Below are 115,343 nucleotides of genomic sequence, written 5' to 3' on the forward strand. Positions count from 1 at the left end.
ATTGATTCAACTTTACATCAGCAACACTTAATTCAAAAAATGATTGGGTATGAAAGAAAATATAACCTTGCGGCGGAGCATTGAATGACCAACTATGGGTTTGTCCCGGTTTAAGGAAAAACAAACTTCCATCATTTATAGGATACGAACTGAAATCTATTTCATGAGTGCCATTTCCCTTTTCAAACAATACACAAAGAAAAAAGTCGTGCTTATGTGGCCTGTGCACAATTTTTCTGTTTGTTTCTAAATGCTTGGACAAATCATTACTATAAAACTCAACCAAAGCATTTTCTACTTTGAATTGCTCTATATGTAATACCGGTACAATTTGCATAAGACTTAATTATGTCCTAAAAATACAAAAACCTGCGATAATTTAGCATGGATATAACATGGCGAAGTCTTTAAATTTGTGCGGTGACAGAACAATCTCTATCACAAGTGACAACTATAAGGTTTTAAAAGTGCAACGAAACCCTTTTAAACTAATTACAAATAAATTAAGAAAGAGCATATGGAACTTTTAAAAGGCACTAAAGTGTATAGCATATTTACGGGAACCTGTCCTGTTTGTCAAAATGAAAGCATGTATCTGGAAGCCAATCCTTATAAAATATCCAAAACTCTAAAAATGAAGGAGCGTTGCAGCCATTGTCATACCAAATACAAAATAGAACCTTCATTTTTTTATGGAGCTATGTATGTTAGTTATCCTGTGGGTCTCTTTTTTGCCAGCGTAGCCTTGTTTCTTTGCTTCATTATCTTTGATATGAGTCTACTGAACACCTTTTTTGTTATCGTAATAGAAATGATATTGGTTCTACCCATAATACTACGTTTATCCAGAAATATCTGGATTAATTTTTTCATGCATTACGACGTACACTTAAAAACTAAGCAAAGGGCTTAAGAGTTAGGACAGACGCTATTTAAGAAGTAAATTTTCCAGTATCTCCCTAGTGTTCTTAGAATTCCAGTCAGTTGAGCCTGTTTCTTTAACCACTATAGTACCCTCTTTATCAATGATATAATTAGTAGGTATGCTTTTTTCAAAAAGTGCTTCTGGAGCACTCATTTTGGGAATATACACAGGTAAATTGAATTCCTTCTTATGTAGAAATTTTGTTATAACCTCCGGCTCTTCGTTAGTTAACAGTATAAAGTTGACCTTATCTCCATAATCATTATACAACTTTTGAATACTGGGCATTTCCGCAATGCAAGGCGGACACCAAGTTGCCCAATAACTTATAAAGGTTACTTTATTTTTTCCTATACCCAAAGTAATATTCTTTCCATTCAAAGTTCTTACCGAGTAGTTAAAAGGCTGTATAACTTTCCTGTCTTCGTTTTCTAATACAGATGGAGAAAAAAACTGTAATTTAATTTGGTTCAATGCAACTTGGATGGGCTTTCTAGTCTGCGGAATAAGCAATAGCAATAAAAAAACCAGTAGCAGAACATCACCAAAACTTAATTTTCTTTTTTTCATTTGAACTACTTTTGAAGGGAAAAATGAAATCCTGCGGACACTAATTTAAACTATGGCTATTATTATTGATTGGATTCGTTCAACTTTTTGAACTGCCTATAAATCCACTGTTTTTCCTTTAGCGAAAATTCCTTGTTCTCAAACCAATCGTGAGCTGCTATTTTCTCATTTTCTATTTGTGCCTTTCGTATGGCCTCAATGGAAACCAAGTGCCAATGTACCCCTTTTTGACGATTGACCGAATAACCAATGCTCTCGGTTATGTACGATATTTTTGGTCGATTAATCAGCTTTACGCCATTCCTTAAAACGGCTAAAGTTTTAGTGAGCTTAACGACTTCCGAAAAGGAATATCGCACAAAATCGTTAAAACCTTCTTGCTTAGTGTTATATAGTTTGTCGCCTACTTTAAGTTCTTCCATGGTCTAAAAAGCAAGTAAAATTAATGGCTTCAAATGGTTTTCAAAGAATTAGAATGTCAGAAATTATCAACAAATCTTGTTTGTAGCAGATAGAAGGTTGACTACTAATCATCCACAGAAAAAATAAAGGATGTTGACACAATAGCATCAACATCCTAAAAAAAACATTTACTTAAAACTTTTAAACCTAGAATTTATAAGTGACCATTCCGTAAAAACTTCTAGGATCCGTTTGGTTGATGAAACGGGTACGATACGCGTTGTAACCAATTTCATCAAAAATATTATTCAACAACACACGAACACCCCAATTTTGGTTAAATTCATAAGCTACCTGTGCATTTACAAGCGTATATGCTTCAACATCAAAAGGCTCTTGACGAGGAACAATTCCCTCATGCGTAACAGGCCCAGCACTCCAGTTGTTTATAGGACGTTCTCCCGTATAGTATGCTCCGGCTCCTACCGAAAGCCCTTTTAAATTGTTTTTGAAGGAGTAGTTTCCATAAACGTTGAAGGTGTGTTTAGGCGTGTTTAAAGGCGCTGAACCGTAAACATAAGACGTGTGTTCCTTATATTGCGCATCAATATAGGAATATCCCGTAATGACTTCAAAATTATCAAGAATACGACCCGTAAATTCTACTTCAACCCCTTGGCGTTGATCGTTACCTCCTTTTTCGTAAAAACCTGTAGCCACCCAGTTTTCATCGTACACCGGAAGGTTCATATCTTTATTGTTAATTTTAAAATATGTAAGATTAAAACGTAATCTACTATCTAACCAGTTGGTTTTTATTCCTGCTTCCAATTGATCGTAGCGCTCATTACCAAGCTCGCTTCCGTCTGCGCTTAACCTAGTTCCATTTCTTGGGTATGAACTGTTGGTATACGAAGCAAAAACGTTCACGTTTTCCAAAGGAGAAATGATAATACCCCCGAGTGGGTTAAAGGCGTCGCTATCTGTAATTTCTGCCGCTGTGCTGGTTTCCGTGGTACTGTAACGGAATCCTAAAAAGGACTTTAACCAGGAGTTAAAAGTAATTACATCTTGAGCCACAAAGCCAATAGACCTAGACTCCGAGCCTCCTATTGCATCACCTGTCAACTCAATATTATCTGGCGTGCTATTTGAAATAGTGCCAAAAACATCTAGAGTATCTACCACGGCCGCACTGTTACTGAATGTGCTAAATGTTGTTTTTCTATAATCCATTCCTACCTGAAAAGTATGACTGATGCCTCCTGTTTTTACTTCGTCTCCAATAAGGTCAATTTGTAAAACACTGTTCTTATCGTCTCTTGTAGAGGTAGCATAACCTCTTTTTCTTAGGTTATAAACAGGATTTCCATCAGCATCATTAACAACACCGCCAATACTGGCATTCTTAACATCAAGATCTAACTTAGAAGCAAAATATGCTGCATTTACACTTAACTTGTCATTAATCTTCTTTTTGAATCGTGCGGAATATGTAGTATTCTGAGTAAGGTATTTATCCTCTTTATAACCCAAAAACTGTTCATGCGGTAAATCATAGATAGAATTGGTGTCATCTGCACTTAGGTTAACAGTACCTGGATCCGGAGTTCTACTATCATCAAAGTAATCCATTTCAAGGGTTAGGCTCGTACCCTCATCAATTCGCCATTCAAAAGAGGGGTTGATATAGAAACGTTGGGATGAAACACTAGCACGGTAACTATCTGACCTTTCTAAAGCACCGTTAATACGGAATGCCGTGTTTTTTTTATCGTTCAAAGGTCCGTAAACATCAAAAGTAGGCCTTACTTGCCCAAAACTACCGCCACGTAAAGAAGCCGAACCTCCATATTGGTATTTTGGGGTTTTGGTTACGATATTAATAACCCCACCTGGGCTACCCAAATCTGTAGCTACACCTTGAGTAATGGAAGCCGCACCCTTTAAAACTTGAATATTATCTACACCTTGCATATCGGTTAAAATACCTTGCCCTCTAAAATCTGAGTGTACACGCACGCCATTTTTAAGAATGGGAATTCCTCTAAATCCACGAGAAGACATACTTTCACTGCGATTTCCATAAGTAGCAAAAGAATATACACCGGGAACATTCTTGGTAGCGTCGGCAATTGTTAAGTTACCTTGGTTTTCAATTACTTTTTCAGAGATTACGGATATACTCTGTATCTGATCATAGGTCGCCAAAGGTAATCGCGTTAAAGCCTCTATTTTATCCGGATGCTCGTATCGCGAACCGAATACTTCTACTTCATCCAATTCGGAATCCATACGGACAATAAAATTCAAGGTTACGTTACTATTAGTAATAGTTACTTGTTTTTTAAGCGGTTTAAAGCCCACTGCACTTACATAAAGTTCATATGTACCTGATGTTACTCCCGAAATCTTATATACACCATTCTCATCTGCAGCGGCACCATTCTTACTTTTTACCACCGAAACATGGGCATAAGCAACGGGGTCCCCGTCACCGGTAGTTACTTTTCCTTGAATTGTATATTGTTGTTCTTGAGCATAGCCAAAAACTAAGCTGAACATAAATAGTAAGAGTGTTGGTTTCATTAAATTTTATTTAGACTTGTTATAAATAATTTCGATGACACAAATGTAAGTCACGATCAATACTTGACCAAGTTATTTATACTCAATCTAAATAGAAGAAAAATAAGTGCTTGATTTATAAGTTTTAAGAACCTAAATTTTAACAATTAAACCATAAAAAAACCACGATCATTTGACCGTGGTTAATAATATGTATTCAATTTGTTTTAGTTGAAATCAAACTTTTTTAGTCCTTCATGACTCACTTTAATAGCCTCCAAAGGTTCCATTTTAAAGGTTTTATCCTGCTCTACCATATAGTACTTCATACCTGAGAGTTTCTTTTGCGCTAGAATACGGGCAAAATCAATACTACCCGTTCCTACGGGTGCAAACCACCCACCCTCGTTCATATCTTTAACATGCCAAATCTTAAACCGTTTTGGATACCTTTTAAAGTAAGCTACTGGGTCTGCACCCGCTTTTGTAACCCAAAATAAATCCATTTGAAAATTCACCAACTTAGGGTTACAATTTTCTAAAAGATAATCAATTACCACTACTCCATCATCATCTGCCTTAAACTCAAAATCATGGTTATGATAAAGAAGTTTTAATCCCGCTTTTTTACATTTAGCACCTAATTCATCAAGAATGTTCGCTAAGTTTTCAGCACCTCCGGTCATTCCCATTTTCATACCTTCTTCTTCAAAAGTAAAAAGTCCCATTGGAGGGATAGGAATAACAAAATATTTAAAACCTGCCGCTTTTACATCCGCTATCATAGCATCTGCATTCTCAAGAGTTACTGTTGATTGATGACTGCTTATTGGCTTTAAACCCATTTCTTTAAGAGTGCTCTTGAATTCCGCAGGGGTCATTCCATAGAACTTTCCGTCATTATAACCTGCGGCTTCAATGTATTTATAGCCTGCATCCGCTACTGCCTTAAGCGTAGTTTTTGCGTCTGAGGCCATATCATCTCTTAAGGTGTATAAAGCCAAGCCTCCATAAGTTTCTTGAGCATTGATAATCGTAGTCGCCCCCATAAGAAGACAAAAAAGTAATAACTGAATTTTTTTCATTATTGTTTGTATTTTGTGTAGCCGACTAATATACTATATCTCTTCAAAAATTTAATGGCTAGGGATGCTAAAATGTTTTAGGTCCTAATTAATTTAAGAAATTGTATGCAAGTCTAATTATATTAGCTCCTAAAAGGTAAAACCCATAGTTTTAAAGAAGCTACAAATGAAATGTCCTTGCAACCCTAATGTAATGTACAGTGTTTGCTGTCAAAAAGCTCACGCAAATATTAGCAGTGTGGCTACTGCCGAAACCCTTATGCGATCGCGCTATTGTGCCTTTGTACTTGCTAATATAGATTACTTGCAAAAAAGTCACCATAGTCTAACGCGTCCCAGTAAATCCGAAAAGCGTAAGATTGAGGCTTGGGCAAAATCCGTTAACTGGGTGAAATTAGAAATCTTACATACGTCAAAAGGAACTAATAGCGATACAGAAGGTACTGTAGAGTTTAAAGCGTATTATATAGAAAACGGACAAATGGGAGTCATTCACGAAAACTCAAATTTTAAAAAAGAAAATGGGCATTGGACCTATATAGACGGCTTGCATAAACCGTAGTAATTCTAGAGCTTAAAAGTTTACATAGCGCTGCCTACCTTAAATCTATATGTTTTTTCATTAAACAGAGTTATACATCTTCTATACAACACCATATTTGACCAATATAGACTATCAAAAACTAACCACATCTCCTAATTTTAAAAGACCAATAAATTTGTCTCTTTTAAAATGAAAAAGTTCATCTATTGCATTCTATTCTTACAACTGTTCCCTTCGGGCATTTTAGCACAAGATGCCCCCAATATCTTATGGATTATAACGGACGATCATCGGCCAGACGCCATTGAAACGTACAACCAAGCTACAACTAGTAAAAGTGAAAGCCCTTTGGGCTATGTATCTTCGCCCAACATAGATAAATTAGCAGAGGAGGGTACAATGTTTGTAAACGCTTTTTGTAATTCCCCCGCTTGCGGCCCTTCTAGAGGTTCGATAATTAGTGGAAGATATCCATTTAGAAATGGACATTATGCATTTGAACAAACACATCAAAACCCAGATTTTGTAAAGCCCACCTTCCCACAAACACTTCAAAAGGAAGGTTACAATACAGCCGTTTTTGGAAAAACCGGTTCCTACATTTACAAATGGGGACCAGGGCAGGGTTTTAGGGATGCAGGTCACTACAATTATGTGATGCACTTTAAACATAGTTTGCAAAAAAATGGCGTTGGAGACCTTTGGACCGTTAGCCCCTACAAAGTGGTTAATGGCAAAGGAGCGTACCAAGGTGTGCAGGAGCATGTGAAATTTGCAGATGGAAGAACAGAGCGCTACTACCTTTCCAAAAAGGATGGCGAGATTACCAATGAAGATGTTTCCAAACGTAAAGCAGTAGAAAAAGAACTTGGCATTTTACGTTCATACACTAGGTATAACAAAAACCTTATTATTGGCGGGCAGAATCCTATGCCTGCCGGACAAACGGTTGATGCGAAAATTGTGGAAGAGCTCAAAAAATATCTTTCTAATAGCAACTCAAATTATATTACCAGCTATGGGGAACAAGTAAAAGGTGCAAACAATCAGAAACCCCTTATGGTCAATTTAGGATTTCATCTGCCACATACCCCAATTTTGCCACCAAAAAGCTATCGTGATGAATTTCGTCAAAAAACCTACAAGGTGCCTGAATTTGATGAAAATGAGTTGGAAAAATTTACTCCACAGCTAAAGCAGTTACATAGAAATTTAAATATGTCACAAATGACCGATGCCGAAAAGCAACAGGCCATTCAAGATTACTATGCATTTTGTGCTTATGGCGATGCTCTGATCGGTGAAGCGGTTGAAGCCTTTAAAGAATATTGCAAGAAGAATAGTCAGGAATACTTAATCGTCTTTACCGTAGGTGACCATGGTTGGCAGTTGGGCGAACAAGGTATAGAGGCCAAATTTGGGCCTTGGAAACAATCTACCAATGGAGCCATAATTATGGTATCATCAGACAAAAACAAGGTTCCAGCAGGAAAAATCAGTCAGCAGTTAATAGAATATGTTGATATTGCCCCAACCCTACTTTCTACCGCCGGAATAGACATTCATAAAAGCGAATACGATTATCTAGATGGACTAAACCTTCTTGATTTTATTAAAGACCCTAAAGAAAAGCGAGATTATACTGTGGGAGAAATTAATTTAGTTGCCGGACCAAGAGCATATATGAGAAGTGAAAATTTCTCATTTTCTATGCGAACTAGACCAACGAACAGAATAGACCTAAACAAAGACATAAAATGGGCATTAGAGTGCCCTGCCGAAAAAGCCGAACTTGCTTTGTACGACCTTAGAGTAGACCCATTGGAGCGGAATAACATAGCTATGAATGGAGATTACCGGAAATTGGCTGACTGGTTTAGAAACAAATTAGGAAGTATTGTACTAGGAGACGGTCGTGTGGAGTGCGATTGGTCTAAAGCCAATACTTACGACATAAGCAACTTTGCAAAAGGAGCACATGACCGCCGTCTAAACATACCCAAAAAGTTGATTCCGAAATTGTAGATGACCAGTATTCAACAACTTAATCCTTTTGCAATAAACCAACGTTTGCAAAAACCAGTTTTCTACATAATAAAGAAAACCCCGTAAACTCACGTTTACGGGGTTCTTTATGCGGAGAAAGAGGGATTCGAACCCCCGGAGGTGTGACCCTCAACAGTTTTCAAGACTGCCGCATTCGACCACTCTGCCATTTCTCCTGAGTGCCTCATCAGGTATTCCCTGAATGCGGGTGCAAATATAGCAACCTTTTTCTAGTTGGTAAAATGTTTTTTTATTTTTTATTCTGAACAATCAAAAATGGGCATCAATTTTCCTAAATTGCCACCTATGCAACAGCCCCTTGTTAGTATTCTTATCCCATTTAAAGACACGGAATCATTTCTAAGTCAATGTCTTAACTCCATAGTAGAACAGGAATACAGGAATTGGGAGGTGCTAGCGGTAAATGATAAAAGTTCAGACGGCAGTCGTAATTTGGTGAATTCGTACGCAAAAAATGACCAGCGCATACAGCTCTTTGATAATGAGGGAAGTGGCATCATTGAAGCGCTAAGAACAGCATACAAACATAGTAAAGGAGAGTTTATTACTCGCATGGATTCTGATGATATTATGGCAGCGGAAAAGCTAAAAGTCATGGTAGAAGCGCTTTTAAATCATGGGGAAGGACACGTAGCTCTGGGGCAGGTACGCTATTTTTCTCATAGGGGTATTGGCAACGGTTACGAACGTTATGAAAAATGGTTAAACAGCTTAACTGAAACGGGTAACAATTATTCGGAAATATATAAAGAGTGTGTTATCCCCTCCCCTTGCTGGATGGTTCATAAAGATGACTTGGACCTGTGTGGTGCCTTTAGACCCAATCTCTATCCTGAAGATTATGACCTTACTTTTCGGTTCTATGCAAACGGCCTTAAGTGCATACCTTCTTCTAAACTATTGCATCTGTGGCGTGATTATGACACCAGAACATCTAGAACCAGCGAACATTACGCTCAGAATTATTTTCTCCAAATCAAACTTCATTATTTTTTAAAGCTTAATTATGACCCCAAACGACCATTGACGGTATGGGGAGCCGGTGCCAAGGGAAAAGAAATTGCAAGGGCATTACTGGAACAGAATATAAATTTTTATTGGGTTTGCGACAATCCTAGGAAAATAGGGAAACATATTTACGATAAAGAAATGTTTCATTTTAGTAAATTAAATGAGCTTCCTAACACCCAAAGCATTATTAGTGTTGCAAATGCAGATGCACAGACCTATATAAAAAAGTTCTTCACGGGCCTTGACCATAAACCAATGAAAGACTATTTCTTTTTTTGCTAAAAACTGAGTATCAGGCTTAATTTATCGTTTTCAAAAATGAAGTAAAATATCTTTTTGACTACCGTAGCAATAAAGTATGAAATGCCTATCTTTGGCAACACAATTCAGGAAATGCAGTTTAAATATCCAGAACTCTTTTGGGCCCTTTTTCTTCTCCTGATTCCTATTTTTATTCATTTATTTCAATTACGTAGGTTTAAGAAAACACCTTTTACGAACGTTAAGTTCCTAAAAAAGGTCGTCTCGGAATCCAGACAAAGCAATACGTTAAAAAAATGGTTGCTTCTTTTTACAAGAATGCTTTTACTCGCTGCATTTATTTTTGCTTTTGCACAGCCATTTTTTGCCAAAGAAACAGCACTAAAGTCAAAGGAAACGGTTATCTATCTAGATAACTCGTTTAGCCTAGAGCTAAAAGACGATGGTGCTACACTTTTAGAAAACGCCGTTCAAGAACTGATTAAGACCCTGCCCAAAACGGAGCGTTTTACACTTTTTACAAATACCAAAACATTCAGAAATACTACTTTGCCAGAAGTTCAGAATGAATTTTTAGCTCTTGCCGCGAGCAATAATCAGTTGCAACTGAATGAAGTTTACCTAAAAGGAAACACCTTATTTTCTACTGACAATTCTACCGAAAAAAATCTGATTGTGCTATCGGATTTTCAGCAAAACATGGTCAGTTCACAGTTAGATGGCCTGCAAAATGTGAACGTCCATTGGGTATCCTTACATGCTGAAGAAACAACAAACGTTGCCGTTGATTCCGCTTATATAGAATCTGAATCTTCTGAAAACTTGAATCTTTCGGTTAAGCTCTCCGGGTCTGGAAAGATAACCAACATTCCGGTTTCTTTGTTTAATGGCGATAAGCTTGTTGCCAAAACATCTACATCCTTCAACGAGTTCAAAAAAGGAACGGCCAATTTTTCCATTCCTAAAAACGAAGCTTTTGACGGTAAGATTGAAATAACAGATTCCGGATTAACATATGATAACTCGCTTTATTTTACGATTGCTGAAAAGGAAAAAATTAAAGTACTCGCTATAGGTGACACCCAAAACACTTTCCTTAACCGAATTTTTACAGAAGATGAGTTTGTTTACACTGCGAGCGAATTGAAAAGCCTCAATTACAGCAACCTGCCAACTCAAAATTTCATTGTCCTCAATAATTTGGAACAAATTCCCTCATCATTGACTACTAGTTTAAAAGCGTTTACTGATAACGGTGGCCATTTGACAATTATTCCATCTACAATTAGTAATATAGACTCCTATAATGCACTGACTAGCAACTACGGCGCAACCACTTTTTTACAAAATATACGGGATGAGCGAGAAATAACCAACATCTCATTTTCTCACCCTCTGTATCGGAATGTTTTTGAAAAAAATGTAACCAATTTTCAGTATCCAAAGGTTTCATCATATTATAAAATTAAATCCGTTGCCCCTACCGCACTGGCTTTTCAGGATAATGAACCCTTCTTAATAGGTAACAATACGTTTTATTTGTTCACCTCGTCCCTATCAACTGAAAACTCCAACTTTATTAATTCCCCAATAGTAGTCCCAACCTTCTATAATATGGCTTCGGGAAGTCTTAATTTGCCCCCTTTATATTCGGTTTTAGGACAGTCTGTTTCAGTAGATGTCCCAACCTCCTTAGCTCAGGATGATATTCTTAAATTAAAGAAAGGGTCTTATGAGTTTATTCCACAGCAACAATCGCTCAGTAATAAGGTTTCACTTTCATTTAACGAGAGTTTGCAGGAAGATGGTACTTATGAAATACGGCAAGACGAAGAAACTATAAAGAACATCAGCTTTAATTACGATAGAAACGAGAGCAATCTCACTTATTTAAACATTCAGGACCAAAAAACCGCATCTACATCAACTTCTATATCTTCCTTGTTCCAAACCATTGAAAAAGACAGCACGGTAACCGAGCTTTGGAAATGGTTTGTTATTTTAGCGTTGGTGTTGCTGTTTATTGAAGTACTTATTCAAAAATATCTTAAATGAACATTCTCTTAAAATCGGCAAAAATTATTGATAAGCATAACGAATCGCTTCATTTAAAGACTCGTGACATTCTTATTAAAGACGGAATAATAGTCAAAATAGCTGCAAAAATAGAGCCCGAAAGTAAAACCCAAGTGGTAAAACACAAAAACTTGCATGTTTCCGTTGGTTGGTTTGATAGTAGCGTTTCTTTTGGCGAGCCGGGTTACGAGGAAAGGGAAACCATAGAAAATGGATTACGCACTGCAGCCTTGAGTGGCTTTACGGATGTTGTACTTAATCCAAGTACGCACCCCTGTCCGGATAGCAGTTCGGATATTGTATACCTTAAAAATGCAGCAGCTGGGCAACTCACCAATCTTTATCCACTTGGCACTTTAACTATGAAAGCGGATGGCAACGATTTGGCCGAGTTGTACGACATGAAAAATGCTGGAGCGGTGGGATTTTATGATTACAAACTTCCCATGACCAATGCCAACCTCCTAAAAGTGGCCTTGCAATATGTTCAAAATTTTAGTGGATTGGTTTATTCCTTTCCCTTGGATACCAAAATTGCGGGAAAAGGCATTGTAAACGAAGGAGCGGTCTCTACCCAATTGGGATTAAAGGGAATTCCGGCTTTGGCAGAACAACTCCAAGTAGCCAGAGACCTTTTTATTTTAGAATATACCGGAGGTAAATTACATATACCTACAATTTCTACGGCCACTTCTGTTAAACTCATTGCAGATGCGAAGAAAAAAGGATTGGACGTGAGTTGTAGTGTTGCCATTCATAACCTGGTCTACACAGACTCCGTTTTAGAAGAGTTTGATTCTACGTATAAAGTGTTGCCGCCTTTGCGCACAAAACCTGATGCCAAAGCACTTTTAAAAGGTCTAAAAGACGGTACTATAGATTTTGTCACCAGCGACCATACCCCTATGAACATAGAGGAAAAACGAATTGAGTTTGATAATGCTTCTTACGGAACTATTGGTTTAGAAACCGCCTTTGGCAGTCTTAACCAGCTTTTAGATATAGAAGCTGTAGTTAACCTTTTAACCAAAGGACGTGAGCGTTATGGCCTAAAATCACCAGAAATAAAAGAAGGGGAAACCGCTTGTTTAACGCTTTTTACCCCGGAAGGAAGCTCTACCTTTAATGAAGAAGATATTGAGTCTACATCCAAAAACAGTATGTTTTTAGGCTCTGAAATGAAAGGTAACGTATACGGAAGCATCAACAATAGCATACACCTAACCACCAATACGAAATAACACAAAACAACAACATTATGGACCACAACACCATTGAAGAAGGGAAAACCATGGCCATCATAAGCTACGTAACGCTAATTGGAACACTTGCAGCTTATTTTATGAACAGGAATCAGAAAAATGAATTTGCCACTTTTCATATAGGCCAAGCACTTAGAGCATGGATTACAGGAATAATCGTATCATTTATAGCCGCCTTGTTGATTATGTTTACTGGAATTGGTGCGTTGAGCTATTTGCAATATGCAGGCTTGATCTTAGCAATCATTGGCGCCATAAATGCAATGAACGGTAAAGTGGAAAAAATTCCTTTAGTAGGGAATATAGGCTAGATGACCTAAATTATAGCATTCACAAAGAGACTCGAAACAGGGTCTCTTTTTTTTGTGCAAGACTACAGCTTAGATTAACTTTGCCGCCATGAACACAGCAAAGGAAGGAAAAACAGCAGCTATAACGGCCTATTTTACTATAGTAGGTTCGCTTATTGCCATTAGCATGAACTCGGAAAGCAGAAATGAATTTGCTCGTTTCCACATTAGGCAAGCATTAGGATTACATTTATTTTTTATAGGATTTGCCCTATTTTTAAGTCAATGGTTCAATGAGTATGCTTGGTACGGCTTGTACATTTCTTATTTTGTGCTATGGTGGTATGGCTTTATAGGTGTCCTAAAAGAGGTAAAACAATCTGTTCCACTTGTTGGCGCTTTTTTTCAAAAATGGCTTAAATTTATCTAATGACTACAGCTCCCCTTTCCTTAGAACACCTGATCAGACCTTCCACAGTAAAAGAAGGCAAAGCCCCGGTTCTATTTATGTTTCATGGCTACGGAAGCAATGAAGAAGATTTGTTTTCCTTTGCCCCGGAACTACCAGAAGAACTCTGTGTAATTTCAGTTAGGGCACCCTACCCTATGGAGCCTTATGGTAATGCTTGGTACGCCATTAATTTTGACGCGGAACAAGGCAAATGGAGCGATGACGAACAAGCAAAACAGTCTAGGGATAAAATCATAGCCTTTATTGATGAAGCCTGCAACACTTATGGCCTTGATGCCAGTAATGTGACTATTCTTGGTTTTAGCCAAGGTACCATATTGAGCTATGCCGTAGCCCTTTCCTATCCTGAAAAAATAAAAAATGTAATTGCCCTAAGTGGCTATATTAACGAAGCAATTTTAAAAGAAGACTACAAGGAAAAGGAGCACTCCCAATTAAAAATATATGCGTCCCACGGTCAAGTAGACCAAGTGATTCCTCCGGAATGGGCGCAGCGGGCACCAGAATTCCTTAAAAATTTGGGTATTGACCATGTTTACGAAGAATTTCCAGTAGGCCATGGTGTTGCCCCTCAAAACTTCTATTCTTTTAAAAAGTGGCTGGAAGACAAAATTTAATTATTGGCTTCGTGTGTACAGTAGGTGGTCAAGCAGGGTGAAATCTACACCTAAATCATCTTTAAGTTCATACTTAATAAGAAGCTCTCCCCAGTATTTTCCATCGGAGAAATCGGTTAAAATCCATTTATGGTTTAGAACCTTTATTTTATTTATTTTGAAGTCGTTCTCCATACCTTCATAAGGCACAAGGGGATTATTACCTTTAGTTTCATTGGTTTCCAACAATTTATCAGCAATGTATCTAGATGGGTCATTAAGGTCCAAGTGATCATAATAAGCCAATGCATCGTCATTGTTTTCTAAAGAGAAATATTGCATTTCCAGCACCTTTAACTGCGTGTTCTTTACTGAATCTTGCAACTGAACTATTTCTTCTTCCAGCTTAGCAATACGTTCATCCTTTACGTTTGCCATCTTTCCGTTACTTACAAAAAGGTAAAGACATATAAGAGATACAAAGATTAACAGGTAAAAAACTATTCTACTTTTCATAAATGAATGTGGTTTGTACTTTAAACTGTAATGGTTAGATTATCGTATGCCAAATGTACATTTTTAGGCAATTTTTTCTCAACTTCCTCATGAAAACCCAGCATATGGCTAATATGCGTGAGATAAGCCGTTTCCGGTTTTACTTGTTCTATGAAAGCCAAAGCTTCTTCTAAATTAAAATGCGAGTGGTGTGGCTCCTCACGTAATGCATTAACCACCAGTACTTTTGAGTTTTTTACTTTTTCCATTTCTACAGATGTCATGGTCTTTACATCCGTTAGGTAGGTTAAATCTTTAATTCTAAAGCCCAAAACTTTTATACGGTTATGACTTGCCTCAATGGGTGTCACTTTTATTCCTCCAATAGAAAAGGGGTGGTCCTTATCAATAAGGTTTACTGCTACTGCAGGTGCCCCTGGATACCTATTTTCATCGGCAAAAATATAATCAAATCGTCTTTTTAGGGAATCTGCAACACGTTTATGCGCATATATAGGTACATCTCCCTGTCTAAAAAAGTAAGGCCTAATATCATCCAGGCCGGCCGTATGATCAGAATGTTCGTGGGTAAATAAGATACCATCTAATTTAAGCACCTCATTTGTAAGCATCTGTGCTCTAAAATCAGGACCACAATCTATTACATAATTATAGTCCTCCCATGATACTAGAGCGGAAACTCTAAGTCTTTTATCTTTTGGGTCAATACTCTTGCAAACCGGGTGATTACTGCCTATTACTGGGATTCCCTGAGAAGTGCCCGTACCCAAAAAAGTAATTTTTAACGTATTGCTCATCTAGAATCAAATTTATAACTAAAAAATTTAATAGGTAACCCGAACTTGTTAACTTTGTTAAAAGCAAAATCGACCAAATGGCTTCAGTTTTAAAACGAGACACTGTATTTGAGAATATCCCTTCAATCAAAGCCAAGACTTTGAGAATCAACTTAAATCCAGACATTTACGGAACGTTTTCCGAAATAGGTGCCGGCCAGGAAACGGCGCGTCATTTCTTTCGCTCCGGAGGTGCGTCAGGCACCATTGCCAAGGCAATGAGCGCGTATGACAAGGATTTTAGCGATGCCATTTATGGTATTGAAGATGATGGGCGTTATGTAACACAATCGCGATTAAAAAAGATGCTTTCGCATGAGATGACACTCATGGAAGAACGTATTAGCCGTGAAACGCACCCAGAGCGACTTTTCTTTTCGTACGCTAACACAGTGGCTACTATAGATTTCTCCAAAAGATATAAAGGCCATGGTTGGGTTGGAATTCGATTCCAATTAGACCCCAACCAAAAAGAGCTTGATGAAATTATACTTCACATTCGTTTTAAGCAGAACGAAGCGCGTTTACAGCAAGAAACTCTTGGTATACTAGGTGTTAATCTAATTTATGGTGCTTTTTACAAATACCATAAACCACGAAAAATGCTGAAATATCTTTATGACCATATTGATAAGGATACCGTGGAGATTGATATGGTGAACTTTTCTGGGCCTAACTTTAAAGAAGTAGACAACAGGTTGATGAGTCTTCAGCTGATTCGTAACGACATGACCGATGCGGTTATGTTCGGACCTGACGGCAATAACTTTTTACCTGCCGCAGCGCTTTACAAAAAGAACATTTTGGCATTGCGCGGAAGCTTTAGACCGGTTACCAAAGTAAATATGGATATGTTCCATAAGTCTTATGACATATTTGTTCGCGATCCGGCCGTAAACCAAGAAAGTACCATGGTTATTTTTGAAATAACCCTTTCTAACCTTAAAGCATCCGGAGAAATTGACGAACAAGATTTTATGGATCGTGCCGAGCTATTATGTTCTTTAGGGCATACGGTAATGATATCTAAGTTTCAAGAGTATTTTAGACTTGTGGAATACTTCAACAGGTACACCAAAGCCAAAATTGGCCTTACTATGGGCGTCAACAATTTGGTAGATATATTTGATGAGAAGTATTACAGACATTTATCCGGAGGTATTTTGGAAGCTTTTGGAAAACTGTTCTTTAAAGACCTTCAGGTTTACCTTTACCCGATGAAAAATGCGGAAACCGGTCAGATCATGACTAGTAACAATATTAAGGTTCATCCAAGAATGAAAGAGCTTTACAAGTTCTTTAAGTATAATGGCAAAGTAATGGACATTATAGATTATGATCCTGAAATTATGCATATTTTCTCCAGGGATGCCCTTAAAAAACTGATAAACAATGAAGAAGGATGGGAAGAAATGCTTCCTGAAGGTATACCTCAGATAATTAAGGATGAAAACCTGTTTACCAGGAAATTACTTAAATCAGAAAAAGAAGATAAGGTAGAATAAAAAAAAGGGGCTGAGCCCCTTTTTTTATCTTTTAAAGTAGCAACTAGTTCTCCAGTAACTGAGCTGCGTGATCTTTGGTCTTTACTTTATCTATTACTTTAGTAACAGTAGCCGCTGCATCTACTACAAACGTTTTTCTGTGAATACCATCATATTCACGCCCCATGAATTTTTTGGGTCCCCAAACACCAAAAGCATTTATTACCGTATGGTCTTCATCTGCTAATAGCGGAAATGGAAAGTTATATTTGTTCTTAAAATTGGTCTGTCTTTTTTCAGAATCGGCACTTACCCCTAATAGTTCATAACCTTGAGATTGGAGTTCCTCATAATTGTCTCTCAAATTACATGCCTCAGCAGTACAACCAGGCGTACTTGCTTTGGGGTAGAAAAAGACAATTAACTTCTTGCCTTTATAATCGGATAATTTAATTGTATTGCCATCTTGGTCTTTAGCTGAAAAATCGGGTACTTTGTCTCCTACTTGCAATGTATTCATAGCACTTCTTTTTTGTGTGTTTCAATTTTCATTGCTAAAATTAGACAAAAATGACAAAAGCGGAAAAGGTTGATTTTACTATTAAGACCCTAAAAGAAATTTATCCCACTATACCGGTTCCTTTAGACCACAAAGACCCCTATACTTTATTGATTGCGGTTTTATTATCCGCCCAGAGTACAGATGTTAGGGTCAACCAGATTACGCCATTGTTGTTTGAAAGAGCAGACAATCCTTATGACATGGTAAAACTATCGGTAGAAGAAATCCGGGAGATTATAAAACCCGTTGGACTTTCACCTATGAAATCAAAAGGAATTCACGGGCTATCTAAGATGTTGATTGAAAAATACGAGGGTATAGTTCCGCAGGAAATAGAACTTTTAGAGGAGTTTCCTGCCGTTGGGCACAAAACCGCAAGCGTTGTGGTGTCTCAGGCTTTTGGGATTCCGGCATTTCCGGTAGACACCCACATTCATAGATTAATGTACCGCTGGGGCTTTACGAATGGAAAAAATGTAGTGCAAACAGAAAAAGATGCCAAACGTCTGTTCCCAAAGGAAATTTGGAACGACTTGCATCTTCAGATTATTTGGTACGGTAGAGAATATTCTCCAGCCAGGGGATGGAATTTAGAAAATGACATCATTACCAAAACTATTGGAAGAAAATCCGTCATAGACGAATATTACAAAGCAAAAAAGACCCGTTAAAATCGGGTCTTATATATTTAGTTTAAGCTATTTTCAAATTGAAAATTCTTGTACTCAACTATGTGAAATTGCTTTGAAAAACTAAGCAATAAGTTGATTGTTTCTTTTGTGGCTTGAATAGTTGCACCTCTTTCAAGATTCTCAGAGTAAATTTTTTCCATAATAGTAGTATTGTTATACAAAGGATAACGCAACTAGAATGGAAATATTGTTATGTATTATTAGTGATCTATTAATTAGTTAACACTATGTTATTCTTGTCTATGATTTTTCTAAGGTTAATTAACGCGTAACGCATTCTACCTAAGGCAGTATTGATACTTACTCCCGTATTTTCGGAAATCTCTTTGAAGCTCATATCTTTATAGATACGCATTACTAAAACTTCTTTTTGATCATCCGGTAATTCTTCGATCAAGTGCTTTAAGTCAGATGTTATCTGGTCTTTAATTATCTGTTTTTCAGCATTTAATTTATCATCACCTATTACAGAAAAGATGTTAAAATCATCACTACCTTCAAACATTGGCATTCTTTTGTTCTTTCTGAAATGGTCAATAATTAAATTGTGTGCTATACGCATTACCCATGGTAAAAATTTACCTTCTTCACTATAAGACCCTCTTTTTAAAGTTTTGATTACTTTAATAAAGGTATCTTGAAAAATATCTTCAGTAACATCTCTATCTAAAACCTTAGAGTAAATAAAGCTAGAAATTCTTTGGTTATGACGGTTAATTAAAACTTCAAGCGCTTTTTCATCGCCGCTAATGTAATCTCTTACTAGTACTGAATCTTCGATCTGTGAACTCATGGTGTAGGGTTTTTAGTTTTAGACTTGAGACTTTCTAAAGAAAGGCTTTTGTTATTTAGTTCTTTTTGAGTGTTTTGTTATCCTTTGGTGGATGACCTTGTTGTTAATTATGATATAAAACTAGATAATAGAGGCCTCTAGAAAAAAACATTGTTGTAAAACCGCTAGTTTTTGATGTGAAATGCTACTTTTCTATTTTTCCGCAAAATAAAATGGATTGAAGTGCGTTAGCCACACAAAATCAGCTCTCTGTAGAATACCTCAGAACTACCTTGCTAATGCCAACGAATGTTACTAATAGGACATAACGTATACCTTACGCTATAAAAACAGCTATTTACACTAGTTATTTCCTACAAAAAAGCCCTGCCAATTTTCATTGACAGGGCTCTATATACTTTAAAGGAACTAAGCTTAGTTCAAATTAGATTCAAATTGCAGGCCGTTTGCTTCTGTAATTTCTAAAGCTTTTGAATAATCCAATAGAAACTTTACTGTTGAAGGTTTTGCTTTAGCCAATCTACATTTGTCCGATTCTGTAGCGTAAATTTTTTCCATATCTATTTTAGTATTGTTACAATGGTATAACGGCACTAATATAAATATAATGAATAGCTTCGACCTATCGCCTATTAATTCGTTAAAACAATATTGTGCTGTTCTATTATCTTCCTTAGGTTAATAAGGGCATAACGCATTCTCCCTAATGCCGTGTTTATACTAACACCGGTATTTTCCGAAATCTCTTTGAAACTCATATCCTTATAAATACGCATAATCAACACCTCTCTTTGGTCTACAGGCAATTCTGCCACCAGCACCTCTAGGTCACAATCTATTTGATCTTTTATCAATTGGCGTTCTGCATTAAGCTTATCATCGCCAATCAAAGAAAAGATATCAAAACTATCCGCTCCTTCAAACATAGGCATGCGACTACTTTTTCTAAAATGGTCTATAATAAGGTTGTGCGCAATACGCATTACCCAAGGCAAGAACTTACCTTCTTCATTATACGCTCCGCGGCGTAATGTTTTTATAACCTTAATAAAGGTATCTTGAAAAATGTCTTCAGTAATATTACGGTTGTTCACTTTAGAATAAATGAAACTACTTAACCGCTGATTGTGCTTCTCAATCAGAATTTCCAATGCTTTTTCATCACCGGAAACGTATTTTTTAATAAGAAGGGAATCTTCCGTCAATATATCCATAACAATTACTTTAATGGTTAAAACGAGACGCCTTCCCTATGGAAAGGTCTTGTAGATAATGTTTTAAACTTTCTAAAAGTAATTTTTTGCTATAGGCGTATTAACATTTTATTAGGGCTCAAATATAGAAAAAATTAAATGACTTTAGAAAATTTCTATCGTTATGCACACATTTTTTAATGCCATTCATACAATTTTAGTTATTAAATTCTCCATATTGTATCTTTGCATACTTAGATATGAAAATGGCCGAAATAGTAGATGTAAACCCCAAGCACAACATTATAATAAAGGGTGCAAAGCTGCATAACCTAAAGAATATAGATGTTGTTATACCCCGTAATAAATTAGTTGTTATAACAGGTCTTTCCGGATCAGGAAAGTCTAGTTTGGCTTTTGACACACTCTACGCAGAGGGTCAAAGACGCTACGTAGAGAGTTTATCCTCATACGCCAGGCAGTTCTTGGGTAAACTTGACAAACCTAAAGTAGACTATATAAAAGGTATAGCCCCGGCCATTGCCATTGAACAGAAAGTAAATTCTACAAACCCGCGATCTACAGTGGGTACCACTACGGAGATTTATGATTACTTAAAATTGCTATATGCCCGTATAGGACGTACCATATCCCCTATTTCTGGCCGTGAAGTAAAGAAGGATACGGTTACAGACGTTGTGGACCATGTAAAGAAATACGAAGAAGGAACTAAATTACTGTTACTGGCTCCTATAGTTATTGATGAAAATAGGGAACCTTTAAAATCACTTCAACTACTTTCTAAACAAGGATATGCTAGGATAAAATATAATGATGAAGTCTTACGTATAGATAATGTGCCGGAAGATATTGGCAGAAATTTTGAGTTAGTGGTTGATAGAATTATCGTAAAAGACGATGAGGATTTCTACAACCGATTGGCCAATGCCGTTGACACCGCTTTTTTTGAAGGAAAAGGAGAATGTGCTATAGAAGAACTGGCCACAGGAGAAAAAATTCCGTTTAGTAACAAGTTTGAGCTAGATGGTATGTCTTTCTTAGAACCTAACGTGCATTTGTTCAGCTTTAACAACCCTTATGGAGCATGCCCAAAATGTGAAGGTTACGGAGATGTAATTGGTATAGACGAAGACCTTGTTATTCCCAATACCGCCTTATCCGTTTATGAAAACGCCATATTTCCATGGAGAGGTGAAAGTATGGGGTGGTATAGAGATCAACTCGTAAACTCGGCTTATAAGTTTGATTTTCCCATTCACAAACCTTGGTTTGAGCTTTCGGACGAGCAGAAGCAATTGGTTTGGAACGGCAATGACCACTTTATTGGACTCAACAAATTTTTTGAACAGCTAGAGGAAAAAAGTTATAAAATACAGAATAGGGTAATGCTTTCCCGTTACCGCGGTAAAACAAGATGTAATTTTTGTCATGGGAAACGGTTACGGAAGGAAACCGATAATATTAAGGTTAATGGAAAAAACATTTCCGATTTGGTGGAGCTGCCCATTAAAAAATTGATTCCGTTTTTTGAGGAGCTGGTTTTGGATAAAACCGATGAGAAAATTGCTTCTTGCTTATTAAAGGAAATCAATACAAGGTTAGGCTTTTTAAATAAAGTAGGTTTAAGCTATTTGACTATTAACCGAAAGTCCAATAGCCTGTCCGGTGGAGAGAGTCAGCGTATTAATCTAGCAACATCATTGGGCAGTAGCCTTGTGGGAAGTATGTATATCCTAGATGAGCCCAGTATAGGTTTGCACCCTAAGGACACAGAGAACTTAATAGATGTTTTACTATCCTTGCGCGACCTTGGCAATACGGTTATTGTTGTTGAACATGATGAAGATATCATGAAAGCAGCGGACGAAGTTATTGACATTGGTCCAGAAGCAGGTACACATGGCGGAGAAGTAGTTGCGCATGGGACTCTCAATGAAATTTTAAAATCAACCTCCTTAACGGCTCATTATTTGAACGGAACAGAAGAAATTCCCGTTCCCAGTAAAAGAAGAACTTCTACAGATTACATAACTATTATAGGAGCTCGGGAAAATAATCTTAAGAATATTAATGTTACGTTTCCGCTTCATATGCTTACCGTGGTAACTGGTGTTTCCGGTAGCGGAAAAAGCACTTTGGTCAAAAAACTGTTGTATCCCATTATCTTGAAAGAAGTTGGCGGCTATGGGGAAAAAGCGGGACAGTTTACCAAAGTTGAAGGAAAATACAAGACTATCAAGCACGTTGAGTTCGTAGACCAAAATCCAATAGGGCGGTCATCACGCTCAAACCCGGTAACCTATATTAAAGCATATGATGACATTAGGAGTCTTTTCGCTGCGCAAAAACTTAGTAAAATAAGAGCATATCAAGCCAAGCATTTTTCTTTTAATGTTGATGGTGGCCGATGCGAAAAGTGTAAAGGTGAAGGTGAAATTACTGTAGAAATGCAGTTCATGGCAGATGTTCACTTGGAATGCGACACCTGCGGAGGAAAACGTTTTAAAAAGGAAGTGTTAGAGGTCAAATTTGAAGATGCCAGCATAGATGACGTCTTAAACATGACCATTGACGATGCCATTGCCTTCTTTGAAAAGTACAAACAAACCAAAATTGTTACCAAACTGAAGCCTTTACAAGATGTAGGTCTTGGCTATGTAACCTTGGGGCAGTCCTCTTCTACCCTATCAGGTGGAGAAGCACAGCGTATTAAACTTGCTTCATTTTTAGTAAAAGGCACCACAAAAGACAAGGCGCTCTTTATTTTTGATGAACCTACTACAGGTTTGCATTTTCATGATATTAAAAAGCTTTTAAAGTCTTTTGATGCTCTTATCTCAAAAGGACATTCCGTAATTGTTATTGAGCACAACATTGAATTGATTAAATGTGCAGACTATATTATAGACCTAGGCCCCGAAGGTGGTGAAGGAGGGGGAAACTTATTAGCAGAGGGTACTCCTGAAGAGGTTGCAAAAAGTAAAACTTCTTTTACGGCTACCTATTTAAAAGAGAAACTATAGGAGAATCAATATTTCACCTAATAGAATATAAAAGACCATATTTTCTGTAAAAAAGGAAATATGGTCTTTTACTTTTTCACTTTTTCAAACCTATCTAAAAACAAACACTTCTTTTCATATAGACCTCAAAACTTATAATCAACTCATTATAAGATACTTGACTATATCTTATAGTTTTTGGCACGCTGTTTGTTTATTACAACTCGAATGTAAATAATTACATTCAGGAATTTAAAACCTTATATCATGAGAAACTTACTACTCTTTTTTTCGGCCCTAATTTTTACCACTTCTGGTGTTATGGCCACAGGTACAGTTGAAGATAAGGTTGCAGAACGCAATGCTTATAGATACAACGACTCATTTATTTTTGTTGAGAATGGCATTACGTTTTCGGTATACCCAGATGGTGAATTCGATTTTTACATAGACAGTCGTGTAAGCGGCCGTAGAAATGGGGTTACCTTTAATTCGGGATTTGATTATAGTCCGTATGCCCAGTACGATGATTACGGTGCCGTAATACAAGTTGAGAACGTACCTATTTATTATGACTATTATGGTCGTGTTACACAAATTGGAGATGTAGATATTAGCTATAATAACAATCGCGTACGTAGTGTAGGTGGAATGTATGTGTACTATAACCGTAGAGGTTTATATGATTATCACACCGGATACATCAATATTTATAATAGAAATTATGTGTACAGACCTTTTCATGCATTTTTTGCAAGACCTACATTAGGCTTTTGTTTAGTGTTCAATAGACCTTATAGAAGATTTTACAGCCCTATTCGTTACACCTATTACAATCCTTATAGATATAATACTAGACGTGCTTATGCCAAAATTGGAAGAACGCATAGATATAATAAAGTAAGAAATGATAGGTCTAGAATCTATAAAAATGACAGAAGAGTAGCAGTTAGAACAAATAACTCAAGAAACAACAGGTCTGTTTCAAAGAGAAATTACGCTACTACTCGTACGAATAGGTCGGTTGCAAATCGTGATAATTCAGCAAGAAGAACCGTTTCAAGAAGTGGTGCCACACGTTCTAATAATACGAATCGTAAAATTACGAACCGTAGCACAACGGTGAGATCTAGAGCAAACACCCCATCTAGAAATAGTTCGGTAGCGCAGAGGTCTACTGCGGTAAGAAAAGCTAACGGCAATACGGTGAGCAAAAGAACAGTAACCAGATCACCACGTAGCACAACGGTAAAAAGAAGTACGACTACTTATAGAAGTCCGCAGAATAACAGGAGTACAAATAGAACTGTGAGAAAAGCTCCTTCGCAAAGTAGAAGTAACGTTAGTACAAGAAGTTCTTCTAGAAGGTCTGTAACTAAGGCCCCATCTAGAAGTAGTAGAAATAATACCTCTTCAAGGGCTACAACATCAAGAAGTTCAAGAAGATATTAAGATAGTTTTTAGGTTGGTTAGTTGTTGCCCCCGCAGTAGATTTATTTACTGCGGGGGTTTTTCATTTCAGTACCGGAATTAGCCCACCTTTGTTACAGTAACTTTTATGGATTTACTAATTGGCGTTTTACTTTTATCCGCATACTGATCATGAGGAATAAGAACATTGGTCTCTGGATAGTACGCTGCCAAATCCCCGGAAGGGATATTGTAAGGCACCACCAAAAACTTATTGGCCGTACGCACTTCACCGTTATATGAACTGCTAATATTTATAACGTCTTTTTTCTTAAGCCCCTGTTTTTCCATATCCTCCGGATTCATGAACAATACCCGTCTTTCATTATAGATTCCGCGGTACCTATCATCCATACCGTAAATAGTGGTATTGAACTGGTCATGAGACCTAATTGTCATTAACATGAACTCCTCTTCCTTTAAGTTATGTTCCGGCAAAGGGTTAACGGTCAATTGGGCCCTGCCATTAGGAAGCATACTAAAATCAAGGTTACGGACATTGTTAGGTAAATAGTAGCCTATACCCTTAGATCTCTCTTTTGTATTTTCAAAGCCCTTAACTACCTTATCTATGCTTTCCCTAATAAGTTCGTAGTTCTCGCCCATAGCTTTCCAATCTACAGAGTGTCTACCACCAAAATAAGTATGGGCCAATTCAGCAATAAGTTCAGGTTCACTTTTAATGTTATCTGAAGTCGGTTTTAAAAGTCCACGAGATTGTCTCACCCGCCCCATACTATCTTCCATAGTCTGATAGCGTAAGGTGCCATCTTTCATATCTTTTTCAGATCTACCAAAAGTGGGCAATATAAGTGCCGTTTTTCCAGTAACCAGGTGAGAGCGATTCAACTTTGTACTTACCTGTACAGTAAGTTCACAATTTTGCATTGCTTGTGCAGTATACATAGTATCCGAAGCGGCCATCAGAAAATTTCCGCCTAAACAAATAAACACTTTACCTTTTTCATCGTGCATGGCCTTAATAGCTCCCACAACATCTACACCTTCTTTATCCGGAGCAGTAAACCCTAAGTGTGTCTTTATACGCGCGTTTAGTTCTTCATTCACAAAATGCATAATACCCACAGAGCGATCCCCTTGCACATTGCTGTGACCACGCACCGGGCAGGTACCTGCATTAGGTTTTCCCAAAGACCCTTTTAATAACAATAGGTTTAAATATTCGCATATGGTAGCTACCCCATTTTTATGCTGAGTCAACCCCATGGCCCAACATACTACGATGTTGCTACTTGTTGCCAAAAGGGCTACCGTTTCATTAATTTTTTCGTTACTAACACCACTCAAGGCTAATAGTGATTCCTCATCATAATTCTTAAAGTCCGAAATCAAGGATTCATAACCATCTACATATTTAACCATAAAATCATGGTCAAAAACCTTTTGTCCGCTCTCATCCAAAGCGGCAAGTCTCATTAAGATGAGCTTCATTAAAGCGATATCTTGATTGATGCGGACTTGCAAATGAATATCCGTTAGGTCTTCCCCACCACCAATTAAACCATTTAAATGTTGTGGATTTTTAAAATTTATTAGACCGGATTCCTCCAAAGGGTTAATACTAATTATCTTTCCCCCATTCTTCTTGCATTTCTCCAATGCCGATAGCATCCTAGGATGGTTCGTACCTGGGTTTTGACCTGCAACAATAACGACATCCGCACCATATAAATCCTCCAATTTCACTGAACCTTTTCCAATACCTAAAGTTTCCGAAAGGGCTACTCCACTAGATTCGTGGCACATATTGGAACAGTCGGGCATATTATTGGTCCCAATGGCACGCGCAAACATACCGTATAAATAGGCTGCTTCATTACTTGACCTACCTGATGTATAGAAGATAGCGTCGTCCGGTGAATTTAATTTATGTAGCTCTATAGAAATAAGTTCATAAGCCTCTTCCCAAGAGATGGGCTCATAGTGCACGCTACCCGGTCTTAGCACCAATGGTTCGGTAATTCTACCAAATTTATTCAGTTGATACTCCGTTAATTTGGAAAGTTCCTCTACAGAGTATTTTTTAAAAAAATCACGACCAATTTTGTCCGTAGTGGCCTCATCGGCAACGGCCTTTGCCCCATTTTCACAGTATTCTGCAATAGACGACGGATGTTCCGGGTTGGGCCAAGCACAACTTGGACAATCAAAACCATCTTCTTGGTTAAGTTCCAAAAAGGCACGCATAGAGCGTACTATACCCATTTCTTTAAATCCGTGGCGTAAAGCCTCGGTAACCCCTAATTTCCCTGCTGCATACTTAACAGGTTCTGTAATCTTAATATTTGAAAAATCTTCGGAACCTATTATTGTAACGTTCCTTTGATTGTCTTTATGTGACATACTTAACTTCTATTTCTAGTGTTTCAATTTCGGGTTAGGGTAATTATCGGATTCATCTTCTCCCCTGTCTTCTAGACAATTGAAATCCTTTTCTACCAAAAGAGATAGAGTTTTTCCATCTTTAAGAGGTACTAAATTACTAAACCCTACCTTTTTACTGCTTTCCCAACCCTGAATCATTTCCGAAGGTAAAATCAAAGTAATTTTATCATTCTCAAAACTAGCCGTAAGCGAAGTTGCTCTGGTTTGGCTGCTTAAAGCATATGCAAATGTGCTATTTACAAATTGTGTTTCTTCCTGAATATATCCTTCTTTACAAAGTTGCGACACTTCTGTTTTGGTAATACGCACACGTATGGAGTTACCTTTTATCCGTATTTTCATTGAGGTACTTGTTGATACTGACTAGTAGAAATAGCCCGAAATTATAATTAATGTTAAATATACAAGTCAATATTGAAACAGCGCAGAATATTTTTTCTTTCTTCCGTTCTACCTACCGCTCTTTTCTCTTCATATAACAAAATACCATCAGAAGTTGTAATTTTAAAATAGACACCAGGCCCGGGCATGGAAGAAATAGGAGTTTCTATACTTATAAGTGGAGATAGAAACGTTTGCATATAATCTATACTCGTATAGTCAATCCTAAATTTTCCAGTTCTATCCGTTGTGGCACTCCCTAATAAATCATCTTTAACCCAATCCACATCCATAGCTGATACAACTACCCCTTCTACAGGTGTTTTCCTATCTTCAATAGACTTAACACTTCCTATAATGGTCCAAATATCAAAATGATGCCTTACTTGGCTCCACAATTGAAAACCAAAACTGTAATTCCAACTAAATTCTTTAAGTTCACCATTATTCCTCCATACAGGCATTAACCGTTTGACCGTGAAATGGATAGGGTCTATTTTTTTCTTTTTACGTGCTTGTTTATCCTTTACGACGAGGTCTATCTCTATGGCACCTTCATTGTACGAATCGCACACATCAACTACATAATTTCCTTCTAAATCTGTAAAACCACTTCCCAAAATATTTTTAGATTTATTTAAAATGGCATCGGCAGATAATATGTGTAGTTCATTTTTGTAATCGTGAGTAACTTTTGAACCACTATTTACTTTGTAGATTTTTACTTCTACATGTTCCAAAGATTCATAGAGGTCCAAATGCAGACAAGCTCTAAGATTACCTTTAACCATGTAGCTCATTTCATTTAACATTAGAAGGTGACAAAATAAAAATAAAAGTCTATCCAATAGACCGTTACATGCAACTAGGGAGCTTTCTTTTAAAGAAGCTGAGTGTTAAGATATAGTTATTGACCTTTCTTTCCAAATACTTTTGAAAGCACTTGAAAAACATCTTCCGAGATTTTAAACTTATATAGAACCCCAACATAGAGCAAGGTTATCCCCAAACTTTTTATCATAATGCTTATGATAGAGTGAAAAGGTAGGTGGATAAAATAGAAAGTAAGCAAGGTAATGGCCAACAATACCGAAATTTGAACGGTTTCTTTAGTAAAGGGTAGCATGTTGAATTTCATCTTAACATAAATCAATTTTACCGTGTTATAGATGAAGAAAGCTGAAAAACTGGCAATTGCGGCACCGTCTAGACCATAAGCAGGAATAAGCCAAACATTGAGCAATACGGTTACAATAGCCAAAAATATTCCCATATATAAAACCGCCCTGTAATAATCCGAATTATATAAAATGGAATTGTTATTCCCCAACAGGGCATCATAAAGCTTAGCTAGGCCCAGCCATACAAAAATTATATATCCATTACGATAAGCATCTGGCAGTAGTTCATAAAGGTCATTGAGATTCAAAAATATAAGGGCAAACAAGAGTCCGGATATAATATATAGTGTAAGCGAACTTTTTTGATAAAGTCTGCTTAACCCCGCCAAATCATTCTTGTTCATAAGCTCCGCTGTAAGCGGATACATTATTTGATGCATAGAACGTGAAGGCACGGCAATCACTAACGCTATAAAGCTGGCTACGCTATAATAGGCTACGTTTTCAATTTTTATAAATTGATTGATCATTACCTTGTCAATCTCTAAAAGAACAATAGCAACTGAGCCTCCCAAAATAATCAATGCACTATACACCAAAATTTTACGTGTGTTGCTAGGGAAATCAAAAACCAACTTGGGCCTGTACAAGGTATATGCATAGATTTTCATAAAAAGCATCCGCAGTACATATACCACCACTAGGCCATCTATAAAGGAGGTTACTGAAATTACGTCAAAATACAAAAGCACCAAAAGAACGGATTGCCCTACCCGACCGAAAATTTCTTTCATAAAATTACCAAAGACCGATTTCATATGGACTCTGGCCCAAGCATAAAAAACTTCAAAATAGGCCATGGTCATAGCTACAAAGAAAATATGCCAGACATACCCTCTTACAATTGGGTTTTCCTTGGATAAGAAGTTTGAAATACTATCGTTCACTACATAGGTTATACCCCCAATGGGTAGCATTAATGCCAATGGCAAGAAAAGCATAAGAGTAAGAAAACCATCTTTTGATTTAACATCCGTGAAACCACTATAAAACTTTACCAAGGTATTGGGAACACCAAAAGCAAGTAATGGCATTATAACTACTGAAGCCGATAACACAACCTGTAGCAACCCATAATATTCGGGTTCCATAAAACGTAGATAAAGCACTAAAGTATTTAGTGCCCCAAGACCAAAACCTAAATATGTAATGATCGAATTGTTCAGTGATTGTTTAAATACCACTCCCATTACAATAATTTTGAAAGTTCTTGAGTAAGTGCCTTTCGGCTGTACTTCTCAATATGAATAGATTCTGAAGTAATTGTCCCTTTTTTAAAGTCGTTATACCAGTCAAGTATAGTTTTTTTGAGCTCTGCTTCGGCATCATAATCAAATACCTTTCCGGCCACGGTCTGTTCTATAATCTTACCTGCCTCCCAATTCTTTGGCCCCACCGCTAAAATAGGCCTTTTTGCAACCATGTATTCAAAAAGCTTGCCCGGTATAATTCCCTTAGTTTCCTCACTATCTATTTCTATCATAAGTAGTAGCTGAGACCTTTGCTGTCTTCGTTGGGCTTCGGCGTGGGAGCCATACCCTCTCATTTTTATATAAGGACCTAACTCATATCTATACATTGAATCCATTACATCCTGACTTACTACCCCCATAAACTCTAATTGAAGGTCTCCACGGAAAACGGCATTTTCCGCAGCAATTTGAGATAATACCTTCCATAGGTTTTTAGGGTTTCTACCCGTTAATAGGGACCCAATGTGAGAAATTGTAAAATTATGATCTAAATCCGCATCATTCTCATAATCGGAATCATACCCGTTTGTAATTACAGAAATAGGCTGTTTTGTAATCTGTTCAAATTCTAATTTGGTCGTAGCACTGGTCACAAGAATTCTATCCGCTTCGTTCAACACGGCATACTCCAACTCTTTGTGTTTTTTTTCGGAACTTTTGGTCAGTTTTAATTCTTTGTGATACCCAATAGAAGTCCATGGGTCCCTAAAATCGGCCAACCAAGTTACCCCTTTATCCTTTTTTAATTGTCTACCGATCAGATGAACACTATGCGGTGGCCCAGTAGTAATTATCGTCTCAATCCCTTCTTTAGCAATGATATCCGACAAATATTTTACCGAAGGCTTAATCCAATATTTTCTAGCATCGGGAATAAAAAAATTTCCTCTAACCCATAGCATGGCCTTTTCAAAAAACGATTGGTTCTTGGTTTGGATAATACCAGAGCTAATACGTTTTGTTTTTTTTGAGGACAACACCTTTGCCAATCCATAAGGTTCAAAAAGGGGCTGTGAATAGATTGTAATGTCCTTTGGAACTTCAGCAATTAGAGTGGCATCCTCTATTGGGTAATGCGGGTTTTCCGGAATGTAAACTATGGGTTCCACATTAAAATCGCGAAGGTATTTTACAAACTTTAACCACCTCTGCACACCTGGCCCACCAGCAGGAGGCCAATAATAGGTGATAATGAGGACTTTCTTCATAAGCTTAAATTACTAGATGTAAGATTGGGGAACCTGTACAAACTATTTTTTAACTTCTTTCTTTTCTTGACCTTCGTCCTTCTTTGAACTATAGAATGTAAAACCTATTCCGCCTAAAACTATAAGCACCAATACAATGGAACTTGCTAGCGTAATCTGGCTTCCTATCCTTACCACTTCAGGTTCAAACTTGAATTCTATGGTGTGCTCCCCACTTGGAACCTCTATAGCCCTTAGGGTATAATTTACCTTAATATGGTCCTTTAACTTTTCATCTATATAAGCATTCCATCCGTTTTGGTAATACATTTCGGAAAAAACAGCAAGACCATCATTAGAATTTTTAGACTTATAAGTTAAGTGATTAGGAGCATAATCCGTTAAAACTATAGCTGCTGTAGAATCTACCATAAATTCAAAATTGTTCAAATTTTTAACCTTGGTCACGTTTATGACAGCTTCGGTTCGCGTATCCAATTTATCCAAAGCCTGAATTTCTTCATCTGCAGAATTCACTTTTACTACATGGTTTACAAACCAAGCATTGCCATTAGCCTTAGGATTTACAGCGGGGTAACTTTTACCTTCTTCATCTTGCTGAATTACATACTTTACGTTTAACATGTTCAATACACCCATGTTACCTTTATACACGTAAAAACTGAAAAGGTCTTCCAGTCCGGCTGGTTTTGCCGCATGATACCCACCAATAGATTGATGATAGTAAGATGTACGGGCACCATTAATACCTTCATTGGGATCATACACCCTATAGATACTCTTATCCTTACTTATTTCCTTGTCCAAAGCAGTTTCAGGAAACGGCTGTGTCATTTTCCTTTTAGAAACAAAATTCTCGGAGTCAACATAGCGTAAACCAACACCAACCAAATCAAAAATAATCAATGCCCCAATTGCAACTATGGCTATGTTCTCTTTAAGTTTTCCTTTAATATAGAACCAAAGTGCCAAGGCCGCCAAAAGGACAAATATCATAGACCGTAAAAGGTCTGAGTTATATACGGCTTTCCGGTCTGCTTGAATCAAAGAAACCAGTTCATCCCCATAATTTCGTTTTAGAAAATCATCACTAGGGCCTTCAAAATCGAAACCAGCTTTAAAGATGAACAATGCAACACTTAAACCCAATACCGTAAAAAATGATATCTTCAGCGCATTCAGCTTTTCGGAAACATCAACCGTAGATTTAAAAAGTTCGCGCAATGCCAGAATAGCCAATACCGGAGCACACAACTCCAAAATCACCTGTATAGAGGAGACTGCCCTAAACTTATCATATAACGGAAAATAGTCAATCATGAAGTCTGTCAAGAAGTTAAAATTCTTTCCCCAAGACAGAAACAGAGACATAAGCACGCCCCCAAGAAGCCACCATTTGGCTTTTCCTTTCACTAAAATAAGCCCTAAGATAAACAGGAAAAAGATAATGGCACCAATATAAGCAGGACCTGACGTTCCCGGCTGATCGGCCCAATACAAGGGCAAACCACTAGAAAAATTCAATGCTTGGCTACGAGATACACCTTGATCTATTAAGAAATCATAACTTTTGGAGTTTTCTCCCAGGTTCTCGTTATTTGACCCACCAAACAAACGGGGTACAAAAAGGTTCAATGATTCCGTAATACCGTAGCTCCATTGGGTAATATATGACTTCTCCAGCCCTCCCGTATTTTCTTTTGTTGAGCCATCTGGATTAATGGTTAGTTCAGATTTACCACGGGTGCTCCAATCCGCATATTCCTTTGTAGCCATTAAACTAGTTGCATTAGCGGCAATCCCCAATGTAACCGCAACCAGGAGTAGGCCTACAGAACTAAAATAATGTTTTAGCTTTTCCGTTCGGATGGCATCTACCAAGTAAACTACACCTAAAATTAAAACTAAAAGCATGAAATAATAGGTCATCTGATAATGATTGGCCCGTATCTCCAATGCCATTGAAATTGCAGTTAAAATAAATCCCCAGAGATATTTTTTACGGAACACCAATACAATACCTCCTAAAAGCATGGGCAGATACCCCAAGGCATGGGCTTTTGCATTATGCCCAACACCAAGAATTATGATGAGATAGGTTGAAAAACCGAAGGCCAAGGCACCAACTATGGCCAATCTATAATCTACTTTCAGGCAACAAAGCAAGATATAGAAGCCGATAAAATATAAAAACAAATAATCTGCGGGTCTAGGTAAAAACCGGATTAGATTATCTAATTTCTTAACGTAATCGTGAGGATAATACGCGCCTAACTGATAAGTGGGCATGCCTCCAAAGGCACTATTTGTCCAATAGGGCTCTTCCCCCGTTTTCTTTCTAAAATCGTTCTGCTCCTTGGCCATACCCGTAAACTGAACAATATCTGACTGTTCTATTACCTTGCCTTGAAGCACGGGATGAAAATAGGCCAAAGCGGCAATCACAAAAAAAATAGTAACAAAAAAATGTACGAAGAAGGCCTTCAATCCTTTTTGCATAATGGGATTTATCGGTTGTTTCGGCTAAAATAATGAAGTTATCTCTACTTTCGAATTTGTTTTGAACTTAACTTAAAGGATAGTCGTAAGTTTTAAAAACATAAACGCCGATTGCAAAGCTTTTATAAGTTCAAAAAGTATTCGATTTTAAAGTATAAAAAAAAGAACTAGTGTAGTACAAAGAAGTTTACTCTACTTCCTCAAAATCAATATAATCACCCACCTGATTGTTTGAAGTATTCTTTCTTGACGGTTTCTTATCAATTATAACATCTCCTACCCGTTCCTTTTGATTTTGGCCATTTGTTTGTTGTGCAAATTCACCAAACTTTTCATTAAAATGTTCTTGGGTTTTTCGAGCGGCATACCCGAATATTTTGGGGGCAAACATCTTCACTAAGATCTTAAAAAGATAATAGACCAATAAAATTATTAAGATTGTCTTTAAAAATGCCATACTTTTTTCAAAATGATTATATCAAAAATACGATTCTAACGTTGTAATAACTGTGTAGAAGTGCTAAAATATTATTAAAGTAGTTTTTATGAATCCATATTTCGGATTCCAACACAGAGATAAACCACTGAAAACAAAGGCTTACAAGACGTTTTTGTTTTAAAAATGGTTATATGCATACGATAGATTTTAGATTTTTCACACAAAAAAGAACAAGCCTGAATTAATTAATCAAGCGGCCCAAAATGAAAAAGTATCTATTAACTCTCCTTTTTACGCTACCTATGGTAGCCACAGCACAATATACAGATGTAATTAATTCTAACCGCCCAGGTATGTCCGTTAGTGCATACGCAGTTGGTAGAAATGTGTTGCAGTTGGAGGCTGGTATTCTTTACGAACAGCGAGACCATACTCTTTTGGACACAAAAAGTAATATTTGGGGTTCTGATATTTCACTACGGTACGGTCTGTTGTTTGAGCAATTAGAAATAAATTATGAAGGCACGTATGTAAACCAGAACATTACTTATAACAGTTTGAACGTTTCTGAGAATTTAACCGATTTTTCAAGAAATCGGGTTGGTCTTAAGTACTTGATTTATGACCGATATAAAAACCCGGAACGCAATAAACCCAATTTATATAGTTGGAAAGCCAATTATGGTTTTAAATTTAAAAACTTAATTCCCTCTGTTTCCCTCTATGGTGGCGCCACTTTTAATCTAGGCGATAATCCTTTCTACGTTGGTGACCCAACTGTATCTTACCGCGGAATGATTGCAACCCAAAGTAGATTAACTCCTCGATTTGTACTTATAACCAACATTGCATACGATAGAATTACCACGGATTATCCTGAATTAAGTTACCTAGTTTCCATAAGCCATGCTTTTCGCAATCCCAAATGGAGTGCCTTTATAGAGAACCAAGGTATACAGAGTGATCGTTATTCAGATGCCCTTATACGCGGTGGTGTTGCCCACTTACTTACGGATGACCTACAGGTTGATTTTAATTTGGGTGCCAGCTTTAAAAACACACCTTCCAGAATATTTATGACCGTTGGCGGGTCTTACCGGTTTGATTTTCACAAAGACAAGCTCATATCAATTGATGAGCAAAGTGCCGGTGAAAATGGCGGCCCTATTAAAAAGAACGCCATGAAGAAGAAGAAGGAAAAGGAGGATCGTAAAAAAAATAAGAAAAGCGGTGGAGCCGAGGATATAGATTTAGGTCCATCTAAGAAACAACTCAAAAAGCTTAAAAAGGAAGAGCGAAAGAAACGCAAAAACAAAGACCGTGATAACGGAGCTATCGATTTTTAAGCCAAGACAACTCATTCATTATTCATAAAATTAAGTTTCATAATTTTATTCTAACCCTATTTATCCCTAATATTGACCTTACAAAAAGAATTGTATGGTCACCCTTAAAGAAGCGATTTCAAAAGCAGAGCTAAAAGAGTTCGTGAAATTTCCATTTTCGCTTTATAAAGGCTCCTCTTATTGGGTACCACCTTTGATTGCCGATGAGATGGCTACTTTTGACAAGGATCAAAATCCAGCTTTTCAAAATGCGAGTTGCTGGTTCTATCTGGCCTATAAAAACAATACGCTTGTAGGAAGGGTCGTTGCTATAATCAACCACCTGGAAGTGAATGATCAAAACGTAAAAAAAATGCGTTTTGGCTGGTTTGATTTTATTGATGACCCAGAAGTTTCGGAAACCCTTCTAAATAAAGTAGCAGAAATTGGAAAAGCGCATGATCTAGAGTTTATGGAAGGCCCTGTTGGCTTTTCCAACTTAGATAAGGTTGGAGTGCTTACGGATGGTTACGATCAACCGGGAAGCATGGTAACCTGGTATAACCACGCCTATTACATTAATCATTACGAACGTTTGGGTTTTGCAAAGGAAAAAGGATATGTTGAAAACAAGTTCCCGGCCAGCAACGCAGATCCGGCTTTATTTACAAAATTGAACGAACTGGTAAAAAGACGTTACGGCTTACGTGAAATAAACTTTAAAAAAACCAGCGAAGTATTACCATTGGTGGATCAAATGTTTGACCTGTTCAACCAAACCTATTCCAAATTATCCTCGTTTGTTCCTATAACCGATGTTCAAAAGGAATATTTCAAGAAAAAATACATAACCTTTATAGACCCGGAATATATTAAGTTTATTGTAGACAAGAATGACAGCCTAATTGCTTTTGCAATTGTTATGCCCTCGTTCTCCCATGCATTACAAAAAGCTAAGGGAAAGTTGTTTCCTTTTGGTTTTTTACACCTTCTTCGTGCGAAAAAATATAATAAAGATGCCGTTTTTTATTTGATAGGTATTCACCCGGATTATCAAAATAAAGGAGTTACGGCCATCATTTTTAATGAATACTACAAAACATTCAACAAGCGCGGTATTCAAATGTGCTATAGAACCCCGGAACTAGAAGATAATATTGCCATCCGCCAAATGTGGAAGCATTTTTCCCCAAAAATTTATAAGCGGCGTGCCACTTACAAAAAGAGTCTGTAGCCGCAAAGGGCAACTTCCCTACTCTTCATTCACTCACTTTAAGAAATATTCGAACTCACTATAAAAACAAAAATGCCCCATGTAAAATGAGGCATTAGTTTCTTAAAGATAATTTAAGCCGATGTTACTCGCCCATAGCCGCAGCAACCGCAGCGGACAATCTTTTATAAGTACCATTCTCCAAACGGTCTCTAATAGCAGAGAACGCGTCTAATGTTTCTTCTATATCCTGCATAGTATGTGTAGCGGTAGGAATCATACGTAAAAGTATCAACCCCTTCGGTATCACTGGATATACTACAATTGAACAGAAGATGCCGTAATTCTCACGTAAATCCTTTACAAGGGCCATAGCTTCTGGAATACTACCGTTCAAGTATACCGGAGTTACACAAGTATTAGTACTTCCAATATCAAAACCTCTACTCTTAAGTCCGTTTTGAAGTGCGTTTACGTTCTCCCATAACTTGGCCTTAAGCTCTGGCATAGTACGCAACATGTCCAATCTTTTTAAGGCACCTTTCACATAAATCATAGGTAATGACTTAGCGAACATTTGTGACCTTAAATTATATTTTAAGTAGTCTATAATCTCTTTATCTGCAGCTAAAAACGCTCCAATACCGGCCATAGACTTTGCAAAGGTTGCAAAATATACATCTATATCCTTTTGTACGCCCTGTTCTTGACCTGCACCTGCACCAGTGGCACCCAAGGTTCCAAAACCATGTGCATCATCTACAAACAAACGGAACGTATATTTTTCTTTAAGTGCTACTATTTCTTTTAGTTTTCCTTGCTCACCACGCATTCCAAAAACACCTTCCGAAATAACCAATATTCCTCCACCGGTCTGTTCGGCCATTTTTGTGGCGCGCTCTAAGTTTTTCTCTAAACTATCAATATCATTATGCTTAAACGTAAAACGTTTTCCCATATGTAGCCTAACACCATCAATAATACAAGCATGGGCATCTACATCATAAACAATAATATCGTCCTTTGATACAAGGGCATCAATAGCAGAAACCATACCCTGGTAACCAAAGTTCAGCAAATAAGCAGATTCCTTATCAACAAATTCGGCTAATTCTTTTTCTAATTGCTCATGAAAATCAGTATGGCCGCTCATCATTCTTGCTCCCATAGGATAAGCCGATCCATATTCTGCAGCGGCTTCGCCATCTACCTTCTTAACTTCAGGTAGGTTAGCAAGACCCAGATAATCGTTAATACTCCAGGTAATTACCTCTTTTCCCTGAAACTTCATTCGGTTAGAAATTGGCCCTTCCAACTTAGGAAAAACGAAATATCCCTCCGCCTGTGAAGCCCATTTTCCTAATGGCCCCTTGTTCTCAATAATTCTATCAAATAAATCTCGCATTTAGGTGTACTTTGGATTTTAGTGCAAAAGTAAGATTTTAAGAGCAACATTCATAAAATATTATTCTCTAACAAAAAAGCAACAACCTTTACGATTATTGCTTTCCCACTTTTACAAACTTGTAATTTATTCTTTTATGTATTGTACCTTTTGAGTTTCGCTTACTTCCTTGGTATCAAAGAAGCCTTGATCCTCCATCCATTGATCACTATATACTTTACTCATATATCTTGAACCGTGATCTGGAAAGATAACAACAACATTATCTTTAGGACCAAATTCTCTTTCTTCGTTCAATTGCTTCAATGCCTGCATAACGGCCCCACTGGTATATCCTGCAAAAATACCTTCGGTTCTTGCCAATTCACGAGCCGTGTGGGCACTTTCTGAATCCGTAACTTTAATGAACTTGTCTATTACATCAAAATCCGTTGCTCCAGGTATAAGATTCTTTCCTAACCCTTCAATTCTGTACGGGTAAATTTCATTGGAATCAAACTCTCTTGTTTCGTGGTATTTTTTCAATACAGAACCAAAAGCATCTACTCCTATTACCTTAACGTTGGGGTTTTGTTCTTTTAAGTATTTAGCAGTTCCGGAAATAGTACCTCCAGTACCACTACATGCAACAAAATGTGTGATTTCACCTCCGGTTTGCTCCCATATTTCAGGCCCGGTACTCTCATAATGGGCATGCATATTGAGCTCATTAAAGTATTGGTTGATATAAATAGAACCGTTGGTTTCTTTATGCAACCGTTTTGCTACTTCATAATACGAACGTGGATCGTCTGCGCTTACGTGAGCTGGGCAAACATATACCGTAGCTCCCATTGTGCGAAGCATATCGATCTTATCTTTTGATGATTTTGAACTAACCGCCAAAATACACTTATACCCTTTTATAATACTCACCATGGCAATACTAAAACCGGTATTACCAGAAGTTGTTTCTATAATGGTACTTCCTTCGGTTAAAATACCTTTACGTTCAGCTTCCTCTATAATGTGCATTGCGATGCGGTCTTTAGAGGAGTGACCTGGGTTAAAGGATTCTACTTTTGCATAAAAGTTGCCGGTAAAGCTTTCGGTTATTCTATTTAGTTGTACTAGCGGTGTGTTTCCTACAAGTTCTAGGATATTATTGTAAGCCTTAATTTTGTTTTCCATAAAGGATGTCTGGTTTTGGGAACTATTGATAAAAAGATAAGTTTCCACAAAATTACTTGGACAAAATTACTATTTTTTTTGAATATGTCATTTTATCATGCAAAATACCTCCAAAAAATGAAGATTTTCATTCATAAACCATGATTTATTAACGTTTCATTAGCATAATTGCCCTAATCTAGTCAATTCTGAAGTGGTCATAAGGTTCCTTTTTATTCCCTAATTCTATTAGATTCAAAAAATTACCATATATACAGTATGCTTATTTAGCCTTCCCTTCTAAATCCAACAGAAAGGCGTACTCTTTTGCTACTTCTTTTAAGGACTCAAAACGGCCCGAAGCACCTCCGTGACCCGTATCCATATTAATGTCCATCATCAATAGGTTATGATTAGATCTCAATTCCCTTAGTTTGGCCACCCACTTTGCAGGTTCAAAATATTGAACTTGAGAATCATGCAGGCCAGTAGTAACCAATAAATTGGGATATTCCTGTGCTGTAACTTGATCATATGGGGAATATGATTTCATATATTCGTAATATGTCTTGTTATTTGGGTTTCCCCATTCATCGTACTCGCCCGTGGTTAACGGAATGGAATCATCTAACATAGTAGTTACAACATCTACAAACGGTACAGCGGCAATAACCCCGTTATATAATTCCGGAGCCATATTAATGATGGCGCCCATAAGAAGGCCTCCTGCAGAACCACCCATAGCATATAGGTGCTCAGATGAAGTATAGCCTTCTTGTACCAAATGCTTGGAACAATCTACAAAATCCGTAAAAGTATTCTTCTTTTTGAGCAGTTTTCCATCTTCGTACCAAGGTCTCCCCAGGTACTCACCTCCTCTTATATGTGCTATGACATAAACAAAACCTCTATCCAAAAGACTTAGTCTTACCGTTGAAAAATAAGGGTCTATTGTATGACCGTATGAACCATAAGCATATTGCAAAACAGGAGTGCTTTCATTGAGCGGCGTGTCTTTATGATAAACAACGGACATAGGGACTTTTACACCATCTCGGGCCGTGGCCCAAATACGTTTCTCCTTATAGTTGTCCTTATGAAATTTACCGCCCAAAACTTCTTGTTCCTTCTTAACTTCCTTCTCCTTGGTTCGCATATTAAAATCAATGATGGAGCTAGGAGTTGTCATGGAATTATATCCATATCGAAGAATCTCTGTATCAAAATCCGGATTACGGCCTACACCAGCAGTATAGGTTTCGCTTTCAAAAGGAAGGTAATATGAATTAGCACCATCCCACCTATTAATTTGCACGCGATTAAGGCCATTGGTTCTTTCGGAAATAACGTAATAGTCTTTAAAAATATCAATGTCCTCTAAAAGCACATCATCTCGGTGTGGTATAAATTCTTTCCAACTGTCTGAGGAAGTATTGTTCTCATCGGTTTTCATCAATTTAAAATTGGTTGCACCGTCTTTATTTGTCAACACATAAAAATGATCACCGTAATGCGAAATACCATACTCTACTCCCCGCTCCCTTGGAGAAAACATCTTTAATTCCCCGTCCGGATTGTCCGCTCGTAAAAATTGATATTCAGAAGTTAGGGTACTGTAAGAACCAATGATGATATATTTTTTTGATTTTGACTTGTAGACATACGTTCCAAACGTATCATCCGTTTCATGAAAAACCAACTGATCATCCTCTGCAGACGTACCAAATTTATGCTTCAGAATCTGGTCCGATCGTAAAGTAACTTCATCTTTTTTGGTATAAAAAAGTGTTCTATTGTCATCTGCCCATACTGAGCCTCCTGTAGTATTTTCTATTTTATCCTCATAGATTTCACCCGTTTCCAAGTTTTTGATACTTATCGTGTATTGCCGGCGAGAGACTGTATCTACCCCAAAAGCTGCAAGTTTATTATCAGGGCTAATGGCTATACCACCAATACTAAAGAATTCATGCCCCTTAGCCATTTCATTACCGTTAAACATAATCTCCTCAGGAGCATCAAGAGTTTCTTTTTTACGGGCATAAATGGGATATTCCTTACCAATCTCATATCTAGTAATATACCAATATCCGTTTTGTTTGTAGGGTACCGATGTATCATCTTCCTTAATTCTGGACTTCATCTCATTAAAAAGATCATCCTGAAATTCTTTGGTATGTGCAGTAGAAGCATCATAAAATGCTTTCTCCGCTTCAAGATAAGAGATAACCTCCGGGTTTTCCTTATCGTTCAACCAATAGTAATTATCTACCCTAACATCATCATGCTTTTCTAAATTATGTGGAACCTTTTTTGCTATTGGTGCTTTTACTTCACTCATATGTATTTCTTGACTTTGTGCTAAAGGCACAAATGTAAGGCATAAGACAAGAACGATTTTCTTTTTTTTAGATAGGTTCATTCGTAATGGATTTTCTTACACAATTTAGTAATTTTGTAACCTAATTCAATTTTAAAAATTAAACTTATGTTTGGAGACATGATGGGTATGATGGGGAAACTAAAAGAGACCCAACAAAAGGTAGAGGCCACAAAAAAACGAATGGATACGGTAACCCTTGAAGAAGCTTCTTCCGAAGACCTACTAAAGGTGACCATAACCGCGAACAGAGAAATTAAAAAGATTCAAATTGATGATAGTTTGTTGGAGGACAAAGAGCAATTAGAAGATTTTTTGATTCTTACCGTTAACAAAGCGATTGCAAAAGCAACACAGGTAAACGAGACGGAACTTGCTGCTGTTGCTAAAGAAGGTATGCCCAATATTCCAGGTATGGATTCGTTATTTAAATAATGGCAAGTTATTTGCTTTTATTTAAAAAAATATTGCTCATGAAGTTTTTGCTTTTTCTTTTGCTACCTCTTTTTCTAGTTGGACAGAATGATACTTCCAACACTATTGATTGGTTGAAAGACTATGACACAGCCATAAAAGTGTCAAAAAAAGAAAACAAAAATGTTTTAGTGTATTTTACCGGAAGTGATTGGTGCCCGCCTTGCAAAATGCTTAAACGCGACTTGTTTGATACAAATGAATTCTCTGAATTATCTAGCAATTATGTGCTATTGTATATTGATATCCCCAGAAATAGGGATTTGTTAAGCGAAGAGCAATGGAACCACAATCAAGAACTTTTTAAAAAACTAAACAAAAAAGGGGTATTTCCCATGCTTGCCGTAGTAAATGAAAAAGGAAAAATGCTTGATGAATATTCCGGTTATGGTATGACAGGAGAAATTAAATATCACATAGACTTCTTGAAAAAAAACAAATAAAAAAGCCCCATATATGGGGCTTTTAATTTTTGGGGAATTATAGTTTAATTATTTATCAACCTAAACTCCGTTCTTCTGTTTACGGCATGCTCTCTTGCTGTACAAGAAACTCCATCTTTACATCTGTTCTTAAGTTTAGTCTCACCATATCCGTTAGCTACCAAAAGACTAGAATTAATGCCTCTAGAAATTAAGTATTGAGCTACGGACTTTGCTCTACGTTCCGATAAATCTTGGTTAGAAGAAGCACTACCTTGAGCATCTGTATGAGAAGCCAACTCTACCTTAACCCCAGGGTTTTGAGCCAATACAGGTAGTAATCTTGTATCTATAATGGATTTAGCCTGAGCGGTTAAAGTAGCGCTACCCGAGTTCCAGTTTATAGGAAGTGCCTGATAGGTAACCAACTCACATTTAACCTCTTTCCAAGTGGTAAGCCCACCTTTTTCCTTCAACACCTCTTTTGTATAGGATTTTGTTACCGGTGGTACCATTTCCTCAACAGTATAAGCATCTTTATCCAAGACTGTTCTTGTAATTTCATCATAAACGGCGGGAACAACTTCCTCAACAACTTTAGCCGGAGAAATAAGTACTCTTTTCGTATAAGTAGCACTCTTTTCTGGAATAGCCGTTTTACTAGTACTTGCATCACTGGCAAGCGTTGAAGTCTCTATAGTCTGGAATTCTGCAGGATACCCTTTGTAGCACCAGTATCTACAATCATCCGGGTTTCCAGAATCACAGTCCGGAGCAGATGCTCCCAATTCCCATTGGGCATAGGCAGGTTTCACCTCTATGGTCTGCGAAGCACTTCCAAAACTAGCTGGGATAACATTTAAGGAGTTACCACCTTCTTTAGAAACGTAGGTCACTTTCTCGGTACCCCACTCTTCAGGAATAATTCGTAATTTCTTACTCTCTTCTTTAACTAGGACACGCTCTGTAACGGTTTTATACGTAGCAGGGACAGTTTTTAGAACCTTGTAACCCGGTTTTACGGTAATAGTTACGGTTTCGTTTACATAAACGTCAGGAGTAGTACATCGTACATAACATTTTCCTGGTTCAGGGTTTTCGGGCAGGTCTTGCGCCATACCACATGTAGCCGTAAGCACGGCAATTGAAAAAAGAATTTTCTTCATAATACGGTTAATGTTTAATGTGTTTATTATAGTTGCTTTAAAGTTAAACTTTTAATGTTTTTTTAACAAGCCCTTTCCTGTTAAACATTAAAATGATCGATGAACTACATCATTTTAACCAAAAAACGCACTAAATAACAGCACTAGCATAGAATAGCTCAATTAAAAAAATGATTAAGATTAGACAGTTATTTTTCTATGGAAGAAAGGGTTTCGAGCTTTAAAAATGATGTAACATTTAAATACAACTACACATATAACTGTTCCTGTTATTTTGTATCTTTTACCTAAAAATTACAAAGTGATAGAAATAGTTGCCCTACCAAATTCCGATTTTCAGTTTCACGTCAAATCCAAAAGTGGTTCCATTTTACTCACTAGCAAGGACTTTGATGACAAAACAGCACTAGAAGATACGCTGTCCCGTCTTAACAATCTTGAAATTGCACGTGGCAATTTTGAACGAAAGACTAATCATCAAGGAAAATTTCTATTCAATTTTAAAGATGAAAACGGCAATCTACTTGGTTCAAGCCAGCTATATGACTCCGAAGCAGGAATGGAGAACGGTATAAAAAATTTACGTAACCGCTTAAACGAATTAAGGGAGTTATAAATTTTTCAAAATATTCAAGAAAGCATTGTGCATTGTATCTGTATAATCTAAATGGGTAACTATCCTGAGCTTTCCTTGCCCCATATCAATTATGGACACATCTTTTTCTTTTAGTTTTTCAACAAAAGTATCTCCCGTCATAAACTTTTCATCAATTTCAAAGATGATGATATTAGTCTCAATGGGCTCTACTTGTTTTATATAGGTTAGCTTACTCAACACCTCCCCTATTTCACGCGCTTTTTGATGATCTTCTAACAAACGTTCTATGTGATTGTCCAATGCATAAATTCCCGCAGCCGCAAGAAAACCTGCCTGACGCATGCCTCCTCCAAAGATCTTGCGTACGCGTAGCGCTTGTTGCATCTGTTCTTTACTACCCACGAGAACGGAACCTACGGGGCATCCCAAACCTTTACTTAGGCAAACACTAATAGTATCGAACAAGGTCCCGTACGCTAAGGCGTTTTCCTTTTTTTCTACCAAAGCGTTCCACAAACGTGCACCATCAAGATGATAAGCCAGTTGGTTGGTATTACAAACCTCTTTTATTTTCTTTAACTCCTCAATATCCCAACAAGCACCACCACCTTTATTGGTTGTATTTTCAACACACACCAAAGAAGTTAACGGACTATGGTAAAAATCCGGTGGGTTTATGGCTCCTTCTACCTGTTTTGCCGTAATCATTCCTCTATCTCCATCTATCAATTTACACGAAACCCCACTGTTAAAACTGACGCCACCGCCTTCATAATTGTATATATGGGCATATTTATCACATATTAACTGGTCTCCAGGTTGTGTATGAAGCTTTATTCCTGTCTGATTTGCCATGGTGCCAGAAGGAAAAAAAAGAGCAGCTTCTTTGCCGAACATTACCGCTACTTTTTCTTCAAGGGCGTTTACCGTTGGGTCTGTTTTAAACACGTCATCTCCCACTTTGGCGCTCATCATAGCATCTAACATTCCTTGGGTGGGCTTGGTTACAGTATCACTAATAAGATTAATATGCATGTAAAATATCTATTGTTAAATTCTAATATTCAGGTTTTTTAAGAAGCGTTATTCTCTTTAAGAATAATCCACAATATCTAAATAAATACCGCAAAAAACACACTTATTTACTAATGTTTAAAATCAAAATATCAAACATTCACGCCATTTATTACATAAATGATAAAATTACATTTCGATTATTGTAGTATTCTTTCCAAAAAAAAGGATGAAAATAAATAACTTAAGTAGAAACAAATATACTATGGTAAACTTAGAAAATCAGATTTTTTCATCCTACCAAAGAAACCCTAATTTATTTGACGAAATCTTTGATGAAAAAGGACAGGTTAAGGACGTATATTCTAAACTTTTTAACCTCTATGGAGAGCATTCCATTAACGATTATGTTAATCTAAATGAGAAGGCCAAATCGTCTTTTTTTAACCAAGGAATTACTTTTCAGGTATACGATAAAAAGAAAACTCAGGAAAAAATTTTTCCATTTGATCTTTTCCCAAGAATTATTCCTCCCGAAGAATGGAAAGTAATAGAATCCGGCTCCATACAGAGAAGTAGGGCCTTAAACCTTTTCTTATGGGATATTTACCATGACAAAAAAATCATAAGACAGGGAATTATACCCATGGAACTTATAAGTTCCTCAGCCAACTATCTGGACCAAATGAATCACCTTGATCCTCCCGGTGGCATTTATAATCATATTTCCGGTACCGATGTTATCAAGCATACGGATGGACAGTATTATGTGCTGGAAGACAATATAAGATGCCCCAGTGGTGTGAGTTACGTAATCTGCAATCGTACCGCTCTTAAAAGGGCTCTTTTTGGAGTGTTCAATCACTATAAAACTTACTCGGTAACCAACTATGCCGAAAACCTATTGGATTTACTTGAGACCGTAAAACCCAAAGGTGTAGACGTACCAAATGTAGTTGTTATTACTCCTGGCATGTTCAATTCTGCTTTTTACGAACATTCCTATTTAGCAAAAACAATGGGCGTAGAACTGGTTGAAGGCCGTGACCTTTTTGTTGAAAATGACTTTGTTTACATGAAAACCATTCAAGGTCCACAAAAGGTAGATGTGATATATAGAAGGATCGATGATGCTTTTATTGACCCATTAGAGTTTAGACCTGATTCATCCTTGGGTGTCCCGGGACTTTTTGCTGCCTACAAAAAAGGCAATGTTACCTTGGCCAACGCTCCAGGAACCGGAGTAGCAGATGATAAAGCGGTTTACACCTATATGCCGGAAATAATTAGGTATTACCTTAACGAGGAACCTATACTCAATAATGTACACACCTATCATTGTAGCAGACCCAAAGAACTAAAGTATGTTCTGAACAACATAGAGAACTTGGTTATAAAACCTGTTGACGAAGCGGGTGGATACGGTATATCTATAGGTAACCGATTAAGTAAAAAGGAGATTGAAGTAGTTAAGGCTCAGATACTGTTGAATCCTAGAAAATATGTGGCTCAACCGATCATGTCTCTTTCGGTACACCCAACTTATATTGATAAAAGCGAATCTTTTGAACAGCGTCATGTAGACCTTAGAACATTTACCGTATTGGGGAAAGATAAGGATTTTGTCTTAAAAGGAGGTTTAACCCGTGTAGCTCTAAAAAGAGGCAATCTGATCGTGAATTCCTCTCAAGGAGGGGGCTCAAAAGACACTTGGGTATTAAAAACTTAATACGCCCATCTCTAAAATCCAATATCCATTTTTTTTTACAGAACACTAATATTTAAAAAATGCCTATGCTTGCACGAGTAGCCAATAATCTTTTTTGGATGGGACGTTATATTGAACGTTCGGAACACATTGCCCGATACCTTAGGGTAAATTATTTTTCGTCACTCGATGCTCCTAACCAACTATCACAATCCAGACAATTTGTACTGCGCTCTATGCTAACCATGATCGGAGACCCTGTAGCTAACGAGTCTCAAACCCTTAACGAAGAAGAAGTGCTCTATAAAATTGGTTTGGATCCGGATTACACTTCGTCTATACTAAATAACGTGAGAAGTTCAAGGGAAAATGCCAATAGTGCCCGGGATTTAATATCGACTGAATTGTACGAATCCATTAACAAATTCTACCACTTTATCTCTAACTATGATGCCCAAGCTTATAGCAAGAACGGGCTCCATGATTTTACCCTCACCGTAACCGAGATGTCCGCTATCTTAAGAGGCAAAGTGCGAAGTACGCTCATGCATGATGAAATTTATGCTATTATAATGATGGGGGCCAACATTGAAAGGGCAACCCAGATTATACGTATAATAAACGCCAAACATAATGACGCTCTTAAAGCTCAGGGCAGTTATGGCGATAAATTCAAGAACAGCTTCGAATGGACTACCCTATTGAAGTGTACGGAATCTTATGATATGATGCGCAGGTTTTATAAAAAAACACCAAACAGTATATCCACCTTGGAGTTTCTAATCCTTAACCCAGATTGTCCAAGGTCTATAATGAACAGCCTAAACCAAGTCTGCAAGCACATAAAAATACTAGATTCCAATAAGAAACCTTGCCAAAATTCAACCGCCTTTTTAGTGGGGAAAATAAGGGCGGAATATGAGTTTAAGTGTATTGTTCAGATTGAAAATGACATTCAATCTATAATAGACAGTACTTTAAATAGTCTTTATGAAATTAGTCAGAAAATGGAAGAAGAATTTTTTAGTTACTAAAAAAGTAGACACAATCCGTTTAAAAATAAAACATATCCAGAACCAACTTATCCAACTATACCATGCCTTTAGAATATTCTATTACATACAAAGCAAAAAATACCTATGAAGAAGCGGTGCATGAAGCATATTGGCAATTTTTAATAATCCCCAAGGAAAATGAGTCTCAACAATTTATTGGAGTGGACTTTGCAAACACCATTCAGGCCCACAATGAATACTCCATAAACGGTTATGGCTTTAAGACCATACGGGTACACCCCAAACAAAAATTTAATGACATTGGTTTTGAAGCTAACTTTAAATTAATAAAGAAGGAAATCAACCCTTTTGATTTTGAACCGGAACAAGACATAGAAAGGTCCTATAAAAAAATTCAAGAACTAGATTTTAAAGTAGACCATGAGGCCTTTTTAAAAACAACTCATTTTACGAGTATTCCGGAGCAGAAGACACCCCTTTTTCAGTGGAATACAAGCGAATCCATTTTTGATAATATACTTGGGCTTAACGAATATACCTATAGCTATATTCGTTTTAATGCAGATGCCACAGATGTCCACACTACACTTGCCGAAATTCTAAAAATCCGTCAGGGCGTTTGTCAGGATTTTACACATTTATTCTGTGCATTGGCCCGTATGCACGGCATTCCAGCTCGCTATGTTTCAGGATATCTACACCAAGGAAATGGTTATTTTGGAGATTCCCAGATGCATGCTTGGGCAGAAGTCTTCGTACCTTATGTAGGCTGGCTAGGTCTTGACCCTACAAACAATATACTGGCCGGAACCAATCATATAAAAGTTGCCCATGGCAAGGATTATAAGGACTGCTCACCTTTAAAAGGCGTGGTATATACCGCAGGAAAGAATGAAACCGTTCATTCCGTACAAGTTAGCAGTCAAAATCAGCAGTAGCTCTTTTCAACTTATAAAAACCTAAAAGACATATCCATAAGAATAGCTTATTCCTAAATATAAACAATCAACTATTTACTGCAGAATAGATAAAAAAGAGTAGTATTTTTGTTTATAAAACAGAATACAATGACAATTACTACAGACCTATTTAAAGGTCTACAGGATCGCCTTGGTGCGTTAAGGAGGTATCTTTGACGTTGATGCTAAGCTTATAGAAATAGAGAACGAACAGGAGAAAACTTTGGCTCCTGACTTTTGGGACAACCCACAAGAGGCTCAAGCCCATATGAAATTCATACAGTCCAAAAAACAGTGGGTAGACGATTATAATGTTGCCAAAACACTAGTGGACGACTTGGAAATCTTATTGGAATTCCAACAAGAGGGAGAAGATAACGAAGCAGAAGTAACGGCTCAGTACCATAAGGCATTAAGCAAATTGGAGAATCTGGAGTTCAAAAACATGCTTTCCGAAGAAGGAGACGAACTCCCCGCTGTACTGCAAATTACAGCAGGTGCAGGAGGTACGGAAAGTTGTGATTGGGCGTCTATGCTTATGCGTATGTATATGATGTGGGCCGAGAAAAACAAGTATAAGGTAAAGGAGCTCAACTATCAAGAAGGAGATGTTGCCGGTATAAAAACCGTAACGTTGGAGATAGATGGCGATTTTGCATTTGGTTGGTTAAAAGGTGAAAATGGTGTTCACAGGTTGGTGCGTATTTCACCGTTTGACAGTAATGCCAAACGCCACACTTCATTTGCATCTGTATATGTATACCCTCTTGTAGATGACAGTATTGAGATTGATGTGAACCCTGCGGATATTACCATTACAACGGCACGGTCCAGTGGAGCGGGTGGTCAGAACGTAAACAAGGTAGAGACCAAGGTACAATTGGTGCATCACCCCACAGGCATCCAAATTTCTTGTTCGGATTCTAGGAGTCAGCATGACAATAGGGCTACGGCCATGAAAATGTTGAAATCTCAACTGTACGAAATTGAGCTTCGGAAGAAAATGGAGGCCCGTCAAGAAATAGAATCCTCTAAAATGAAGATTGAATGGGGTTCTCAAATTCGAAACTATGTTATGCACCCGTACAAATTGATTAAAGATGTACGAACGGCAGAAGAAACAGGAAATATAGATGCCGTTATGGATGGCGATATAGATGTGTTTTTAAAAGCCTATTTAATGATGATGGGGCAGAAAGATGAAGATTAGACTTACTGCATAAATTAAAATTTAAAATCAAATAACAAATGATCAAGATATACCACAACCCAAGATGCCAAAAATCCCGAGAAGGATTAAAAGTGTTGGAAAATTCAGGTAAGGAATTTGAAGTTATAAAATATCTAGAAGAAATTCCAACTAAGGAGGAGCTACGTAAGGTCATAGACTGTTTAGGAATAACTCCAGAAATGCTTGTTCGTAAAAACGAGCAAATTTGGAAAGATAATTTTAGAGGTAAGTTGCTTTCAAGTGAAGAAGTTTTGGACGCTATGATTCAGCACCCTAAATTAATTGAAAGACCAATTGTAGTAAACGGTGGAAAAGCCGTTATTGGCAGACCCGTTAATTTAATTGACGATATTATTTAAATTAAGGGTGCTTCTTAGCATCCATGCAAAAAGTAAGCATTTCGTTGATTTTCAACGGAATGCTTACTTTTGTTTTATTAAGTTTCCGTCTTCAATAATTTGGTACATTTGTTGCTGTTTCGTTTTAACAAAGCTTTAACCATAATGGGTTAAACCAATCGTAAAAAATACAATCATATAAACTGATATCGTCATGAAAAACAATATCCCATACGTTATTTTATTTTTTGTTCTATTGCTCTCAAGTCCAGAATTAGTGGCCCAATACGGCTACGGTGGCGGAGGTTATGGTTATGGTGGTGGCGGCTATGGTGGGTACGGAAGACAACGTAGTGCCATTCCGCAAGTTCAGGAAACCCCAAAAGAACCAGAACCAAAGACCGCTGAGCAAATTGTGAATGATGAGATGCCCAATATTGCAGCTGTATTGGAACTTAACGAGTTTGAGTCCGCTGTAATGAGTTCTGTGTTAAAAAAGTATCTGCAAAAGCGAATTGAAATGCAGATTTTACAACTTACACCCGAGCAAATGCGCGAGGGAATGGAAAAGATTACAAAGGCACAGGACGAAGAGTTAAAAGCTGGGCTCCCTATTGAAAAGTACGATGCTTTTGTAGAAATGCAGAAGAAAGGGATGCAGAAGACCAAGAAAGAAAAGAAGCGAGAGAAAAAACGAAAGAAGAAAAAATCCAAAGACTGACATGAATAAAACGTTCTTGATTGCCCTGTTACTGTTATCACTAAACACATTTGCACAACGGCCGCAGCGGCCCCAAAGTCAAGAACAACAACCCATTAAAATTACCGGCACCGTTCTGGATAAGGATAACGGCCTCCCTCTTGAATATGCCACTTTAGTACTTCATAGTGTAAAAGACCCGAAAAAAGTAACCGGTGGAATTACTGATTTAGACGGTAAGTTTGAAGTTGAGACCCTGCCAGGCAAATACAATATTAGTGTAGAGTACATCTCCTATAAGACCTATAAACTAGCGGAACAGGAACTAACACAATCCACAGATTTAGGCACTATAAAACTCGCACTTGATGTTGCCCAACTAGAAGGAGTAGAAGTTGTTGGCGAGAAAACCACGGTAGAAGTTCGTCTTGACAAAAAAATCTATAACATAGGTAAAGACCTTACCACTAGCGGCGCAACCATAAGCGACGCCCTTAACAATGTACCTTCCGTAAATGTAGATGTAGAAGGGGCTATTAGCTTGCGAGGCAACGAAAATGTTAGAATTCTAATAAACGGAAAACCTTCGGCCTTAGCGGGTTTTGGATCTACGGATGCCCTAAGGGAATTGCCGGCAGATGCCATTGAAAAGGTTGAGGTAATTACAAGTCCCTCCGCTAGATATGATGCAGAAGGTACGGCAGGTATTTTGAACATTGTTTTAAAGCGAGAAAAAACACTAGGATTTAACGGTTCCGTAAATGTAAATATAGGGTACCCTTCACAAAGTAGTATGTCCATAAATGCTAATTTAAGGACGGATAAATTTAACGTATTTAATACGTTGGGCTATAGATACAATGAATCTCCTGGTCATGCTTTTTATGAAAATTCATACAACAATGGCCAATATGATCAAATTAATGAAAACCGAGATTATACCCGATCGGGCAAGGGTTTCAATAATAATTTTGGCGTTGAATATTTCTTTAACGAAAAGTCATCGCTTACGGGAAGTTTCTTTATGCGTTTTCAAGATGGAGACGATTTAACAGAAAACTATAGCGATTATTTTGAGAATGGACTTTTAACAAGACAGAGCTTTAGGGAAGAAATTGAACTTGAAGACGAAGAAAATTATCAGTTCTCATTAAATTACGTAAATAATATTGATGATGACGGTCAAAAGCTTACCGCAGATTTACAGTATTCCAATGGTGATGAAGTAGAGAATTCTACAATTGATGACAACAATACTTTTCCCAACACCAGCCTTAACACGCTTGAAACCGTCTATCAAAACGAAATTGACGATGAATATTTGGTTCAGGCCGATTATGTACTACCTATGGGAGATGCACAGTTTGAAGTAGGTTACAGGGGTACTTTTGAAAGAGAGATTACAGATTACAAACTAGACTCTTTAGATAGGTCTACCAATCAATTTGTAACCAATGAAGATTTAACCAACAAATTCAATTACCAAGAAAATGTAAATGCCCTGTATACCCAATACGGTAATAAGTTCGGGAAGTTTTCTTTCTTGGCAGGTTTGCGTTTGGAAAACACGCAATTAAAGGGAGAAGTAACTTCGGACTTTGACACATCTGCCATAGAGGATGCCTTAGGCGAGGATATAGATTTAAATTTTGACAAAAACTATCTAGGGCTCTTCCCTACCCTTAACCTTATATTTGAAATTGGTGAGATGGAAAATATTTCTTTAGGCTACAATAGAAGAATCAATAGGCCCAGAGGGCGTTTTATAAATCCATTTCCTTCTAGATCTAGTAGAGCCAATATTTTTCAAGGAAATCCAGATTTAGACCCAGCCTATTCAAATTCGTTTGATTTAGGTTATTTAAAACGTTGGGACAAGCTTACGCTTACTTCATCTGTATATTACAAACGTGAGACCAATTCATTTGAATACATACAAGAAGCCACAGGACAAACCACAACGGACAGTGTGCGAATCATTAGATCTTTACCCATAAACTTATCTTCTAACGAAAGAATAGGTGCCGAAGCCGGTGTGTTGTACAATCCAAAAAAATGGTTGCGCTTAAACGGTAGTGTCAACTTCTTTCAGTTCTCCAGTGAAGGCGAACATAATGGAACGGATTATGGAACGGATAATACCAGTTGGTTCGCCCGCTTTAGCTCTAAAGTAAGTCTCCCTAAGAAAATAGAATGGCAGACGAATGCTTTTTATATGGGGCCCCGCCAAAATGCACAGACTGAAACAAAGAGTATGCTATCCATAAACTTAGCTTTCAGCAAAGACATTATGAAAGATAAAGGCACGGTATCACTAAACGTAAGTGACCTTTTGAATTCAAGAAAAAGACAATCGTATACCGTTTCCGATGATTTTACCTCTAGAAGCGAGTTTCAGTTTAGACCTAGGTCGATTAACCTCTCCTTTAGGTATAGAATCAACCAATCTAAAGAACGAGATCGCAAAAATGGCAGAGGCGGAAATGAGAATGGTGGTGGAGAAGATGAAATGGAAGGTTAAAAGAACAGTCTCAATAAAAAATCCCTGCTAATTTAATAGATTAGCAGGGATTTTTTTATTCGATTAGATGCACAAAAAAGCAGGAAAACGATAATTCGTCTTCCTGCTTTTATATGGTTACTAGCGTTAAACGCTACGTTTTGCTTTCTTTTTATCTCTCCACTCTTTATAGAGTTCCAAGATATTTCCTCCCAACCAATAAGGTACAACAAAGGTCAACAAGAAAATCATTAACCAAAACCCAATGGTCAAAATGGTTAAAAATGCTAAAAATCCAAGGTACTGATCAAATTCCATCTTCTAAATTTTGCTATACAAAGATACTTTAGAAAGAATGAAAATTGCAAATCGAAATCAAAAAAAATAGCATAACTTAAAAAACCTAAAATTTTAAAGTCCCAAAGAGGATATAAAATGGTGAAATAGTACCTTTGTTAACTAACGTAATATTACCATAATGAGCTTTAGAATCGAAAAAGATACCATGGGCCAAGTAGAGGTGCCCAGTGATAAATATTGGGGTGCCCAAACTGAGCGTTCTAGAAATAATTTTAAGATAGGCCCAACGGCATCTATGCCTTTAGATGTGGTCTACGGATTTGCTTATTTAAAAAAAGCTGCAGCTTATGCCAATCATGAACTTGGTGTTCTTGCCGTAGAGAAAAGAGATCTCATCGCCCAAGTTTGCGACGAAATTTTAGAAGGCAAACATGATGACCAATTTCCATTGGTTATTTGGCAAACAGGATCGGGTACACAGAGTAACATGAATGTTAACGAGGTTATCGCCAATCGTGCCCATGAAATTGCCGGAAAGAAGATTGGAGAGGGCGAGAAAACCATTCAGCCTAATGATGACGTAAACAAATCGCAATCTTCCAACGATACCTTTCCAACAGGTATGCATATTGCAGCCTATAAAAAGATAGTTCAGAATACAATTCCGAGTGTTACCCAATTACGGGACACTTTGGATAAAAAATCCAAGGATTTTGCCCAAGTAGTAAAAATTGGTAGAACGCATTTAATGGATGCTACCCCCCTAACCTTGGGGCAAGAGTTTTCAGGTTATGTATCGCAGTTGGATCACGGCTTAAAAGCACTTAAGAATACTTTGGACCACTTAAGTGAGTTGGCTTTAGGTGGAACTGCTGTGGGAACCGGATTGAATACACCAAATGGCTACGATGTAGTGGTGGCCAAGTATATTGCAGAATTTACGGGACTACCTTTCCGTACTGCAGAAAATAAGTTTGAGGCCCTTGCTGCGCACGATGCTATCGTTGAGAGCCATGGCGCTCTTAAGCAACTAGCAGTTTCCCTTAATAAAATAGCCAATGACGTACGTATGATGGCTTCCGGACCAAGATCTGGTATAGGCGAAATTATTATTCCGGCAAATGAGCCAGGTAGTTCAATTATGCCCGGTAAAGTGAACCCAACGCAATGTGAAGCAATGACTATGGTCTGTGCCCAAGTAATGGGTAACGATGTAGCTATTTCTGTTGGCGGGACACAAGGCCACTATGAACTGAATGTTTTTAAGCCTATGATGGCCGCTAATATTCTTCAGTCCGCTGAATTGATCGGAGATGCCTGTGTAAGCTTTGACGTGAACTGTGCCGCCGGTATTGAGCCAAACCATGAGGTAATTAAAGAACTCCTGAACAACTCTCTTATGTTGGTTACTGCCCTGAATACAAAAATTGGGTACTACAAAGCCGCAGAAATTGCAAATACGGCTCACAAAAACGGAACAACATTAAAGGAAGAAGCCGTTAATCTAGGTTATGTTTCTGCAGAAGATTATGACAACTGGGTAAAACCGGCAGATATGGTAGGTAGTCTTAAATAGACCAAAAACACAAATAACTGAATAAAAAAAGGGGCAATCTTCTAGATTGCCCCTTTCCATTTATATATAATGGATAGTGTGTATACTTATTATTTTAAAGTGAACTTAGAAGTTCCCAATAATTTTAATCTATCGTCATAAACATTCACCATATAGTTTCCATCTTTGAAATCTCCTGCAGGCTTGCTAATATAATCGCAAACATCTAAAGATTTGTTCTCGTAGTAGAAACCTGTTCCTTTGCTATATGTTACTGAAGCCCCAGAATCATTAGTTTTAGAGTAGCTCTCACCCAAAACGTTACCCTGTGGATCAAGAACCTCTATGAAAAACTCTCTGTCTCCAGCCTGAGCAATAACGTTATCGGCAACTGTAAAACAAATTTTAAACTTATCTGTTCTTTTAGCTCTAGAAGTAGATACCAATTTACCACTGCTTCGCTCTTTAACGGCATCAACACTAAATTTAGATAAGTTAAGCGCAGAACCTTTCTCTACAACATCTGCCAATTGCGTGTTTTGTACAACCAAAGAATCGTTAAAAACGGTTTGTTTCTCTAATTCAGTATAAGTACTGTCTCTTTGCATTGCAATAAAAGTATTCGACTTTGTAAGTGAATCTACTTGCTTAAGCAATTGCTCTCTCTCCTGCTTTAAAACACTTACTTGTCTTCTGTATTTAGAAAGAGAAGAAATATCAGCTTTCATGTTTTTTACAGAATCAATGTATTTTGCAATGTTATCTCTAGCTGAAACCAACTCTTCGTTAGTTGCGTTGCTTTCTAGAATAGCTTTATCGTATTCAGATTTTAAACTGTTTAAATCCTCAACTACCAATTGCTTTTCTTGAGTAAGAGCGGTTTCATTCTTTTTCTTCTCTTGATAAAGGCTAACTGTGTATATGATGGTTCCCAAAAGCACCACACCTAGCAGTCCCGCCAGTACTTTTAATCCATTGTTGTTTTTTGTTTCAGTCATAATGTTAAGGTTTATTACTAGTAAGAATTATTTGTTTGTATCGCTGTATATACGGTAAGATTTTCTTTTTAGATTTTTTGATGTAAAAAAATCGATTATTAAGACAATGAAAACATTATGATATATTAACTTTAAAGTATAGTTCAATTTTTTTTAAAATCACATGTCCGTTAAAATTACATCTTTTAAACCCGCGTATGCCCCCGTATTTAAAGAGCTCAACAAGAATTGGATAGAACAATACTTTTCCATAGAACCTATGGATATTTCTGTATTGGAAAATTGCCAAGAATATATAATAGATAAAGGCGGATACATCTTTTTTGCTCAAATGGAAGATAATATAATAGGATGTTTTGCTCTTTTAAAAGTAAACAGTACCACATATGAGTTAGGAAAAATGGCTGTTTCAACAGAATTTAGAGGCCTCAAAGTGGGTCAGAAATTGTTGTCATTTGCTGTAGATTTTGCCAAAGAACAATCTTGGGAAACCCTTATTCTATATTCAAGCACCAAATTAGAGAACGCCTTACATATTTATAAAAAATTTGGTTTTAGAGAAGTACCTATGGAAGCACATGTAGAATACGCTCGAAGCGATATAAAAATGCAATTAACCTTATAATACTGTCATGAAAAAATTATTAATCACACTTATAAGCTTTTCCGCCCTCTGTATGGGATGTAAAGAGAGTAAAAAAGAAACTGTAATTAACAAAGAGAATACGCTGGAGGTCAACACTTCTACAAAAGCGCCTTCTAATGATAACACTAAAGCTTCAGAGGTGAAAATAATTCCCATTGAACATGCAACCGCGGTTTTAGAATGGAAGAATATCACCATTTACGTGGACCCCGTTGGAGGCCTTGATGCTTTTAAAGGTCAAAAATCACCTGATTTAATATTGATTACAGACATACATGGAGACCATTTTAACCTAGAGACCCTTGAAGCCCTAGGGACGGACAAAGCTAAAATAATAGTACCGCAAGCCGTTGCCGATAAACTTCCTAAAGTTTTCACCCCTCAAATAGACGTTTTAAATAATGGAGAAAGCAAAGAACGTTACGGAATAACGGTTGAAGCTGTACCTATGTATAATTTACGAGAAGAAGCGCTGAAGTTTCATGAAAAAGGTCGTGGCAATGGGTATATCCTAAACTTTTACAATCAACGTGTTTATTTTTCAGGTGATACCGAAGACATTCCAGAAATGAGAAGTTTAAAAAATATAGACAAAGCTTTTATTTGCATGAACCTGCCATACACTATGACACCCGAAAGTGCCGCCGATGCTGTATTGGAGTTTAAACCAAAAGAGGTCTACCCTTATCATTACAGGGGAAAACCAGATGTTAGCGATGTTTCCAAGTTTAAGGAATTGGTAAACGCCGGTGATAAAAATATTAAAGTAGTTCAACTGGATTGGTATCCTAATGAGGATTACTAGATGTAACGAGAAGAACATAAAAAAAAGCTCTTGAAGAATTTCAAGAGCTTTTTTTATTGTTAAAATCGAATTTATTATCGAATCAATTTCTTGTATTTTATTCGCTTAGGAATTAAATCTCCACCTAAACGTTTCTTCTTGTTTTCTTCATAATCCGAGAAAGAACCTTCAAAGAAATACACCTGAGAATCGCCTTCAAAAGCCAAAATGTGCGTACAGATACGATCTAAGAACCAACGGTCGTGAGAAATAACAACAGCACAACCCGCAAAGTTTTCAAGACCTTCCTCCAATGCTCGTAAAGTATTCACATCTAAGTCGTTAGTAGGCTCATCTAAAAGCAATACATTACCTTCTTCCTTTAAGGTCATTGCCAAGTGCAAACGGTTACGTTCACCACCGGAAAGCATGTTTACTTTCTTATTCTGCTCGCTTCCCGAAAAGTTGAACCTGCTTAAATACGCCCGAGAATTTACTTGTCTACCACCCATCATAATAAGCTCTTGCTCATCACTAAAGTTTTGCCAAATAGTTTTCTCCGGGTCTATATTGGAATGACTTTGGTCTACATAGGAAATTTTTGCGGTCTCCCCTACTTCAAAATCACCTTTGTCTGGCTGCTCCTCGCCCATGATCATTCTAAAAATAGTGGTCTTACCAGCTCCATTCGGGCCAATTACACCAACAATACCTGCCTGTGGAAGTTTAAAGTTCAAATCTTCGTAAAGCAATTTATCATCATATGCCTTACTTACTCCTTTCGCCTCCAATACATTTGTTCCTAAACGCGGTCCGTTTGGAATATAAATTTCAAGTTTCTCGTCAAGCTGTTTTTGATCTTGACTCATCAACTTATCGTAATTCTTTAAACGCGCTTTCTGTTTGGTCTGACGCCCTTTAGCACCTTGACGCACCCAGTCCAGCTCGCGCTCCAATGTCTTTTGTCTTTTGGAGGCCGTTTTACTTTCATCTGCCAATCGTTTGGATTTTTGGTCCAACCAGCTAGAGTAGTTTCCTTTCCAAGGAATACCTTCTCCGCGGTCAAGCTCTAAAATCCACCCAGCAACGTTATCCAAGAAATATCTATCGTGCGTTACGGCAATAACGGTCCCTTTATATTGGGCCAAGTGGTGTTCTAACCAGTGTACAGATTCGGCATCAAGGTGGTTAGTAGGTTCATCCAATAATAATATTTCAGGTTCCTGAAGCAGTAAACGGCAAAGTGCCACTCGTCTTCGCTCACCTCCTGAAAGCACCCCTATCTTTTTATCCGGGTCCGGAGTACGGAGCGCATCCATAGCTATTTCTAGTTTGGTATCCAGTTCCCAAGCATTAGACGCATCAATTTTATCTTGAAGCTCAGCTTGCTTATCCATCAACTTCTGCATCTTGTCCGCATCTTCATAAACTTCAGGAAGACCGAACATGTCGTTTATTTTATTGTACTCATCCAGTATCGCAACCGTCTCACTAACACCTTCCTTTACAATCTCAAGAACGGTTTTATTCTCATCCAACTCCGGCTCTTGCTCCAAGTACCCCACTTTATATCCTGGGGAAAAGACAACATCACCTTGAAAATTTTTATCCACACCCGCTATAATCTTAAGCAAGGTGGACTTACCTGATCCGTTAAGGCCAAGAATACCAATCTTAGCTCCGTAAAAAAAGCTCAGATATATGTTTTTAAGAACGGGCGTATTTGCGCTCTTATATGTTTTGGTGACTCCGGACATGGAGAAAATCACCTTCTTATCATCAGACATAAAATAATATTAAGTAATTTATAAAAAGGATATTACACTGTTTATCTAAACTCTTCCTTTAAGAGCATTGAACACCCAAGCAATAGCAAAAAATCCTATTCCCACGGAGGCAAAGCCCCAACCCGCAACTTCATCGTATCTAAAAGCGCCTAAGGCTATTAGGGCCAGACCCACAAAAATCATTATAAAAGTGGCCCATGCCAGTACGGTATTTTTATTCATTCCCATGGTATATTGGTTTCAATTTTGGTAACTTCAAATATCGTAATTTTTATAGTATTCTAAGGCTCTACACCTTCTTTTTGTTGTTCAAAAGGAAAAATAACACCCGTTTTCTGTCGTACTTGAAACAAAAGGTCTGCTAAATCCTTACTATTTTGATGACTCCACAGTTTACTTTCTAGTTCACCGGATGCCAAACAGGCATGAACTTCTTCAATTTCATAGGTATATCCTTTACCGTGGGTAGGTAGGTCATAGTTAGTCAACACGCTATCTTTTTCTACCGAATAGCCTTGTGCTTCATGCCATCTTGGGTGCAGAAAAATACTGCCTTCACTCCCCGAAATTTCGGCCTTCATCTCAGATTTGGAGTTCAAACCACTATATAAAATAGCCTGTGCCTCCTCATATTCAAAAATCATTGATGTCTGCATTTCTATTCCCGTTTTAAATAAACGAGAAGATGCCTGAATGTTCTTGGGCATTCCCAAAACTAAATAGGACAGAAAAATAGGATAAATACCTATATCCAATAAAGAACCACCAGCTAAATTTGGATTCAACAACCTATTTTTTGGGTCTCTTCCCAAAGCATAAAACGCAAAGTCTGCATGAATGAACCCTACAGAACCAATTTCACCCTGCTCTACCAATTGTTTTGCTTTTTGAATAGATGGATTAAAACGACTCCAAAGCGCCTCCATTAAGAAGACTTTGTTCTTTTTTGCGGATGCAATCATCCTTGATACTTCTTGGGGGTTAACGCCCATTGGTTTTTCACAGAGCACATGCTTGCCATTTTCCATGGCCTTAATACTTAAATCTTCATGCAATGTATGTGGCGTTGCTATGTATACAACATCAACTTCAGCAGACTTAAATAAGGCTTCATAACTATCAAAAGTATGGGGCGCCCCATATTCATCTGCAAACTCTTTTGCTTTGTCCATGCTTCTTGAGGCAACACCAGTAAGCCTTCCTCCAGAAACCAAAGCCAAATCTTTAGCAAAACTATGTGCTATGCTTCCCAAGCCTACAATTCCCCAACGTATTTCCTGTGCCATATGATTTTCGATTTTTTCAAATGTAAACAATTTTACTCCTTATCTTTAAGCATTGAAATGTCAAGGCAAAAAAATGGATTTAAAATTTAACAAGAACGAAGATCACAATAAATTACTCCTAAGCGACCTGAAAAGAAGGTTGGCCCAAGTAAAATTGGGTGGTGGAAAAGCACGTATTCAAAAGCAGCACGACCAAGGCAAAATGACGGCTCGTGAACGCATAGACTATCTATTGGACGATAATACGGATAGTCTTGAAATAGGTGCTTTTGTAGGCGACGGCATGTACGAAGAACATGGTGGATGCCCCTCCGGAGGCGTTGTTATTAAAATTGGATACGTATCCGGCAAACAATGTATTGTGGTGGCCAATGATGCCACGGTAAAAGCCGGGGCTTGGTTCCCCATTACGGGAAAGAAAAATCTACGTGCGCAAGAAATTGCTATGGAGAACCGCTTACCCATCATCTATTTAGTGGATAGTGCCGGTGTTTATCTTCCTTTGCAGGACGAGATTTTTCCGGACAAGGAACATTTTGGGCGCATTTTTAGAAACAATGCCGTAATGAGTAGTATGGGTATCACACAAATTGCGGCCGTCATGGGCAGTTGTGTGGCCGGCGGGGCCTATCTACCTATTATGAGCGACGAAGCTTTAATTGTGGATAAGACGGGAAGTATTTTCTTGGCCGGAAGCTACCTTGTTAAAGCGGCCATTGGCGAGAGTATAGATAACGAAACCCTTGGTGGCGCCACTACGCATTGTGAAGTTAGTGGGGTGACCGATTACAAAGCCAAAGATGATGCCGATGCACTGAATACCATAAAAAATATTATGGATAAAATTGGTGATTTTGATAAGGCTGGCTACAACAGAAAAGAGGCCGCAAAACCCAAAGACAACCCTGATGATATTTTTGGAATTTTACCCAATTCCAGAACGGACCAGTACGATATGGGCGAGATTATAAAACGTCTGGTTGACAATTCTGAGTTTGAAGAATATAAAGAAGGCTATGGAAAAACCATACTTACGGGATATGCGCGTATAGATGGTTGGGCCGTAGGTATAGTGGCCAACCAGCGTAAAGTAGTCAAAACCAAAAAAGGTGAAATGCAGTTTGGAGGGGTTATTTACTCGGATTCTGCGGATAAGGCCACCCGGTTTATTGCCAATTGCAACCAAAAGAAAATTCCCCTTGTATTCTTACAGGATGTTACCGGTTTCATGGTGGGCAGCAAAAGCGAACATGGAGGCATCATTAAAGATGGCGCCAAAATGGTGAATGCCGTTAGTAACTCCGTTGTTCCCAAATTCACTATCGTAATCGGCAATAGCTATGGGGCCGGAAACTATGCTATGTGCGGCAAGGCATATGACCCCAGACTCATTGCCGCTTGGCCAAGTGCCGAATTGGCTGTGATGGGCGGAAATTCCGCGGCTAAAGTACTTTTACAAATCGAAAAGGCTTCTCTTAAGAAAAAAGGTGAAACAATCACCGAGAAGAAAGAAGCAGAACTTTTCAATAAAATAAAAAGCAGGTATGATAATCAAGTTTCTCCCTATTACGCCGCTTCACGTCTTTGGACCGATGCCGTAATAAACCCTCTAGATACCCGTAAATGGATTTCTATGGGAATTGAAGCCGCAAACCATGCTCCAATTGAAAAAGATTTTAATTTAGGTGTTATTCAGGTATAATCTAGTTTCTGGATTACTACAGAAGTTATAAGGCGACCTTTTTCAAGGTTGCCTTTCTTTTTATTTTTCCGCTAGACGTCTCAACAAAAGCGTCTACCGTAAAAATTTCCTTAGGTATTTCATATTTTTTAAGCGAACCCAGATTCGCTATTTTTTCTTTAAGTGCGGCTATTTTAGGAATTCCTTCTACGAGCAAAACTAATTTCTGACCAAGGTTTTCATTGGGTACGCCTGCCACAAAAAACCTATTTTCCATAACTGCGGCCAGCTTTGCTTCCACCTGTTCGGGAAATAGTTTTACACCTCCTGAATTAATTACATTATCCAAACGCCCCAACCACTTAAAGGTTTTTTCCGAAGTTAAGTGTACCATATCATTAGTATGTATAGTTTCGTTAGCAACCAATGGCGCATCAATTACCAAACACCCCCTATCATCTGTGGCAATCTTCACATTCGCTAAGGTTGTAAACACATCCAAATCTATATCCGTTTGAACTAATGCCGCTAATAATGGCTTCACCGCAATATGCGTTATAGTTTCGGTCATGCCGTATGTTTCGTAGACGTTTGTTCTTAGTGATGCTTTAAGAAACTCCTCCTTCAACTTATAAGAAACTGGAGCACCGCCTACAATAAGTTTTTTCACCCTGTCCAACTCATTAAACGAATCCCCAAACTGCAAGGGAACCATAGCTACAAAATCATACGAAGCCGAAGTTTCCAATAAAGGATTTGACGAAGGAGCAACACAATCTATGGATAGCCCTAAAACCATGGCCCTTACCAACATCATTTTACCCGCTATAAAACTCACCGGAAGACAAAGAAGAGCCGTATCCCCAGGTTTAAGATTGAAGAAATCACCAGTGGCAATAGCCGAATTTACCATGTGCTGTTTTTGTAGAACAATAGGCTTGGGGACTCCTGTAGAACCCGAAGTGTGTACGGTTACGGTAGATTCATTATTCAACCAGTCTATGAGAAAATCGCCAATTTCCTTTTCAAAGGCTTTCCCCTCCTTAACAAAACTATAGGCTACTTCTTTTAGCTCTTCCTTAGAATACGAAATTCCGTTTAGCCTAAACTGTTCATGAAGTTTTTTATAGGTCCGTTCGCTCATCATTCAGGGCTAAAAATGTTTCTTTGGAGGGTACATCTCCCGTTAAACGCTCTTTCCAATCGGACCAATTGTATTTTTTAGCAAAGACAAAAAGTAAAATAGGATAAATAACAAAAACAGGTACTAATACATCCCAACCCAAAACAGGGTCGGAAACGTCACGATATAACGAATCAACTTGAAAAGCTGTCCAATCCGCTGTTACCAAAAGTGCCGCAGTAAGATTATTAGCGGCGTGGAACCCTAAAGCCAGTTCCAAACCTTCGTCCATCAAGGTTAAAATTCCAAGAAAAAAACCGGTTCCTATATAGAATACCAAAATACCATACCCCATTTTAGCGACCTCTGGATTAAAAATATGCATGATTCCAAAAAGTAGGGAAGTCACCACAAGGGGCACCCAACGGTTCTTTGCCATAATGCCCAAACCTTGCATCATATATCCCCTCATATAATATTCCTCCATGCTAGTCTGTAAGGGAATCATCAAAACAGAAATAATAGCAAGAATTACAAAGGGAACAAGGTTAAAATTGAATTCATAATCTTCAGGTGAAAGAGCAATATCTACAAATGTAAATGCCGATGAAACTAAAGCCCAGATGGCAAACGCAAAAAACACCCTTTTAAAATCAATTTTCTTTCTAGACGTAGTAAGCTGCGTTATTTTTTGTTTATGTACTATGATTGTATAAGCAAACAGCGCTATGAGTCCAATGACAAATGTCAACAACATAAAGAATAACAATGTATTGGAGCCCAAAACATTGGCCATAGCCCCCATGTCTCCAGAACCTAAAACCGAAAGATTATCTGCCTCTACCAAAAGCGCAATAATCAATGGGGTTCCCCCTATAAATTGCCAAACAAAAAATATGGCAACAAGGCCAAGAATATATCTCCAAGGGTCACTTAAACCTTTATAGGCCTGTGCTATATACATAAATCTTCTATTAAGTTATTCTTCCATTTTTTATTGCCGTCATAAAACAACTGTCCGTTTAGGACCGTAAGCGGTGATTCTAAATTATTGGTATACAAACTACCGGTTCCCAAACCTTGTGGCATGGAGCTTTTTAAAGTATAAGTCCATTGCGCTATGGCATTCAGCCCAATATTACTTTCCAAAGCGCTGGTAATCCACCAGCCAATGTCCATTTTCTCAGCAAGTTCAATCCATTCCTGGCATCCTCTGAACCCTCCTACCAAACTAGGCTTAAGAATTATGTACTGAGGTTGTATGGTTTGTAGTAATTCTTTCTTTTTCGTTACATCAAAAACCCCTATTAATTCCTCATCAAGAGCAATAGGCAAAGGTGTAGTTGCACATAATTCCCTCATGGCTTTATATTGACCTTGTTTTATGGGCTGCTCTATGGAATGTAATTCGTATTCACTCAAATCTTTAAGTCTTTTGAACGCTTTATCTGCTGAAAACGCTCCGTTGGCATCTACGCGCAATTCAATTTGCGAAGCATCATATTTTTCTCTAATCGACTTTAAAAGAGCTATTTCAGCATCAAAATCTATAGCCCCTATTTTCATTTTAATACACTTGAAGCCTTCTTCTAACTTCTGATCTATTTGCTTATGCATAAACGTTTCTTCGCCCATCCAGATCAAACCGTTAATCTCAATAGGTTGTTGTTTTTCTATAAATGCCGATGGATATAAATGAAATGGATTGGCTGCCCGAAGTGATAAAAATGCCTGCTCCACGCCAAATTGTATGCTAGGAAATTCCATTAATGCCTCCCACAAAGCCTCTTTACCAAGATGAATATTATCACAGGTCCATTTTAGCTTTTCTTCATACCCCCTCACATCATCAATACTGAGTCCTCTTAGAATACCGCATTCCCCAATTCCTTTTTTACCGTTTTCATCAAGGATAAGAAACCAAGTTTCCTTTTGTGTCAATACGCCTCGTGAAGTACCACTAGGACGCTTAAAATCTAAAATATACTTTCTGTAGATTGCTTGCATAACCAAATTCAAATTTAGCTATATTTTACCTTTTAATCCTTGTAAAAAGGCAAGCATAAACAATAAACCGGTTTGATACAGGTAAGACGTTTTAAACAAGGGAGTTGTGGCACTCCAAGCACTTAAAATAAAAATCTAAGAAAAGTTTTTTCTAGCAGAAATTAAACCAATAACGTACACCGTCCTCAGCAGTTTTATCAATATTCAAAGTAGTTTGAAGCTGGTTTGCCAAACGGTTCATTAGTCTTATTCCCATTGAAGAATTGGCTCGCTCATCTGTGTCTTCGGGAAGGCCGATTCCATTATCCGAATATTCAAAATATCCTTCTTTCTCTCCAATTTTACGAATATGAATGTAAATCTTTCCATTTTCGTCGTTCTCGGGAAAAGCGTATTTAAAGGAGTTGGAAACAAGTTCGTTGAGCATTAAACCAAACGGAATAGCACGATCAATATCAAGCTCCACACCTTCGGCATCAACAGTTATATTAATATTGTGACCACCCTTTTTGTAAACGGATTGCACACTATTGATAAGACTCTCTATATAACTCTGCATTTCAATAACCGAAAGATCTTCGTTCTGATATAATTTTTGGTGAATCAATGCCATTGCCTTAACCCTACTCTTCCCTTCTTCCAAAGCTTCTATTGCCGCTTTACTTCTGGTATTCTTGGTCTGCAAGCTCAGTAAACTGGAAACCATCTGCAGGTTGTTCTTTACCCTATGGTGAATCTCTTTTAAAAGCGAATCTTTTTCTACCAAAGAGTTTTCTATAATATACTTCTGTTCTGCAATAAGCCGTTGGTTTTTAATACTCTTAAGATATGCATATACCAGTCCCGCAAAGCCTACAAGTGTGAACAATAATGAAATAAGAACCAAATTAATGTTTCTGTCCTTTGCCATCATATCACTACGCGACTTTTCCAAAGCTAATTTTTGCTCTGCCAACATGGTCTGCGACACAGCTAAATCCTGCCCCATAACGGTTGCCAATTGTTGCTTTCTTAATTCGGATTGATTATCTAATATAGAATCTCTTACGCGTATGTTCTTTTTAAGGTAAAGTGCGGCATTTTTGTAATCCTCGGTTTTGTCATAGTACAAGGCCAATAATCTATTCTTGCGCAATAAGTTCTCCGTGGTACTGGTCTCTAGATTGTCACTTAAAAAATCAGTAGCCTTTTCGTAATCTTGAAGCTGTAAATAACATTCGCTTATAGCCAGACTATTTTCGGTTATCTCTGAAGAAAGTTCTTTGCTCTTGTATTTTTTAAGGGTATTAATGGCACTTTCTAAATGTGGTATAGCTTCTTTATATTGCTTTAGCTCAACATGGCACTTTCCAATATTGCCCTCTATAATACCTTTTAAAAGATTAGCTTGCTCAACTTCTTCCTCTGATTTTTTTCTGGTAATAAGGTTCATAAAAACATCTATGTAACCTTTTGCTTTTTTATAATGACTTAAAGCGGTGGGCGCCGATTCATCTAACCTGAGATAATTTCCTAAATTGTTGTAATATTCTGCTTGGGCATAGAAGTCATTCTCTTCAATGGTCTTCTTAACATTATCAATATAATGCTCCATTGCCTTTCTGTACATTCCTAAATTGGCATAGATATCGTAAAACGCAACGTTCTCGTTAATACCAAGTTCTCTCTGTTCTTTACGGATTTCAATCTGTTCGGTATACATGGTCAACTGGCCATAGTTGTCGTCCATTATATCCAGTAGCTTAGATTTTAGATAAATATCTAATTCCTCTTTTTCTCCGTAAAGTTCTTTTGCAATAGCTAAACTCTTATCGTAGTCTCCTAAATCATAATAGATTCTGGCTTGTATAAGTTTAAAGCGTACAATTTCGTCGGCGTCTTCATCCTTAATTGCAGCATTAAGGTATATTGTAACCTCGTCTAACCAATCGTAAGTAGAGGTTTCTTGATAAAGGTCTGGAGTATTAAAGAAAAAGGTTAGTTTTTCGCTTGCATTCTCAATATCCATGAACTGCTGAAAAGGATTCTTATCAGTAGCTTCTTCTTCCTGCGCCGCTACGGAACAGATAAAGAATATTGCGCAAACAAGGATGGTATTTTTAAAGTAAATGTTGTTCATATATCTAAAGGGAACAAAATCAAAAAAAGATACTCTGTTCTATTTATACTAGGTTCTTACATTAGCTTATGGCCTCTCGTCTTAATAGACACAAAAACAACATTTTAATCCACTAAAAGACTTTTCTAAGCTAATATATTTAATTGGTTATTTAGTCCATTTACTTATAAATTTATGAAAAAGGACTGTAAGAAAATAATCTATTCCAATAACAATTGAAAATATGTACGCTTGACAGATTCAATACAGCTATTCAGAGTTTTTTTCTTAAAGTAAAAATACCATTAACATACAGAGAAGGGGTCATTATTGTTGTGAAACTAGGCGTAGTTGTTGTGAAACCGTGCTCTTTGAACCTTTTTTCAGAGCGCAATTTTATTCAGTATAAAATAGTATGGCTTGCGTTTTCTTACAAATATGCCCCAACTAAAAAGGAACCTAATCTTGGCAGATTAGGCTCCTTTACGAGAACACTATATGAAAATGAAAATTTGTAAATTCTTTTTCTTAAATACACCAGCAAAGTATTGTATTGATTGCGAAAAAGGAAAATAATGTTGTGAAACCGCCAAAAGTTGTGGTGAACGTCATTTTATGAAAACAAAAAAGAGGGAACATTAAAAATGCCCCCTCTTTTTATAATTCTAATTTTATTTTCTAAGAATTCATTGCAGATATAATGAACTCTTTAAAATCTTTTGAAATAGGTATCAAGGTATCCTTAATCATGATATCCTTTGAATTGATTGCATCTATATGATCCACATTTACGATATACGACTTGTGGGCCCTGTAAAACTTGTTCTTAGGCAGTTTTTCTAGGTAATCCTTTAAAGGAGAACGCACCAAGAACTTCTTATCTACCGTGTTTACTTCTAAATACACATTATCTGCTTTGATAAAGCGAATATCGCTAAACTGAATTCTATAATAAAGATGTTGCTTCTTTACAAAGATTGAATCCTTTAGCACGGTATTGGACATAGGAACGTCTTCTTGGTTCTCCACTACCGCAGCAGATTTATCCGATCTTGTAAAGTTAGAAAGTGCTATTTCTATAGAAGTATATAAATCTTGCTGTTCAAAAGGCTTTACCAAATAACCGTTTGGTTTAACTGTTTTTGCGTTTTCTACGGTAGCCCTATCCGAGTTAGAGGTTACAAAAATGAAAGGGATATCATAGTTTTCGCGAATATGCTTTCCTAAATCGATTCCTGTTTTATCCGAAGCCAAGATTATGTCAATTAAAACAAGATCAACATGTTGTGTTTTTAAAACTTCTTCGGCTTGTTCATAGACAATAACATTATCTACAATCTCATACCCTATTTCCTCAAGCATAGATTGCATATCATCTGCGATGATAACATTGTCCTCTACGATTAGAATTCTGATTGGTTGTTCCAAAATGGTTATTATTTAGTAGGTTTATATTCTAAATTTACAAAAAAATATTACAACTGATGTAAATCAGTACTGACAAAAAGAAAGTGCTTAATGCCAATTTCTTTAACTCAGGATCTATTTGATCATTTCTATCTGTAGCATGCACTCTTTTTAAATGCAAGAAAATAGGTATAAAGGCAATTAAAGGTAAAAAAAATAGCCCACCTTTTAAATTCAAAACTGAAAATGCCAGTATACACAAGAAAGCCGTTATCAATAGTGCATAATGGTAGATTTTACCCTTCTGAAAACCAATGAACACTATAAGTGTATTTTTATTCGCATTCTTGTCCGATTCATAATCCCTTAAATTGTTGAGATTTAAAACCCCTGCACTCAATAGACCAATTGCTATGGCCGGCAATAGAGACATAGCATACAACTGCTTTGTATACAATACCATTGAACCCATAACGGCCAATAATCCAAAGAAAAGAAAAACAAACAAATCTCCCAGACCCCTGTACCCATAGGCAGAAGCCCCAACGGTATATTTTATTGCTGCCCAAATACTTGCCGCTCCCAAAATCAAAAACAAAATGGGATATAACATATCTTCAAAGCCAAAAGCAAAATACACAAGGGCAACCACCAAAATAACATCTATAATTATGCTGAAAATTATGCCCTCTTTCAGTTCTTGCCTGGAAATACTCCCGCTTTGGAGTGCCCGCTTAGGACCTATTCTTTCATCATTATCGGTTCCCTTTACACCATCACCATAATCATTGGCAAAATTGGAGGTTACCTGAAAACCTATTGTAGTTAGCAATGCCAGTACAAAGACTACCGTATCTTCAAAACCATATAAGTTAGCTAATGCCGTGCCTACTACTATACCTGAGACGGATAGTGGTAACGTTCTTAACCTAGCAGCACTTATCCAAGGATTAATGTTTCCCAAAATTATTCTGCGGATTCAATTTGAATTCGTTTTCCTTCTTTGTAAGATGCTACAAAGGCGTCTTGAAACCCTAAATCTACCAATTGTTCACGGAATTTCTGTGCTTCTTCCAAAGTTTCAAAATTACCTAACGAATATGAGTAAAAAGGATTGGTCTTAACGAACATGGTATTGGTTAGTGCTTCCGAAGCCAACGTAATATTATTATCTACAAACGATTTTATCTGTACGGAATATATTTTCTCCTTTTCCAAAAACTCCTTGGCCAAATAGAATTCCCTTACCAAACTTAATTCCTCGTTCTGTTGCTTTAGATTGTCTATCCTAGATTTAATTGCGTCCAAACTATCTATTGAAACCAGTAAGTTACTAGGACTTTCAAAATTATTGGAAACATTTCTTCCTGCCGTGAAAGAAAAAACAATCAACGCCCCAATAAGGAATAAGCCCGTTACACCGGCCAGTAGGTTACGCTGCAACTTCTTTTTTCTTATCTCCTTATTTTTAAACTTGATTTGATCCAGAAGACGTTCATTAATTATCTGCGCCTTGTCTATATCTTTGTGCAACTCTAGTAAGTCGCTTTCTTCTATAAATGGCATATAATTATTTTTTCGAGGTTACACTGTTAAAGTTAACCAAAATACCGAAAGATCGATGAAATGCACTCTCGGAATGTTGCGAAATTACCATATTCTGTGGTATAGCGAATTAATAGCGATGTTAAAAACTTACCGTTCATCGATTAATTCATAGTAACGCATCCAAAAGAACCTCATTTTCAATTAGACAGCGTGTATACCATCGTCCTTAATTTCTATTTTTCGTTCCCTATATAATGTTCCAACCCCTTTTTTAAAGGTTTTTTTACTCATTTGAAGTTCCCGCTTAATAAGTTCTGGATCAGATTTATCGTGAAGTGCCAAATATCCACCATGAGCCATTAACTTTTTATAGATAGCTTCTGCTGCAGGTTCCAGAAGTTTTTCCCCAATGGGCTGCAATGAAATATCTAGTTTATTGTCCGGTCTAATATTTTTGATGTAGCCCTTGGTCCTATCTCCTACGGCTACATGCTTATAGATCTCATTGGAGTACACCAGACCTTTATGTTGATCGTTTATAATAACTTCCCAACCTAAATCCGTTAATCTGGTAAAAAGTAAATCTACCTCTTGCCGTTCACGAACGGTAAGTTTGTCATTGCTTAAAAACTTATCAATTTTATTGGACCCCACCAGACGAAAAGAAACTTCGTCCATATAACAGCGTACTACGTACCACTGCCCTTCTTTCATCTTATCCCTCTGCTCACTAAAGGGCACAAGCAAATGTTTTTCAAGGCCCCAATCCATGAAAGCCCCTATCTTGTTTACTTCCGCAACTTGCAGAAATCCAAACTTGTTTCTTATAACACTAGGAGTCAATGTGGTGGCAATAGGTCTTTCTTCATGGTCCAAATAGCAGAATACCTTTATCATGTCACCAATATCAATTGTCTTTGGCACATACTTATTTGGTAAGAGAATTTCCGTACCAGTGGTACTCCCTAAAAAGAGGCCCACACTAGTATCTCTAAGTACCTCTAACTCATTATAATTTCCCAGTTCGATCATGGTGCAAAAGTAACTTTAAAAATTGGGTAAAAAAAAACCGTCCACTTTAAAAGCGGACGGTCAAAAAAATTATGTTTTCTAGGTCTACTAGTAAACAGAAGCTTTGTTAAAGTGCTTACAAAGCATATAATAAATTACTGCTCTGTGCTTGTTTCTGTTTGAAGAACCATACTTTTCTACAACAGACTTTACAGCCTCCATTAATTTAGGGTCATCTGACATACCTAACTTTTTCATTAGATAGTTTTTCTTAACAGTTTCCAATTCTTTTTCATCAGAACCTGAAACCTTAGAAGCATCGATATTATAGATCGCTGGACCAAGGCCCACAGTTACTTTTGTCAGAAGATCCATGTCAGGAGTTTCTCCAAACTTTTCTTTAATGTCTTCTGCGTACTTTACAATCAAATCGTCTCTTTTACTCATAATAGTTAGTGTTGATAAATGTTAACGGTTTATATTAATTACTCCGAAGATATAAAATCAAAATAACCGAGCAAAATTTTGTTGTTCAAAAATCTTGGCGTTTGGACTTCCATAATTTTTGGTTTGTCCGATAGTTCGTAAAAATCTTTGAGCCTGTTATTCAGACTAGTTACCTCATTTACCGCTATATATTCAAACCCAAATTGGCGACTTATAAGTTCTGCATTTTTATCATGGGCAGTTTCAAAGAACGTGGCAAAATTTTCGGTTTCTTCTTGACCCGGTAGGATTCTAAAAATGCCCCCTCCGTTATTATTTATAATTATTATCCTAAAATCTGGCCTAAGGTAGTTGTTCCAAAGACCATTGCTATCGTAGAAAAAACTTATATCGCCAGAAACCAATAACGTAGGGGTTTTACTATAATAAGCAGCACCTACAGCAGTAGATGTACTTCCGTCAATACCACTGGTTCCTCGGTTACAAAAAATCTGCAAAGAAGAGTCTAAATTAAAAAGTTGGGCGTAACGTACCGTTGAACTATTTGCCAATTGCACCTGATAATTTGATGGAATTGATTTTAAAATACTATCAAACGCCAACATATCCGAAAACGGAATCTGATCTATGTACTCTTTTCTTTTTGCCTCGTATTGTACTCTCCTCTTGTTCCAATATTCAAAATACATACTGCTTTGCGGTTTTACTAAATCTAAAAAAGCCTTAAAAAAGTGATTGCTATTGGTTTTAAAATGATGTGTTAGGGAAAAAAAAGTATTGAACGCTTTAACTTCATCTACATGCCAATGATGCTCCGGTGTGTATTCCCGCAAAAATGCTTTTATCTTTTTGGAAACTACAAGACCACCAAAGGTTAGCAATATTTGTGGTCGTAAATTTTGGAACAATACTTCTTTTTGGTCGCTTTTTTCAATTGGAGCCACTATACTATCTATGCTGGCAAAAAAATTAGGATGGTGAAGGTTGGATGTGGTTTCCGTTAAAACTACCACGGATGGGTCTGTTGCCAATACATCTAAAAATGATTGCTCTACCACATTTGGCGGGTTGACACCAACAAGCACCATCTTTTGGCCCGAAGCATTCCATATATCGGCGTAAGCCTTAAAATAGATAGCGGGACTAACATCCATGCCCGTTTCCGAAACGACTTGAGCCACAACGGAAGGTTCTGTAATCGTATTATAAAGAGGCTCTTCAAAAGGCACATTAATATGCACTGGTAATTTCAATTGAAGCGCTACATTCAATACATTGTTAAGCTCGCTATTATTGTATTTTAGGATTTCTTGCTGCGCCAAATCATTGTCTTTTCCGGACAACCACTCAGGCATGTATTTCTTAACCCTATGCACCGCATGAGATACGTCTTGTTTTAAATTGGCCGAATAGCCAATGTGTCTGTCAAAAACATTATCCTGTCTAATGGTCTGCCCATCTCCCACATCTATCTTATAGATCGGGCGATCTGCAGAAATGACCACCAAAGGTATTCCGCTATAAAATGCCTCGGCAACGGCAGGATAGTAGTTCAACAATGCACTTCCAGAAGTACATACCATGGCAACGGGCTCGTGTAATTGTTGCGCTATTCCCAATGCAAAAAAGGCGGCACTGCGCTCATCTACAATACTGAAACATTTAAAATAACGGTCTTCACTAAAATCAATGGTCAAAGGGGCATTTCTTGACCCTGGAGAAATTACAATGTTCTTTATCTGTTTCGCCTTGCAGTGTTGCACTACCAATTGAGCGGAGGGTATGCTAGAGTATCTCATGAACTACAAAAATACAACGGTTTATTTCTTAAACCAATCTTGTTTAAATTACACTACACCCATTATAACTTTAAGCATGGTTTTGCTCTTGGCTACCGTTTCGTCCCATTCTTTTTCCGGGTTTGAATCTTTGGTTATACCTCCGCCAACATATATCTTTACTTTATCCTCATTTATTTGCATACAGCGTAGATTTACAAAGAGTGTGGTGGTTTTGGAAATGGAACGATACACGTTATTTTCCGTGTTCCTAGGCCGGTTATTTCTGTTCCTTTCCGTCTTAAAATTCAATTCACCCAAAAAACCGGTATAGAATTCACGATCATAGTTTTCCTCGGCTATTATAAATGCTTTTGTTTTCTCTTTAGGCATACCACAAACCGCGGGTGTTGGGTGTAGTGCCTTTATAACCTCTCCAAGATTTTCTTGTTTGGTAGTCCCTGATATTTTAGTGCGAAGATGTAATAGCGAACCCGCCCTGACAGACTCCGTTGGCGTTCGTTCCAAGTCAGTCACTTTACCCTCTAATGCATTAAAAATATACTCCGTAACCAGCTGTTGCTCTTCCAATTCTTTATTGCCCCAATTGGGGTTAGCGTTACCAGCATAACTCTGCGTTCCGGCCAATGACATTGTGGTTAATTTTCTATTACGCATAGTTAATAGAATTTCTGGAGTAGCCCCAAGCCACATGCCCACTTTGGGGTGATACCATAGATAACAAAATGCTGTTCTATACTGTGTTAAAAGTGACTTGAACAAAGCCAGGGAAGATGTATTTACTTTTTGTTGCAAACGCCTTGAAAGCACCACCTTATCAAAATCCCCCTGCGCTACTTTAGCTATTCCCTTTTCAACCAAATTCAAATGAAAGGTTCTTTCCTCAGGATTTACTGCTACCTCGCTCAAATCTGGATTTAGCATTTCCTCTCCTTCAAAATTGGCAAGGTGTGAAACTTCGTCCAATCGCAACAAAATGGTAGGCGAACTGGAATCAAAAGGAGCAAAAACAAAACCTGTTTCCGTATAATCATTTAAATACTGTACGGCGTCATCCTTCTGGAAAATAGCGGTAATTCCCTTTTCGTTGGGTTTACGGTAAGCTACAAATGGTAATTTTTTCGCTAGGTGAGCGTCAATTTTATTAAAAAAATCCAAAGGCATTAATTTTTCTTAGCTAAAGCAATAGTAGTGAGTTTGCAATAGGACACCAATTTCCCTTCTTCGTTGCTTATCTTAATATCCCAAAGCTGTGTAGTTCTTCCTTTGTGTAAAATGGTCGCTTTTGCATAAACATGTCCATCTCGCACACTTTTTACGTGGTTTGCCGAAATTTCTATTCCACGGATAGCAAATTGTTGTGCATCTAAAAAAATATAGGAAGCCATACTCCCAATACTTTCGGCCAAAGCCACCATAGCTCCCCCGTGCAAAACACCATCCGGTTGGTGCACTCGCGAATTTACTGGCATTTTTCCCACTAAAAAATCCTCACCTACATCTACATATTCTATCTGTAAGGTCTCCATAAGTGTATTCTTAGAAGATTCATTACAAACCTTTAGTATTTTTTCTTTGTAGCCGTCCATATCATCTATTTTTGTCAAAATTAAGCATTACCACTACAATAAAAGCCATTACTTTTATAGAGAATTTTATTCTATGGATTATTCTGAAAACACGGTGTCCTACACCACAACAAATAGCTACGCTACCCTAAATTCACTAACTGACCAAACCAATAATGTTTGGATAGTTCTACATGGCATTGGCTATTTAAGTCGATATTTTTTAAGGTATTTTGACGAATTGCCTCCACAAGAGAACTATATAATTGCCCCACAAGCACCCTCTAAATATTACCTGAATAACAAATTTAGACATGTAGGCGCTAGTTGGCTTACCAAAGAAGATACGGAGCAAGAAACCCAAAATGTAATGTCCTATTTAGACGCTGTTTATAGCGCCTTGTCCATTCCCAAAAATTGCAATTTAATTGTTCTCGGGTATTCACAAGGTGTTTCTATTGCCACACGATGGGTTTCCAGTAGAAAAATAGCATGTAACCATTTGGTCTTGTATGCAGGCGGAATTCCCACAGAACTGGAAGCCTCCAATTTTGATTTTCTAATGAAAAACCATACTAAAGTTACAACCTTGGTCGGTAATGCCGATGAATATTTGACCGAAGAAAAACAAGCATCTGAAACCAAAAAAATAAACCAACTATTTAAAGGTGAAGCGGAACAAATCTTCTTTGAAGGTGGTCATGAAGTAAAAAAAGAACTCATCCTAAATCTAATACAATGAACACGAATATTATATTAGAAAACCAATTGCTAAGACTCATTCCGTTAAAGCAAACACATCACGAACTACTTTGGCCCGTTGCCCAACAAGTAGATTTATACCAATACGGTTCAAACGATGTTTCCACAGAAGAAAAATTGAAAGCATATATTAAAACCGCATTAAACGAAGCACAGCAGGAAAAGTCCATTCCTTTTACTATTTTCAATAAGACCACTAACGAATGCATAGGAAGCACAAGATTTGGAAATATTGACCAAAAGAACAAAGTGCTCCATATAGGGTGGACATGGATTTCATTGGGTTCTCGCGGTACGGGCTTAAATCATCAAATGAAATTTCTGATGCTAAGCCATGTTTTTGAACAGATGGATTTTGAGAAAGTAGAGTTCCGGATTGATGAAAGAAATGTTCGTTCTAGAAAGGCCGTAGAAAAGTTGGGAGCCACACTAGAGGGTATACTTAGAAAGAATGTCATTACCAAAAATGACTTCAGAAGGAGTTCTTGTTGTTACGGAATCCTAAAAGAAGAATGGAACACTATTAAACAAACAAATTTTAAAGAATTCATATGAATCAAGCTATTGCTCAAGTAACTCTTGTTGTAAAAAATTATGATGAAGCCATTGCCTTCTATACACAAAAATTAGGCTTTAAACTTGTAGATGACATTCAATTAGACGCCAACAAGCGATGGGTTACCGTTTCACCTCCAAGCCTTAACGGACTATCCCTTCTACTTGCCGAAGCCGTAAATGATGAGCAAAAAAAAGCCATCGGGAACCAAACTGGCGGGCGTGTATTTCTATTTCTCCATACGGACGATTTTTGGCGTGATTACAAGCGTATGAAAGAACAGGGCGTTAAGTTTAACGAAGACCCAAGAGAAGAGCCCTACGGCACTGTGGTAGTCTTTAAAGACCTATATGGAAACCTTTGGGACCTTATCGAAAGAAAATAGCCTAGTATCAATAACTGGTTTCATCCAATTGAACTTTACCCCTAAACGTTCTATAAACAAAAAAGGTATAGCCCAAAACCAACGGACCTCCAATAGCCACCATGGTCAACATAATTTTTAGCGATTTAGTTGATGCTGCTGCGTTGTAGATGTCTATGCTATGTTCTGGTGCCAAAGTAGAAAACAATAGCGTTGGATAGAGTTCTATGGCCACGAGAATCAACATAAAACTTATCGTTAAGGAAGAAAAGAAAAACGCCAATTTGTAATTGCGCTTATTGGCTAATCTGGGTACATTGGCTATACTTAAAAACGTAGCTAAGGGAACGATAAAAAGAAACGGATCGCTTCTAAAGGCATCCGATAAATGGGGTATATAAAGTAAAGTGTAAAGCGTTGTTATCGCAAAGCTTACCATAAAGAAAATCATACCCTTCTTTAGAAGAAATGTAAGCTTGGCAAACAACCTTCCTTCTGTTTTTAAAAGTAAATAGATCGCGCCATGGGCCATAAAAAGTGATAGGGTAGTAATTCCCGTTAAAATGGCATACGGATTTAAAAACTCAAAAAAACCTGCTCCCTGGTACTGATAATCGGGGCCTATGGCAATTCCCTGAAGAACATTACCTAAAACCACACCTAATAAAAAAGCCAAAAGAATACTGGAAACGCTATAGCCAATATCCCAAGTTTTACGCCACCATTTCATTTCTTCCTTCCCCCTAAATTCAATTGAAATGGCCCGAAAGATAATGCAGACCAAAAACAACATAAATGGAATATATAAAGAAGAAAAAAGCGTAGCGTACATTACCGGAAAACCAGCAAAAAGAGCTCCTCCACCAATAACCAACCAAACCTCGTTACCATCCCAAACAGGACCTACGGCATTTAATGCTATTCTTCTACTTTTTTCCTTTTTAAAAAATAAGTGCCATGCGCCGGCACCAAAATCAAACCCATCAAGAATGGCATAACCGGAAAACAATCCACCTACTACCAAAAACCACCATGTGGGATAATCAAGTCCTAGAAAAGTCTCCATGCGCTTTTAATTTCCTGTTACTACTTGGGTAATCTCTTTTGTCAACGGACGGTCATCCTCATCACTATCATCATAAGGGCCATGTTTTATCTTTTTGTTCAACAAATACACGAACAATAAAAATAAAAGCGTGTAGACCAACATAAACAGAATTAAGGAAAACAATACCTGATTTGCCGTAACCGCTTGTGAGAAGGCCTCGGACGTACGTAAAAGTCCGTATACTACCCAAGGTTGCCTACCCATTTCTGCCGTAAACCACCCTACCTGATTGGCTATTTGAGGCAAAAGAGCCGTAAATACAAATATCCATAACAACCACCTTTTTTCAAAAAGTTTACCGCGCCACCATAAAAAACATGCATAAAGGGTCACCAAAATAAGAAACATACCTATACTGACCATGATATGGTAAAATTGAAACACGGCATTAATTTGCGAAGGCCTATCCTCTTCTGCAAAGGCATTTAATCCTGTAACGGGCGAATTAAAGTCATAATCCAGTAAAAAGGATAGTCCTCCGGGAATTTTTAATCCCGTTACTTTCTGTTCTTCTTTATCTACCCATCCAAAGAGATACATATCTGCTGGTGCCGATGCTTCAAAATGACCTTCCATGGTAGCCAGTTTTGCCGGTTGATTTACAGCCACACCATCAGCGGAGCTATGCCCGGTAACCAATTGGCCCAACGAAAATATAGTTGCCACCACAAGCGTCATTTTAAACGCTTTTTTGGAGATATGAACAAATCGTCCTTTTAAAATATAATACGCGTGTACGCTGAGAATCAAAAACGTACCGGCCAGAAACGCACCCAGCCACACGTGAAGAATACGGTCTACACTTGATGGGTTAAAAACCATAGCCCAAAAATCCGTTATTTCCGCCCTAGCTTCAAGCCCTTCTCCCACAATATGATATCCCGCAGGAGTCTGTTGCCAACTGTTGGCCACTACAATCCATATAGCCGAGAACATAGACCCCAAGAACACACCAATGGTAGCCACCAAGTGCACCCAAGGTTTTACCCTGTTCCAACCAAAAAGCAGCACGCCCAGAAATCCACTTTCCAACGCAAATGCAAAAATGCCTTCCGCCGCCAAAGCGCTGCCAAAAATATCGCCAACGTATCTAGAGTAAACCGCCCAATTGGTACCAAACTCAAACTCCATTACAATACCGGTAACCACACCAATACCAAAGGTGAGCGAGAATATTTTAGTCCAAAATTTGGCAAGAGTATGGTATTCTTTGTTTTTAGTCTTGATATACAGGCTCTCAAAGACTACCATAATTAAACCTATACCTATACTTAAAGGCGGATAGATATAATGAAAAGCAATTGTAAAAGCGAATTGAATACGGGAAAGAATCTCTACATCCATAGTGTGTAGTTTTACATTGCAAAGATACAACGCAAACTGCTTTTTAGCCAGTAACAATGGTTACGTTTTCCGATTCTTTTGTGTTAAAATTGCTTTTTGTGTTTTACACTTTTTAAAACCTTCTGTCCGGAGAAAAAGCATCGATTTCCATAGATGTTTTTTTGTTGTCAATAATCTCAGCAATTAATTTGCCAGTTGCAGGCCCTAAGCTCCACCCCATCATGGCATGCCCAGTAGCCAAGGTTAAATTTGAAAGCTTAGATGACCTTCCTATATAAGGAAGTCCGTCTGGAGAAACTGGACGTAATCCCGTTTTTACGTTCGCTATTTCATTGGCATTGATATCTACCGTAGGATAGTATTTTTTAGCTCCATTTGCGATAGCCATTACTCTTTCATTTCTTACCAAATCATTTAACCCAGAGAACTCCATAGTTCCGGCAAAGCGGGTAAAACCATTCATTGGGGTTACCGCCATTTTAGACTCCATGAGAATAGCAGGAATAGTTATTCCCGTAGGTCTGGCAACGTTTATACTGTACCCTTTTCCTCCTTGTAATGGTATATTCAGGTTTAGTTTTTTAGAAACGTTCCCACTCCATGAACCTGCCGCAATTATCACCTCTTCTGGAGTATAGGTTCCTTTAGATGTTATAACCTCATGAACACGGTTGCCCTTTACCTTCATGTCGGTTACCTCCTCGTTTAAACGTACATCAACACCAACCTTTTTCAGGTAATCCAACATTTTGGGCATGAATTGGGTAGGTGTTGTGTGTCCATCACATTCATAATGAATGGCACCTTGGGCATCAATTGCAACCTCTGGCTCAAGTCTCGCCAATTGCTTTTGGTCTAACTCCTTAACTTCCAACCCTAAAAAACTGGCTTTGTTCGCTACTTCTTTCTCATGAAGGTAAGCCTCCTTAGTTTTATAGAGCATCAATAGTCCTTTTCGTTCTAATTGAAAATCGCCCAAATCACCGGAGCTTTTTATGTCTTCAAACAATTCCCTACTAATAATATTAATATCCTTAATTACAGGAATTGCCCGCGCTACCTTTTCCTTAGTAGACGATTTATGAAAATACCAAGACCATTTGAAGAACTCCATATCCCAACGAGGTTTCATGTAAAACGGACTGGCCGAATTGAACATCATCTTGATGCCCTTAGCAATCATACCAGGTGATGCCAAAGGAATTATGTGACTGGGGGTAATATATCCCGCATTCACGAAGGAAGCTCCCGAGGTTATATCTGATTTCTCTATAATAGTAACTTCGTGCCCTTCTTTCTGCAGAAAATAAGCTGTACTAAGCCCAATTATTCCTCCCCCTATTATGATTATTTTTTTACTCACTTCTGCTTCTAATTTATTAAATAACTTGAAACCCGTGTGCGTATGGGTCATCATCGTCTATGGTAATCGTGTTCTGCCCATACACTCTGGCCCATCCTTGAATACTTGGAACAATAGCTTTTTGGTTGGCAAGGACAGTCTCCTGTTCTACCCTTCCTATAAATTGAGAACCTATAAAACTCTCATGAATAAACTCCTCATCTACCTTTAATTTTCCTTTGGAATACCATTGCGCCATTCTAGCAGAAGTTCCTGTACCACAGGGAGACCGATCTATTGCTTTATCCCCATAAAAAACAGCGTTTCTTGCCGTAGCAGCAGGAGAAATAACATCGCCTGTCCACAAAACGTGGCTCACTCCATTAATGGTTTCATCATCTGGGTGGACAAAATTGTTTGGGTATTTTGAATTGATTCGTTCCCGAATCTCATGGCTCAACTGAACTAGCTTGCCTGCGGTAAAATCCTGAATGCCTGAAAAATTTTTCTGAGGGTCTATTATAGCATAAAAATTCCCGCCATAAGAGACATCAAAAACCAACTCGCCTAAAACAGAACTCTCAACCGTTATTTCGGTAGCGGCTAAGTAGGATTTAACGTTGGTCAACTTAACCCAGTCTACTTTTTTTCCTGTTTGTTGATAATCTATCATTACAAGACCTGCGGGTGTTTCCATCCGAATTTTCCCAGGGGTCTTGGGTTGAAGCAAGCCCTCTTCAACACCAATGGTAATGGCCCCAATAGTGCCATGACCGCACATGGGCAAACAACCACTCGTTTCTATAAAAAGAATGCCAAAATCATTTTCAGGATTTTCTGGTTGATAAAAGATGCTACCGCTCATCATGTCATGCCCTCGAGGCTCAAACATAAGCCCTTTCCGAATCCAATCATATTCCTTTAAAAAGTGCTGGCGCTTTTCACTCATGGAAACTCCTACGAGCTTAGGTCCGCCCTCTGCAACCACCCTGACGGGATTTCCACAGGTATGAGCATCTATACACCTAAAAGTATGTGTTGCCATATCTCAACAATTATTCTCCTGACGTTGTTGACCCTATTCTATTTTCCTATTGGTATGTTCACTATCCACAATTCTCATGATAGAAAGTGGATTGCTATTCTGCAAGGCCTCCGGTAATTCCTCCTGTGGCCAATTCTGAAAAGAGACCGGCCTTACCCAGCGCTTAATGGCAGACACCCCAACCGATGTAAATCGGCTATCGGTACTTGCCGGAAATGGTCCGCCATGCTGCATAGAGGGACAAACTTCCACACCCGTTGGAACCCCATTGAATATTAGCCTTCCTACCCTACCTTGCAAAGCGTCTACAGCAGCCCTATAAATTTTCAACTCATCAGCGTTACCAAGTACGGTACCGGTTAATTGCCCTTCCAAACAATCCAGGACTTGTTTCAACTCCTTGGCATCGGCACATCTAACCACAATAGAAAATGGACCAAATACTTCTTGATGTAACTTAGGGTTCTTTAAAAAGTTAGCCCCGTTAACCGTTAGTACCTTCTGTTGTGCATAATTAGGTGCTACTGAGCTTTTATAATCCGCAACAACATCGGCACCTCCTTGAGAGGAAAGCTCCTTTTTCCCTTTTTCATAATTGCTGTGAATATTTGGGTGCAACATGCAAGTAGGTTCCAATTTTTCAATTTCTTCCCCAAGTGCATTTGTAAAGACATCTAGAGAAGTACTTTTTATACCAAGGATCAAACCCGGATTGGTACAAAACTGACCTGCCCCCAACATTACGGAACCGGCATATTGTCTGGCCCAATCCAATCCCTTCTCACGTAATGCGGAAGGAAGAGCCAAAACAGGATTTATACTGCCCATTTCCGCAAAAACCGGAATAGGTTCTTTACGTTCATTCGCTAATTTATAGAGGGCCGTACCTCCTTTTATACTGCCTGTAAAACCCACACCTTTAATCTTTGGATGAAGTACCAACTGCTGACCGACCTCTATACCACTACTATTTAAGTTGGAAAAAACGCCATCCGGCATATTCGTGCGTTCCGCTGCTTTTATGATGGCGGAAGAAACCAACTCTCCCGTACCTGCATGCATAGGGTGGCTCTTTACGATTACCGGGCAACCGGAAGCCAGTGCACTTGCTGTATCACCACCTGCGGTTGAAAATGCCAGAGGAAAGTTACTGGAACCAAAGACCGCTATTGGCCCTATTGGCAACAACATTTTACGTAAGTCTATTTTTGGCAACGGTTTCCTTTCCGGTTGGGCCGTGTCTATAGTTGCCTCTACCCAAGAGCCCTCTTTTAACAACTGGGCAAATGCTTTTAATTGCCCCATGGTACGGCCACGTTCGCCAATAGCCCTTCCTTCCGGAAGACCAGATTCTTTGCAGTAGGTTTGGATAAGTTCATCTCCCAATGCTTCTATTTCTTCGGCGATAGCCTCCAAAAATTGAGCTTTTTTAACTCCAGAGAAGTTTTTGTAATTCAGAAAGGCTTCATGAGCTTTCTGCACAGCGGCATCAATTTCTTCCTTTGTAGCCTCATAAAAACTCCATTCCGTCTCCAGATTCAATTTAGGGTCAAAGGTCTTATATGTGTTACTTTCATTAGCTGAAAGTTCGTTTCCAATGTAGTTTTTTCCTGTAATCATTCTTTTGTTTTAAAGGTCTTACCAATCGCCTTGAAACTACTATATTTGAGTTGAAGCACCAAGAATTTTCACTAAAGACTTTGCTAATAAAAATTATCCCAATCCGCTTAAATCTTCGCCAATTATAAAACTTTCACGAACAAATTCTAGACTGTTCAGTGCTAGACCAACTCTTTGTTTACAGCAGTTATGTTTTTATAATCCGGTAAAACCGGTCTGTTTTTCAATCCGGCATCTATGACCTGTAAGACCCTTTCCCGTTCTTTACCTTGCAAAGGAAGTCTAGGTTTTCTTACGGTCTCCGTACCAATGCCTGTAGCAACTTCGGCCAACTTAATATTCTGAACCAATTGTGGGCTTATATCCAGCTCCAATAAAGGTAAGAACCATCTGTAAATTTCAGTTGCTTCTTTAATATAACCAGCTTTTGCCAATTCATAAATAGCAACAGTTTCTGCAGGAAAGGCACATACCAAACCTGCAACCCAACCATCGGCACCTATAAGAAGACTTTCAAGTGCTAGCGGATCTACACCTGTTAGAATACTAAGGTCTTTGCCAAATGCGTTGCGTAATCTTCCAATATTGATGATATCCCTAGTAGACTCTTTTACAGCGGTAATGTTCTTTAATTCCAATAGTTCTTTGAACATGCTTACCGTTACTTCAATCTTATAGTCAACAGGATTGTTGTAAATCATAATAGGAAGCTCTGTACTTCTTGCTATTTCCTTAAAGTATTCTACAGTTTCGTAATCTGTAGATTTATAGCGCATGGGCGGTAAAATCATCAAACCGTTTGCACCACTCTCCTCGGCATCTTTAACGGCCTGCAGTGCCATTGTCGTAGCTTGTTCCGCAATGGTCATAATAACTGGAATCTTGCCTTCTACAATTTGGATTGTTTCTTTGATGAGTACCTTTTTCTCTTCTGCGGTCAGAGTGCTGGCTTCACCAAGTGACCCTCCCAATACAATACCATGTACACCGGCTTCTACCTGAGCCTCTATATTTTTACGGAACATCTTTAGATCAAGCGTGTCATCTTGATTAAACTTTGTGGTAACTGCTGGCATTACACCTTTCCATTCGAATTTCATTTGCCCATATTTAACATTACAACAGCAAAATTAACAGAAGATTACTCGTGTTAATTAGAGCATTTTATCAGAAAATTATATTATATTATCCAATTATATCACTGTGTGCATATATACTGAATTAAATACGCATAATCACTTTTATGAAAGTTCACCCATTTCAAGTGCCAAAACCCCTGCACCAGAATTTAATAGTTCAGGTGGATCGCGAAATGATATTTTACAATAAACTGCACCAACATGCAGAAATTCAGTTTACACTAATTGTAAAAGGAAAAGGAAAACTAATTATAGGAGATAGTGTACATCCCTTTGAAGATGGAAATTTCTTTGCCATAGGTCCCCATACCCCACATTTGTTCAAAAACGATAAAACCGATGAACTGGCGCATAAAATTTCGCTTTTTTTTACTGAAGAGACTTTTGGCACATCGTTTTTTACATTGCCCGATCTGGAAGAATTGCAACCCCTTTTAGGTTTTATCAATGAGGGGTTTAAAGTTACGGGAAACGTAGCTCCTATAGCCACGACCATGAATCTACTTCCCCAGTTGGACAAACTTGATCGTTTTATTGCGTTTTTCGGCTTATTGAAAAACCTTGCCCATGCTGATAAGAGGCCATTAACTAATTTTATTTCTTCAAAGAAATTGGGAAGTATGCAAGGCCAACGTATGCAAACCATTTTTGACTACGTAGTAACCCATTTTCAAGATGATATTGATTTAAATACTATTTCAACAAAGGTTCACATGACCCCAAATGCCTTTTGCAAATTCTTTAAACAGCACACCAATAAAACGTTTTTTCAATTTTTAATAGAGCTACGAATAGAACACGCTTGCCAATTGTTGAACCGGTATGACAGTGAACTTTCTATTTTAGAAATCTCCGAACAATCAGGTTTCACATCTATTTCCAACTTTAACAGACAGTTTAAAAAATTGAAAAAAGTAATTCCCTCTAGATATGCCAACCATCAAAAGAAGGGCAACTAGAGGAAATACCTTCTAATTCTGAGTAACCCCAAACTTGTAAGTACAATAAGATGTGTACGTTTCTCCCGGATTCAAACGGGTACTAGGAAACTCCGGGTGGTTTGGCGAGTCTGGAAAATGTTGTGTTTCTAAACAGAAAGAACCTCTGCGTACATAGGCCTTTCCACTTTTACCCGTATCCGAGCCGTCTAAGAAATTACCTCCGTAAAACTGCACCCCAGGTTCGGATGTATACACCTCTAAAGTACGCCCACTAGTAGGCTCCACAACCCTAGCGGCAAAAGTTAAACCCTCACGATTCTTGGGTACTTCATTAAGGACAAAATTATGGTCGTAACCGTTGCCTAATTTTAACTGCTCAAAGTCCTCTTCTATATCTTTACCTATTGCTTTTGGCTTTCTAAAATCAAAAGGAGTTCCTGCAACATCCTGTAATTCGCCTGTTGGGATCAAACCGCTATCTACCGGTGTAAATTTTTCTGCATTCAATAATACCTCGTGGTCATTAACCGTGCCTTCTCCCTCTCCTTTTAAATTAAAGAATGAGTGGTTTGTTAAATTCAAATATGTAGGCTTATCCGTTTTGGCTTCGTAGCTTATTTGTAACGCATTCTCATCCGTTAAAATATAGTTCACTTTAACGTCAAGATTTCCGGGATAACCTTCTTCCATATCCGGAGAAGTACGACTAAAGCTAATGGAATTATCGGTTTGCTCCTCTACCTTCCAAACTACACTTTCAAAAGCTACCAACCCTCCGTGAAGATGATTCTCATTATTGTTAATGGCCAAATCATACGTTGTACCATCTAAAGTAAATTTTCCCTTTGCTATGCGGTTCCCATATCTTCCAATAACAGCACCGTAGTAGTTCTTTTTTGCTCTATAATCCTCCAAGTTATCAAAACCTAAAACCACATCTTTAAACTCACCGTTCTTATCCGGAACATATAACGAAACCAGACGCTGCCCGTAATTTGTAAAAGTTACCTCCATACCGTTGGAGTTGGTAAGAACAAAGAATTTTACGGAATCTCCTTCTATTGTTGTGGTAAAATTGTCTGGATTAATATGCTTCTCATATTTGGTAATCGGTGTTTCTGGAACGGATGCGCTCATTTTTTCTTTTTTAGTTTGGTTACAAGAAAGGTTAATAGTACTGGCCAAGCCACAAGCAATTAACAATTTTACGATTTTCATAGGTATAAAGGTGTTGGATTTTTCAATAAAACCAAAAGCAAGTTAACTAAAAAACCAAAGAATCATCAAACATAATTATTGCTTGGTCAAGAGAACTGTTCTAATTGTTTTCGTTAATTTTGGAAACTTTGAAAGCTAACTCACACAATATGAAAAAACTCATTATTCTTGCTATAGGATTGGCTATGGCCTGCAACTCATCACAAACTACAGTTTCCGAGGGAGATAAGAACACTGTTACTGCACCTACCAATACTCCTGAAACCTTTGCGGAGACCATTACTGAAAGTGAATTAAAAGAACATTTGTACACCTACGCTTCCGATGAATTTGAAGGTAGGGAGACCGGAAAACCGGGGCAAAAGAAGGCTGTTGAATATTTAAAGGCCCAATATGAAAAATTAGGGGTTCCTGCTGCAAAGAAGGATGGGGACTATTTTCAAAATGTACCGCTTGAGGTTAGTAAATTACCAGAGGGAACCCTTTCCGTTGATGGTAAGACATATCCTCTGGGAGAAAACTTCCTTACTTTTTCCAAAGCACAAGGCACGTTTGATAACATTATTTATGTGGGATACGGTATTGAGGAAGGCAGCTATTCCGACTATAAAAATATTGATGTAAAAGGAAAAGTAGTTTTGGTTAAATCCGGAGAACCCATTGCTACCAATGGAAACTATGTATTATCCGGAACCTCTGAGAAATCTATATGGAGTAACATGTCCGAGTCTCTAGGCAAGCGCTTGGAACTAGCTACATCTAAAGGCGCCAAGGGCATTCTTTATTATGATGAAACCAACTTTACCCGTTTTAAAAGTAGGTTTGAATGGATGAAAAGAAACGATAGTGGCAGAATGGAATTGGCCAAAGATGACACCGATGGCTTTTTTAATTTTCTTATTAACGGCAAATTGGCCAAAGCTATTTTTTCCAATATTCAGTCTGATAACAAGCCGCAGAAAATAACCAAAAAACTTGTAGTTGATGTTAAAAGTGAAAACAACGGTATTGAGTCCGAAAACGTAGTGGCTGTAATTAAAGGTTCCGAAAAACCGGATGAATACGTAGTCCTTTCATCTCACCTTGATCATATTGGAGTTTCTCCGGAAGGAGAAATAAATAATGGTGCAGATGATGACGGTTCTGGTACGGTTGCCCTTTTAGAAATTGCACAGGCATTTAAAAAGGCTGTAGACGCAGGGCAAGGACCTAAACGTTCTATAGTCTTTCTACATGTAACCGGTGAGGAGAAAGGGTTGTTGGGCTCTCAATATTACGCAGATATTGACCCAATTTTTCCTTTGGAAAATACGGTTGCCAATCTTAATATAGATATGATAGGGCGAATTGACCCAAAACGTACAGGAGAACGTAACTACATTTACCTAATTGGTTCCGATAAGCTCAGTACGGAACTTCATGAGCTATCCGAGGAAGTCAACAGCAAGTACACCAATATTGAATTGGATTATACGTACAATGATGAAAACGACCCCAATCGTTTTTACTATAGAAGTGACCACTATAACTTTGCTAAAAACAACATTCCTATTATTTTCTATTTTAATGGAACGCACGATGATTACCATAGACCAGGAGATACACCGGATAAGATTAATTATGACCTTCTTGAAAACCGTACGCGTCTAGTCTTTTATACCGCTTGGGAAGTAGCCAACCGTAAAGATCGTGTTACGGTAGACAAGGCTTCAAAATAACCCTCTAAAATTTAGAAAAACCTGTCTTTTACGACAGGTTTTTTTATACCCCTATTTTAGATAATATATAAAACCAAAAAAGCCCTGTCAAAATTGACAAGGCTTTTTGTTTTGGGGTGGAAGACCGGTTTCGAACCGGCGACCTCTTGAACCACAATCAAGCGCTCTAACCAGCTGAGCTACAACCACCATTTGTAAGCGGTGGCAAAGATACTTTTTTTCATGTAATCTTTCAAAATAAAACTTCTGTTATTTTTTTGAAGCATCACAATATCGTATCAAAGCAACTGATAATGAATACTTAAACCTCAATAAAATCTTTAAAAACATCGACAAAATGCAAGGTAATCAGGTCAAAACACACAATTTTTAGCGTTTCACAACAAATATTAGAGATATCTACATCATGTAGATACATTAGATGAATAATTAATTTTAAAATGTTTTTCGTCAAATCCCATTCTTTGACCTCTTCAAGGCTATCCAAATTATGCATTTTGCTTTTTGGTATACTGGTGTTGTCTACATTAAAGGCAAACTCACAACAAGAGACGAAGGATAGCTTGCACACCCTCATTACGGATTTAAGAAAAACACCCAACTTTTCCAATAAGGATACAACTTACATAAATTTACTGAACGACCTGGCGTACGAACTACGGTACTACAATTCGGATAGTCTTTTACTACTTTCTAATCTTGCCTTGACCTACAGCAGGTCTTCGCACTATAAAAAAGGAGAAAACTATGCTTTGGTAGAAATAGGCAATTACTATTCAGATAAGGGCAACCATTCCAAAAGTATAAGTTACTTTGAAAATGCCTTGGCCATGAGTAAAAGCCGAAAGGATATAGATTTGACCTTAAGGGCCCAAAACAACCTAGCCTCCCAGTTTAGTTATATTGGAAACTATTCCAAATCATTAATTTATTATTTAGAGGGTATAGACATTGCGAATGAGAACGAAAACAAATTTATGCAGTCTGTACTTAATGAGAACGTAGCTAACCTCTATGCTTCTCAAAAAGACTATACCCAGGCTTTGGAGTTCTACAAAAAAGTAAAGAAGATAAACGAAGATATAGGAAATGAAATTTACTCCGCAGAAACCATGAGTAACATTGCCTCTATTTACGCGGATATGGGTGAATTGGAATACGCCATGTTCAACGCTAACGCAAGTATTGCCATTTTTGAAAAAAACAAAAAAATGGAATGGCTTGCCTATGCCTATGCTATAAAGGGCAAAACCTATTTAAAGGACAATAAATACAAATGGGCGTTATACTGGTATAGGCAGAGTGAAATGCTTCATGAAAAAATTCAGGATCCCCGTGGTAAAATAGAATTGCTCAACGGTATGTCTCAAGCGTACTTAGGCTTAGAAAAGGATGATATGTCCGAAAAGTATGCGTTAGAGGCCTATGACATTTCCAATTCTATTAAGGATATGGAAGGCTCCCAACAATGCGCAAAGACACTTTACAAAATAAATAAGAACAAAGAGAACTTTATAGAAGCTCTAAAATACCACGAAATATTCCAATCGTTGTCAGATACGCTGTCACGAAACGAAAACAAAAAAAGTTTGACTATGCTCAAAACCAAAATGGAGCATGAAAAGCAAAAGGCCGACCTTATTGAGGAAAACGAGAAGCAATTAGATATGCAAAGGGCTTACGTTAATGTAGCCTTAGGCATACTTTTGATTTTTATTATAGTTACGTTATTGGTGGGTAGAAGCGAAAAAATTCAAAAGAATTTGAACCTGGAGCTTCAGAAGAAAACAGAAGACCTTGAAAAAAGTAAACTAGAGCTTCATGAGATAAACGGAACCAAGGATAAGTTATTTTCGATTATAGGACATGACCTACGTGGCCCAATTGCCGCTTTCCAAGGATTACTAAAATTGTTTAAAAACGGAGAAATTGAACAAAATGAGTTTATGAGCTTTATGCCGAAACTTTCACATGATATAGACCACATATCATTTACGCTGAACAATCTCTTAACCTGGGGGCAAACCCAAATGAACGGGGCCGTAACAAGACCCGAGGTAGTTGCTTTGGAAACCGTAGTAAGGGATAATATTGACCTACTTTCCGAAATAGCAAAAAATAAATCCATTCGTCTAGTAAACCACTTGGAACCCAAAACGCTAACATGGTCCGATGGTAATCAAATAGACATTGTTATCCGTAACCTTATTAGTAACGCCCTAAAATTTACTCCCGAAAACGGCATGGTTACCATTAACGCAATTGAAAAGAAAAATCAATGGCAAGTTTCTATTCGCGATACCGGTATTGGTATGAACAAAGAAACCATAGGTAAAATTTTCTCCCACAACTCTACCCTAACCACCTACGGTACCAACAATGAGAAAGGTACAGGTCTGGGACTATCCCTATGTAAAGAAATGATAGAGAAAAACAACGGAACCATATGGGTAGAAAGTTTATTACGCAAAGGAAGTACCTTTCACTTTACCTTACCAAGGGCCAAAAACAAATATCAAAAAACGGCCTAAATTAGGTCATCTATATTCTTTATAGCCACAAAGCGCTCTGTGGTAAAACCTTCTGCATACTCTACCCCTACCAGCCTTCCTAAATCCCTAGCCCGGTAATTTACACTATCAATAAAGTTCTTACTGCTTATAGGAGTTTCCGGTTCTTTGCTTTTGGGGTCATGAAATTGCGAGGAATATGCTAAAATAGCATCCGTTTTCTTAGTAATGAATTCAGAGACATCCACAACAAAATCCGGTTCTATGTTCTTCCATTGAATATAATGGTATACTACCTTGGGTCTCCATTGCGTTTGATTTGCTCCATCAACATCCAATTGGGTTTCAATTTTTATCAAACCACTTAAAAAACAAGCATCACTTACCAACTTACTTCCTTTTCCATGGTCTATGTGACGATCATCAATTGCATTGCACAAAACAATATCTGGTTGGTATTTACGCACCATTTTAATGATTTCTAACTGATGTTCCCTATCGTTTACAAAGAAACCGTCTGCAAATCCTAAATTTTCTCGCGCTGATACTCCAAGAATTTTGGCTGCCGCAGCGGCCTCGTTATCTCTAATCTCGGCGGAACCCCGTGTACCAAGTTCCCCACGGGTCAAATCTACGATACCTACTTTTTTGCCGTTTGCTATGGCTTTGGCAATGGTAGCTCCGGCGCCAAGTTCTACATCATCTGGGTGAGCGCCAAAAGCTAATATATCTAATTTCATTATGTATTTTTGAAAGTTATGCTATATATAGATTAACTAGTCGTTACTTCTTTGGTCAACCTTACTTTTTTCAAAGCTTGTTCTATATCGGCAACGAGGTCTTCTGGTTCTTCTATCCCCACCGAAAAGCGAATTAATCCGTCTAAAATACCCTGCTTTGCCCTTTCTTCTGCACTTAAAAGTGCGTGCGATGTCTTGGTTGGCGAAAGTACTGTACTCTCTACCCCTGCCAAACTCATTGATGGTTTTATAAGCTGTAATTCTTTCTGAAATTGGGCGGCATCATAATCTTCATGCAATTCAAAAGACAACATTCCACCAAAACCGTTCATTTGTGCCTTTGCCAATTCATAATCAGGATGGCTCTTTAACCCTGGGTAATATACTTTGGTGACCGCGTTACTACCCTCTAGATATTCCGCCATACGTTGCGCATTCTCGTTTTGTGCCTTAACACGTAACCCCATTGTTTTTAAACTTCTTTCGAGCAGCCAGACGGTATAATCACTAAGGCTTCCACCAAAATTCTTGGCTAGACCAAAAATTTTATTGATGTTTTCTTCCGTTGAAGCTACTGCACCCGCCAAGATATCGGAGTGACCTCCCATATATTTGGTTGCACTATGTATAACGATATCAATACCAAAATCTATAGGATTCTGATTAACAGGACTAGCAAATGTATTATCAATCATGGAAACCAATCCGTGCTTTTTGGCCAGCTTCGCAATGGCATCCATATCGGTTATAGTCAATAGCGGATTTGAAGGTGTTTCAATATAAATCACCTTAGTATTGGACCTAATCTTTTGCTCAAAATCCTCTGGGCGCCAACCTTCGGTGAACGAATATTCTATCCCAAATTTTTCAAACTCCTCTACAATAAGGTTATATGTACCTCCGTACAAAACCTGTTGTAAAACAATATGGTCTCCCGCTCTTAAAAAAGCCATTAACGAAGTGGTAATAGCTGCCATTCCGCTTCCAAAAATAAGCCCCGCTTCAGTATGTTCCAGAGCAGCTATTTTTCTACACAAAGCCTCTTGGTTTGGTGTATTAAAGTATCTAGGGTACCGTTTAACATCTACATCCTCAAAAGCATACGAACTGCTCATATAAAGAGGCGAAACTGCACCTTTAAATTGCTCATCCTTTACTTCGCCTACATGGGTACAAATAGTATTTAACCCTATTTTTTTCTGCTCCATAATTTAAAAAGTTTAGAAAGCTAAAGTTACAAAAAGCCTATTAGACGCTCACCTTTTTCCAGTTTCCTTTTTTAAACCAGACCATAGAAATCACGGCCAAAAGCACCTCAGCTGCAGTAATAGCAATAAACACGCCCATAGCGCCTAAATTAAAAGTTATGGCAGCCAGGTAAGCGAACGGCAACTGAAACAACCAAAACGCAATAAGATTAATTTTTGTGGGTGTACCCGTATCCCCTGCTCCGTTAAAAGCCTGGGTTACAACCATTCCGTACGCATAGAATATATAGCCAATAGCAATAATTTGTAGACACAGCCCACCGTTTTGGATTACAACCTCATTAGTATTGAACCAACCTACAATATCATAGGCGAAGAATAGGTAAATTAAGGATACCGCCCCCATAAAATAGGCGTTGTACTTCCCCGTTTTCCAAACCGAAGTTTCAGCTCGTTCCGGTTGCTGGGCGCCCAAGTTCTGCCCTACCAAAGTTGCTGCGGCATTGCTCATACCCCAAGAAGGCATTAACGTAAAAAGCATAACACGAATGGCAATCGTATAGCCTGCCAGTACCTCACTACCAAACTCGGACATCATGCGCATTAAAAACACCCAACTAGAAGTACCTATTAGAAATTGGGCTATACCTCCTAAGGAAACCTTGACTAAATTGAGCATTACGCTAAAACGGATGACCATATCCTTGAAGCCAATCTTAATACGGCTCCACCCAAAGAACAAAACCGCTAGTTGAAATAAAACGGCCGTTCCGCGACCTATGTTCGTTGCTATAGCAGCACCTGTTACTCCGTACTCCGGAATGGGTCCCCATCCGAAAATAAAAATAGGATCCAGAATAATATTGAGTCCGTTGGAAAGTACCAAGGCCCACATAGCAACGGAAGCGTCTCCCGCTCCCCTAAAAATTGCGTTGATCAGGAACAAAAGCAAAATGGTAATGTTACCGCCAAGTAAAAGTTGGGTATACCTATACCCTTCGGCAATCAAATCAGGTTCCGCTCCCATTAGCGCTAAAATGTCCTTGGCATATAAAAATCCGAACACGCCAACAAGCAAGGAAACCAAAACACCCAAAGCTATTGCCTGTACGGCCGCTTCTTGGGCTCCTTTTATATCCTTTGCCCCTATACGGCGAGCTACAATGGCCGTTGCCGCCATACTGAGCCCTATAGCAACAGCGTAGACTAACGTTACCACAGATTCCGTAAGACCGATAGTAGCAACGGCATTTACACTTACCTGCGATACATAAGCGATATCTACAATAGCAAAAATGGACTCCATCATCATCTCTAAAATCATGGGGATGGAGAGCATAAAAATGGCTTTCCGGATGCTTCCTGAAGTGAATTCTGTTTCTTTACCAGTTACGGCAACTATAAAGTACTGAAACAGTCTTTTAAAAGTGATTCTATTTAAATGTGGCATTTGAAATGAAATTATGTTGATAAAAAGAAGAGTATGTCAAAACCGAACGAAGAAAGTTCGATTAACCTTAGGCATATAACCTGGTGACATCTATACGGAACATAATTTCTATAACTTCATGATGGTTCAAATATCCAATTAATTTTTTAAATAAAAAAGAAAAAAATAAAACCGCCTCAAACATAACAGGCTCATAATGAACTCCTATCACCTTTAAAGCGGTTAATAATTAAGTGTCTTAGAAAGAATTATTTTGTAAAATAATAAAATATCTCACCTCAACTTTTCACTCTATTTTAATTCCAACTCCTTGATTTCAACATCAGGAGTACCTCTAATCGCCTCATAATCGGCAATTAATTCTTGAAGTTTTTCCGGGTTTTCTTTAGCAAGGTTTTTCGTCTGACTAATATCTTCTTTCACATTATACAATTGGTATTCACTATCATTACCCAATTCTATATTAACCTGCTTATTTATAGCAGCTCCCTTATATGGTGGTATCATAGCCCAATCTCCTTTTCTAAGGGCCGTTCTAGAACCTGCTTCCAATACCAATTCAGTTCTTGCTTCTTTAGTTTCGCCCAAGAATGCACCTAAAAGGTTCTCACTATCCTCTCCTTTTTTATCGCTTCCCACCAATGCCGCAATAGAAGTAAGTAAATCTACTTGACAAACCAAAGCATCTGATTTGGCAGGAGCAATCTTGCCTTTCCAATATGTGATAAATGGAACACGTGTACCCGCCTCGAACAAACTGTATTTACCGCCACGTAAAGCACCTGCAGGTGTATGTTTACCCAATTTTTCTTCGGAATCATCATAGTATCCATCATTTACTACAGGGCCATTATCACTAGAGAAGACAATAAGTGTATTTTCCAAAAGACCTTGATTCTCCAAAGTTTTTATGAATTCACCTACAACCCAATCCGCTTCAAGAATAACATCGCCACGAGGGCCCATTCCGGATTTCCCAACAAAACGTGGGTGAGGTGTACGCGGTACGTGTGGCTGCTGTAAGGCATAATACAAGAAGAAAGGCTCGTCTTTATGAGCGGTTACATATTCCTGTGCTTTTACCAAAAAGTGATCCGCCATTTCTACATCCTTCCATTTAGCGGCCTCGCCACCTTTCATGTATCCAATACGCGGAATACCGTTTACAATACTATTATTGTGGCCATGGTGCCATTTCATAGTTGTCAACTCCGGATTATCCAATCCTGTAGGTTCTCCCTCAAAGTTCTTTTTGTAATCAACTTCTATAGGATCGTTAGGATCAAGACCATCAACATTTCCATTATCAATATATACGGTTGGGACCCTATCTTGTGTTGCCGCAAGAATATAAGAGTAATCAAAACCAACTTCGTTAGGCCCTGGAGATACTCTCTCGTTCCAATTTACATTTCCGTTGCCCAAGCCTAAGTGCCACTTTCCTACAATACCCGTAGCATAACCTTTTTCCTTAAGCATTTTAGGAACGGTAAGCTGATCCGTACTAATGATTAAAGGAGCTGTGCCCGGAAGTATCTTGGCATCCTTATTTCTCCAAGGGTATCTACCGGTAAGGATGGCGTAACGACTTGGCGTACACGTAGCCGAAGTAGCATACCCATTAGTAAATTGAACTCCGCCTTCCGCTAGAGCATCAATATTTGGTGTGTTTAATTCCGTTGCACCGTATGAGCTAAGGTCTCCGTACCCCAAATCATCCATATAGATAAAAACAATATTGGGTTGTTTTGGACTTTCATCTGGAACTGCCGTTTTTTCTTCCTTTGATTTACAGCCGGATAACACCAACAATAAGAGGGTTCCTTGTAAAAAATAATTCCTTAAACTTGTCATGAAACTGTTTTGTATTTATAAATTAATTTACTTTCAAATTTATTCCTTTTTGTTTAGACGAAAATAGACTTTTTAGGATCAATGGTTATTTCTATACCACTTATGGTTTTTTCCTTGGCCCCTTCTCCTATTACCAAAGTGTATTTGCCCTGTTCATATACGGAGGGCGTATAACTATTCCCTTTCATACGCATGGCGTGCACCAATTCTTTGGTGTCCTCTTTGATAATTTTTAGTAACTGGTTGGCCGATTCTATGTTCAACTTAGGAAGATACCCTATTGATCTTCGGCCATCATTATCTGTCTGTTGAATTGTTAATGGCCAGCCCGGGTAGGTGTTTTTTTCTGAATCGATATCTAAGTTAGCAAGAAAGCGGATTGCTTCCATTTTTATAGTACGCTTCTTAGTATCAAAAGTAACCAGCCCATAACCTGAAGCTTTTTTCTGTGCTTTTTGGTAACGATCATACTCCTCTTCAAAATCATCCGTAGGATTTCCTACTGCATAGATATAATTGTCGTTTCCAAATCCGTCACGATAACAGCCTGTATTAGGAAGACCATGTTCCGGTCTATCGGTAAAAGGTACATTAACCGAATCCGGCTGCCCCCATCTTGGGTACCCCGTAGATATAGCCGGTGTACAGAACGTCCACCCTGCATCTCTAGGTTCATCTATACTGTATTGTACCATAAAGGGTAAATGTTGGTCGCCATTAATATGAAAGGCATATGCTTTTCTAATAGTCCTTATTACTTCGTCTCTTTTGGTTTTTGGCCAACCACCGGAATCTAGATCTCCGAATAAAAATTCTTTTGTTGGCCCGTGGTGCGTACCCACATTTGAAAACAGGGTTTGACTAAGCAATACTTTCATATTCGCACCCTTCCAGTCCGCCACCCAATCATTTAAAAAGTCTAGTTGCCTTTGCCCCATAAAATCCAGGTCCTCCGATTCAAGTTCGCCGGGTTTGGCCGGTGCTGTTAAATGATCTATTCTTCCCTCTCCGGACCTAACCATTTCCGGCCCCGATTTAAAAAGCCGATCACTTACAATAGCGAAGCTTACATTACCATAGACCAAGTGCGTGTACCATGTACTAATGTTAGATTTCATAGGCGCTTTATCAAAAGCATCGGGCATATGACCGCATTGGGTTTTGTTAACCACATTTACAAAATTTGGAGTCTGAACTAAACCACCGTGAGCATCGCGGACTTTTTCCCACTCTTCAAAACCAATACCTTCACCACCTTCTCCCCATAGATTACCTTGGTATACATCATGATCATCTGGAGTACATATACTTGGTCTGTTCCTTAATACATCACCAAAAGCCCAACCGAACATATACCACTTACCCAAATAGTTGAGAATGGCCTTGTTCTCCGGTTGTCTCTTTATAGGATAACCACCGTTTCCTTCGTACAACTGATCTCCTGAAAAATATAGCATATCAGGGTTTGACCTATCCAAGTTCTCTACTAAAGGGCGGTATGGGAATCCCATAGCATGCTGGCAGGTTAGCCCCCCAAAAGTTAGAGGTCTATCCAAAGGCTCCTTACGAATAACGCCTTCATACACATGGCGTTCTTTATCCAATGTGTAACGCAAACGATACTTTATATCTTCTCTGGCATCCCAATCATCCACAGAAAAAATAGATGTAAAAGTTACCGGGTCTATTTGCCCTTTTGCTGCTTTTATCCATTTTCCGTTTCTCAAAAATTGAAGTTCTATTTTTTGGGAATCCTTTTCGCCAATTGGCGGAAGCTGTGCGGTTAGTTTTAATTTACCCCTAGAAAGGGTGTACATTGCCCATAAAATGGGGCCAAAACTATTTTCCGCCTTGTATTGCACTTTTGAGCCCGATAATTTTACATCGGCCCACCAAAAAGTGCTTTCCTTTTTTTTACTTCCTTTATTCTCTAAAGCCACTAACCCATTAAGGTTACCCTCTAGCGTATGTCTTAACGTTGCTGTCTTCCCATTTGCATCAGTAGCCAGAAGCGTAAGCTCAGTTTCTTTTTTCTTATTCTTTGCTTTTAACTGTAAAGAGAAGTTCTGAAAACCGAATCCCTCCGGTAGCTTTTCCTTCTGCTTATCAATATAAATTTCTCCTTCTAGATTTATCCCTACGGAAATACCTTTTCCAAAATAACAAGCAGCTTTAACACTTTTAGAATCCGTATAGTCTTTTATACCGACCGAAAAGCCAACGCCTCCTTTACTCCCCTTATTCTGCAACAAACCTAAATTACCCGAAAGCATGAAATCTCCCTGATTGCCGTTAAGAATATGAGTCAAAATGTGAAGCCTTGATTGCTTTTCCACACCGGAAAACTCCAATCTGTTGTTTTTTATTTCCCAATCTTCCATGGGCACTGCCCAGAAAGAACTCCCTATCCATACCCTTTGGTTCAGCTTTGTAAAATCAGTTTTAAAACTATCATTTGCTGTATCAAAAGCGGTATTTTCTACAAAATCCTTTGCCAAAATAGGGTTAAAAGGACTTGCCAACATGGGCACGGCAAGTCCTAGGTTCTGTATAAACTTTCTCCTTTTTATGGTCATCTTAATTACCCAATTTAGGGTTAACATTTACCTCAGACTCTGGAATAGGCCAAATATTGTCTACACCTGCCCTAAAGTTTTTTGAAGTAACAAACCATCTGGATTGTGGGTCAATTTTCTTTGATGTTGTTGGATATAATGTGGAATTTGGAAAAGGAGCTCCCCAAAAATCACCGGTTAAAACTTCGTCACCAATGTCCCATCTAAAAATATCCCAAAGACGTTGACCTTCCAACGCTAATTCAATTCTTCTTTCATTTCTTAATATAGGACGAAGCGCCGCCGGATCAGTTTCCGTTATAGGCGGAAGCCCTACGGACGCACGACCACGCACTTGGTTAATAGTTTCATCCAGTAAAGCCTGTGTTATTGGATTACCCGCCTCAAGTTCTGCTTCTAAATAACTCAATAAAACTTCGGCATATCTAATAATCGGGAGATTGCCTCCATAATCCGACCTTAGATTTCCACTGAAAGACTCGTCAAAAAACTTACGTAGTCCGTACCCTGTTCTTGTTGCCTGTTTAGAATAGGTTAACTGATCTAAAGATTCAGTATGATCTGGGTGACAGTCATAAATCTTATCCCCAAAAGTAGAGCCGTCCCAAAGTAGGTTATACCTGAACCTTGGATCTCTATTGGCTCCCATATCATCATAGTCAAATCTAGGGTCATCATAAGATAGTGGTGTACCGTCATCAAAACCATAAGCATCCGCCAGACTCCCTAAAGGGTTGACAATATGCCAACCAGAAGACACGGCAGGATAAGCATGTTGTGGCAATGCATTACCGGCTTGGCCGCCAAAATATTGTGTGCTGAAAATATTTTCACTGCTGCCTTCATTAGCTGGAGTAAAAAGAGAAGCATAGTCTGGATCTATCACATTCTCACCCATATCGATAATTTCTTTGTACACCTTTGATGCTTCCGCAAAGTTCTTTTCCCCCAGGTACATTCTGCCCAAGAAAGCCAAAGCCGCCTGCTTGTTGGCTCTACCTGCCTCCGTACCGGACAATTCCGCATACGATGGTAAATCTGCAGCGGCGGCCTGCAACTCACTAATTACAAAAGAAACCAATTCTGCTTTTGTTGCTTTATCAACATTGTTTGCCTCATCAGGAGTTAATGTGGTAGTAACTAAAGGAGCACTACCCCAGAACTGGGTAATATAGAAATAGGTGGCCGCCCTTAGAAAACGTACCTCGGCACTCATTCTGTCAATTTTGGATTGATCCATATCAACATTACCCACGTTTTCCAAGAAATCGTTACAAATGGCAATTCGCTTATAAGAACCTTTCCAATATCCATTAATAACATTATTGTTGGGTAAAAGCGTGCCGTTCGTCAAACGGTTTTGAGTAGAGTTATCCCCTCTACGGTCATACGCGTTATCCGTTGCGAACTCCATAAAAACAATTCCGCAATAGGTCCACCAATCAGATGGCACTACCTGAGTTCCGTATTCAATGGCACCGCGGTAAGCACCTGTTAAAGCTATAGTTGCATTAGACTCCGATGTCCAAAAATTATCTTTTGCAAAAGCGTTGCTCGGAAATTGTTCCAGTTCTTTGTCGCAACCTGAAAAAAGTACCACTGCCAAGCCCAAAATAATGAACCGAGCAAAAGATGGAATACGACTTATATATGTGTATATAGTATTTGACATTGTTCTAAAATTTTAAGTTTAAACCAAAGGTGTACGTTGTTAAAATAGGGTAATAACCACCTGATGAATTAATTTCAGGATCCCACCCGTCTCTGTAAGATTTGAAAGTGTGCAAGTTTTCTGCACCCAGATATACTCTTAGGTTGTCTATACCCACCAAATCTGTAACCGATGATGAAAAGTTATAGCCCAATTGTACGTTTTTAACCCTTAGGTACCCGGCATCTATCACCCAAAAATCAGAGGTTGTCGTGTTTGGAGTACCGCTATTGGTAACCACCTCTAGCCTAGGATACTCTGGGTAACGTACCGGATTTTCCGGATTGAACCTACCTTCCATTTGCCATCTTTGAATATTACCCAAATTGAAAAATGCATATCCGGCGTAATTGGTCAACTCTCCTTTTACACCACCAACACCTTGTAAGAACAAAGAGAAATCAAAGTTTTTATAGTTTAAATTGATGTTGGCCCCATACGTATACTTAGGTATACGACTACCTAAATATTTACGATCGTAGGTAGGATCAACCTTTCCATCCGGTACACCATCAGGACCGCTAATATCCTTATATCTGAAATCACCAGCTTGCGAACCAGGATTTACAGCAGTTTGATCTGCCCAACTAGAAACTTCGCCGTCATTAAGAAAAACACCGTCCGTCTCATATCCATAATACATTTGCATAGGAAAACCGATAAAAAGGTCCGATCCGTTACCAACGTAACCATTGGGCTGGTCTACATTACCCAAACCTAATGTAACGACCTCATTTTCTATTACCGAGAAGTTTCCGTTAATGGAATAACTAAAATCACCTTTACTTCCCCTATGTCCTATATCAAATTCCCAACCGGTATTCTTAACCGCACCCGTATTGGTTTCACTAATACCAACTCCCAAAACCGAGGATACACTGGAAGATGGTTTAAAAAGAACATCTGTTGTATTTCTTCTAAAATAGGTAGCGTTAAAAGTTAGTTTTCCATCAAAAAACCCTGTTTCAAGACCAATATCGGTAGTTTCTGTAGATTCCCATTTAATATTGGCATCACGATACGTAGAATACGCCGCACCAGTTGAAAGTCCGCCACCCAATGAATAATCACGACCAGAAGCTAAAACGGTTTGGTACGGATAGTTACCAATATTCTGGTTTCCTAAAATACCCCAAGAAGCTTTAACCTTTAAATTAGAAAGCCAATCTACTTCCTGTAAGAACGATTCCTGAGATGCTCTCCAACCAAACGCCGCTGCCGGGAAAACTGCGTACTTATTACTTTTAGGAAATCTAGAAGACCCGTCATAACGCAATGTGGCCTCAAAAAGATAGCGCTCATCAAAACTATATTTCAAACGGGAAAAGAAAGATTGCAACGCCCATTCAGCATCAAAACCTGCCGTCTGTTGGTTTTCAGCACTTCCTAGGTCCAATACAGTATAGTCATTGCTCGCAAAATCTTGACGGTATCCGTTGAAAAACGAAAACTCTTCGTTCTCAAAAGAATAACCTCCCAAAAAGCTAAAGTCATGAACGCCTACTTCTTTGGACCACTCTCCCGTAAATTGAAGAGTTTTATAAAGTTCCTTATTGCTATATTGATTTAAATAGGACTGTCCCAGGTTAATTTGATCATTAAGTCGCTGAGATGCGTAATATGAGCGCTCTTCATGTAAGGTGAAATTATATCCCCCTATGGCCGAAAACACCAAATTATCATTAGGTTTATAATCAAGCTTTACATTTATTCCCGCTTTAGTACGTGGGTTTTCCAAATAAGAATCAGAAGCCAACCAAGCAACCGGTGTACCTCCACTTTCAGGGCCAATACCAAAATTACCTTGAGAATCCTGACCCAATTCTATTGCCGGATATCTAACTGCATTGGATACCAGTTGCGTAACGAAACTTCCTGCGTTATTGGTGGCATCACTGGCCCTATCACTTTCACCTTGGTATCCGGAACCCTTGTTACCCGTTACTTGTGGTTCTTCCCTCTTCTCTACAGAGCCGTAAAACCTAGTGCTCAAATCAAACTTACTGCCCAACTTGTTCTGAAGGTTCATTCTAAAATTGTACCGGTTAAAGCTATTTTTTGGTACGATACCATCCTGCTCCAAAATACCTGCAGAAACGTAATACTTGTTCTTTTCATCACCTCCATTTAAGGTTAAGGTATGGGACGTCTGAACACCGTTTTTAGAGAAAAGATCCTCCAGAAATTTTGTATTCGGATAATTATCCGGGTCATCCTGAGCTTTATATTTTGCTATGTCTTCCGCAGAAAAGCTGTTGCTGCCAGAAGCTATGTTGTACATTTCTGCATATTCCCAAGAATTAACAAATTCAGGAAGCTCGGTAGCGGTATTAAACCCTACATAGCTGTTGTAATTGATAGAAAATTTATTCTCGCTACCATTTTTAGTGGTAATAAGGATAACCCCATTAGCAGAACGTGCCCCATAAATAGCTGCTGAAGAAGCGTCTTTTAATACCGAAATGGATTTGATATCATCCGGATTAATGTCGTTCATGCTCCCCGCAATACCATCAATCAACACCAAAGCATCTGGCGTAGCTCCAAAAGAACCAACACCTCTAACACTAATATTTCCTCCGCTCTGCCCTGGCCTACCCGAACGTTGTACTACGGTAACCCCTGGCATTTGACCTGTAATGGCTTGCGATACTTGAGTAACCGGTCTATTTTCAATATCCTTGGAGGATACCTGAGAGACCGAACCAATTACATTTACTTTTTTTTGTGTGCCAAAACCTACTACAACAACCTCGTCCAATCCAGCAGCACTTTCTACTAACTGAACGGTTAATGAAGTTTGCCCGTTAACGGGTATCTCTTTAGTAGCAAAACCTATATAGGAAACCACTAAAATAGCATCGTCAGAGCTTAATTCTAGACTAAAATTTCCGTCAAAATCTGTGGTAACACCATTAGTAGTACCTTTTTCAACCACATTTGCCCCCGCCAAAGGCACACCGGTTTCATCTGTAATTACCCCGGTTATGGTCTGTTGTTCTTCCTTAATTCTATCAGATAATAGTAATGTATTCTCATTTTTTAGCGGTTTTTTATTTTTGAGAACAATCTGATTTTTAACTAAAGTATAGGTTACATCTTCTCCAAATAATACGCCTAACACTTCTTTTATAGGGCGCTTATCTATATTGAGCGTCACTCTTTTAGCAACATTGAGCTGTCCTGTTTTGTAAAAGAATCTAAACTCACTTTGCGTTTCTATTTTTTTAAGTACACTTTCAATAGTCTCGTAGTTTGCCTCAATAGAAACCTTCTTGTTTTGCGAATAGGAATTCGCATGAAGGTTGAACAAGGCAAAAGCAAACATTAGAATGGAGATTTTCACTGTTCGGTTCTTGTTAAGAATGTTTTTCAATAGAATGAAAAACAATGGTTTTTTTTCCATATTTTTAAAGGATTTTGATTAGTTATTTCTAGGATTAAAATCACTCTTGATCGGGGAACGTGGCAGCGTTTCCCGATTTTTTTTCTTTAAGTTAAGTCATGGTTATACTGGTTTTTTAATTAATATATAATTGTTGGTTATTTCATAATCGAACTCTGCACTTTCCTTAAAAGTATCAAGCAGGTCCTGTATGGTTTCATTTTCAAAATATCCTCTAAAGCGCACCGCTTCTAACTCCGTATATCCGTTTTCAATACGGACTCCATAACGTCTTTCAATTTTTTTAATAATATCCTTAAAGGATTCGTTATTAAAAGTTAGATCTCCGTTTCGCCAGTTTAAATAATCATGTATATCAACTTCACTTATCACCAAAGCGCCTTCTGTCATTGCTGCCTTCTGACCCGGTTTTAGGAAACTTAAGTCCTCGTTCATTGTCTCCTCGCGTTTATCGCTAATGGCCACACTACCTTCTGCGAGTACGGCATACGCTTCTTCATTGGCATAACTGCTAACATTAAAATGGGTTCCTAAAACTTGAACATCCATATCTTTAGCCTCTACCACAAATTTGTGTAATGAATCTTTGGCCACTTCAAAATAAGCCTCTCCTTTTAAGAATACCCTTCTATCCTTTCCTTCAACAAAACTTATGGGATATTTTAAAGAGGTATCTGCATTTAGGTGTACCAAGGTGCCGTCCGACAGCTTTAATTCAAATGTTTTTCCTTTTGGGATAATAATCTCATTATACACCAACTCTTGTGTAGGTTTTCCATGATAAACAATTTGGCCTTTATCTTGTGAAGCCAGAACGTTTCCATCTTCATCCGTAATAGCTTCTCCGGCACCTACTATTATTTTTTTGGATTGATTATTACTTGTTTTTAATACAATTGCGTTGTCCTCTATTCGTAATTCAGGAGATTTATCTTCCTGAATTCTCAAAAAATTAAAAACTAACCCTAGTCCTACCACACCAATAAAAATGGCTGCATACTTTAAAACAGAGCGATTAAAATTGATATTTCTTGTTTTTGTAGGTGACTCGGTTTTCTTAGCTATTTTTTTCCATATTTCTTGTTTTACCTGTCCATCAAACTTAAAGTTTGACATTTGCTCATCCTCACCTTGATAGGATTCTAGGAACCGTTCCAAGAGTTCTTTTTCCTCCTGAGAGCAATTGTTATTTACGTATTTGTTGAAAAGCTTTTTTGCCTTTTTTTCGTTCATCTGGGTCGCAATTAAATAACGATACTACTACTAAGTACCCTAATTAATGCGATGGTACATGTTGAAAGTCAATTATTTTTAAAAATTGAAAAAATACAAGTGAAAAAATTGAGGTATTCTCACCTTTAAAGTCGATGAATGATTTTTAAAAATGCGGATAACACACTAATATTCAGGAAGGTTGAAAGGATATTAGATTGGTTAATGCAGAAGAATAAGCGATATAATAACGGCCTCTTCTAATTGAAGGTGATTTCTAAGAAAAGCCAGTGCTTTTGAAATTTGATTTTTTACGGCCTGAACGGATATTTGAAGCTCTTCCGCAATTTCTTTGTTGGATTTGTGATGGTACCGGCTCAATACAAAGATATGACGACACCTTTTGGGCAGTTTGGCAACATGATCACGAATTATTTGATTGAGTTCCGAATATTCAAGTTCCCCCGAAACATTCATAGAAACATCTATAATATTCAACCGTGTTAAATCTTCCGTAGAAAGTTTGTTGTTTCTAAAATGATTAAATATCTGAAACTTTACCGCTTGAAACAGATAGGGTTTTAAAGCAGAAATATTGGTCGTCTTTCTTTTGGCCCAGAGTGAAATAAAAACTTCTTGAATAATATCCTCACAAATGGTCCTCTCCTTTATAATATTGAAAGCATATACAAATAACACCTTTGAATATTTCTCATAAACCGCTCTGAAAGAAGCATTATTGTCTTCTTTCATACCGTTCAATAATTCAATATCTTCTGTTATCATCTTCATTCTACAGCAATCAATATGCTAAATCTATAAAAAATAGACCGAAAATTACAATAACAGTAAAAAGAACACTTGATTTTAGGTGATTATCTCAAAATCTAATGGAAATGTAATCCTATTTCACATAGTTTGCCCTATACCTCCAATAACTTATGGCACCAAGAATTACCGCTCCTAGAGCTATATACCAAACATAATCTGGAGTAATAGCGGCTGCGCCACTTTGTCCGTAACTATGAAGACCTACCAAATAATAATTTACTCCAAAATAAGTCATCATAATACTTCCAAATGCTATAACACTGAGAAAATTGAAAGTCCACTTACTCCTTAAACCAGGAACCAAACGTGTGTGAACCACAAAGGCATATACCATAATAGAAATTAGTGCCCAAGTTTCTTTTGGATCCCAACCCCAATATCTACCCCAACTCTCATTGGCCCATTGTCCGCCCAAGAAATTACCTATAGTAAGCATCACAAGACCTACGGTCATAGAAAGTTCATTGATTATTGTCAATTCTTTAATGTTCAGGTCCATTACCGCTTTGTTCTTCTTATTGGTACATATCATAAGTAACAAAGAAACCAAACCAAGAATCATAGCCACCGATAATGGACCATAACTGGCGACAATTACAGCTACATGAACCATAAGCCAATAACTATCCAATACGGGTACCAAGGTTGAAATTGCAGGATCTACCCAATTTAAATGTGCAATAGCAAGTAACATACTTGTAACAAAAGCCGATGCAGCAATGGTCATATCACTCTTTCTGGCAAACAGAAGACCCATTCCCATGGTTGCCCATGATACATAAAGAATACTTTCGTACGCATTTGTCCAAGGTGCATGACCAGATATATACCATCGTAATACAAGGCCGGCCGTATGCCATAGGAACAAGATGAAAATAGTGCCTTTTAAAGCATAAACCCCTATACGCCATATAGAACGGTCTTTAAAAATCTGAAACACCAAAACAAAGAACATAATTACACCTACTAAAGCGTAAAGACGATATAGGGAATTAAAAATATCCAGTTTATTATAAATTACCTCCGTATTGATTTTAGATTCCGATGGAAGCACCTCCTTACCATGGTTCTTTTGATTTTGCTTAAAAGCGTCCAAAAGCTTATCGGCATTGGTATAATCACCCGTTTCTTTGGCCTTGCGCAATGTCATGAGGTAGTAAGGCAGCGAATTTTTTATAAAATTGGCATAAAGCGAATCCGAAACCTGATACTGCCCTCCCCTATATTCTATAGCCGAAATCCATTTGTTATTCTCATCGTTCAACAAAGGAAAAATCTTTATGATACGACCACTCAAGGCCTGATCCAAAAGGCTTAACCGAACATTGGCATCCTTAATATCCGTGTCAAACTTATTCGGAATATTTGTTGATGTGGCTTTTGCCAAAAAGGGCTCTAACTTATAATTTCCCTCTTTGTCAAAAAAGTCCGTTGCCTTTACAAATTCTTGGCCTTCGGGAATACCTATTACATGACGGATACTATCGTTCTTCCCTTTTTTATCAACGGCCAAAAACTGTGCATTGTACCATGCCGCCGGACTCAACATCATAGATAAGAACACCTGATCGGCATTCATGTCTTTATACACATCCTTTAAACTTAGCTTTCTTAGTAATTCCGAAGAAAACGTGTTTATAGGCTTCATACGACCTCCTTCGTCTTGAATCACAAGTTTTCCAAACTTCTCCGCATGCTCTTCAGAAACAATCGTAGTCTGTAAAAGCGAATCAATTTGAAATTGTGTTGGCACCATACTAACCCCATGGTCATGGCCATCATCTGCGGTGTGTTCTTGGGCATTGGCACTCAACAACATACCCAAAACAAGAACCGTTGTAAGTTTTGCTTTTTTATTCTTTAATTTTTCCAATGACACGGCCAAATCCTTAAACCGGGTCTTTCCAAAGAACATAATCCCCATTAACCCAACATAAAGCAAGAAATACCCTAAATAGGTTATACCTGTACCCCATTGATCATGGTTTACAGATAAAATAGTTCCTTTTTCATCTGGGTGAAAACTAGATTGGAAGAACCGGTATCCTTTGTGATCCAAAATATTGTTCATGAAAATCTTATAGTCAAAAGGACGCTCATCTTCAACTGTAACCTTACTCATAAAGGATTTGTACCCTTGCTCGGTTCCCGGATACTTTTCTGCAATAAAATCGTTTAGTTTAATGCTGAACGGAAGTTCATATACTTTGGAGCCATAACTCAAACTAAAATCCAATCCACCCACATTTATTTTATCCGAAAAATTAGAAACCCCTTTACCACCCAGTAATTTTTGCTGTACTGTTTCGCCGTTTACGGTAATGTCTACAATCATAGCATCCATAGTAGCATCCGTTATTTCGTTCTTCGGAACTTTTACTATGCCGTAAGAGCCTTTAACTATGGGCTCCGGTATAACAAATTGCATACCTGCGGTTGCATACAAAGAGCGTAACTGCAATTCCTGTATACTATCCTTTATCAACTGACCTTGAAATTGGTCCGCCATACGCATAAAACTACCTTCAAAAGGCGATTCTATTTCGTAAGCACCATCCTTTTCTAAAATATTAATTGCTCCCTCCGTTCTCTTATTCAAAGAGAAAAGTACGTTGTGAATGCTAGAAACTTGGCCACTTTCCAAAAAGTGTTCATGGCGCTGGCCATCTCCAGCTTCAACAATCTTTAAGTATTCCTTACCATTTTCATCCGGAATCATTCCTTCTTTGGCCCCATCTATAAAACCGGCATAGGAAATAGTAAACGGCTGTCCGTTAAAATCTGACTTCCAAGGTAAATTAGACTTGATATCTTGGGCAGTTACTATTAAATCTTCTTGTAAAGTTTTTCTTTTGGCCTCGCCATTAATCTCTCCATCTACGTAAGCTGTCAAGTATGTTTTATCCGAGTAGAATACTTTTTCTGATTGCCCCTCTCTAATGGGCATCATACCCTCATAACTGATATATCTCGTAACGAACGCTCCGATTATGATAAAAATCCATGAAAGGTGAAGCGTTAAAACTGCCCATTTTTCCCATCGTAGAAGACGGTACCTAAACATGTTACCAATAAAATTAATGACAAAAAAAACCATAATAGCCTCAAACCACCATGTATTGTAAATCCAGATTCTTGCGGTCTCGGTACTGTACTTACTTTCAATAAAAGTACCTAGCCCCATGGCCACTGCAAACACTATAAAAAGAACGGACATTAAACGTGTGGAGAAAAAGAATTTTTTGAGCATGTTCATGAGCAGCAGCTAAAATGGTTTTCAGCATGCAAAAATACGCCCTTTTTATTATTTAGAGGAAGATAGACGGACCTAAAGTCTTATCAAAACTGTTAATTATAAGTGAAAATTTTAAGAAATTCGTTTTTAGAAATCACTCTTTTTCATAAAGCATAAAAGGCTAACCCATTAATTGCAAATAACACAGAAATCTAAGATTTGTATACACACCCTCGACCGTAAAAAGAACAACTTCTCGTTTCTTCACTTTTCTACAATCCAAAGTAAACAATACATAAATATATGCTTATTTTCGCTGCATGATCAAGGTTAGTATTTTAGGAACCGGAAATGTTGCCACCCACCTTTTCAGGGCTTTTTCCAACTCTGCAGAGATTGAAATTGTTCAGGTAATAGGTAGAAACAAAGAGGCGCTTCAAGCCTTTGGAACGGAAGAAGAAACCACAACGGATTTCTCTAGATTAAAATTTTCAGATATTTTTATTGTTGCTTTAAGTGACTCATCTATAAGCACTGTTTCACAAGAAATTACAATTAACAGAAGTTTAATTGTTCATACCTCTGGAAATACTCCAATGAGTGCGCTCTCAACACACCAAAGACGAGGAGTGTTTTATCCACTACAGACTTTTAGCAAATCTAATGAGCTGGATTTTAAAAATGTTCCCGTCTGTCTGGAAGCGAATGACGAAGCCGATTTAGCTTTGTTAAAAAAACTCGCCCATCTGGTTTCAGAAAATGTTTATGAGATAAGTACAGAACAACGCAAAAGCCTTCACCTTGCCGCCGTATTCACAAATAACTTTGCAAACTACATGTACCATGTTGGCTCTGAAATCTGCAAAGAGAACAATGTGCCTTTTGAAATACTGAGTCCGCTTATTCAAGAAACAGCGGAAAAAATAAAAAACCTATCTCCTTTTGATGCCCAAACGGGCCCAGCTAGAAGAGGAGACCACAATACCATATCAAATCACTTAGAACAATTAAATAATACCGAGTACAAAGCGGTCTATGAACTGCTCAGCAAATCAATAGAAAAAACATATGGAAAAGAGCTATAAAGAATACCTTAAGAACATAGATACTTTTATTTTTGACGTAGACGGAGTTTTTACGGACAGCACCCTAATCATTACTACCGAAGGAGAAATGCTCCGCAGAATGAGCGTTAAAGACGGTTATGCGGTTAAGACCGCCCTTCAGAAAGGGTATAAAATCTGTATTATCTCAGGAGGAACCAATGAAGGAGTCCGTAAACGATTAAAAGAACTTGGAGTTACGGACATTTATTTAGGCGCGCACCATAAAATGGATGTCCTAGAAGAGTATATGGGCAAGCACGGTATTGACCCAAGTACTATGCTTTATATGGGTGATGATATTCCGGATATTCCACCAATGGAAACCGTTGCCCTACCCACTTGCCCGCAGAACGCCGTACCGGAAGTAAAGGCAAGGTCTATGTATGTTTCCCACAAAAACGGAGGCGAAGGTTGCGTAAGGGATGTTATAGAGCAAGTCTTAAAAGTAAAAGGGCATTGGATGACTAATTTTAGCGCGGCAAACGATTGATTATGCTCAACCTGAACCACCACACCATCATACTTGCCAGTGGCTCCCCAAGAAGACATCAGTTTTTAAAAGAAATGGGGATTCCGTTTGAAGTCCGATTGAAATCGGTAGATGAAATTTACCCTCCCGAATTAAAAGGAAGCGAGATTAGCGATTATTTGGCAAAATTGAAAGCAGATGCTTTTGACGGGGCTTTGAAAAAAGAAGAGATTCTGATTACCTCGGACACCGTAGTCTGGCACAATGGTATTTCATTGGCCAAAGCAGCAGATGCTGAAGAAGCCTACGAAATGATAAAAGCGCTATCCGGAGATTGGCATGAGGTCATAACATCGGTTTGTTTTACTACACCCAACAGTCAAAAAGTAGTTAATGAAATTACCCGGGTCAAGTTCCGGAATTTATCCGACGAAGAAATCCGTTATTATATTAACACTTACAAACCCTATGATAAAGCAGGTGCATATGGTATTCAAGAATGGATAGGCCTTACCGCAATTGAAGAGATTAAAGGGTCTTACCCTAATGTTGTGGGGCTCCCCACCCAGTTGGTATACAAAACGTTAAGCACTATGGTTAAATAGTTCTTTTTGATTAATTTTAATAAAAATTCATCTCATGACAACCGGAACAAGACAAAACCTATCGCTTATAGTCATTGCTGCGCTCTTATCTTTTACCCAATCCTGTAAAGAGGTTGAAAAAGAGACAAATAAAGAGGTAGCCCTAAATACTGAAAAGCCCGTAGAAACATCAAAAAAGGAGCTTACCAGTGAATTTAAGGAGTATTGGTATGGCGGAGAGGCGGAAATAACATCTTACAAATTAGAACAGGCCCGCTATGGTGAAATCCGAGACGGCGAAGCGGTTTTAATTTATGTTACGGAACCTTTTTTGAAGAAGAAACAAGTAAAAGCGGATGGACATAATCCTGATAACATCCCCGTTTTAAAACTCAATTCCACAAAAAAATACCTTACCGGAATTTATCCTTACGCCATCATGAACAGTACTTTTTATCCCGTTCATGACAATGACCACGCCATTAAGGTCTCCTTCTCTGCACAGGAATGGTGCGGGCAGGTTTACGCACAACTTAACAACCGGGATAAATTTGATGTAATGTCTCACTCTTATTTTGAAAGTGAGGCGGACCAAAATTTACAATTAGAGAAAACAACTCTTGAAAACGAGCTTTGGAACAAAATTCGTATCGCACCAAAATCTTTACCAACAGGCGAATTGGAAATAATTCCCTCAATGGAATTTATTAGACTATCTCACAAAGAGTTAAAAGCATATAAGTCAATTGCAAGTTTAAGTGATGACAATGGTCTTTCAACCTATAAAATAACGTATCCGGAATTAGAAAGAACCTTAGAAATAAATTTCACTACTGCCTTTCCGCATAGTATTGAAAGCTGGACGGATACCTTTGTTAGTGGCTTTGGAAAAAACGCTAAATCCATGACCTCTACCGCTACCAAGATAAAAACTTTAAAGACCCCCTATTGGCAACAAAATGGAAATAAGCATCTATCTTTGCGGGATAGTTTAGGTTTATAAATTTATGCAAGAATTTCTTATTTCCAACAAGCACGAAATCATAGCTACAGCTATTACTTTCTGTATCCTTCTAATTCTAAAATTTATAACGGATAAGACCATTCGTAAAATTGGCAGAATTAGTGATATTGTTGAAGCACGGACCCTTTTAATTACAAAATACGCCTCTTTACTCCTTACATTAATTGGGTTTGGGGTCATTTCCTTTATTTGGGGCGTAAATTTCAAAGAAGTTGGCCTTGTGTTTTCTTCGGTGTTTGCGGTAATTGGGGTTGCCTTATTCGCCAGTTGGTCTATTCTGAGCAATATAACCGCAGGTGTAGTTCTGTTTTTTTCATTTCCGTTTAAAATCGGGGACAAGGTTAAAATTCTAGACAAAGATATAGAGTCCGAAGAACCCTTTTTAATAGAGGACATAAGGGCTTTTCATGTAAGCCTAAGAAAATCCAATGGTGAACTTTTGGTATACCCGAACAATTTGATGATGCAAAAAGCGGTAACGCTTATTTACAATTCAGAAGATACCCCAGACGGTAGTGAAGAAGCTTAATCTTAAACATCCTTAATTTATGGGTAAAACCACAAATTTAATTTTGTTAAAGAAGTTTTAAAAACCCCGCTTGCCCCCTTTAAACTTTCTATCTTTGATTTGGTGCCATCTCTGTAAATTGGTGGCTTCACCAAACAAAAACCAACTTTATGCGATATCTTTTGGCAATCTTTGCCGGAACTTTTCTGTCCTTAAACATTACTTATGCACAGAAACCTGTGCAACCGTCCACTTCCGAGATTTACCATTCCCTTGAAAAATTGAATTTCTTGGGTACCGCATTGTACATTGCCGCACACCCGGATGACGAAAATACAAGGCTTATTTCCTACCTGTCCAACCATACCAAAGCCAGGACCGGTTACCTTTCATTAACTAGGGGCGATGGTGGACAAAACCTAATTGGCCCTGAATTACGTGAGCTTCTTGGAGTTTTACGTACGCAAGAGCTTCTGGCCGCCAGACGCGTAGATGGTGGAGAACAGTTTTTTTCCAGAGCCAATGATTTTGGATACTCAAAACACCCGGACGAAACCCTTGAAATATGGGATAAAGAAGCAGTGCTAGGAGATGTGGTTTGGACCATTAGAAACTTTAGACCAGATGTAATCATAAATAGGTTTGACCATAGAAGTCCGGGAACTACTCATGGGCACCATACTTCATCTGCAATGCTCAGTTTTGAAGCTTTTGATTTAGCCAATGACAAGTCTGCGTACAGTGAGCAATTGAAACTGACCGAAACTTGGCAGCCAAAAAGGCTTTTTTTCAACACATCATGGTGGTTTTACGGCAGCCAAGAAAAGTTTGATAAAGCCGATAAATCCAAAATGGTGAATTTGGATATTGGAACTTATTACCCAGTACTTGGGAAGTCCAACAACGAAATTGCGGCATTGGCCAGCAGCCAGCATTTGTGCCAAGGGTTTGGTCGCCTATCACAACGCGGCTCGGAAAATGAATATGTAGAATTGCTGAAGGGAACAATGCCCAACAACTCCAATGATATTTTTGAAGGAATAGACACCTCTTGGTCTCGCATAACCGGTGGGAAGGCAGTTGGGGAGATTCTTTATGCAGTTGAAAAGAATTTTGATTTTACCAACCCATCCAAACATTTGTCCCAATTATTGGAAGCCTACGAGCTGCTCCAAAAAGTTGAAGACAATTACTGGAGGGAATTAAAGTCACAGGAACTAAAGAACATAATTCTGAACATTAGCGGTCTCTATTTAGAAGCTTCCGCCGAAACCTCATTTACAAACCCTGGTGGCAAAATTAAAATTAATGTAGAGGCCGTGAATAGGAGTTCTTCGGATATTGCTCTGAATACTATTTCCATTTCTTCAACAAATAAAACTATTCAACCTTCCATCGCACTAAAAAATAACGAGAAGCAAAATTTTGAAATTGATATAGACGTACCAAGTACAACAAATTACACAAGCCCTTATTGGCTAAACGAAAAGGGTAGTTTAGGCATGTACAAGGTAGATGACCAAAGCCTTATTGGCAAGCCCGAAACACCACGCGCATCTCTGGTAAAATTTGAGCTTGAATTTAATGGAAAAAGTATAACAATTGAAAAGCCTGTTATCCATCACTATGCTAAGCCGGATAAAGGCGAACTCTTTCAGCCTTTTGAGATACTTCCCGAAGCAACTGCAAGTTTTAGTGATAAAGTTTTGATTTTTGCCGATGGTGAACCTAAAAAAGTGCCCGTTACGATTAAAGCCCATGCCGATAATATAAAGGGAGAGCTTTTGCTTAACCATTCCAAAGGATGGGGCATAGATGCTGAATCAAAGTCTTTTGAGATTGCAAAAAAGGGAGACCAACAAACTTTGATTTTCACTTTAACCCCACCTGCAACCGAAGATGAGAGCTATATTTCGCCCATCATAAAATTAAACGGCAAGGAGGTTACTAAGGAGCTGGCGATTATAGCCTATGACCATATTCCAACCCAGTCCGTTTTACTGCCTTCAGAAGCTAAAGTAGTCCGCCTGAACATTAAAAAATCTGGAGAGCAC

The 115,343-nt window shown here is 38.0% G+C and carries 98 protein-coding genes and 2 tRNA genes (2 of these 100 only partly in view); 41 read left to right on the forward strand and 59 right to left on the reverse strand.

Translation table 11 applies throughout. The features are described from left to right. Positions 1-337, reverse strand: partial view of an AraC family transcriptional regulator gene (locus H9565_RS13975; RefSeq protein ID WP_215440524.1) — the beginning only. Its footprint begins 536 nt before the window's first position; 337 of the gene's 873 nt are visible here — the first part of the coding sequence; its start codon is at positions 335-337; its stop codon lies off the left edge, out of view. Positions 338-517: 180 nt separating this feature from the next. Here H9565_RS13975 and H9565_RS13980 point away from each other — a divergent pair, with 180 nt between their 5' ends. Continuing rightward, the gene (locus tag H9565_RS13980; RefSeq protein WP_215440526.1) at positions 518-913 is read left to right on the forward strand and encodes a DUF983 domain-containing protein; all 396 of its coding nucleotides are present in this window, start codon (positions 518-520) and stop codon (positions 911-913) included. Positions 914-928: 15 nt separating this feature from the next. Here the strand turns inward: H9565_RS13980 and H9565_RS13985 are convergent, their stop codons facing one another. The 4 genes from H9565_RS13985 to H9565_RS14000 form a co-directional block, all read right to left on the reverse strand. Further along, positions 929-1,495 (reverse strand): TlpA family protein disulfide reductase, encoded by a 567-nt coding sequence (locus H9565_RS13985; RefSeq protein ID WP_215440528.1) that lies wholly within the window; start codon positions 1,493-1,495, stop codon positions 929-931. Positions 1,496-1,557: 62 nt separating this feature from the next. After that, entirely contained in the window at positions 1,558-1,917 is a 360-nt protein-coding gene (locus tag H9565_RS13990; RefSeq protein WP_215440530.1) for a pyruvate kinase, read from the reverse strand. A 187-nt stretch (positions 1,918-2,104) separates the two neighbouring features. Further along, positions 2,105-4,486 carry a TonB-dependent receptor gene (locus H9565_RS13995; RefSeq protein WP_215440532.1) on the reverse strand — a complete coding sequence of 794 codons (2,382 nt, stop codon included), beginning with the start codon at positions 4,484-4,486 and terminating at the stop codon, positions 2,105-2,107. A gap of 206 nt (positions 4,487-4,692) precedes the next feature. After that, positions 4,693-5,550 carry a sugar phosphate isomerase/epimerase family protein gene (locus H9565_RS14000; RefSeq protein ID WP_215440534.1) on the reverse strand — a complete coding sequence of 286 codons (858 nt, stop codon included), beginning with the start codon at positions 5,548-5,550 and terminating at the stop codon, positions 4,693-4,695. Positions 5,551-5,716: 166 nt separating this feature from the next. Here H9565_RS14000 and H9565_RS14005 point away from each other — a divergent pair, with 166 nt between their 5' ends. Both H9565_RS14005 and H9565_RS14010 read left to right on the forward strand, forming a co-directional pair. After that, a complete protein-coding gene (locus H9565_RS14005; protein WP_215440536.1) occupies positions 5,717-6,112 on the forward strand; it encodes a YchJ family protein in 396 nt (131 codons plus the stop codon). Positions 6,113-6,283: 171 nt separating this feature from the next. Further along, positions 6,284-8,119 (forward strand): sulfatase-like hydrolase/transferase, encoded by a 1,836-nt coding sequence (locus H9565_RS14010; RefSeq protein ID WP_215440538.1) that lies wholly within the window; start codon positions 6,284-6,286, stop codon positions 8,117-8,119. A gap of 112 nt (positions 8,120-8,231) precedes the next feature. Here H9565_RS14010 and H9565_RS14015 read toward each other — a convergent pair. Further along, positions 8,232-8,316: transfer RNA gene (locus tag H9565_RS14015), tRNA-Ser, on the reverse strand. A gap of 130 nt (positions 8,317-8,446) precedes the next feature. Here H9565_RS14015 and H9565_RS14020 point away from each other — a divergent pair. From H9565_RS14020 to H9565_RS14045, 6 genes are all read left to right on the forward strand, one after another. Beyond that, on the forward strand, positions 8,447-9,454 hold the full coding sequence (locus H9565_RS14020) for a glycosyltransferase family 2 protein (protein WP_215440539.1): 1,008 nt from the start codon (positions 8,447-8,449) through the stop codon (positions 9,452-9,454). Between the two features lie 54 nt (positions 9,455-9,508). Next, a complete protein-coding gene (locus H9565_RS14025) occupies positions 9,509-11,488 on the forward strand; it encodes a BatA domain-containing protein (RefSeq protein ID WP_246560624.1) in 1,980 nt (659 codons plus the stop codon). Next, positions 11,485-12,750 carry a dihydroorotase gene (locus H9565_RS14030; RefSeq protein WP_215440540.1) on the forward strand — a complete coding sequence of 422 codons (1,266 nt, stop codon included), beginning with the start codon at positions 11,485-11,487 and terminating at the stop codon, positions 12,748-12,750. Before H9565_RS14025 ends, H9565_RS14030 begins: the two co-directional genes overlap by 4 nt. Before the next feature lie 17 nt (positions 12,751-12,767). After that, positions 12,768-13,082, forward strand: coding sequence for a DUF4870 domain-containing protein (locus H9565_RS14035; protein ID WP_215440541.1), 315 nt, complete (start codon positions 12,768-12,770; stop codon positions 13,080-13,082). Positions 13,083-13,170: 88 nt separating this feature from the next. After that, the gene (locus tag H9565_RS14040; protein ID WP_215440542.1) at positions 13,171-13,491 is read left to right on the forward strand and encodes a hypothetical protein; all 321 of its coding nucleotides are present in this window, start codon (positions 13,171-13,173) and stop codon (positions 13,489-13,491) included. After that, positions 13,491-14,150 carry an alpha/beta hydrolase gene (locus H9565_RS14045; RefSeq protein WP_215440543.1) on the forward strand — a complete coding sequence of 220 codons (660 nt, stop codon included), beginning with the start codon at positions 13,491-13,493 and terminating at the stop codon, positions 14,148-14,150. Before H9565_RS14040 ends, H9565_RS14045 begins: the two co-directional genes overlap by 1 nt. Here H9565_RS14045 and H9565_RS14050 read toward each other — a convergent pair whose 3' ends face one another. Both H9565_RS14050 and H9565_RS14055 read right to left on the reverse strand, forming a co-directional pair. Next, positions 14,151-14,645 carry a hydrolase gene (locus tag H9565_RS14050; RefSeq protein WP_215440544.1) on the reverse strand — a complete coding sequence of 165 codons (495 nt, stop codon included), beginning with the start codon at positions 14,643-14,645 and terminating at the stop codon, positions 14,151-14,153. A gap of 20 nt (positions 14,646-14,665) precedes the next feature. After that, the gene (locus H9565_RS14055) at positions 14,666-15,442 is read right to left on the reverse strand and encodes an MBL fold metallo-hydrolase (RefSeq protein ID WP_215440546.1); all 777 of its coding nucleotides are present in this window, start codon (positions 15,440-15,442) and stop codon (positions 14,666-14,668) included. Positions 15,443-15,519: 77 nt separating this feature from the next. Here H9565_RS14055 and H9565_RS14060 point away from each other — a divergent pair, with 77 nt between their 5' ends. After that, a complete protein-coding gene (locus H9565_RS14060; RefSeq protein WP_215440548.1) occupies positions 15,520-16,986 on the forward strand; it encodes a TonB-dependent receptor in 1,467 nt (488 codons plus the stop codon). Between the two features lie 43 nt (positions 16,987-17,029). Here the strand turns inward: H9565_RS14060 and bcp are convergent, their stop codons facing one another. After that, on the reverse strand, positions 17,030-17,485 hold the full coding sequence (bcp, locus tag H9565_RS14065; RefSeq protein ID WP_215440550.1) for a thioredoxin-dependent thiol peroxidase: 456 nt from the start codon (positions 17,483-17,485) through the stop codon (positions 17,030-17,032). Positions 17,486-17,535: 50 nt separating this feature from the next. On the opposite strand from bcp, the gene H9565_RS14070 reads away from it, so the two are divergent. Further along, positions 17,536-18,198 carry an endonuclease III domain-containing protein gene (locus H9565_RS14070; protein ID WP_215440552.1) on the forward strand — a complete coding sequence of 221 codons (663 nt, stop codon included), beginning with the start codon at positions 17,536-17,538 and terminating at the stop codon, positions 18,196-18,198. 232 nt (positions 18,199-18,430) lie between these two features. Here the strand turns inward: H9565_RS14070 and H9565_RS14075 are convergent, their stop codons facing one another. From H9565_RS14075 to H9565_RS14085, 3 genes are all read right to left on the reverse strand, one after another. Continuing rightward, complete coding sequence (locus H9565_RS14075) at positions 18,431-19,012, reverse strand: RNA polymerase sigma factor (protein ID WP_215440554.1); 582 nt, start codon at positions 19,010-19,012, stop codon at positions 18,431-18,433. Between the two features lie 414 nt (positions 19,013-19,426). Beyond that, positions 19,427-19,570 carry a hypothetical protein gene (locus H9565_RS14080; RefSeq protein ID WP_215440556.1) on the reverse strand — a complete coding sequence of 48 codons (144 nt, stop codon included), beginning with the start codon at positions 19,568-19,570 and terminating at the stop codon, positions 19,427-19,429. Positions 19,571-19,644: 74 nt separating this feature from the next. Continuing rightward, positions 19,645-20,226: a sigma-70 family RNA polymerase sigma factor gene (locus tag H9565_RS14085; protein ID WP_215440558.1), complete on the reverse strand. Its 582-nt coding sequence runs from the start codon at positions 20,224-20,226 to the stop codon at positions 19,645-19,647. A gap of 245 nt (positions 20,227-20,471) precedes the next feature. On the opposite strand from H9565_RS14085, the gene uvrA reads away from it, so the two are divergent. Continuing rightward, positions 20,472-23,249: an excinuclease ABC subunit UvrA gene (uvrA, locus tag H9565_RS14090; protein ID WP_215440560.1), complete on the forward strand. Its 2,778-nt coding sequence runs from the start codon at positions 20,472-20,474 to the stop codon at positions 23,247-23,249. A 246-nt stretch (positions 23,250-23,495) separates the two neighbouring features. Then, a complete protein-coding gene (locus H9565_RS14095; RefSeq protein ID WP_215440562.1) occupies positions 23,496-24,680 on the forward strand; it encodes a hypothetical protein in 1,185 nt (394 codons plus the stop codon). Between the two features lie 78 nt (positions 24,681-24,758). Here the strand turns inward: H9565_RS14095 and H9565_RS14100 are convergent, their stop codons facing one another. The 7 genes from H9565_RS14100 to H9565_RS14130 all read right to left on the reverse strand — a co-directional run bounded on the left by H9565_RS14100 (position 24,759) and on the right by H9565_RS14130 (position 34,083). Next, a complete protein-coding gene (locus H9565_RS14100; RefSeq protein ID WP_215440564.1) occupies positions 24,759-27,062 on the reverse strand; it encodes an FdhF/YdeP family oxidoreductase in 2,304 nt (767 codons plus the stop codon). A 15-nt stretch (positions 27,063-27,077) separates the two neighbouring features. After that, a complete protein-coding gene (locus H9565_RS14105; protein ID WP_215440566.1) occupies positions 27,078-27,446 on the reverse strand; it encodes a DUF7009 family protein in 369 nt (122 codons plus the stop codon). Positions 27,447-27,499: 53 nt separating this feature from the next. After that, positions 27,500-28,285 carry a transthyretin-like family protein gene (locus tag H9565_RS14110; RefSeq protein ID WP_215440568.1) on the reverse strand — a complete coding sequence of 262 codons (786 nt, stop codon included), beginning with the start codon at positions 28,283-28,285 and terminating at the stop codon, positions 27,500-27,502. Positions 28,286-28,392: 107 nt separating this feature from the next. Next, on the reverse strand, positions 28,393-29,856 hold the full coding sequence (locus tag H9565_RS14115; RefSeq protein ID WP_215440569.1) for a lipopolysaccharide biosynthesis protein: 1,464 nt from the start codon (positions 29,854-29,856) through the stop codon (positions 28,393-28,395). Beyond that, positions 29,856-31,127, reverse strand: a complete 1,272-nt coding sequence (locus H9565_RS14120) for a glycosyltransferase family protein (RefSeq protein ID WP_215440570.1) — start codon at positions 31,125-31,127, stop codon at positions 29,856-29,858. Before H9565_RS14120 ends, H9565_RS14115 begins: the two co-directional genes overlap by 1 nt. Positions 31,128-31,169: 42 nt before the next feature. Next, the gene (locus H9565_RS14125) at positions 31,170-33,626 is read right to left on the reverse strand and encodes a YfhO family protein (RefSeq protein ID WP_215440571.1); all 2,457 of its coding nucleotides are present in this window, start codon (positions 33,624-33,626) and stop codon (positions 31,170-31,172) included. A gap of 187 nt (positions 33,627-33,813) precedes the next feature. After that, on the reverse strand, positions 33,814-34,083 hold the full coding sequence (locus H9565_RS14130) for a DUF4834 family protein (protein ID WP_215440572.1): 270 nt from the start codon (positions 34,081-34,083) through the stop codon (positions 33,814-33,816). Positions 34,084-34,328: 245 nt separating this feature from the next. On the opposite strand from H9565_RS14130, the gene H9565_RS14135 reads away from it, so the two are divergent. Together H9565_RS14135 and H9565_RS14140 are read left to right on the forward strand one after the other, a co-directional pair. After that, positions 34,329-35,411, forward strand: a complete 1,083-nt coding sequence (locus H9565_RS14135; RefSeq protein WP_215440573.1) for a transporter — start codon at positions 34,329-34,331, stop codon at positions 35,409-35,411. A 94-nt stretch (positions 35,412-35,505) separates the two neighbouring features. Next, positions 35,506-36,624 (forward strand): GTP cyclohydrolase, encoded by a 1,119-nt coding sequence (locus H9565_RS14140; protein ID WP_215440574.1) that lies wholly within the window; start codon positions 35,506-35,508, stop codon positions 36,622-36,624. 124 nt (positions 36,625-36,748) lie between these two features. Here the strand turns inward: H9565_RS14140 and H9565_RS14145 are convergent, their stop codons facing one another. The 3 genes from H9565_RS14145 to H9565_RS14155 form a co-directional block, all read right to left on the reverse strand. Continuing rightward, positions 36,749-38,008, reverse strand: coding sequence for an aminotransferase class I/II-fold pyridoxal phosphate-dependent enzyme (locus H9565_RS14145; protein ID WP_215440575.1), 1,260 nt, complete (start codon positions 38,006-38,008; stop codon positions 36,749-36,751). Positions 38,009-38,134: 126 nt separating this feature from the next. After that, entirely contained in the window at positions 38,135-39,178 is a 1,044-nt protein-coding gene (locus tag H9565_RS14150) for a PLP-dependent cysteine synthase family protein (RefSeq protein ID WP_215440576.1), read from the reverse strand. A 262-nt stretch (positions 39,179-39,440) separates the two neighbouring features. Beyond that, positions 39,441-41,498: a S9 family peptidase gene (locus H9565_RS14155; protein WP_394370255.1), complete on the reverse strand. Its 2,058-nt coding sequence runs from the start codon at positions 41,496-41,498 to the stop codon at positions 39,441-39,443. A 147-nt stretch (positions 41,499-41,645) separates the two neighbouring features. On the opposite strand from H9565_RS14155, the gene H9565_RS14160 reads away from it, so the two are divergent. Both H9565_RS14160 and H9565_RS14165 read left to right on the forward strand, forming a co-directional pair. Next, entirely contained in the window at positions 41,646-41,972 is a 327-nt protein-coding gene (locus H9565_RS14160) for a YbaB/EbfC family nucleoid-associated protein (RefSeq protein WP_215440578.1), read from the forward strand. A gap of 38 nt (positions 41,973-42,010) precedes the next feature. After that, positions 42,011-42,454: a thioredoxin family protein gene (locus H9565_RS14165; RefSeq protein ID WP_215440579.1), complete on the forward strand. Its 444-nt coding sequence runs from the start codon at positions 42,011-42,013 to the stop codon at positions 42,452-42,454. A 44-nt stretch (positions 42,455-42,498) separates the two neighbouring features. Here the strand turns inward: H9565_RS14165 and H9565_RS14170 are convergent, their stop codons facing one another. Beyond that, positions 42,499-43,599: an OmpA family protein gene (locus H9565_RS14170; protein WP_215440580.1), complete on the reverse strand. Its 1,101-nt coding sequence runs from the start codon at positions 43,597-43,599 to the stop codon at positions 42,499-42,501. 301 nt (positions 43,600-43,900) lie between these two features. Between H9565_RS14170 and H9565_RS14175 the strand changes: the two genes are divergently transcribed. After that, positions 43,901-44,215 carry a YegP family protein gene (locus tag H9565_RS14175; RefSeq protein ID WP_215440581.1) on the forward strand — a complete coding sequence of 105 codons (315 nt, stop codon included), beginning with the start codon at positions 43,901-43,903 and terminating at the stop codon, positions 44,213-44,215. Here the strand turns inward: H9565_RS14175 and H9565_RS14180 are convergent. Then, a complete protein-coding gene (locus tag H9565_RS14180) occupies positions 44,210-45,232 on the reverse strand; it encodes a threonine aldolase family protein (protein ID WP_215440582.1) in 1,023 nt (340 codons plus the stop codon). The two genes, H9565_RS14175 and H9565_RS14180, sit on opposite strands and share 6 nt — an antisense overlap. Before the next feature lie 244 nt (positions 45,233-45,476). On the opposite strand from H9565_RS14180, the gene H9565_RS14185 reads away from it, so the two are divergent. The 7 genes from H9565_RS14185 to H9565_RS14215 all read left to right on the forward strand — a co-directional run bounded on the left by H9565_RS14185 (position 45,477) and on the right by H9565_RS14215 (position 53,684). Continuing rightward, positions 45,477-46,940, forward strand: coding sequence for a circularly permuted type 2 ATP-grasp protein (locus tag H9565_RS14185; protein ID WP_215440584.1), 1,464 nt, complete (start codon positions 45,477-45,479; stop codon positions 46,938-46,940). A gap of 65 nt (positions 46,941-47,005) precedes the next feature. Next, positions 47,006-47,953, forward strand: a complete 948-nt coding sequence (locus tag H9565_RS14190; RefSeq protein ID WP_215440586.1) for an alpha-E domain-containing protein — start codon at positions 47,006-47,008, stop codon at positions 47,951-47,953. 62 nt (positions 47,954-48,015) lie between these two features. After that, positions 48,016-48,873: a transglutaminase-like domain-containing protein gene (locus tag H9565_RS14195; protein WP_215440588.1), complete on the forward strand. Its 858-nt coding sequence runs from the start codon at positions 48,016-48,018 to the stop codon at positions 48,871-48,873. 129 nt (positions 48,874-49,002) lie between these two features. Then, positions 49,003-50,104 (forward strand): peptide chain release factor 2 gene (prfB, locus tag H9565_RS14200; protein ID WP_246560630.1). Its coding sequence is split into 2 segments (ribosomal slippage): positions 49,003-49,068 and positions 49,070-50,104, totalling 1,101 coding nucleotides; the frame shifts between segments, so codons are not numbered across the junction. A 38-nt stretch (positions 50,105-50,142) separates the two neighbouring features. Beyond that, complete coding sequence (gene arsC / locus H9565_RS14205) at positions 50,143-50,484, forward strand: arsenate reductase (glutaredoxin) (RefSeq protein ID WP_215440590.1); 342 nt, start codon at positions 50,143-50,145, stop codon at positions 50,482-50,484. A gap of 193 nt (positions 50,485-50,677) precedes the next feature. After that, the gene (locus H9565_RS14210) at positions 50,678-51,184 is read left to right on the forward strand and encodes a hypothetical protein (RefSeq protein WP_215440592.1); all 507 of its coding nucleotides are present in this window, start codon (positions 50,678-50,680) and stop codon (positions 51,182-51,184) included. A gap of 1 nt (position 51,185) precedes the next feature. Beyond that, complete coding sequence (locus H9565_RS14215; protein ID WP_215440594.1) at positions 51,186-53,684, forward strand: TonB-dependent receptor domain-containing protein; 2,499 nt, start codon at positions 51,186-51,188, stop codon at positions 53,682-53,684. Positions 53,685-53,810: 126 nt separating this feature from the next. On the opposite strand, the gene H9565_RS14220 is transcribed toward H9565_RS14215, so the two are convergent. Next, on the reverse strand, positions 53,811-53,981 hold the full coding sequence (locus H9565_RS14220; RefSeq protein WP_162857241.1) for a hypothetical protein: 171 nt from the start codon (positions 53,979-53,981) through the stop codon (positions 53,811-53,813). A gap of 160 nt (positions 53,982-54,141) precedes the next feature. On the opposite strand from H9565_RS14220, the gene fumC reads away from it, so the two are divergent. After that, on the forward strand, positions 54,142-55,539 hold the full coding sequence (gene fumC / locus H9565_RS14225) for a class II fumarate hydratase (RefSeq protein WP_215440596.1): 1,398 nt from the start codon (positions 54,142-54,144) through the stop codon (positions 55,537-55,539). An 89-nt stretch (positions 55,540-55,628) separates the two neighbouring features. On the opposite strand, the gene H9565_RS14230 is transcribed toward fumC, so the two are convergent. Continuing rightward, on the reverse strand, positions 55,629-56,516 hold the full coding sequence (locus H9565_RS14230; protein WP_215440597.1) for a hypothetical protein: 888 nt from the start codon (positions 56,514-56,516) through the stop codon (positions 55,629-55,631). Positions 56,517-56,679: 163 nt separating this feature from the next. On the opposite strand from H9565_RS14230, the gene H9565_RS14235 reads away from it, so the two are divergent. Continuing rightward, positions 56,680-57,141, forward strand: a complete 462-nt coding sequence (locus H9565_RS14235) for a GNAT family N-acetyltransferase (protein ID WP_215440599.1) — start codon at positions 56,680-56,682, stop codon at positions 57,139-57,141. Between the two features lie 7 nt (positions 57,142-57,148). Continuing rightward, positions 57,149-57,967: an MBL fold metallo-hydrolase gene (locus H9565_RS14240; RefSeq protein WP_215440601.1), complete on the forward strand. Its 819-nt coding sequence runs from the start codon at positions 57,149-57,151 to the stop codon at positions 57,965-57,967. A gap of 74 nt (positions 57,968-58,041) precedes the next feature. Here the strand turns inward: H9565_RS14240 and ettA are convergent, their stop codons facing one another. From ettA to H9565_RS14255, 3 genes are read right to left on the reverse strand one after another with little or no spacing between them, the layout of a single operon-like run. Further along, positions 58,042-59,733, reverse strand: coding sequence for an energy-dependent translational throttle protein EttA (ettA, locus tag H9565_RS14245; protein ID WP_215440603.1), 1,692 nt, complete (start codon positions 59,731-59,733; stop codon positions 58,042-58,044). A gap of 45 nt (positions 59,734-59,778) precedes the next feature. Beyond that, positions 59,779-59,961: a CAL67264 family membrane protein gene (locus H9565_RS14250; RefSeq protein WP_013995358.1), complete on the reverse strand. Its 183-nt coding sequence runs from the start codon at positions 59,959-59,961 to the stop codon at positions 59,779-59,781. Between the two features lie 53 nt (positions 59,962-60,014). Beyond that, entirely contained in the window at positions 60,015-61,019 is a 1,005-nt protein-coding gene (locus H9565_RS14255; RefSeq protein WP_215440604.1) for a Gfo/Idh/MocA family protein, read from the reverse strand. 73 nt (positions 61,020-61,092) lie between these two features. Between H9565_RS14255 and H9565_RS14260 the strand changes: the two genes are divergently transcribed. Then, positions 61,093-62,721: an acyl-CoA carboxylase subunit beta gene (locus tag H9565_RS14260; protein ID WP_215440606.1), complete on the forward strand. Its 1,629-nt coding sequence runs from the start codon at positions 61,093-61,095 to the stop codon at positions 62,719-62,721. A 25-nt stretch (positions 62,722-62,746) separates the two neighbouring features. On the opposite strand, the gene H9565_RS14265 is transcribed toward H9565_RS14260, so the two are convergent. The 12 genes from H9565_RS14265 to H9565_RS14320 form a co-directional block, all read right to left on the reverse strand. Then, positions 62,747-63,847, reverse strand: a complete 1,101-nt coding sequence (locus H9565_RS14265; protein ID WP_317195444.1) for an AMP-binding protein — start codon at positions 63,845-63,847, stop codon at positions 62,747-62,749. Continuing rightward, positions 63,825-64,787, reverse strand: a complete 963-nt coding sequence (locus tag H9565_RS14270) for a CPBP family intramembrane glutamic endopeptidase (protein WP_215440607.1) — start codon at positions 64,785-64,787, stop codon at positions 63,825-63,827. The genes H9565_RS14265 and H9565_RS14270 overlap by 23 nt, the downstream gene beginning before the upstream one ends. Next, positions 64,778-65,830: an o-succinylbenzoate synthase gene (locus H9565_RS14275; RefSeq protein WP_215440608.1), complete on the reverse strand. Its 1,053-nt coding sequence runs from the start codon at positions 65,828-65,830 to the stop codon at positions 64,778-64,780. The genes H9565_RS14270 and H9565_RS14275 overlap by 10 nt, the downstream gene beginning before the upstream one ends. Positions 65,831-65,981: 151 nt before the next feature. Continuing rightward, entirely contained in the window at positions 65,982-67,949 is a 1,968-nt protein-coding gene (locus H9565_RS14280; RefSeq protein WP_215440609.1) for a sensor histidine kinase, read from the reverse strand. 657 nt (positions 67,950-68,606) lie between these two features. After that, positions 68,607-69,356 (reverse strand): LytR/AlgR family response regulator transcription factor, encoded by a 750-nt coding sequence (locus tag H9565_RS14285; protein ID WP_215440610.1) that lies wholly within the window; start codon positions 69,354-69,356, stop codon positions 68,607-68,609. A gap of 34 nt (positions 69,357-69,390) precedes the next feature. Next, positions 69,391-70,299: a 1,4-dihydroxy-2-naphthoate octaprenyltransferase gene (gene menA / locus H9565_RS14290; RefSeq protein WP_215440611.1), complete on the reverse strand. Its 909-nt coding sequence runs from the start codon at positions 70,297-70,299 to the stop codon at positions 69,391-69,393. Between the two features lie 2 nt (positions 70,300-70,301). Next, positions 70,302-70,901 (reverse strand): SPOR domain-containing protein, encoded by a 600-nt coding sequence (locus H9565_RS14295; protein ID WP_215440612.1) that lies wholly within the window; start codon positions 70,899-70,901, stop codon positions 70,302-70,304. A gap of 183 nt (positions 70,902-71,084) precedes the next feature. Then, positions 71,085-71,915: a CvfB family protein gene (locus H9565_RS14300; RefSeq protein WP_215440614.1), complete on the reverse strand. Its 831-nt coding sequence runs from the start codon at positions 71,913-71,915 to the stop codon at positions 71,085-71,087. An 87-nt stretch (positions 71,916-72,002) separates the two neighbouring features. After that, positions 72,003-72,341 carry a DUF2853 family protein gene (locus H9565_RS14305; protein ID WP_215440616.1) on the reverse strand — a complete coding sequence of 113 codons (339 nt, stop codon included), beginning with the start codon at positions 72,339-72,341 and terminating at the stop codon, positions 72,003-72,005. A gap of 38 nt (positions 72,342-72,379) precedes the next feature. Beyond that, a complete protein-coding gene (gene menD, locus H9565_RS14310; protein WP_215440618.1) occupies positions 72,380-74,140 on the reverse strand; it encodes a 2-succinyl-5-enolpyruvyl-6-hydroxy-3-cyclohexene-1-carboxylate synthase in 1,761 nt (586 codons plus the stop codon). A 48-nt stretch (positions 74,141-74,188) separates the two neighbouring features. After that, a complete protein-coding gene (locus tag H9565_RS14315) occupies positions 74,189-75,304 on the reverse strand; it encodes a chorismate-binding protein (RefSeq protein WP_215440620.1) in 1,116 nt (371 codons plus the stop codon). Then, entirely contained in the window at positions 75,304-75,729 is a 426-nt protein-coding gene (locus H9565_RS14320; protein ID WP_215440622.1) for a PaaI family thioesterase, read from the reverse strand. The genes H9565_RS14315 and H9565_RS14320 overlap by 1 nt, the downstream gene beginning before the upstream one ends. Before the next feature lie 73 nt (positions 75,730-75,802). On the opposite strand from H9565_RS14320, the gene H9565_RS14325 reads away from it, so the two are divergent. From H9565_RS14325 to H9565_RS14335, 3 genes are read left to right on the forward strand one after another with little or no spacing between them, the layout of a single operon-like run. Then, entirely contained in the window at positions 75,803-76,450 is a 648-nt protein-coding gene (locus H9565_RS14325; protein ID WP_215440624.1) for an alpha/beta hydrolase, read from the forward strand. Further along, complete coding sequence (locus H9565_RS14330) at positions 76,447-77,025, forward strand: GNAT family N-acetyltransferase (RefSeq protein ID WP_215440626.1); 579 nt, start codon at positions 76,447-76,449, stop codon at positions 77,023-77,025. The genes H9565_RS14325 and H9565_RS14330 overlap by 4 nt, the downstream gene beginning before the upstream one ends. Further along, positions 77,022-77,411 carry a VOC family protein gene (locus H9565_RS14335; protein WP_215440628.1) on the forward strand — a complete coding sequence of 130 codons (390 nt, stop codon included), beginning with the start codon at positions 77,022-77,024 and terminating at the stop codon, positions 77,409-77,411. The genes H9565_RS14330 and H9565_RS14335 overlap by 4 nt, the downstream gene beginning before the upstream one ends. A 7-nt stretch (positions 77,412-77,418) precedes the next feature. Here the strand turns inward: H9565_RS14335 and cydB are convergent, their stop codons facing one another. From cydB to H9565_RS14365, 6 genes are all read right to left on the reverse strand, one after another. Next, positions 77,419-78,456: a cytochrome d ubiquinol oxidase subunit II gene (gene cydB / locus H9565_RS14340; protein WP_215440629.1), complete on the reverse strand. Its 1,038-nt coding sequence runs from the start codon at positions 78,454-78,456 to the stop codon at positions 77,419-77,421. A gap of 6 nt (positions 78,457-78,462) precedes the next feature. After that, complete coding sequence (locus H9565_RS14345) at positions 78,463-79,842, reverse strand: cytochrome ubiquinol oxidase subunit I (protein ID WP_215440630.1); 1,380 nt, start codon at positions 79,840-79,842, stop codon at positions 78,463-78,465. 112 nt (positions 79,843-79,954) lie between these two features. Then, on the reverse strand, positions 79,955-81,205 hold the full coding sequence (locus H9565_RS14350; RefSeq protein ID WP_215440631.1) for an NAD(P)/FAD-dependent oxidoreductase: 1,251 nt from the start codon (positions 81,203-81,205) through the stop codon (positions 79,955-79,957). A 16-nt stretch (positions 81,206-81,221) separates the two neighbouring features. Next, entirely contained in the window at positions 81,222-82,229 is a 1,008-nt protein-coding gene (locus tag H9565_RS14355; protein WP_215440632.1) for a 4-hydroxyproline epimerase, read from the reverse strand. A 33-nt stretch (positions 82,230-82,262) separates the two neighbouring features. Beyond that, positions 82,263-83,849 carry an aldehyde dehydrogenase (NADP(+)) gene (locus tag H9565_RS14360; protein WP_215440633.1) on the reverse strand — a complete coding sequence of 529 codons (1,587 nt, stop codon included), beginning with the start codon at positions 83,847-83,849 and terminating at the stop codon, positions 82,263-82,265. Between the two features lie 161 nt (positions 83,850-84,010). Next, positions 84,011-84,949 carry a dihydrodipicolinate synthase family protein gene (locus H9565_RS14365; RefSeq protein ID WP_215440634.1) on the reverse strand — a complete coding sequence of 313 codons (939 nt, stop codon included), beginning with the start codon at positions 84,947-84,949 and terminating at the stop codon, positions 84,011-84,013. Between the two features lie 143 nt (positions 84,950-85,092). Between H9565_RS14365 and H9565_RS14370 the strand changes: the two genes are divergently transcribed. Beyond that, positions 85,093-85,947 carry a helix-turn-helix domain-containing protein gene (locus tag H9565_RS14370; protein WP_215440636.1) on the forward strand — a complete coding sequence of 285 codons (855 nt, stop codon included), beginning with the start codon at positions 85,093-85,095 and terminating at the stop codon, positions 85,945-85,947. A 12-nt stretch (positions 85,948-85,959) separates the two neighbouring features. On the opposite strand, the gene H9565_RS14375 is transcribed toward H9565_RS14370, so the two are convergent. After that, positions 85,960-87,147 carry an aldose epimerase family protein gene (locus H9565_RS14375; protein ID WP_215440638.1) on the reverse strand — a complete coding sequence of 396 codons (1,188 nt, stop codon included), beginning with the start codon at positions 87,145-87,147 and terminating at the stop codon, positions 85,960-85,962. Between the two features lie 149 nt (positions 87,148-87,296). Here H9565_RS14375 and H9565_RS14380 point away from each other — a divergent pair, with 149 nt between their 5' ends. Then, a complete protein-coding gene (locus H9565_RS14380; protein WP_215440640.1) occupies positions 87,297-88,865 on the forward strand; it encodes a M28 family peptidase in 1,569 nt (522 codons plus the stop codon). A 112-nt stretch (positions 88,866-88,977) separates the two neighbouring features. Here H9565_RS14380 and H9565_RS14385 read toward each other — a convergent pair. After that, positions 88,978-89,054: transfer RNA gene (locus tag H9565_RS14385), tRNA-His, on the reverse strand. A 308-nt stretch (positions 89,055-89,362) separates the two neighbouring features. Here H9565_RS14385 and H9565_RS14390 point away from each other — a divergent pair. Continuing rightward, positions 89,363-91,396 carry a tetratricopeptide repeat-containing sensor histidine kinase gene (locus H9565_RS14390; protein ID WP_246560633.1) on the forward strand — a complete coding sequence of 678 codons (2,034 nt, stop codon included), beginning with the start codon at positions 89,363-89,365 and terminating at the stop codon, positions 91,394-91,396. On the opposite strand, the gene bshB1 is transcribed toward H9565_RS14390, so the two are convergent. The 10 genes from bshB1 to ccsA all read right to left on the reverse strand — a co-directional run bounded on the left by bshB1 (position 91,393) and on the right by ccsA (position 109,619). Further along, positions 91,393-92,115 carry a bacillithiol biosynthesis deacetylase BshB1 gene (bshB1, locus tag H9565_RS14395; protein ID WP_215440644.1) on the reverse strand — a complete coding sequence of 241 codons (723 nt, stop codon included), beginning with the start codon at positions 92,113-92,115 and terminating at the stop codon, positions 91,393-91,395. The two genes, H9565_RS14390 and bshB1, sit on opposite strands and share 4 nt — an antisense overlap. Before the next feature lie 32 nt (positions 92,116-92,147). Continuing rightward, positions 92,148-93,323, reverse strand: coding sequence for a trans-sulfuration enzyme family protein (locus tag H9565_RS14400; protein WP_215440646.1), 1,176 nt, complete (start codon positions 93,321-93,323; stop codon positions 92,148-92,150). 40 nt (positions 93,324-93,363) lie between these two features. Next, positions 93,364-94,773 carry an MATE family efflux transporter gene (locus tag H9565_RS14405; RefSeq protein WP_215440648.1) on the reverse strand — a complete coding sequence of 470 codons (1,410 nt, stop codon included), beginning with the start codon at positions 94,771-94,773 and terminating at the stop codon, positions 93,364-93,366. 291 nt (positions 94,774-95,064) lie between these two features. Further along, positions 95,065-96,627, reverse strand: a complete 1,563-nt coding sequence (locus tag H9565_RS14410; RefSeq protein WP_215440650.1) for a sulfatase family protein — start codon at positions 96,625-96,627, stop codon at positions 95,065-95,067. Positions 96,628-96,680: 53 nt separating this feature from the next. After that, entirely contained in the window at positions 96,681-99,203 is a 2,523-nt protein-coding gene (locus H9565_RS14415) for an alkaline phosphatase D family protein (RefSeq protein WP_215440652.1), read from the reverse strand. 1 nt (position 99,204) lies between these two features. Next, positions 99,205-100,875, reverse strand: a complete 1,671-nt coding sequence (locus H9565_RS14420; protein ID WP_215440654.1) for a RagB/SusD family nutrient uptake outer membrane protein — start codon at positions 100,873-100,875, stop codon at positions 99,205-99,207. A 4-nt stretch (positions 100,876-100,879) separates the two neighbouring features. After that, positions 100,880-104,320, reverse strand: coding sequence for a SusC/RagA family TonB-linked outer membrane protein (locus H9565_RS14425; RefSeq protein ID WP_215440655.1), 3,441 nt, complete (start codon positions 104,318-104,320; stop codon positions 100,880-100,882). A 102-nt stretch (positions 104,321-104,422) separates the two neighbouring features. After that, positions 104,423-105,553: a FecR family protein gene (locus tag H9565_RS14430; RefSeq protein WP_215440656.1), complete on the reverse strand. Its 1,131-nt coding sequence runs from the start codon at positions 105,551-105,553 to the stop codon at positions 104,423-104,425. A 201-nt stretch (positions 105,554-105,754) separates the two neighbouring features. Continuing rightward, the gene (locus tag H9565_RS14435) at positions 105,755-106,324 is read right to left on the reverse strand and encodes an RNA polymerase sigma-70 factor (RefSeq protein ID WP_215440657.1); all 570 of its coding nucleotides are present in this window, start codon (positions 106,322-106,324) and stop codon (positions 105,755-105,757) included. Between the two features lie 112 nt (positions 106,325-106,436). Next, a complete protein-coding gene (gene ccsA / locus H9565_RS14440; protein ID WP_246560636.1) occupies positions 106,437-109,619 on the reverse strand; it encodes a cytochrome c biogenesis protein CcsA in 3,183 nt (1,060 codons plus the stop codon). 299 nt (positions 109,620-109,918) lie between these two features. Between ccsA and H9565_RS14445 the strand changes: the two genes are divergently transcribed. From H9565_RS14445 to H9565_RS14470, 6 genes are all read left to right on the forward strand, one after another. After that, the gene (locus H9565_RS14445) at positions 109,919-110,683 is read left to right on the forward strand and encodes a Rossmann-like and DUF2520 domain-containing protein (RefSeq protein WP_215440659.1); all 765 of its coding nucleotides are present in this window, start codon (positions 109,919-109,921) and stop codon (positions 110,681-110,683) included. Next, positions 110,667-111,194, forward strand: a complete 528-nt coding sequence (locus tag H9565_RS14450) for a KdsC family phosphatase (RefSeq protein ID WP_215440661.1) — start codon at positions 110,667-110,669, stop codon at positions 111,192-111,194. The genes H9565_RS14445 and H9565_RS14450 overlap by 17 nt, the downstream gene beginning before the upstream one ends. Further along, positions 111,191-111,778, forward strand: coding sequence for a Maf family nucleotide pyrophosphatase (locus H9565_RS14455; RefSeq protein ID WP_394370256.1), 588 nt, complete (start codon positions 111,191-111,193; stop codon positions 111,776-111,778). Before H9565_RS14450 ends, H9565_RS14455 begins: the two co-directional genes overlap by 4 nt. Positions 111,779-111,812: 34 nt before the next feature. After that, on the forward strand, positions 111,813-112,760 hold the full coding sequence (locus H9565_RS14460) for a septum formation inhibitor Maf (protein ID WP_215440663.1): 948 nt from the start codon (positions 111,813-111,815) through the stop codon (positions 112,758-112,760). Between the two features lie 4 nt (positions 112,761-112,764). Next, positions 112,765-113,310 (forward strand): mechanosensitive ion channel family protein, encoded by a 546-nt coding sequence (locus tag H9565_RS14465; RefSeq protein ID WP_215440664.1) that lies wholly within the window; start codon positions 112,765-112,767, stop codon positions 113,308-113,310. Positions 113,311-113,459: 149 nt separating this feature from the next. Continuing rightward, a protein-coding gene (locus H9565_RS14470) for a PIG-L family deacetylase (RefSeq protein WP_215440665.1) crosses the window boundary here: on the forward strand, positions 113,460-115,343 show its 5' portion. Its footprint extends 642 nt past the window's final position; the window shows 1,884 of its 2,526 coding nt (coding positions 1-1,884); its start codon is at positions 113,460-113,462; its stop codon lies beyond the right edge, outside the window.

It is taken from the genome of Zobellia russellii, from assembly GCF_018728565.1.
GTDB lineage: Bacteria > Bacteroidota > Bacteroidia > Flavobacteriales > Flavobacteriaceae > Zobellia > Zobellia russellii.

Excerpts from the sequence above, each read along its gene's own strand:
- H9565_RS13980 (WP_215440526.1), top strand. The coding sequence starts at position 518 with ATGGAACTTTTAAAAGGCACTAAAGTGTATAGCATATTTACGGGAACC.
- H9565_RS13985 (WP_215440528.1), bottom strand. The coding sequence starts at position 1,495 with ATGAAAAAAAGAAAATTAAGTTTTGGTGATGTTCTGCTACTGGTTTTT.
- H9565_RS13990 (WP_215440530.1), bottom strand. The coding sequence starts at position 1,917 with ATGGAAGAACTTAAAGTAGGCGACAAACTATATAACACTAAGCAAGAA.
- H9565_RS13995 (WP_215440532.1), bottom strand. The coding sequence starts at position 4,486 with ATGAAACCAACACTCTTACTATTTATGTTCAGCTTAGTTTTTGGCTAT.
- H9565_RS14000 (WP_215440534.1), bottom strand. The coding sequence starts at position 5,550 with ATGAAAAAAATTCAGTTATTACTTTTTTGTCTTCTTATGGGGGCGACT.
- H9565_RS14005 (WP_215440536.1), top strand. The coding sequence starts at position 5,717 with ATGAAATGTCCTTGCAACCCTAATGTAATGTACAGTGTTTGCTGTCAA.
- H9565_RS14010 (WP_215440538.1), top strand. The coding sequence starts at position 6,284 with ATGAAAAAGTTCATCTATTGCATTCTATTCTTACAACTGTTCCCTTCG.
- H9565_RS14020 (WP_215440539.1), top strand. The coding sequence starts at position 8,447 with ATGCAACAGCCCCTTGTTAGTATTCTTATCCCATTTAAAGACACGGAA.
- H9565_RS14030 (WP_215440540.1), top strand. The coding sequence starts at position 11,485 with ATGAACATTCTCTTAAAATCGGCAAAAATTATTGATAAGCATAACGAA.
- H9565_RS14035 (WP_215440541.1), top strand. The coding sequence starts at position 12,768 with ATGGACCACAACACCATTGAAGAAGGGAAAACCATGGCCATCATAAGC.
- H9565_RS14040 (WP_215440542.1), top strand. The coding sequence starts at position 13,171 with ATGAACACAGCAAAGGAAGGAAAAACAGCAGCTATAACGGCCTATTTT.
- H9565_RS14045 (WP_215440543.1), top strand. The coding sequence starts at position 13,491 with ATGACTACAGCTCCCCTTTCCTTAGAACACCTGATCAGACCTTCCACA.
- H9565_RS14050 (WP_215440544.1), bottom strand. The coding sequence starts at position 14,645 with ATGAAAAGTAGAATAGTTTTTTACCTGTTAATCTTTGTATCTCTTATA.
- H9565_RS14055 (WP_215440546.1), bottom strand. The coding sequence starts at position 15,442 with ATGAGCAATACGTTAAAAATTACTTTTTTGGGTACGGGCACTTCTCAG.
- H9565_RS14060 (WP_215440548.1), top strand. The coding sequence starts at position 15,520 with ATGGCTTCAGTTTTAAAACGAGACACTGTATTTGAGAATATCCCTTCA.
- bcp (WP_215440550.1), bottom strand. The coding sequence starts at position 17,485 with ATGAATACATTGCAAGTAGGAGACAAAGTACCCGATTTTTCAGCTAAA.
- H9565_RS14070 (WP_215440552.1), top strand. The coding sequence starts at position 17,536 with ATGACAAAAGCGGAAAAGGTTGATTTTACTATTAAGACCCTAAAAGAA.
- H9565_RS14075 (WP_215440554.1), bottom strand. The coding sequence starts at position 19,012 with ATGAGTTCACAGATCGAAGATTCAGTACTAGTAAGAGATTACATTAGC.
- H9565_RS14080 (WP_215440556.1), bottom strand. The coding sequence starts at position 19,570 with ATGGAAAAAATTTACGCTACAGAATCGGACAAATGTAGATTGGCTAAA.
- H9565_RS14085 (WP_215440558.1), bottom strand. The coding sequence starts at position 20,226 with ATGGATATATTGACGGAAGATTCCCTTCTTATTAAAAAATACGTTTCC.
- uvrA (WP_215440560.1), top strand. The coding sequence starts at position 20,472 with ATGGCCGAAATAGTAGATGTAAACCCCAAGCACAACATTATAATAAAG.
- H9565_RS14095 (WP_215440562.1), top strand. The coding sequence starts at position 23,496 with ATGAGAAACTTACTACTCTTTTTTTCGGCCCTAATTTTTACCACTTCT.
- H9565_RS14100 (WP_215440564.1), bottom strand. The coding sequence starts at position 27,062 with ATGTCACATAAAGACAATCAAAGGAACGTTACAATAATAGGTTCCGAA.
- H9565_RS14105 (WP_215440566.1), bottom strand. The coding sequence starts at position 27,446 with ATGAAAATACGGATAAAAGGTAACTCCATACGTGTGCGTATTACCAAA.
- H9565_RS14110 (WP_215440568.1), bottom strand. The coding sequence starts at position 28,285 with ATGAGCTACATGGTTAAAGGTAATCTTAGAGCTTGTCTGCATTTGGAC.
- H9565_RS14115 (WP_215440569.1), bottom strand. The coding sequence starts at position 29,856 with ATGGGAGTGGTATTTAAACAATCACTGAACAATTCGATCATTACATAT.
- H9565_RS14120 (WP_215440570.1), bottom strand. The coding sequence starts at position 31,127 with ATGAAGAAAGTCCTCATTATCACCTATTATTGGCCTCCTGCTGGTGGG.
- H9565_RS14125 (WP_215440571.1), bottom strand. The coding sequence starts at position 33,626 with ATGCAAAAAGGATTGAAGGCCTTCTTCGTACATTTTTTTGTTACTATT.
- H9565_RS14130 (WP_215440572.1), bottom strand. The coding sequence starts at position 34,083 with ATGGCATTTTTAAAGACAATCTTAATAATTTTATTGGTCTATTATCTT.
- H9565_RS14135 (WP_215440573.1), top strand. The coding sequence starts at position 34,329 with ATGAAAAAGTATCTATTAACTCTCCTTTTTACGCTACCTATGGTAGCC.
- H9565_RS14140 (WP_215440574.1), top strand. The coding sequence starts at position 35,506 with ATGGTCACCCTTAAAGAAGCGATTTCAAAAGCAGAGCTAAAAGAGTTC.
- H9565_RS14145 (WP_215440575.1), bottom strand. The coding sequence starts at position 38,008 with ATGCGAGATTTATTTGATAGAATTATTGAGAACAAGGGGCCATTAGGA.
- H9565_RS14150 (WP_215440576.1), bottom strand. The coding sequence starts at position 39,178 with ATGGAAAACAAAATTAAGGCTTACAATAATATCCTAGAACTTGTAGGA.
- H9565_RS14155 (WP_394370255.1), bottom strand. The coding sequence starts at position 41,498 with ATGAGTGAAGTAAAAGCACCAATAGCAAAAAAGGTTCCACATAATTTA.
- H9565_RS14160 (WP_215440578.1), top strand. The coding sequence starts at position 41,646 with ATGTTTGGAGACATGATGGGTATGATGGGGAAACTAAAAGAGACCCAA.
- H9565_RS14165 (WP_215440579.1), top strand. The coding sequence starts at position 42,011 with ATGAAGTTTTTGCTTTTTCTTTTGCTACCTCTTTTTCTAGTTGGACAG.
- H9565_RS14170 (WP_215440580.1), bottom strand. The coding sequence starts at position 43,599 with ATGAAGAAAATTCTTTTTTCAATTGCCGTGCTTACGGCTACATGTGGT.
- H9565_RS14180 (WP_215440582.1), bottom strand. The coding sequence starts at position 45,232 with ATGCATATTAATCTTATTAGTGATACTGTAACCAAGCCCACCCAAGGA.
- H9565_RS14185 (WP_215440584.1), top strand. The coding sequence starts at position 45,477 with ATGGTAAACTTAGAAAATCAGATTTTTTCATCCTACCAAAGAAACCCT.
- H9565_RS14190 (WP_215440586.1), top strand. The coding sequence starts at position 47,006 with ATGCTTGCACGAGTAGCCAATAATCTTTTTTGGATGGGACGTTATATT.
- H9565_RS14195 (WP_215440588.1), top strand. The coding sequence starts at position 48,016 with ATGCCTTTAGAATATTCTATTACATACAAAGCAAAAAATACCTATGAA.
- arsC (WP_215440590.1), top strand. The coding sequence starts at position 50,143 with ATGATCAAGATATACCACAACCCAAGATGCCAAAAATCCCGAGAAGGA.
- H9565_RS14210 (WP_215440592.1), top strand. The coding sequence starts at position 50,678 with ATGAAAAACAATATCCCATACGTTATTTTATTTTTTGTTCTATTGCTC.
- H9565_RS14215 (WP_215440594.1), top strand. The coding sequence starts at position 51,186 with ATGAATAAAACGTTCTTGATTGCCCTGTTACTGTTATCACTAAACACA.
- H9565_RS14220 (WP_162857241.1), bottom strand. The coding sequence starts at position 53,981 with ATGGAATTTGATCAGTACCTTGGATTTTTAGCATTTTTAACCATTTTG.
- fumC (WP_215440596.1), top strand. The coding sequence starts at position 54,142 with ATGAGCTTTAGAATCGAAAAAGATACCATGGGCCAAGTAGAGGTGCCC.
- H9565_RS14230 (WP_215440597.1), bottom strand. The coding sequence starts at position 56,516 with ATGACTGAAACAAAAAACAACAATGGATTAAAAGTACTGGCGGGACTG.
- H9565_RS14235 (WP_215440599.1), top strand. The coding sequence starts at position 56,680 with ATGTCCGTTAAAATTACATCTTTTAAACCCGCGTATGCCCCCGTATTT.
- H9565_RS14240 (WP_215440601.1), top strand. The coding sequence starts at position 57,149 with ATGAAAAAATTATTAATCACACTTATAAGCTTTTCCGCCCTCTGTATG.
- ettA (WP_215440603.1), bottom strand. The coding sequence starts at position 59,733 with ATGTCTGATGATAAGAAGGTGATTTTCTCCATGTCCGGAGTCACCAAA.
- H9565_RS14250 (WP_013995358.1), bottom strand. The coding sequence starts at position 59,961 with ATGGGAATGAATAAAAATACCGTACTGGCATGGGCCACTTTTATAATG.
- H9565_RS14255 (WP_215440604.1), bottom strand. The coding sequence starts at position 61,019 with ATGGCACAGGAAATACGTTGGGGAATTGTAGGCTTGGGAAGCATAGCA.
- H9565_RS14260 (WP_215440606.1), top strand. The coding sequence starts at position 61,093 with ATGGATTTAAAATTTAACAAGAACGAAGATCACAATAAATTACTCCTA.
- H9565_RS14265 (WP_317195444.1), bottom strand. The coding sequence starts at position 63,847 with ATGATGAGCGAACGGACCTATAAAAAACTTCATGAACAGTTTAGGCTA.
- H9565_RS14270 (WP_215440607.1), bottom strand. The coding sequence starts at position 64,787 with ATGTATATAGCACAGGCCTATAAAGGTTTAAGTGACCCTTGGAGATAT.
- H9565_RS14275 (WP_215440608.1), bottom strand. The coding sequence starts at position 65,830 with ATGCAAGCAATCTACAGAAAGTATATTTTAGATTTTAAGCGTCCTAGT.
- H9565_RS14280 (WP_215440609.1), bottom strand. The coding sequence starts at position 67,949 with ATGAACAACATTTACTTTAAAAATACCATCCTTGTTTGCGCAATATTC.
- H9565_RS14295 (WP_215440612.1), bottom strand. The coding sequence starts at position 70,901 with ATGCCATTTATAGAAGAAAGCGACTTACTAGAGTTGCACAAAGATATA.
- H9565_RS14300 (WP_215440614.1), bottom strand. The coding sequence starts at position 71,915 with ATGATCGAACTGGGAAATTATAATGAGTTAGAGGTACTTAGAGATACT.
- H9565_RS14305 (WP_215440616.1), bottom strand. The coding sequence starts at position 72,341 with ATGAGTAAAAGAGACGATTTGATTGTAAAGTACGCAGAAGACATTAAA.
- menD (WP_215440618.1), bottom strand. The coding sequence starts at position 74,140 with ATGAGATACTCTAGCATACCCTCCGCTCAATTGGTAGTGCAACACTGC.
- H9565_RS14315 (WP_215440620.1), bottom strand. The coding sequence starts at position 75,304 with ATGCCTTTGGATTTTTTTAATAAAATTGACGCTCACCTAGCGAAAAAA.
- H9565_RS14320 (WP_215440622.1), bottom strand. The coding sequence starts at position 75,729 with ATGGACGGCTACAAAGAAAAAATACTAAAGGTTTGTAATGAATCTTCT.
- H9565_RS14325 (WP_215440624.1), top strand. The coding sequence starts at position 75,803 with ATGGATTATTCTGAAAACACGGTGTCCTACACCACAACAAATAGCTAC.
- H9565_RS14330 (WP_215440626.1), top strand. The coding sequence starts at position 76,447 with ATGAACACGAATATTATATTAGAAAACCAATTGCTAAGACTCATTCCG.
- H9565_RS14335 (WP_215440628.1), top strand. The coding sequence starts at position 77,022 with ATGAATCAAGCTATTGCTCAAGTAACTCTTGTTGTAAAAAATTATGAT.
- cydB (WP_215440629.1), bottom strand. The coding sequence starts at position 78,456 with ATGGAGACTTTTCTAGGACTTGATTATCCCACATGGTGGTTTTTGGTA.
- H9565_RS14345 (WP_215440630.1), bottom strand. The coding sequence starts at position 79,842 with ATGGATGTAGAGATTCTTTCCCGTATTCAATTCGCTTTTACAATTGCT.
- H9565_RS14355 (WP_215440632.1), bottom strand. The coding sequence starts at position 82,229 with ATGGCAACACATACTTTTAGGTGTATAGATGCTCATACCTGTGGAAAT.
- H9565_RS14360 (WP_215440633.1), bottom strand. The coding sequence starts at position 83,849 with ATGATTACAGGAAAAAACTACATTGGAAACGAACTTTCAGCTAATGAA.
- H9565_RS14365 (WP_215440634.1), bottom strand. The coding sequence starts at position 84,949 with ATGAAATTCGAATGGAAAGGTGTAATGCCAGCAGTTACCACAAAGTTT.
- H9565_RS14370 (WP_215440636.1), top strand. The coding sequence starts at position 85,093 with ATGAAAGTTCACCCATTTCAAGTGCCAAAACCCCTGCACCAGAATTTA.
- H9565_RS14375 (WP_215440638.1), bottom strand. The coding sequence starts at position 87,147 with ATGAAAATCGTAAAATTGTTAATTGCTTGTGGCTTGGCCAGTACTATT.
- H9565_RS14380 (WP_215440640.1), top strand. The coding sequence starts at position 87,297 with ATGAAAAAACTCATTATTCTTGCTATAGGATTGGCTATGGCCTGCAAC.
- bshB1 (WP_215440644.1), bottom strand. The coding sequence starts at position 92,115 with ATGAAATTAGATATATTAGCTTTTGGCGCTCACCCAGATGATGTAGAA.
- H9565_RS14400 (WP_215440646.1), bottom strand. The coding sequence starts at position 93,323 with ATGGAGCAGAAAAAAATAGGGTTAAATACTATTTGTACCCATGTAGGC.
- H9565_RS14405 (WP_215440648.1), bottom strand. The coding sequence starts at position 94,773 with ATGCCACATTTAAATAGAATCACTTTTAAAAGACTGTTTCAGTACTTT.
- H9565_RS14410 (WP_215440650.1), bottom strand. The coding sequence starts at position 96,627 with ATGACAAGTTTAAGGAATTATTTTTTACAAGGAACCCTCTTATTGTTG.
- H9565_RS14415 (WP_215440652.1), bottom strand. The coding sequence starts at position 99,203 with ATGACCATAAAAAGGAGAAAGTTTATACAGAACCTAGGACTTGCCGTG.
- H9565_RS14420 (WP_215440654.1), bottom strand. The coding sequence starts at position 100,875 with ATGTCAAATACTATATACACATATATAAGTCGTATTCCATCTTTTGCT.
- H9565_RS14425 (WP_215440655.1), bottom strand. The coding sequence starts at position 104,320 with ATGGAAAAAAAACCATTGTTTTTCATTCTATTGAAAAACATTCTTAAC.
- H9565_RS14430 (WP_215440656.1), bottom strand. The coding sequence starts at position 105,553 with ATGAACGAAAAAAAGGCAAAAAAGCTTTTCAACAAATACGTAAATAAC.
- H9565_RS14435 (WP_215440657.1), bottom strand. The coding sequence starts at position 106,324 with ATGAAGATGATAACAGAAGATATTGAATTATTGAACGGTATGAAAGAA.
- ccsA (WP_246560636.1), bottom strand. The coding sequence starts at position 109,619 with ATGAACATGCTCAAAAAATTCTTTTTCTCCACACGTTTAATGTCCGTT.
- H9565_RS14445 (WP_215440659.1), top strand. The coding sequence starts at position 109,919 with ATGATCAAGGTTAGTATTTTAGGAACCGGAAATGTTGCCACCCACCTT.
- H9565_RS14450 (WP_215440661.1), top strand. The coding sequence starts at position 110,667 with ATGGAAAAGAGCTATAAAGAATACCTTAAGAACATAGATACTTTTATT.
- H9565_RS14460 (WP_215440663.1), top strand. The coding sequence starts at position 111,813 with ATGACAACCGGAACAAGACAAAACCTATCGCTTATAGTCATTGCTGCG.
- H9565_RS14465 (WP_215440664.1), top strand. The coding sequence starts at position 112,765 with ATGCAAGAATTTCTTATTTCCAACAAGCACGAAATCATAGCTACAGCT.